This window comes from Xanthomonas sp. NCPPB 3005 (assembly GCF_041228095.2).
Lineage (GTDB): Bacteria > Pseudomonadota > Gammaproteobacteria > Xanthomonadales > Xanthomonadaceae > Xanthomonas_A > Xanthomonas_A bonasiae.
The window spans coordinates 3,403,918-3,519,260 of record NZ_CP166096.2; the positions used below are offsets into that span (position 1 = coordinate 3,403,918).

87 protein-coding genes (2 of these 87 only partly in view) are annotated in these 115,343 nt (G+C 69.3%); 31 read left to right on the forward strand and 56 right to left on the reverse strand.

Annotated elements, in window-relative coordinates; genetic code table 11:
• Positions 1-140, forward strand: the end of a protein-coding gene (locus tag AB8810_RS14765; protein ID WP_369914054.1) for a glycoside hydrolase N-terminal domain-containing protein. It extends 2,269 nt beyond the left edge of the window; only the last 140 of its 2,409 coding nucleotides appear in the window; the start codon falls outside the window, past its left edge; it ends in the stop codon at positions 138-140.
• A 123-nt stretch (positions 141-263) separates the two neighbouring features.
• Here the strand turns inward: AB8810_RS14765 and AB8810_RS14770 are convergent, their stop codons facing one another.
• The 13 genes from AB8810_RS14770 to AB8810_RS14830 all read right to left on the reverse strand — a co-directional run bounded on the left by AB8810_RS14770 (position 264) and on the right by AB8810_RS14830 (position 13,349).
• A complete protein-coding gene (locus AB8810_RS14770) occupies positions 264-1,511 on the reverse strand; it encodes a glutamate-5-semialdehyde dehydrogenase (protein ID WP_369914055.1) in 1,248 nt (415 codons plus the stop codon).
• 160 nt (positions 1,512-1,671) lie between these two features.
• Positions 1,672-2,880: a glutamate 5-kinase gene (proB, locus tag AB8810_RS14775; protein WP_369914056.1), complete on the reverse strand. Its 1,209-nt coding sequence runs from the start codon at positions 2,878-2,880 to the stop codon at positions 1,672-1,674.
• Positions 2,881-2,896: 16 nt separating this feature from the next.
• The gene (locus tag AB8810_RS14780; protein ID WP_179563951.1) at positions 2,897-3,154 is read right to left on the reverse strand and encodes a hypothetical protein; all 258 of its coding nucleotides are present in this window, start codon (positions 3,152-3,154) and stop codon (positions 2,897-2,899) included.
• A gap of 88 nt (positions 3,155-3,242) precedes the next feature.
• Positions 3,243-4,034: a hypothetical protein gene (locus AB8810_RS14785; RefSeq protein ID WP_369914057.1), complete on the reverse strand. Its 792-nt coding sequence runs from the start codon at positions 4,032-4,034 to the stop codon at positions 3,243-3,245.
• A gap of 65 nt (positions 4,035-4,099) precedes the next feature.
• On the reverse strand, positions 4,100-5,398 hold the full coding sequence (gene argH / locus AB8810_RS14790) for an argininosuccinate lyase (RefSeq protein ID WP_179563949.1): 1,299 nt from the start codon (positions 5,396-5,398) through the stop codon (positions 4,100-4,102).
• A gap of 111 nt (positions 5,399-5,509) precedes the next feature.
• A complete protein-coding gene (gene argC, locus AB8810_RS14795) occupies positions 5,510-6,466 on the reverse strand; it encodes an N-acetyl-gamma-glutamyl-phosphate reductase (protein ID WP_369914058.1) in 957 nt (318 codons plus the stop codon).
• A complete protein-coding gene (locus AB8810_RS14800) occupies positions 6,463-7,074 on the reverse strand; it encodes a GNAT family N-acetyltransferase (protein ID WP_369914059.1) in 612 nt (203 codons plus the stop codon). The genes argC and AB8810_RS14800 overlap by 4 nt, the downstream gene beginning before the upstream one ends.
• Positions 7,075-7,079: 5 nt before the next feature.
• Positions 7,080-8,396, reverse strand: a complete 1,317-nt coding sequence (locus AB8810_RS14805) for an acetylglutamate kinase (RefSeq protein WP_179563946.1) — start codon at positions 8,394-8,396, stop codon at positions 7,080-7,082.
• Positions 8,397-8,455: 59 nt separating this feature from the next.
• Complete coding sequence (locus AB8810_RS14810; RefSeq protein ID WP_369914060.1) at positions 8,456-9,553, reverse strand: acetylornithine deacetylase; 1,098 nt, start codon at positions 9,551-9,553, stop codon at positions 8,456-8,458.
• A gap of 6 nt (positions 9,554-9,559) precedes the next feature.
• Positions 9,560-10,012, reverse strand: a complete 453-nt coding sequence (locus AB8810_RS14815; protein WP_191824633.1) for a GNAT family N-acetyltransferase — start codon at positions 10,010-10,012, stop codon at positions 9,560-9,562.
• Positions 10,013-10,200: 188 nt separating this feature from the next.
• A complete protein-coding gene (locus AB8810_RS14820) occupies positions 10,201-11,436 on the reverse strand; it encodes an argininosuccinate synthase (protein WP_369914061.1) in 1,236 nt (411 codons plus the stop codon).
• Between the two features lie 57 nt (positions 11,437-11,493).
• Positions 11,494-12,525 carry an N-acetylornithine carbamoyltransferase gene (locus AB8810_RS14825; RefSeq protein WP_206259820.1) on the reverse strand — a complete coding sequence of 344 codons (1,032 nt, stop codon included), beginning with the start codon at positions 12,523-12,525 and terminating at the stop codon, positions 11,494-11,496.
• 299 nt (positions 12,526-12,824) lie between these two features.
• Complete coding sequence (locus AB8810_RS14830) at positions 12,825-13,349, reverse strand: hypothetical protein (RefSeq protein ID WP_369916675.1); 525 nt, start codon at positions 13,347-13,349, stop codon at positions 12,825-12,827.
• A gap of 397 nt (positions 13,350-13,746) precedes the next feature.
• On the opposite strand from AB8810_RS14830, the gene cysS reads away from it, so the two are divergent.
• The 3 genes from cysS (at position 13,747) to AB8810_RS14845 (ending at position 17,271) form a co-directional block, all read left to right on the forward strand.
• A complete protein-coding gene (cysS, locus tag AB8810_RS14835; RefSeq protein ID WP_369914062.1) occupies positions 13,747-15,174 on the forward strand; it encodes a cysteine--tRNA ligase in 1,428 nt (475 codons plus the stop codon).
• 415 nt (positions 15,175-15,589) lie between these two features.
• A complete protein-coding gene (locus AB8810_RS14840; RefSeq protein WP_179563940.1) occupies positions 15,590-16,027 on the forward strand; it encodes a SufE family protein in 438 nt (145 codons plus the stop codon).
• Complete coding sequence (locus tag AB8810_RS14845) at positions 16,024-17,271, forward strand: MFS transporter (protein WP_369914063.1); 1,248 nt, start codon at positions 16,024-16,026, stop codon at positions 17,269-17,271. Before AB8810_RS14840 ends, AB8810_RS14845 begins: the two co-directional genes overlap by 4 nt.
• 25 nt (positions 17,272-17,296) lie before the next feature.
• On the opposite strand, the gene AB8810_RS14850 is transcribed toward AB8810_RS14845, so the two are convergent.
• Positions 17,297-18,418, reverse strand: coding sequence for an alpha/beta hydrolase (locus AB8810_RS14850; protein WP_369914064.1), 1,122 nt, complete (start codon positions 18,416-18,418; stop codon positions 17,297-17,299).
• Positions 18,419-19,039: 621 nt separating this feature from the next.
• Here AB8810_RS14850 and AB8810_RS14855 point away from each other — a divergent pair.
• The 9 genes from AB8810_RS14855 (at position 19,040) to AB8810_RS14895 (ending at position 29,202) form a co-directional block, all read left to right on the forward strand.
• The gene (locus AB8810_RS14855; protein WP_003470118.1) at positions 19,040-20,314 is read left to right on the forward strand and encodes an HlyD family efflux transporter periplasmic adaptor subunit; all 1,275 of its coding nucleotides are present in this window, start codon (positions 19,040-19,042) and stop codon (positions 20,312-20,314) included.
• Between the two features lie 38 nt (positions 20,315-20,352).
• The gene (locus AB8810_RS14860; protein WP_372530504.1) at positions 20,353-22,524 is read left to right on the forward strand and encodes a peptidase domain-containing ABC transporter; all 2,172 of its coding nucleotides are present in this window, start codon (positions 20,353-20,355) and stop codon (positions 22,522-22,524) included.
• A 119-nt stretch (positions 22,525-22,643) separates the two neighbouring features.
• Positions 22,644-23,219 (forward strand): 2OG-Fe(II) oxygenase, encoded by a 576-nt coding sequence (locus AB8810_RS14865; protein WP_003470112.1) that lies wholly within the window; start codon positions 22,644-22,646, stop codon positions 23,217-23,219.
• A 26-nt stretch (positions 23,220-23,245) separates the two neighbouring features.
• Entirely contained in the window at positions 23,246-24,145 is a 900-nt protein-coding gene (locus AB8810_RS14870) for a dienelactone hydrolase family protein (protein WP_372530393.1), read from the forward strand.
• Between the two features lie 35 nt (positions 24,146-24,180).
• On the forward strand, positions 24,181-25,842 hold the full coding sequence (locus AB8810_RS14875; protein ID WP_369914067.1) for a PQQ-binding-like beta-propeller repeat protein: 1,662 nt from the start codon (positions 24,181-24,183) through the stop codon (positions 25,840-25,842).
• Positions 25,843-25,949: 107 nt separating this feature from the next.
• Entirely contained in the window at positions 25,950-26,789 is an 840-nt protein-coding gene (locus AB8810_RS14880; RefSeq protein WP_369914068.1) for a hypothetical protein, read from the forward strand.
• Positions 26,790-26,862: 73 nt separating this feature from the next.
• Positions 26,863-27,249, forward strand: coding sequence for a hypothetical protein (locus AB8810_RS14885; RefSeq protein WP_369914069.1), 387 nt, complete (start codon positions 26,863-26,865; stop codon positions 27,247-27,249).
• A 352-nt stretch (positions 27,250-27,601) separates the two neighbouring features.
• Positions 27,602-28,459 carry a hypothetical protein gene (locus AB8810_RS14890; protein WP_369914070.1) on the forward strand — a complete coding sequence of 286 codons (858 nt, stop codon included), beginning with the start codon at positions 27,602-27,604 and terminating at the stop codon, positions 28,457-28,459.
• Between the two features lie 68 nt (positions 28,460-28,527).
• Positions 28,528-29,202 carry a hypothetical protein gene (locus AB8810_RS14895; RefSeq protein ID WP_003470093.1) on the forward strand — a complete coding sequence of 225 codons (675 nt, stop codon included), beginning with the start codon at positions 28,528-28,530 and terminating at the stop codon, positions 29,200-29,202.
• Between the two features lie 299 nt (positions 29,203-29,501).
• On the opposite strand, the gene dksA is transcribed toward AB8810_RS14895, so the two are convergent.
• Positions 29,502-30,596, reverse strand: a complete 1,095-nt coding sequence (dksA, locus tag AB8810_RS14900; RefSeq protein ID WP_369914071.1) for an RNA polymerase-binding protein DksA — start codon at positions 30,594-30,596, stop codon at positions 29,502-29,504.
• A gap of 130 nt (positions 30,597-30,726) precedes the next feature.
• On the opposite strand from dksA, the gene yidD reads away from it, so the two are divergent.
• Genes yidD through AB8810_RS14915 form a run of 3 tightly spaced genes read left to right on the forward strand, consistent with a single transcriptional unit; the run spans position 30,727 to position 33,194 of the window.
• Positions 30,727-30,999: a membrane protein insertion efficiency factor YidD gene (gene yidD, locus AB8810_RS14905; protein ID WP_179565541.1), complete on the forward strand. Its 273-nt coding sequence runs from the start codon at positions 30,727-30,729 to the stop codon at positions 30,997-30,999.
• Positions 31,000-32,334: a dihydroorotase gene (locus AB8810_RS14910; RefSeq protein WP_206228538.1), complete on the forward strand. Its 1,335-nt coding sequence runs from the start codon at positions 31,000-31,002 to the stop codon at positions 32,332-32,334.
• The gene (locus tag AB8810_RS14915) at positions 32,334-33,194 is read left to right on the forward strand and encodes a M23 family metallopeptidase (protein ID WP_191824644.1); all 861 of its coding nucleotides are present in this window, start codon (positions 32,334-32,336) and stop codon (positions 33,192-33,194) included. The genes AB8810_RS14910 and AB8810_RS14915 overlap by 1 nt, the downstream gene beginning before the upstream one ends.
• Positions 33,195-33,863: 669 nt before the next feature.
• On the opposite strand, the gene AB8810_RS14920 is transcribed toward AB8810_RS14915, so the two are convergent.
• Positions 33,864-34,820, reverse strand: coding sequence for a hypothetical protein (locus AB8810_RS14920; RefSeq protein WP_241092791.1), 957 nt, complete (start codon positions 34,818-34,820; stop codon positions 33,864-33,866).
• Positions 34,817-36,502 (reverse strand): diguanylate cyclase, encoded by a 1,686-nt coding sequence (locus AB8810_RS14925; RefSeq protein WP_369914072.1) that lies wholly within the window; start codon positions 36,500-36,502, stop codon positions 34,817-34,819. The genes AB8810_RS14920 and AB8810_RS14925 overlap by 4 nt, the downstream gene beginning before the upstream one ends.
• Positions 36,503-36,994: 492 nt before the next feature.
• Here AB8810_RS14925 and eat point away from each other — a divergent pair, with 492 nt between their 5' ends.
• From eat to AB8810_RS14945, 4 genes are all read left to right on the forward strand, one after another.
• The gene (gene eat / locus AB8810_RS14930) at positions 36,995-38,362 is read left to right on the forward strand and encodes an ethanolamine permease (protein WP_369914073.1); all 1,368 of its coding nucleotides are present in this window, start codon (positions 36,995-36,997) and stop codon (positions 38,360-38,362) included.
• A 49-nt stretch (positions 38,363-38,411) separates the two neighbouring features.
• The gene (locus AB8810_RS14935) at positions 38,412-39,806 is read left to right on the forward strand and encodes an ethanolamine ammonia-lyase subunit EutB (protein ID WP_206259601.1); all 1,395 of its coding nucleotides are present in this window, start codon (positions 38,412-38,414) and stop codon (positions 39,804-39,806) included.
• An 11-nt stretch (positions 39,807-39,817) separates the two neighbouring features.
• The gene (gene eutC / locus AB8810_RS14940; RefSeq protein ID WP_369914074.1) at positions 39,818-40,645 is read left to right on the forward strand and encodes an ethanolamine ammonia-lyase subunit EutC; all 828 of its coding nucleotides are present in this window, start codon (positions 39,818-39,820) and stop codon (positions 40,643-40,645) included.
• A 544-nt stretch (positions 40,646-41,189) separates the two neighbouring features.
• Complete coding sequence (locus tag AB8810_RS14945) at positions 41,190-42,371, forward strand: putative acyl-CoA thioester hydrolase (protein WP_369914075.1); 1,182 nt, start codon at positions 41,190-41,192, stop codon at positions 42,369-42,371.
• 124 nt (positions 42,372-42,495) lie between these two features.
• Here AB8810_RS14945 and AB8810_RS14950 read toward each other — a convergent pair whose 3' ends face one another.
• The 6 genes from AB8810_RS14950 to efp form a co-directional block, all read right to left on the reverse strand.
• Positions 42,496-43,197, reverse strand: coding sequence for a phytoene/squalene synthase family protein (locus AB8810_RS14950; protein WP_369914076.1), 702 nt, complete (start codon positions 43,195-43,197; stop codon positions 42,496-42,498).
• 21 nt (positions 43,198-43,218) lie between these two features.
• Positions 43,219-43,929, reverse strand: coding sequence for a phosphoglycolate phosphatase (locus tag AB8810_RS14955; RefSeq protein WP_369914077.1), 711 nt, complete (start codon positions 43,927-43,929; stop codon positions 43,219-43,221).
• The gene (ubiG, locus tag AB8810_RS14960; protein ID WP_179563924.1) at positions 43,919-44,656 is read right to left on the reverse strand and encodes a bifunctional 2-polyprenyl-6-hydroxyphenol methylase/3-demethylubiquinol 3-O-methyltransferase UbiG; all 738 of its coding nucleotides are present in this window, start codon (positions 44,654-44,656) and stop codon (positions 43,919-43,921) included. Before ubiG ends, AB8810_RS14955 begins: the two co-directional genes overlap by 11 nt.
• A gap of 52 nt (positions 44,657-44,708) precedes the next feature.
• Entirely contained in the window at positions 44,709-46,043 is a 1,335-nt protein-coding gene (locus AB8810_RS14965; protein WP_179563923.1) for a TRZ/ATZ family hydrolase, read from the reverse strand.
• A 25-nt stretch (positions 46,044-46,068) separates the two neighbouring features.
• Entirely contained in the window at positions 46,069-46,719 is a 651-nt protein-coding gene (locus AB8810_RS14970; protein WP_206228547.1) for a TMEM175 family protein, read from the reverse strand.
• A gap of 123 nt (positions 46,720-46,842) precedes the next feature.
• Complete coding sequence (gene efp, locus AB8810_RS14975) at positions 46,843-47,409, reverse strand: elongation factor P (protein WP_179563921.1); 567 nt, start codon at positions 47,407-47,409, stop codon at positions 46,843-46,845.
• Positions 47,410-47,510: 101 nt separating this feature from the next.
• Between efp and epmB the strand changes: the two genes are divergently transcribed.
• Positions 47,511-48,542 (forward strand): EF-P beta-lysylation protein EpmB, encoded by a 1,032-nt coding sequence (epmB, locus tag AB8810_RS14980; protein WP_369914078.1) that lies wholly within the window; start codon positions 47,511-47,513, stop codon positions 48,540-48,542.
• A 261-nt stretch (positions 48,543-48,803) separates the two neighbouring features.
• The gene (locus AB8810_RS14985; RefSeq protein WP_369914079.1) at positions 48,804-49,832 is read left to right on the forward strand and encodes a glycoside hydrolase family 43 protein; all 1,029 of its coding nucleotides are present in this window, start codon (positions 48,804-48,806) and stop codon (positions 49,830-49,832) included.
• Between the two features lie 115 nt (positions 49,833-49,947).
• Here AB8810_RS14985 and AB8810_RS14990 read toward each other — a convergent pair whose 3' ends face one another.
• From AB8810_RS14990 to AB8810_RS15000, 3 genes are all read right to left on the reverse strand, one after another.
• A complete protein-coding gene (locus tag AB8810_RS14990; protein ID WP_191824655.1) occupies positions 49,948-52,086 on the reverse strand; it encodes a bifunctional diguanylate cyclase/phosphodiesterase in 2,139 nt (712 codons plus the stop codon).
• Entirely contained in the window at positions 52,083-52,973 is an 891-nt protein-coding gene (locus tag AB8810_RS14995) for a phosphate/phosphite/phosphonate ABC transporter substrate-binding protein (RefSeq protein WP_191824838.1), read from the reverse strand. The genes AB8810_RS14990 and AB8810_RS14995 overlap by 4 nt, the downstream gene beginning before the upstream one ends.
• A 234-nt stretch (positions 52,974-53,207) precedes the next feature.
• Complete coding sequence (locus tag AB8810_RS15000; RefSeq protein ID WP_179563917.1) at positions 53,208-53,969, reverse strand: RNA methyltransferase; 762 nt, start codon at positions 53,967-53,969, stop codon at positions 53,208-53,210.
• A 115-nt stretch (positions 53,970-54,084) separates the two neighbouring features.
• Between AB8810_RS15000 and AB8810_RS15005 the strand changes: the two genes are divergently transcribed.
• The gene (locus tag AB8810_RS15005) at positions 54,085-54,912 is read left to right on the forward strand and encodes an inositol monophosphatase family protein (protein ID WP_179563916.1); all 828 of its coding nucleotides are present in this window, start codon (positions 54,085-54,087) and stop codon (positions 54,910-54,912) included.
• A 189-nt stretch (positions 54,913-55,101) separates the two neighbouring features.
• Here AB8810_RS15005 and secF read toward each other — a convergent pair whose 3' ends face one another.
• The 6 genes from secF to AB8810_RS15035 form a co-directional block, all read right to left on the reverse strand.
• Entirely contained in the window at positions 55,102-56,067 is a 966-nt protein-coding gene (gene secF, locus AB8810_RS15010; protein WP_179563915.1) for a protein translocase subunit SecF, read from the reverse strand.
• A 121-nt stretch (positions 56,068-56,188) separates the two neighbouring features.
• Entirely contained in the window at positions 56,189-58,033 is a 1,845-nt protein-coding gene (gene secD / locus AB8810_RS15015; protein ID WP_179563914.1) for a protein translocase subunit SecD, read from the reverse strand.
• Between the two features lie 56 nt (positions 58,034-58,089).
• Positions 58,090-58,434 (reverse strand): preprotein translocase subunit YajC, encoded by a 345-nt coding sequence (gene yajC / locus AB8810_RS15020; RefSeq protein WP_145700623.1) that lies wholly within the window; start codon positions 58,432-58,434, stop codon positions 58,090-58,092.
• 464 nt (positions 58,435-58,898) lie between these two features.
• A complete protein-coding gene (gene tgt / locus AB8810_RS15025) occupies positions 58,899-60,044 on the reverse strand; it encodes a tRNA guanosine(34) transglycosylase Tgt (protein WP_179563913.1) in 1,146 nt (381 codons plus the stop codon).
• A 72-nt stretch (positions 60,045-60,116) separates the two neighbouring features.
• On the reverse strand, positions 60,117-61,169 hold the full coding sequence (gene queA / locus AB8810_RS15030) for a tRNA preQ1(34) S-adenosylmethionine ribosyltransferase-isomerase QueA (RefSeq protein ID WP_369914080.1): 1,053 nt from the start codon (positions 61,167-61,169) through the stop codon (positions 60,117-60,119).
• 140 nt (positions 61,170-61,309) lie between these two features.
• The gene (locus AB8810_RS15035; RefSeq protein ID WP_179563911.1) at positions 61,310-61,741 is read right to left on the reverse strand and encodes an Lrp/AsnC family transcriptional regulator; all 432 of its coding nucleotides are present in this window, start codon (positions 61,739-61,741) and stop codon (positions 61,310-61,312) included.
• Between the two features lie 128 nt (positions 61,742-61,869).
• Between AB8810_RS15035 and AB8810_RS15040 the strand changes: the two genes are divergently transcribed.
• The gene (locus tag AB8810_RS15040) at positions 61,870-63,366 is read left to right on the forward strand and encodes an aminotransferase class III-fold pyridoxal phosphate-dependent enzyme (protein ID WP_369914081.1); all 1,497 of its coding nucleotides are present in this window, start codon (positions 61,870-61,872) and stop codon (positions 63,364-63,366) included.
• A gap of 13 nt (positions 63,367-63,379) precedes the next feature.
• Positions 63,380-63,679: a hypothetical protein gene (locus AB8810_RS15045; RefSeq protein ID WP_369914082.1), complete on the forward strand. Its 300-nt coding sequence runs from the start codon at positions 63,380-63,382 to the stop codon at positions 63,677-63,679.
• A gap of 149 nt (positions 63,680-63,828) precedes the next feature.
• Here the strand turns inward: AB8810_RS15045 and AB8810_RS15050 are convergent, their stop codons facing one another.
• On the reverse strand, positions 63,829-64,989 hold the full coding sequence (locus AB8810_RS15050; protein WP_369916676.1) for a phytase: 1,161 nt from the start codon (positions 64,987-64,989) through the stop codon (positions 63,829-63,831).
• 14 nt (positions 64,990-65,003) lie between these two features.
• Positions 65,004-67,526 carry a TonB-dependent receptor gene (locus AB8810_RS15055; RefSeq protein WP_369916677.1) on the reverse strand — a complete coding sequence of 841 codons (2,523 nt, stop codon included), beginning with the start codon at positions 67,524-67,526 and terminating at the stop codon, positions 65,004-65,006.
• A 158-nt stretch (positions 67,527-67,684) separates the two neighbouring features.
• Between AB8810_RS15055 and upp the strand changes: the two genes are divergently transcribed.
• Both upp and AB8810_RS15065 read left to right on the forward strand, forming a co-directional pair.
• Positions 67,685-68,317 carry a uracil phosphoribosyltransferase gene (upp, locus tag AB8810_RS15060; protein ID WP_145700641.1) on the forward strand — a complete coding sequence of 211 codons (633 nt, stop codon included), beginning with the start codon at positions 67,685-67,687 and terminating at the stop codon, positions 68,315-68,317.
• Positions 68,318-68,524: 207 nt separating this feature from the next.
• Positions 68,525-68,959 (forward strand): hypothetical protein, encoded by a 435-nt coding sequence (locus tag AB8810_RS15065; RefSeq protein WP_369914083.1) that lies wholly within the window; start codon positions 68,525-68,527, stop codon positions 68,957-68,959.
• Between the two features lie 121 nt (positions 68,960-69,080).
• Here the strand turns inward: AB8810_RS15065 and AB8810_RS15070 are convergent, their stop codons facing one another.
• The 4 genes from AB8810_RS15070 to AB8810_RS15085 form a co-directional block, all read right to left on the reverse strand.
• Entirely contained in the window at positions 69,081-70,811 is a 1,731-nt protein-coding gene (locus tag AB8810_RS15070; protein WP_369914084.1) for a glycoside hydrolase family 9 protein, read from the reverse strand.
• A gap of 113 nt (positions 70,812-70,924) precedes the next feature.
• Positions 70,925-71,815, reverse strand: coding sequence for an MBL fold metallo-hydrolase (locus AB8810_RS15075; protein WP_369914085.1), 891 nt, complete (start codon positions 71,813-71,815; stop codon positions 70,925-70,927).
• 40 nt (positions 71,816-71,855) lie between these two features.
• The gene (gene ggt / locus AB8810_RS15080; protein WP_369914086.1) at positions 71,856-73,607 is read right to left on the reverse strand and encodes a gamma-glutamyltransferase; all 1,752 of its coding nucleotides are present in this window, start codon (positions 73,605-73,607) and stop codon (positions 71,856-71,858) included.
• Positions 73,604-73,888 carry a YfhL family 4Fe-4S dicluster ferredoxin gene (locus AB8810_RS15085; RefSeq protein ID WP_179563903.1) on the reverse strand — a complete coding sequence of 95 codons (285 nt, stop codon included), beginning with the start codon at positions 73,886-73,888 and terminating at the stop codon, positions 73,604-73,606. The genes ggt and AB8810_RS15085 overlap by 4 nt, the downstream gene beginning before the upstream one ends.
• 361 nt (positions 73,889-74,249) lie before the next feature.
• Here AB8810_RS15085 and AB8810_RS15090 point away from each other — a divergent pair, with 361 nt between their 5' ends.
• Positions 74,250-75,173 carry an SDR family oxidoreductase gene (locus tag AB8810_RS15090; RefSeq protein WP_369914087.1) on the forward strand — a complete coding sequence of 308 codons (924 nt, stop codon included), beginning with the start codon at positions 74,250-74,252 and terminating at the stop codon, positions 75,171-75,173.
• Positions 75,174-75,293: 120 nt separating this feature from the next.
• Here the strand turns inward: AB8810_RS15090 and AB8810_RS15095 are convergent, their stop codons facing one another.
• Genes AB8810_RS15095 through rsmD form a run of 3 tightly spaced genes read right to left on the reverse strand, consistent with a single transcriptional unit; the run spans position 75,294 to position 76,933 of the window.
• Positions 75,294-75,788 carry a hypothetical protein gene (locus AB8810_RS15095; RefSeq protein ID WP_179563902.1) on the reverse strand — a complete coding sequence of 165 codons (495 nt, stop codon included), beginning with the start codon at positions 75,786-75,788 and terminating at the stop codon, positions 75,294-75,296.
• Between the two features lie 36 nt (positions 75,789-75,824).
• A complete protein-coding gene (gene coaD / locus AB8810_RS15100) occupies positions 75,825-76,331 on the reverse strand; it encodes a pantetheine-phosphate adenylyltransferase (RefSeq protein WP_179563901.1) in 507 nt (168 codons plus the stop codon).
• Entirely contained in the window at positions 76,328-76,933 is a 606-nt protein-coding gene (gene rsmD / locus AB8810_RS15105; protein WP_369914088.1) for a 16S rRNA (guanine(966)-N(2))-methyltransferase RsmD, read from the reverse strand. Before rsmD ends, coaD begins: the two co-directional genes overlap by 4 nt.
• A gap of 213 nt (positions 76,934-77,146) precedes the next feature.
• Between rsmD and htpG the strand changes: the two genes are divergently transcribed.
• The 3 genes from htpG (at position 77,147) to AB8810_RS15120 (ending at position 80,670) form a co-directional block, all read left to right on the forward strand.
• Positions 77,147-79,051 (forward strand): molecular chaperone HtpG, encoded by a 1,905-nt coding sequence (htpG, locus tag AB8810_RS15110; RefSeq protein WP_369914089.1) that lies wholly within the window; start codon positions 77,147-77,149, stop codon positions 79,049-79,051.
• Between the two features lie 176 nt (positions 79,052-79,227).
• Positions 79,228-80,253: an Ldh family oxidoreductase gene (locus AB8810_RS15115; protein ID WP_369914090.1), complete on the forward strand. Its 1,026-nt coding sequence runs from the start codon at positions 79,228-79,230 to the stop codon at positions 80,251-80,253.
• 246 nt (positions 80,254-80,499) lie between these two features.
• Positions 80,500-80,670, forward strand: coding sequence for a hypothetical protein (locus tag AB8810_RS15120; protein WP_369914091.1), 171 nt, complete (start codon positions 80,500-80,502; stop codon positions 80,668-80,670).
• Positions 80,671-80,682: 12 nt separating this feature from the next.
• Here AB8810_RS15120 and AB8810_RS15125 read toward each other — a convergent pair whose 3' ends face one another.
• The 15 genes from AB8810_RS15125 to AB8810_RS15195 all read right to left on the reverse strand — a co-directional run.
• Positions 80,683-83,571, reverse strand: a complete 2,889-nt coding sequence (locus AB8810_RS15125) for a TonB-dependent receptor (protein ID WP_179563896.1) — start codon at positions 83,569-83,571, stop codon at positions 80,683-80,685.
• Between the two features lie 617 nt (positions 83,572-84,188).
• A complete protein-coding gene (locus AB8810_RS15130; protein WP_369914092.1) occupies positions 84,189-85,778 on the reverse strand; it encodes a glycoside hydrolase family 27 protein in 1,590 nt (529 codons plus the stop codon).
• 56 nt (positions 85,779-85,834) lie between these two features.
• Complete coding sequence (locus AB8810_RS15135; RefSeq protein ID WP_369914093.1) at positions 85,835-88,255, reverse strand: beta-L-arabinofuranosidase domain-containing protein; 2,421 nt, start codon at positions 88,253-88,255, stop codon at positions 85,835-85,837.
• 207 nt (positions 88,256-88,462) lie between these two features.
• Complete coding sequence (locus AB8810_RS15140) at positions 88,463-91,372, reverse strand: TonB-dependent receptor plug domain-containing protein (RefSeq protein ID WP_369914094.1); 2,910 nt, start codon at positions 91,370-91,372, stop codon at positions 88,463-88,465.
• Between the two features lie 444 nt (positions 91,373-91,816).
• Complete coding sequence (locus AB8810_RS15145) at positions 91,817-94,180, reverse strand: DPP IV N-terminal domain-containing protein (RefSeq protein WP_369914095.1); 2,364 nt, start codon at positions 94,178-94,180, stop codon at positions 91,817-91,819.
• A 385-nt stretch (positions 94,181-94,565) separates the two neighbouring features.
• Positions 94,566-96,158 carry a family 43 glycosylhydrolase gene (locus AB8810_RS15150; protein ID WP_369914096.1) on the reverse strand — a complete coding sequence of 531 codons (1,593 nt, stop codon included), beginning with the start codon at positions 96,156-96,158 and terminating at the stop codon, positions 94,566-94,568.
• Positions 96,155-100,492 carry an Ig-like domain-containing protein gene (locus AB8810_RS15155; protein WP_369914097.1) on the reverse strand — a complete coding sequence of 1,446 codons (4,338 nt, stop codon included), beginning with the start codon at positions 100,490-100,492 and terminating at the stop codon, positions 96,155-96,157. The genes AB8810_RS15150 and AB8810_RS15155 overlap by 4 nt, the downstream gene beginning before the upstream one ends.
• The gene (locus AB8810_RS15160) at positions 100,489-103,323 is read right to left on the reverse strand and encodes a TonB-dependent receptor domain-containing protein (RefSeq protein WP_369914098.1); all 2,835 of its coding nucleotides are present in this window, start codon (positions 103,321-103,323) and stop codon (positions 100,489-100,491) included. The genes AB8810_RS15155 and AB8810_RS15160 overlap by 4 nt, the downstream gene beginning before the upstream one ends.
• A 314-nt stretch (positions 103,324-103,637) precedes the next feature.
• On the reverse strand, positions 103,638-106,007 hold the full coding sequence (locus AB8810_RS15165) for a Tat pathway signal protein (RefSeq protein ID WP_369914099.1): 2,370 nt from the start codon (positions 106,005-106,007) through the stop codon (positions 103,638-103,640).
• Between the two features lie 402 nt (positions 106,008-106,409).
• Positions 106,410-106,718, reverse strand: a complete 309-nt coding sequence (locus tag AB8810_RS15170; RefSeq protein ID WP_179563889.1) for a flagellar basal body rod C-terminal domain-containing protein — start codon at positions 106,716-106,718, stop codon at positions 106,410-106,412.
• A gap of 40 nt (positions 106,719-106,758) precedes the next feature.
• Positions 106,759-108,312, reverse strand: coding sequence for a DUF5597 domain-containing protein (locus AB8810_RS15175; protein WP_241092794.1), 1,554 nt, complete (start codon positions 108,310-108,312; stop codon positions 106,759-106,761).
• Positions 108,313-108,446: 134 nt separating this feature from the next.
• Complete coding sequence (locus AB8810_RS15180; RefSeq protein WP_369914100.1) at positions 108,447-110,783, reverse strand: DPP IV N-terminal domain-containing protein; 2,337 nt, start codon at positions 110,781-110,783, stop codon at positions 108,447-108,449.
• Between the two features lie 114 nt (positions 110,784-110,897).
• On the reverse strand, positions 110,898-112,469 hold the full coding sequence (locus AB8810_RS15185) for an APC family permease (protein ID WP_179563886.1): 1,572 nt from the start codon (positions 112,467-112,469) through the stop codon (positions 110,898-110,900).
• A 190-nt stretch (positions 112,470-112,659) separates the two neighbouring features.
• Entirely contained in the window at positions 112,660-114,486 is a 1,827-nt protein-coding gene (locus AB8810_RS15190) for a DUF885 family protein (protein WP_369914101.1), read from the reverse strand.
• On the reverse strand, positions 114,483-115,343 hold the 3' portion of the coding sequence (locus AB8810_RS15195; protein ID WP_369914102.1) for a DUF885 family protein. 969 nt of this gene lie beyond the right edge of the window; 861 of the gene's 1,830 nt are visible here — the last part of the coding sequence; the start codon falls outside the window, past its right edge; it ends in the stop codon at positions 114,483-114,485. The genes AB8810_RS15190 and AB8810_RS15195 overlap by 4 nt, the downstream gene beginning before the upstream one ends.

Sequence of the window (115,343 nt, forward strand, 5' to 3'; positions counted from 1 at the left end):
TGGTGGACCTGGAATGGCGCGACGGCAAGGCCACGCGGATCGCGCTGCGCAGCGTCGGCGGTACCCGCACCGAGATCGCGTTCAACGGCACGCGGCGCACGGTCGAGTTGGCGAAAGGCGGGCGTTTGCAGGTGTTGTGAGCGTTTAGAGGATGACAGCATTTGTAGGAGCGGCTTCAGCCGCGACGGGCCTTCCCAGGAAAGCCCGTCGCGGCTGAAGCCGCTCCTACAGCAGCACGCATTCCCGGTTCGACGCGGGATGCGTCAGTGCCGCACCTGCCCCTCGCCGCGCACCACGAAGCGCTCCACTGTCAGCGCTTCCAGGCCCATCGGACCGTAGGCGTGCAGGCGCGTGGTGGAGATGCCGATCTCCGCGCCCAGGCCGAGTTCGCCGCCGTCGGAAAAGCGCGAGGAGGCGTTGACCATGACCACCGCCGCGCGCAAGGCCTGCACGAACGTCTCGGCGTTGGCCGCATCGGCGGTGGCGATGACTTCGGTGTGGTCCGAGCCGTAGTGGCGGATGTGCGCGATCGCCGCGTCCAGGTCCGGCACCACCCGGATCGCCAGGATCAGGTCGAGGTATTCGGCGGCATAGTCGGCGTCGCTGGCCGCGTCGATGTCCGGCAACAGGTCGCGGCTGGCGTCGTCGCCGCGCAGGGCCACGCCGCGTTGCTGCAGCGCCTGCGCCGCCAGCGGCAGGAAGCGTGCCGCGACGTCGGCATGCACCAGCAGCGTTTCCAGCGAATTGCACGCGGCCGGGCGCGTGGTCTTGCCGTCCACCAGCAGCTTCACCGCCAGCTCCAAGTCCGCCGAGGCGTCCACGAACAGGTGGCATACGCCCTTGTAGTGTTTGATCACCGGCACCCGCGCGTGTTCGGCGACGAAGCGGATCAGGCCCTCGCCGCCGCGCGGGATCGCCAGGTCGACGATGTCGTTGAGCTGCAGCAGTTCCAGCATGGTCTCGCGGCGCAGGTCCTCCACCAGGGTCAGCGCGTCCTCGCCGATCCCGGCCTCGCGCAGCGCGCGCCGCAGCGCGGCGGCGATCGCGGTGTTGGAATGGATCGCCTCCGAGCCGCCGCGCAGGATCACGCCGTTGCCGGCCTTGATGCACAGCGCCGCGGCGTCGGCGGTAACGTTCGGGCGCGCCTCGTAGATCATCGCGATCACGCCCAGCGGCACCCGCACCTTCTGCACGCGGATGCCGTTCGGGCGCACGTCGTCGCGGGTGACCTGGCCGACCGGATCGGGCAGCGCCGCCACTTCGCGCAACGCCGCGGCGACGCCCGCCAGGCGCTTGCCGTCCAGCGCCAGCCGGTCGAGCATCGCGCTGCCGACGTCCCTGGCCCGCGCCGCCTCCAGGTCGCGCGCATTGGCGGCGAGGATCGTCTCCGCATCCGCCTCCAGCGCCGCCGCCATCGCCTCCAGCAAGGCCTGCTTGGCCGCCGAGGACAACTGCGCCAACGCCTGCGCGGCATCGCGGCATTGCAGGGCTTGGGATCGGATCGTGCTCATTGATGGTTCCAGTGGTTAGGCGGGACTCGGGACTCGAAAAGGCTGCGCGAGCGGCGGGAATCGTCAAGCTGTCGGGCGAAACACGTCGAAACATTTGCGCGATCGCTGCAACGACGCAACGCGATTCCCTTTCGCGCGACGTCGCACCAGTCTCGCGCGCTTACACCGAGTCCCGAGTCCCGAGTCCCGAATCCCGGCTCCCGAATCCCGAGTCCCGAATCACCACCAGATCGTCGCGGTGAATCACATTCTCTCCATAGCTGTACCCCAGGATCGACTCGATGTCGCGCGAGTGGCGGCGGGCGATGCGGCGCACGTCGGCGGCCGAGTACTGGCTGACGCCGCGCGCCAGGCAGCGGTCGCCGTCGGCGTCGCGCAGGCGCACTTCGACCATGTCGCCGCGGCGGAAGTCGCCTTCGGCGCCGGCCACGCCGCCGGGCAGCAGCGAGGCGCCCTTGTCGGCCAGCGCGGCGGCGGCGCCGGCGTCGACCAGGATCGCGCCGGGTTCGACCGGCACCTGGCGCAGCCAGTACTTGCGCGCGGCGATGCGGGTGCGCGCGGGATGGATGCGGGTGCCGCGCAGGCGGTCCTGGGCCAGGCCGCGCACCACCTCGGCGCTGCGGCCGTTGAACAGATAGGTCTCGATGCCGGCGGCGCCGGCCTTGGCCGCGGCCTCCAGCTTGGTGTGCATGCCGCCGGTGCCGACGCGGCTGCCGCTGCCGCCGGCCATCGCCAGCACCGCCGAGGTCAGCTCCGGTACGTCGTCCAGCGGCTGCGCCTGCGGGTCGCTGCGCGGATCGGCGGTGTACAGGCCGTCGATGTCGGTGGCGATGAACAGCGCGTCGGCATCGACCAGCGCGGCGACGATCGCCGCCAGGTTGTCGTTGTCGCCGAGCTTGAGTTCGTCCACCGACACGGTGTCGTTCTCGTTGACCACCGGCAGCGCGCCCAGCCGCAACAGCTCGCCCAGGGTGGCGCGCGCGTTGAGGTAGCGGCGGCGGTTGCGCAGGTCGTCGTGGGTCAGCAGCACCTGCGCCACCGGGCGCTCGAAGAAGCGCTGCCACAGCGCGATCAGCTGCGCCTGGCCGAGCGCGGCCAGCGCCTGCCGCGCGGCAATCGCCGCGCCGGCCTCGGCGGCCCGCGGCAGGATCGCGCGGCCGGCGGCGACCGCGCCGGAGGACACGATCACCAGTTCGCGGCCGGCCGCCAGGTTGGCCGAGACGAACTGCGCCAGCCCCAGCGCATAGCGCGGCGACAGCCCGCCGCCATCGGCGGCGAGCAGGCTGCTGCCGACCTTCAGCACCGCGCGCCGCCACGGCGGCAGCGCCTGCTCGACGAACGCCGATGCGCCAGCGATCACGACGCTCATCGCGGCCGCGCCCGGCTCATTGCGCGTTCCATGCATGCACGCTCAGTTCGGACGCGTCCTCGATCGCCAGCGGATCCTCGGCGACGATCGCCCGCGCCTGCTCCAGGCTGGCGACGTTCTTCAGCAGATAGGCGCCGCCGCTGCCGTCGCCGAAACCGCCGGCCAGTTCCAGCAGCCCGCGCGCGCGCAACGCGGCGAGAAAATCGCGGTGCGGCTGGACCACCGACGGCGGAAAGTCCGGCTTGCGCATCGCCATCACCAGGTACAGCGTCATCCTGCTTCTCCTCGATCGACTACGTCACCATCGGGCCGGCGTGGCCGCCCGCCCTTCCCGCACCGCCTGCCAGCGGCCGCTACCGACACTAACGCACCACAGCCGTGCGTGTCGCCGCGAAGTAGCGCAGCAGGCGCCGCATCTTGTCCTGCGCCGCAGCGTCGCCGCCCTCCTCGTCCATCCAGCTGGCGTCGGCTTCGGGATGCGGGCCGGTCAGCAGCACCGTGCCGGCACCATAGCCGTAGCGGGCCATGGCCACATCGCCGTTGCGGTAGTGGGCGATCGGCGCATAGCCCGATGCGGTCTTGCCGGTGAAATACGGACCGTCCTGATAGTAGAAGCGTTCCAGCGTCCCGTCCCAGCGCACATCGACCGTATGGTCGCCTTCGTCGTCGATGCCCGAACCCGGACGCCCGACCTCCGATTGCAGCGCTACGTCGACCAGCCCGATCCAGTCGCGGTCGGCGAGATAGGCGCCCATGCACAAGCCGAGGAAGCCCTTGCCGCTGCGCACGAACGCCCGGATCGCGCTGGCGCCGTCGTCGCCGATGGCGGCATAGGCGGCAGGAATGTCCTGCCCGCCGCCGGGTTGGATGTACAGGTCGAAGCCGCTCAGCGTGCGCGCGTTCACCTTGAGCGGCTCGCGCTCGCCGACATAGGCGAGTTCGAGATCCAGGCCGCTTCCCTGCAACGACTTCACCACCATTTCCGAACAACCGCGGCAACCGGCCTTGCCCCGGTACACCGCCACCTTCAGCGCGTCGCCGGCTGCCGCCTGCGACGGCAGGGACAACGCCAGCAGCAGCGGCAACAGCAACGTCGCCAGCGCGGCCCAGCGATGGCGCTTGGGTCCCTGCGGCAGCGCGGTCGATCGGTCCATGCATCCTCCTTCCGGTGCAACCCGTAAATCCGGCGTGGCAGCGTACGGCCTGGGCCGTGCCGGCCTCAGCCGGCCAGCGCGTCCCAGCGCGATTGCAATTCCGCCAGCCGCAGGTCGGCGGCGGCACCGGGCGAGACCCGCGCGGCCAGGCTGCCTTCCGGCGTGCGCCCCTGCCCTGCGCTGGCCGCCGACGCGGCGGCGGCCTGGTAGGCCTCGCGGAACGGCACGCCGGCCAGCGCCGCCTCGACCGCCACATCGGTGGCGTACATGCCCGAGTCGATCGCCGCGCGCAACTTGTCCTCGCGCCATTCCAGGTTGGCCAGCAACGCCGGCAGCAGCTCCAGCGCGGCCAGGCCGCGGCCGAAGCCGTGGAAGATCGCGCCCTTGCTGCTCTGCAGGTCGCGGTGGTAACCGGACGGCAGCGACAGCAGCTGCTCGATCTCGGTGCGCGCCGCGGCCACGCTGGCGTGGGTGGCGCGCATCAGTTCGATCACGTCGGGATTGCGCTTGTTGGGCATGATCGAACTGCCGGTGGTGTACTGCGCCGGCAAGGCGACGAAACCGAATTCGCCGCTGGTGAACAGCGACAGGTCCCAGGCCAGCCGGCGCAGGTCCAGGGTCGCGCTGCCCAGCGCTTCCAGCGCGGCCATCTCGAACTTGCCGCGCGACAGCTGCGCGTAGATGGGAGAGACCTGCATGCGCGCGAAGCCGAGCGCGGCGGTGGTGTGCTCGCGGTCGAGTTTCAGATTGACGCCGTAGCCGGCGGCGGTGCCGAGCGGGTTGGCGTCGATCAGGCGCAGCGTGTCGTGGGCGCGGATCGCATCGTCGATGAAGGCCTCGGCCCAGCCGGCCCACCACATGCCCGCCGAGGACACCACGGCGCGCTGGATATGGGTGTAGCCCGGCAGCGGCAGCGCCTGCTCGGCCTGCGCGCGGTCCAGCGCGACCTTGGCGATCTCGCGGCTCAGCTGCGCCAGTTGCGCCAGCCGTTCCTTCAGCCACAAGCGGGTGGCAACCAGGATCTGGTCGTTGCGGCTGCGCCCGGTGTGGATCTTGCGGCCGGCGTCGCCCAGGCGCTCGGTGAGCCGCGCCTCGATCGCCGAATGGCCGTCCTCGAAGCGCTCGTCGAGCACGAACGCGCCGCTGCGGAAATCCTCGGCCAGGATCGCCAGTTCGCGCTGCAGCCCGGCCAGTTCGTCGGCCGACAGGATGCCGATGCGCTGCAGGCCTTCGGCATGCGCGCCGCTGGCGGCGATGTCGTGCAGGAAGAACTCGCGGTCCAGGATCACGTCGTCGCCGGCCAGGAAGGCCTGGATCTTGGCATCGACGGCGACGCCGGGTTTTTGCCACAACAAATTGGTCATGAGGGGTCCTTTTGCCGGGACCCGGGACTCGGGACTCGGGACTCGGAGAAGCAAAAGCATCTGCTCTTGCCGTTCCGAGTCCCGAGTCCCGAGTCCCCAGTCCCGATGGTGTCACATGGGAATCGAGGTCAGCTCGTCCAGCCCCAGCGCCAGATTGAGATTCTGCATCGCCTGCGTCGCCGCGCCCTTGAGCAGGTTGTCCAGGGTCGCCACCACCACCAGGCGCTTGTTGCCCGGGGCCAGGGTGAAGCCGCCGATCTGCACGCCGTGCCTGCCGGCGATGCGGCTGACCCACGGGGCTTCATCGAGCACTTCGATCAACGGCTCGCCGGCGTAGCGCTCGCGGTAGCGGCGCTGGATCGCGTCCAGCGCCAGCGGTTGCTGCAGCCACAGGTTCACGGTCATGGTGATGCCGCGAAAATGCGGCGCCACGTGCGGCATGAACTCCACCGGCACGCCCAGGTGCGTGGACACTTCGCGCTCGTGCATGTGGTCGGTCAGCGCGTACGGCATCAGGTTGTCGCGCAGCAGCTCGGGGTTGTTCTTGTCCGATGGCGTGGTGCCGGCGCCGGAGTAGCCGGACACGCCGAAGCACTGCGGCGGCCCGGCCAGCTGGTCGAGCAGCGGCGCGATCGCCAGCTGCATCGCGGTGGCATAGCAGCCGGGATTGCTGATCCGCTTCTGCCCGGCATAGCGGCCGCGGGTCAGTTCCGGCAGGCCGTAGTACCAGCCGGGATCGAAGCGGTAGTCGGCCGACAGATCGACGACGATGGTCTCGGCCGCCGCCGCATCCAGCGCCGCGACGTAGGGCGCCGCCTTGCCGTTGGGCAGCGCCAGCACCACCGCCGCGGCACCCTTGGCCGCGACCGCATCGGCATCCAGATTTTCGTAGCGCAGCTCGCCCTGGTAGTCCGCGCTGTGCTCGGCCACGCGCTGGCCGGCCAGTTCGCGCGAGGACACGAAGGCCAGGTGCAGGTGCGGATGCGCGGCGACAAGCTTGATCAGTTCGGCGCCGGTGTGGCCGCGCGCGCCGACGATGCCGACGCCGTAGGTCTTGGGGGAAGTCATGTATGCGAGTCCAGGCGGAACTGCAGGTGGCGTTTCACCCCGGCCCATTCCGTATCGATGATGGAGAACACCACGGTATCGCGCGGCGTGCCGTCGGGGTGGCGCTTGTGGTTGCGCAGCACCCCGTCCTGCTTGGCGCCGAGCCGGGCGATGGCCGCGCGCGAGGTGTGGTTGAACCAGCTGGTCTCGAAGCCGACGCTGATGCACTGCAGGGTCTCGAACGCGTACTGCAGCAGCATCAGCTTGACCTCGGTGTTGACCCCGCTGCGCTGCACCCGCGGCGCGTACCAGGTGTAGCCGATCAGCAGCGTCGGCACCTCGGCGTCCAGCCCGTAGAAGCGCGTGCTGCCGACGACGTCGCCGGCCGCATCGCGCACCGCGAACGGCAGCACGCGGCCCTGCGCCTGCACGTCCAGCGCGGCGGCCACGTAGCCGTCGACCTTGTCCGCAGCCGGCACGCTGGTGTACCACAGCCGCTCCAGGCCGCTGCCGTGCAAGGCCGTGCGCAACGCGTCGGCGTGCGCTGCCCGCAACGGTTCCAGCGACGCATGCCTACCCTGCAGGCTCGGCACCTCGCGCCACAGCGTAGGCAGCAGGTCCATGCTCATCGCGATCAGCCCAGCAAGGTCGGCGTGCGGGTGGCGCAATGCGCCACGCAGTGCTGGATCTGCTCGAAGTTCTCCAAGCCGTACCAGAACACCTTCCACTTCTCCTGCTTGAAGCAGCCGTCGGATTCGGCGTAGTAGAAGATGTTGACCTGGTTGTTGTGGCGCGAGCGCCAGAACAGCTGCGGCGTTTCCTCGCGCATCACGTTCCACACCGCGCGGCCCAGGCCTTCGCCCTGTGCGTCGTCGAGCACCGCGAACTTGTCCAGGTAGGTGTAGCCGTCCTCGTTGGTCAGGATCACCGCGGCGCGGTAGTTCTCGCTGACGTAGGCGCGCAGCAGCCGGGTCTTGTCGAAATAGTCCGGCACCAGGGTGCGGCCGAAGCTGGATTCGATCAGCGACTTCAGCCGCTGCGTGTCCAGCTCGCCCCACGCCGTGGCGCGCAGCACCTTCTCGCCGCGCCGCACCAGCGTGCCCGAGCCCTTGTGGGTGAACAGTTCCTTGGCCAGGTCGGCCGGGCGCGTGATCGACACCGACGATTCCAACGGCAGGCGGTCCAGCAGATCCTTGATCTGCTCGATCTTGACCCGCATGCCGCCGTTGATCCACGGCTGCTGCATCAGGTGCGCGTACTCGGTGGACAGGTTGATCGAATCGATCACCTTGCCCTCCTCGTCGAGCAGCCCGCCGGTGCCGGTGAGGAAGATGATCTTGTACGGCTGCAGTTCCTGCACCAGTTCGTTGGCGGCGAAATCGGCGTTGATGTTGAGGATCTGGCCGCTCGGGGTTTCGCCCAGGCTGGTGATCACCGGGATCGAGCCGGCCTGCAGGCTGGCCTCGATCGGCGCCAGGTTCACCGCCTTGACCTCGCCGACCAGGCCGTAGGTGTCGCGATCCAGGTACTGCGCCTCGAACACGCCGCCGGTGATCGAGGTGGCGCGCGCGCCGTTCTGCTGCAGCGCTTCGACCAGTTTGAGGTTGGAGGCCTGGAACACCTTGCGCACGATCGCCAGCGCTTCCGGCGAGGTCACCCGCAGGCCGTTGACGGTCTGCTTCTCGATGCCGGCGGCCGACAGCTCCGCATCCAGCTGCGGACCGGCGCCGTGCAGCACGATCGGGGTCAACCCGACTTCCTGCAGGAACGACAGCGAGGAGGTCAGCGCCTCCAGATCGTCGCGCAGCACCGCGCCGCCGACCTTGACCACGGCGAAGCGCTTGGCGTCCAGCTGCGAAAAGCGCTTGAGGTACTGGCTGATCTCCTTGGCGCTGGCCATGCTCGAGAGCAGGCGGACGATGGTCTGGCGGGTTTGCTTGTTGGCGTGCATGGCGGTGATGGCGGTTCCGTGATCCGGGATGGAAGGGCCGTGGCCCCGGCGGCGCGCGCTCAGCGCACGCCGTTGATGATGCGGTCCACCGAGGTGGCGTAGCGCTGCAGCTGCTGCAGCGTCACGAACTCGTCGGCGGTGTGCGCCTGGGCGATGTCGCCCGGGCCGTAGACCAGCGCGGTGTAGCCGCCGGCCGAGAACAGCGAGGCCTCGGTCCAGAAGTCCACCGCATTGCCGATCGGCAGGTGCAGCGCATCGGCGACGTCGCGCGCGGCCAGGCGCTTGTCCTCGGCGCGGGCGATCTCTCCGGAGGGCAGGCTCGGCCCGCGGAAGGTCTCCTCGAAGTGCGCGGCGGCCGGATCGGCGAAACCGGCGAAGGTCGCCAGCAGCACGTCCACGTCCATCGACGGCAGCGGCCGGAAACCGAACCGCAGCTCCGCCGCCGGCGCGATCATGTTGGCCTTGATCCCGCCCTCGACCCGGCCGATGTTGAAGCGCAGGCCGGTCAGGCCGCCGAAGCGCGCATGCGCCAGCGACTCGACATGGTCCAGGGCCTTGCCGCCCCAGCGCATCGCCTGGTGCAGCGCGCTGGCCGACGGATCCTGCTTGCCCGACGCATGCCCGGCGCGGCCGGCGAAGCGCATCAGTACCGAGCTGATGCCGCGATGCGCCAGTACCGCTTCGCTCATCGTCGGCTCGGCCACCAGCACCGCCTCGTAGGGAATGCGGCGTTGCAGGAACGCGGCGATGCAGCGCGGATCGTTGGCTTCCTCGTCGCTGGAGAACAGGAACGCGGCATCGCCATCGCCGGCATTGGCCGCCGCGACCAGCGCCGCGGCCGCGCCCTTGATGTCGCACACGCCCAGGCCGATCACCCGGTCGTCGGTCCGCCGCATCAGGTGCGGGTCGGCGCTCCAGTGCGGCGAGTCCGGCACCGTGTCCAGGTGCACGTTGAACAGGTACTGGGGCGCGCCGCGCACCGCGTACAGGCTGACCGCCCCGGCGCCGTGGTCGATCACCTCGACCTGGAACCCGGGCAGCTGCGCGCGCAGGTAGTCGAAGATGCCGCCGGTGCCGATCGCGCGCGGCGGATTGCGGGTGTCGAAGGACACCAGCTGGTGCAGGTGCGCGAGGGTGGGTTCGAGCAGATCGGTCATGGCGGGTCAGGCAGCCGTGGCGCTGGTGCGGTAGAGGTCGGGATAGGCGATTTCCATCAGCGACTGCGGCCGCGCCGGCGCGGCGAAGCCGTGCCGGGCGTACAGCGCATGCGCGTCGGAGGTGGCGAGCATGAAGCGGCGCAGGCCCTGCAGCTGCGGGTGGGCCATGATCGCCGCCACCAGCTGCTTGCCGTAGCCGCGGCCGCGGTACGCATCGAGCACGAACACGTCGGCCAGGTAGGCGAAGGTCGCCCCGTCGGTGATCACGCGCGCGAACGCCACCTGCCCTGCGCCCTCGACGTAGCCGCCGAAGCACAGCGAGCCGGCGATCGCCCGCTGCACCGTGTCCAGCGGGATGCCCAGGCACCAATAGGCCTGTTCGCTGAGGAAGCGATGGATCAGCGGCAGATCCAGTTCCTGCTTGTCGATGCTGATGCGCAGTGCGTGCATGGGTTCCATCAAGCCAGTTCCTTCTCCCACCGGGAGAAGGTGCCCCGAAGGGGCGGATGAGGGTACGGGCGAAGCCTAGTGAATCGAATTTCGCGCGAGCGGGTGAAGGTGCGGGGAAGCTTGCAGGTCGAAATGTTGCGAGGCTTCGCCCGCACCCTCACCCCAACCCCTCTCCCGAAGGGAGAGGGGCTCTATCCTCAGCGGTTGACCTGCGCGTACAGCGTGGAGCTCATCCCGAACAGCTTGATGAAGCCTTCCGCCTCGGCCACGCCCCAGTCCGCCGACTGCGCGTAGGTCGCGCCCTTGGCGTTGAGCAGGTGCGGCGACTTCACCGCCACCGCATCGACGCGGCCGCCGCGGGTTTCCAGCGTGACTTCGCCGTTGACCTTGGCCTGCGAGGAATCCAGGAACGCCTCCAGGTCGGTCTTCAACGGATCGTGGTAGAAGCCTTCGTAGACCAGCTCCACCCACTTGCGCGCCACCTCCGGCTTGAAGCGGTTCTGCTGCTTGGTCAGCACCGCATCTTCCAGCGCGCGATGCGCGGCCAGCAGCGCGATCAGGCCCGGCGCCTCGAACACGATGCGGCCCTTCAGCCCGATCACGGTGTCGCCGGTGTACATGCCGCGGCCCACGCCGTACGGAGCGAACAGCTTGTTGAGCTTGGCCAGCAGCTTGGCGCCTTCCAGCGGCTTGCCGTCCACCGCCACCGCTTCGCCGCGCTCGAACTTCAAGGTCACCGTCAGCGGCTCGATCGGCCACGCGCTGCGCGGCGCGCACCAGCCGCGGGTGCCCTCGCCCGGCGCTTCCCAGCGGTCGATCTCGCCGCCGGACATGGTCACGCCCAGCAGGTTCTCGTTGATCGTGTACGCCTTCTGCTTGGCGCGCACGCCGAAGCCGCGCTCCTCCAGATACTTCTGCTCGTAGGCGCGGGTCTGGGTGTGCTCCTTCTGGATCTCGCGGATCGGCGCGACGATCTCGTAGTCGCCCAGCGCCTTGACCGCCAGGTCGAAGCGCACCTGGTCGTTGCCCATGCCGGTGCAACCGTGCGCGATGATCTTGGTGCCCAGCTCGTCGGCGCGCTTGAGCGCGGCATCGACGATCAGGTACCGGTCGGACACCAGCAACGGGTACTGGCCCTGATAGCCCTCGCCGGCCCACACGAACGGCTTGACGAAGCCGCTCCAGATCGCCGGGCCGCCATCGACGGTGACGTGGCTGGCCGCACCCAGCTCGGCGGCGCGCTTCTCGATGAAGTCGCGCTCCTCGTCGTCCACCCCGCCGGTATCGGCGAACACCGTGTGCACGGCGTAGCCCTTGGCCTGCAGATAGGGAATGCAGAAGCTGGTGTCCAGGCCGCCGGAGAAGGCCAGGACGATGTCCTTGGTGCCGGGAATGGGGAGTGGGGAATCGGGAATGGAAGAAGCAGTGCTCATGGTTGTTTCCTTATCACGCGTAAAAGTGGGGGCTAACGCTGTTGCTGTACCGATTCTCTATTCCCGTTTCCCTATTCCCGCTTGCGAAGCAAGCGCCGCCATGATCGCCTTCTGCACATGCAGCCGGTTCTCGGCCTCGTCGATGGCGATGCAGTTCGGCGAATCCATCACCGCGTCGGTGGCCTTGACGTTACGGCGCAGCGGCAGGCAGTGCGAGAACACGCCGTTGTTGGTCAGCGCCATCTTGCGCTCGTCGACGATGAAGTGCTGGTACTGGTCGCGGATCGGCTTCTCCGGCGCCCAGTTGCCGAAGAACGGCAGCGCGCCCCAGCTCTTGGCGTAGACCACGTCGGCGCCGGCGTAGGCGCTGTCGATGTCGTGGCTGACCTGCAGCGAGCCGCCGCTCTCGGCCACGTTCTGCGCCGCCCAGTCCATGTAGCGCTGGTCCAGCACGTAGTCCGGGGTCGGGCACAGCAGGGTCACGTCCATCCCCAAGCGGGTGGCGATGGTCAGCGCCGAATTGGCCACCGCGGTGTTCAGCGGCTTGGGATGGTAGGTCCAGGTCAGCACGTACTTCTTGCCGCGCAGGTCCTGGGTGCCGAAATGCTCCTGCAGCGCCAGCGCATGCGCCAGCTCCTGGCACGGGTGGGTGATGGTCTCCATGTTGATCACCGGCACCGGCGAGTACCTGGCGAAGCTCTTCAGCACCAGGTCCTCGCGGTCCTTGGACCAGTCCACGAACTTCGGGAACGCGCGTACCCCGATCAGGTCGACGTAGCGGCCCAGCACCCGCGCCACCTCGGCGATGTGCTCCTCGGTGTCGCCATCCATCACCGTGCCCAGGTCGAACTCGATCGGCCACGCGTCCTTGCCCGGCTGCAGCACCACCGCATGCCCGCCCAGCTGGAACGCGCCCAGTTCGAAGCTGGTGCGGGTGCGCATCGACGGGTTGAAGAACACCAGCGCGATCGACTTGCCCTTCAGCTCGCTGCCCAGCCTGTTGCGCTTGAACAGCGCGGCCTGGGTCAACAGCGCGTCCAGCTCGGCCCGGCTCCAGTCCTGGGTGTTCAAGAAGTGCTTCAGAGACATCGATCCATCCTTTGCTGCGTGGAGCCACCGCGGCGGTGGCGTGCGCGGGACGCGCTGTAGTTCTTTACGGGTGAAACCTTTCCGGGGTATGAAAACGAAAAAACCCAGCCTCGGGCTGGGTTTTTCAGAACGAACGGCACAGCGCTCCGGTTACCCAGCCAGGATGTGGGATTCCGGTCGACGCGCGCGCGACGTCATGCCCGAAGCCATGCGTGCGGCGCTGAGATCGTGCTGGGGCAGGTTCGCTTTCATCGGCGCGCATCCTCGCACGCGCACGCCGCAGGCGCAAGCGCGCGCGCTCATCGCGGCGGCACCACGACCGCGTCGGGCACGTACGGCGCCACCGACACGCGGATGCGCAGCCGGTTGCCCGGATCCTCCGGCAGCCGCGAGCGGTACTTGGTGCCCTTGTAGACATAGTCCACGTCGTAGGCGATCGGACGCCGGAACTCGCGGCCGACCTCGACGGTGCGGCAATTGCGCCCGCTCGACGCCGGCGCCGGCGCGGCGGCCGGCGCCGGTGCCTCTTCGTGGCGGCGGCTGAAGATGTCCTTGACCGAATCCATCAGCCGGTTCAGGCGGCTGTCGTCCTCCGGCTTGGCCGGCGCCGGGGTCGGGGCCGGCGTCTGCACCGGGTCGCATTGCTGTTCGGTGCGGGTGGCGCGCAGGGTCTGGTAGACCGGCTCCACGTTCAGCACCTGCGCGTAGTCGAGCTTGACGTTCTCGATCACCACCACGCGGTTGCGCGCCTCGCTGTCCTGCGCCCAGGCCGGCGCGGCGCATGCGAACAGGCCGACCAGCGGCAACAACAGGTACGGACGCATCGGCACCGGGCTTCGAAGGACAGATCGATCAGTGTAGGCATCGCAGCTTGCGTCGGGCTGAACGCAAGCCTACGGCCCCGTGGCCTGTCCCGGCCTGTCCCGGACAGCTCCATTTCCGGGCGCAGTTCGCACCGATTTCGTGCGTATGCCGACAAGAAAGCGCTAGGAAGACGACACCTGCGATGGCGCGGCGGCCGGCGCGCGCAAGCGCGGTTCTTCGGGTCGGGCCAGGCAGGTCGCCAGCCGGCGCGGTGCGACTGGACCTGGCCATGTCCGTCGTACGGCGCGCCGCCGCCCGCTGGCGACCCGGCGGACACGACGCGGCCCAGCCCGGAAGGGATGAGACGCCCTGGGCCGCTGCCGGTAGAATCGCAAGGCTTCCCCACGCCCGATGCCGATGAGCCTGCGCCTGCACAACAACCTGACCCGCCGGGTCGATGTCTTCGAACCGCTCGATCCGGTCGCCGGTCCCACGCTGTATGTCTGCGGGCCCACCGTCTACAACTATGCGCATATCGGCAACGCGCGCGGCCCGGTGGTGTTCGACGTGCTGGCGGCACTGCTGCGGCGCCGCTACGGCGCGCTGCGCTACGCGCGCAACATCACCGACGTGGACGACAAGATCAACGCCGCCGCGCAGGCGCAGGGCGTGCCGATCGCCACCATCACCGACCGCTTCGCCGCCATCTACCGGCAGGACATGGCCGCGCTGGGCGTGACCCCGCCGGACCTGGAACCGGAGGCCACCGCGCACATCCCGCAGATCGTGGCGATGATCGAGCGGCTGATCGGCAGCGGCCACGCCTATGCCGCCGAGGGCCACGTGCTGTTCGCGGTGGCCAGCTTCGCCGGCTACGGCAAGCTGTCGCGGCGCGACCCGGAGGAGATGCTGGCCGGCGCCCGCGTCGAGGTGGCGCCGTACAAGCGCGACCCGGGCGACTTCGTGCTGTGGAAGCCGTCCAGCGACGATCTGCCGGGCTGGGACTCGCCGTGGGGCCGCGGCCGTCCCGGCTGGCACATCGAATGCTCGGCGATGGCCGCCGCGCACCTGGGGCCGACCATCGACATCCATGCCGGCGGCGTGGACCTGCAGTTCCCGCACCACGAGAACGAGATCGCGCAGAGCGAATGCGCCCACGGCGGCGCCACCTTCGCCCGGTTCTGGTTGCACAACGGCATGCTCAACTTCAGCGGCGCGAAGATGAGCAAGTCGCTGGGCAACATCGAGACCGTGCACGACCTGATCGCCCGGCATCCGCCGGAAGCGCTGCGCTATGCGTTGCTGAGCGCGCACTACCGGCAGCCGCTGGATTGGTCCGATGCGCTGATCGAGCAGTGCAAGAACACCCTGGACCGGCTGTACGGCACCTTGCGCGACCTGGATGTCTTCGGCTCCCCAGATAACCCAGAACCAATGAAGGAGACGGCCATTCCTGACGAAGTGGAAGCCGCTCTGGATGATGACCTCAATACTCCGCTGGCGTTGTCGGTCCTTGCCAGCATCGCCACCGAGGCACGTGCCGTGCGCAATCAGCTCGCGCACGGTGCCGAACGTTCGGCACACCTTCCTGAATTGCTGGCGCTCCGATCAAAGTTGCTCGGCGCAGGCCTGGCGCTGGGCCTGCTGCAGCAGACGCCCGAGGCCTGGTTCAACCGCGGCGTCGGCGACGGCGACGACGCGCGCATCCAGGCGCTGATCGACGAACGCAGTGCCGCCAAGAAGAACCGCGACTTCGCCCGCGCCGACGCGATCCGCCAGGCGCTGGCCGACGAAGGCGTGGTGTTGGAAGACACCGCGCAAGGCGTGCGGTGGAAGCGCAGCTGAGATTTTCCCTTCTCCCATCGGGACCACGGCCCCCTTTTCGGGGGAAGGTGGCGCGCAGCGCCGGATGAGGGTACGGGCGAAGCAACCGGCGTCGATTTTTCACGAGGCTGCGCCCGTACCCTCACCCCAACCCCTCTCCCGGGGGGAGAGGGGCTTTACCGCTTGATCTTGGATTTGCGATGACCGATACCGATTTCCCGCTCGAACATGGCGCTCGAAGACACCGCGCAACGCTGAGTCCTCCCTTCTCCCATCAGGAGAAGGTGCCCCGAAGGGGCGGATGAGGGTACGGCAGCGCCGATAGGACGGCGGGCGAAGCGACTGCCGTCGATTTCTCGCGAGGCTGCGCCCCTCCCCTCACCCCAACCCCTCTCCCGGAGGGAGAGGGGCTTTACCGATTGATTCTGGATTTGCGATGACCGATACCGATTTCCCGCTCGAACCCACGCCCGCCGACGCGCAGGCCGCCATCGCCGAGGAATTCGGCTTCTTCGGCGACTGGTCCGAGCGCTACCAGTACCTGATCGATCTGGGTCGCAAGCTGCCGGCGTTCCCCGAGGAGTGGAAGACCGAGCAGCACCGCCTGCACGGCTGCCAGTCGATGGTGTGGATCGTGCCCGAGGGCGATGCGCAGCGGCTGGTGTTCCATGCGATCAGCGATTCGGCGATCGTCTCCGGCCTGATCTACCTGGCGCTGCGGGTCTACTCCGGGCGCAGCGCCGCGCAGATCCTGGCCACCGCGCCGGACTTCGTCGCCGCGATCGGCCTGGGCAAGCACCTGTCGCCGACCCGCAGCAACGGCCTGGCCGCGATCCTGGCATTCATCCAGGACAGCGCGCGCGCGCAGGCATGAGCACCCCGCTCCCGCCCGCACAGAGCCTGCGCACGCTGCTGGCGCATCCCGGCTTCGCGCTGGTACTGGCCTATCGCATCTGCGCGATGCTGTCCTACCAGATCGTCGCGGTCACGGTCGGCTGGCACATCTACGAGATCACCCGCAATCCGTTCTCGCTGGGGCTGATCGGACTCGCCGAGATCCTGCCGTTCTTCTGCATCGCGCCGTTCGCCGGTTACCTGGTCGATCACCTGCCGCGGCGCCGGCTGGGCATGCTCGCCAGCCTCGGCCTGGTCGCGACCGCGGGCGTGCTGACCGCGCTGACCCACGGCTGGCTGCCGGTGCAGGGCGTGTGGCCGATCTACGCGGCGATCGCGCTGACCGGCGCGGCGCGGGCGTTCCTGTCGCCGGTGTACAACGCGCTGTTCGCGCGCACGCTGCCGCGCGATGCGTATGCGCGCGGCGCCAGCATCGGCAGCGTGGTGTTCCAGACCGGCATGGTGATCGGCCCGGCGCTGGGCGGGGTGCTGGTCGGCTGGGGCGGCAAGGGTCTTTCCTATGGCGTAGCCATGGCGGTGGCCGGCGTGGCGATGCTGTCGCTGTTGCTGCTGCGCGTGGCCGAGCCGATCAACGACGGCCCGCGCGCGCCGATCTTCCGCAGCATTGCCGAGGGCGCGCAGTTCGTGTTCTCCAACCAGATCATGCTCGGCGCGATGGCGCTGGACATGTTCTCGGTGCTGCTCGGCGGCGCGGTGTCGATGCTGCCGGCCTTCATCCACGACATCCTGCATTACGGTCCGGAGGGCCTGGGCATCCTGCGCGGCGCGCCGGCGCTGGGTTCGGTGCTGGTCGGGCTGTGGCTGGCGCGGCGCCCGCTGCAGCGCAACGCCGGCCGCATCCTGCTGCTGGCGGTCACCGGCTTCGGCCTGTGCACCATCGCCTTCGGCCTGTCGCGGCATTTCTGGCTGTCGGCGGCGATCCTGCTGGTCTACGGCATGTGCGACGGGGTGTCGGTGATCGTGCGTTCGACCATCCTGCAGCTGGCCACGCCGGATGCGATGCGCGGCCGCGTCTCCTCGATCAGCGGCATCTTCATCGGCTCGTCGAACGAGCTGGGCGCGTTCTACGACGGGGTCATGGCGCGGCTGGTCGGCCTGGTGCCGGCGGTGGTGATCGGCGGCTGCGTGACCCTGGGCGTGGTCGCGACCACCGCCTGGAAAGCGCCGAAGCTGCGCAAACTGGACCTGCGCGAACTGCAGTGACGGCGCAGTAGCCGCCGCGTCGCGCTCAGCGCGCCGCGGCGGCGTCCAGGCGCTCGTCGGCGTTCCACGCCGCCGCGCAATCGGGCACGTTCGCCGGCTGGGTCAACCCGCCCTTGCCGGCCAGGAACCGGCAGGTCGCCGCGAACACCGCCGGCACCGCCTTGGAGCGGATCGGCGAGGCCAGCACGTGATTGCCGGCGCCGGGAAAATCCACCGCCTGGCGCAGCGCCGGCGGCGTGCCCAGTCGCGCGAACATCGCCTGCATCGCCGCCACCGACACCGTCGCGTCCTGATGCTGCGCGTCGCGATAGTAGTAGCCGAGGAACACCGGCACATGGATCCGCGCATAGGTCGCCGGCAGCATGCCGCCGCGGGTCAGCGCGGCCAGCGCGCGGTAGCCGTCGACATGGGTGGCGTCGGCCCAGTAGCCGCTGTCGACCGGGTAACGCATGACCGGATCGCCGCCGTTGCGCGACCACAGCAGCAGCTGCGCGCCCCACGGCCACAGCATCGGCTGCAGCTGCTCGCCGTGCTCGCGCACCAGCGGCGACCACAGCACCAGCGCCTGCACCTGTTGCGGGTGCGCGGCCACGGTCTGCAGCGCCAGTGCGCCGCCCATCGAATTGCCGATCACCACCACCCGCCGGCCCAGCACTCGCGCCACCGCCAATGCCTCGGCGGCGCCACCGAGCAGGCGCGGCGCATCGATGCCGCGCAAGGCGTCGGCGGCGACCAGCCCGTGCCCCGGCAAGCGCGGCAGATACAGATTGCAGCCGAAGCTGCGCGCCAGGCGTTGGTGGGTCGGCGCGCCCTCGCCCTGGCTGGCGGTGAAGCCGTGCAGATAGACCATGGCGCAGTCGCGGCGTCCCGGGTGCGCCGGGTCGGCCCAGACGATGCGCGCCTGGTTGTCCGCACGCAGGCCGGCAGTGGCCCGCTCGCGCGCGTCCAGCCAGGCCTGCAGCGCGAGCGGATCCTGCGGCACCGCCGGCAACGCGACCTGCGGCAGCGCCGGGCTGACCCGCGGCCCCACTGCCAGCACCGCCAGCAGCACCAGCAGGAGCAACAGCGGCCAGCGCGCATAGCGCCAGACGCGGGACGTGCTTGGGCGTGGCGGCGGCGCCGCAACGGACACTCGTGCAGAGGTCATGCGCACATGTCCGCAGCCTGCCGCGGATGGCGCCGCGCCCGCGGCGAACGCAGCGGCGTGGCTTGCGTAGCGCCCTCGGCACCGGCAGCACGGACCCAGCACGTCGCGGAAGCGTGCACGACCACGACGGCCACGTGCTGCGGCGGGCAGGAAAGGCGATTGGCGAGCATCGGCAGGCGGCGGCAGCGTGGCCGTCCGCCACGCGTCCAGTCTGCGGCGGCGGCATGACAGACGCATTTAAACCCGGTCGCGGTCCGGCATGCGCGGCGAGGATGCAGCAGCGCAACCTCGCCCTTTTCGGCTTGCGCCTGCGTCGCCGCAGGCAGGTCCAGCGCATTTGTCTACAACACGCGCAGAGCCCGCTCGCGCACGCCCGCCAGCGCTGCAGCGACGTCGATTTCCTTGCGTCCCAGGGGCGAACTACGCACGCCGTCTCACTCGCTTGCAGCAGGCGGCGCATGCGCGCGCCATGGCCGGATCGCAGCGCCGCGATGCCGAAAGGTTCGCGAAAGCCATGCCTGGAACCGTTGCGCCCGGACCAGCGGCAGGGTCCTTGACGGAACGCCAGGTTCGCCGCTTGCCTGCATTTTCCCGTGCGAAGTTCATACGGAGAGAAGTGAAATGGAAGGTTCGCTTTTTCGCAGCGAGGTGCTGGACGCACCCAGCCAGGCATGGCTGGGGACAGTGCGATTGGCCACGCCGGTCTCGACCCAGGCATGGACGGTCGCCGCGCTGCTCATCGGCGCCGCGATCCTCGCCTGGCTGTTCGCCGGACACTACACGCAGCGCGTCCACGTCACCGGCCTGCTGGTGCCGCGCGCCGGCCTGATCAGCCTGACCGCCAACACCGTCGGCGTGGTCGACCACGTCGCCGCCGCCGAAGGCGATCGCGTCGTCGCCGGGCAGATCCTGGTGTCCCTGTCCGGCGAACACACCAGCAAGGCGCTGGGCAATACCGCTGCCGGCGTCAGCACGCAGCTGCAACGGCAGGCCGGCAGCCTGCGCCAGGACATCGGCGATGCGCTCACCCTGCGCGACAAGCAGGCCGAGGACAACCGCGCCCAGCAAACCCTGCTGAAGGATCAGCTGGCGCAGATCGACGCGCAGATCGCGATCGAGAAGAAACAGATGGCGCTGGTCCAGGACCTGGTGAACAAGTGGTCCGGGCTGGTGGCCGGCGGCTACATCCCGGCGCTGCAGGTCGAGCAGGAACAATCGGCCCTGCTCGCCGACGAATCGCAATTGCGCTCGCTGCAGCAGCAGCACGCCGGCACGCGCCAACAACTGAGCGCGCTCGACGACCAGTTGACCCAGCTGCCGTTGGCGGTCTCGGCCAAGCTCAACGAACTGCGCCGGCAACTGGCGCAGGTCGAACAGGCGCTGGCCCAGAACGAAGCGACCCGCGCCAGCGAGCTGCGCGCGCCGGCCAGCGGCATCGTGTCCTCGCTGCTGGTCAAGCCCGGCGCGTCGGTGTCGCTCGGGCAGCCGCTGCTGGCCATCGTGCCCGACGGTTCGCGGCTGCAGGCGCAGCTGCTGGTGCCCAGCCAGGCGGTCGGCTTCGTGCATCCGGGCGTGGAGGTCACCCTGCACTACCAGGCCTTTCCCTATCAGAAATTCGGCCTGCAGCATGGCGTGGTGCGCAGCGTCTCGCGCAGCGCGCTGATGCCCGGCGAGGTGACCCTGCTGCTCGGCGGCGGCACGCCGCCATCGACCGACTCGCTGTACCTGGCGCGCGTGGATCTCGCCAACCAGAACGTGCAAGCCTACGGGCAGCAACAGCCGCTGCGCCCGGGCATGGCGCTGGAGGCGGACATGCTGCTGGACCGGCGCCGCATCGTCGAATGGATCTTCGAACCGCTGTACGGCATGGGGCATCGCTGGAGCAGCGGTTCGTGAGCCGCCACGCCGAGGATCGCAGCGCGAACGACGACAGCCTGCATGCCGCTCGCGCGCAGGGCACGCCGCGGCTGCGTTTCTGGCGCGCGCGCGGCCTGCCGAACGTGCTCCAGTCCGAAGCGGCCGAGTGCGGACTCGCCTGCCTGGCGATGATCGCCGGCTACCACGGCCACCACACCGACCTGGCGGCACTGCGCCGGCGTTTCACCCTGTCGCTGAAAGGCATGACCGCGCGGCGCCTGATCGAAGTGGCGCACGCGCTGGGGCTGCAAAGCCGGCCGCTGCGGCTGGAGATGGACGAACTGGGCCAGTTGCAGACGCCGTGCGTGCTGCATTGGGATCTCGACCATTTCGTGGTCCTGCACGAGGTCGGCAGGAACAAGGTCACCCTGCACGATCCGGCCGTGGGCGTGCGCACCCTGCCGCTGGCCGAGGTCGCACGGCATTTCACCGGCGTCGCCATCGAGTTTTCGAAAGGCCCCACGTTCCAGCGCCAGCGCGAGGCGCCGCCGGTCTCGCTGCGCTCGCTCGCCGGTTCGATCCGCGGCCTGGGCCGCGGGCTCGCGCAGATCTTCGGCCTGGCGCTGGTGCTGGAGCTGTTCGCCTTGCTCGCGCCGCTGTTCATGCAACTGGTGGTGGACCAGGTCATCGCCGACGGCGACCACGACCTGCTGACCTTCCTCGGGCTCAGCTTCGCCCTGCTGATGGTGCTGGAAACGCTGGTCTCCGCGTTGCGCAGCTGGACGGTGATGTGGCTCAGCACCCACTTCAACCTGGGCTGGACCGGCAACGTGTTCCAGCACCTGATGCGGCTGCCGCACGCCTACTTCGGCGCGCGCCACCTCGGCGACATCGTGTCGCGCTTCGGCGCGATCGACGCGATCCAGCAGACCCTGACCACGCGCTTCGTCGAGATCCTGCTCGACGGGCTCATGGCCGGCATCACCCTGGTCGTGTTGTTCGTCTACAGCCCGCTGCTGTCGGCCATCGTGCTGAGCGCCGTGGCCCTGTATGCGGGCCTGCGGCTGCTGTATTTCCGCATCTACCGCGAAGCCAACCTCAGCCAGATCACGGTGACCGCCAAACAGCACAGCCGCTTCCTGGAAGCGGTGCGCGGGGTGCAGACGATCCGCCTGCACAACCAGGAAGCCGAGCAGACCGGGCGTTACCTCAATGCGGCGGCCGACACGCTCAACACCTCGATCGCGGTGCAGCGCCTGGACATGCTGTTCACCGCGCTGCAGGGCCTGGCCACCGGCGCGCAACGGCTGGGCGTGCTGTGGCTGGGCGCGTGGCTGGGGCTGAAGGGCCAGTTCACCGTCGGCATGCTGACCGCGTTCGTCGCCTACGGCGACCAGTTCAGCAGCCGCGTCGCCAGCCTGATCGATTACGCGATCGAGCTGCGCATGCTGCGCCTGCAGGCCGAGCGCCTGGCCGACATCGTGCTGACCGCGCCGGAAGCCTACGCCAGCAGCGAGCACGTCGGCCCGCTGCCGGAACCGGGCGTGGCGTTCAACAAGGTCGGCTTTCGCTATGCCGAAGGCGAGCCGTGGATCCTGCGCGAGTGCAGCTTCGCGGTGCGGCCGGGCGAATCGGTGGCCATCGTCGGCCCGTCCGGCTGCGGCAAGAGCACCTTGATCCGGCTGCTGCTCGGCCTGCTCGACCCGCAGCAGGGATCGATCGAGATCGGCGGCATCGATCTGCGCCGGCTCGGCAAGTCGCGCTATCGCGCGATGACCGCCAGCGTGATGCAGGACGATCACCTGTTCACCGGTTCGATCGCAGAAAACATCAGTCTGTTCGACGCCCTCGCCACGCCGCAGGACATCGAGGACGCAGCGCGCCTTGCCGGCGTGCACGAGGACATCGTGGCCATGCCCATGGGCTATCACAGCCTGGTCGGCGACATGGGTTCCTCCCTTTCCGGCGGACAGCAGCAGCGCCTGTTCCTGGCCCGCGCGCTGTATCGCCGGCCGCAGATCCTGGTGCTGGACGAAGCCACCAGCCACCTGGACGTCGCCATGGAACGGCGGCTCAACCACGCCATCAAGGCGCTGAACATCACCCGCATCGTCATCGCGCACCGGCCCGAGACCATCGCGCATGCGGACCGTGTCATCGAGTTGTGCGAAGGGGCAGCCGTGACGCGTCCGCTGCCGCGCCACGCGGCTCCCATCGCGGCGACGTCGTCCATCGGAGACGCGCCATGAGACCACGCCGGCTCCTGGCGGGCGTCGGCGACGACGCCGCGCCGCGGCCTCCGCCGGGAACGCGTGGCGCCCGCCCATCCCCGCACCTTTCGCCCTCCACGAAACCATGAGGTAACGCCGTGTCGTCATCGGAAGCGTCATCCCTGAAGGTCGTCAACAACTTCGTCGACGTGCAGCATCTGCCGGAACTGGCCAGCGGTCGCGGCGGCTGGGCATACGGCGTCTACCCGGGCCTGCTCGGCGACGCGCATCCGTCCTGGCACATCCACCTGTGCGGCAGCCGCAACGCGCAGGACCGGGCCATCCACGACGACGTGCTCAACGCCACGCCGGGGCTGGAATCGCTCAACGACGTGTGGCGGCACATCCGCGAAGAACTGGCGCCCGACTATGGCCTGGTCCGCGCCTACGCCAGCGGCCACACGCACGGACAGGACGGCGCCGCGCATCACTACGCCAAGCCGTCCGACCAGGAGCGGGTCGCCCTGCTCTACACCAGCACCGAATGGAAGGACGGCTGGGCCGGCGAAACCGTGTTCTACGATGCCGCGCGCGAATGCATCTCCATCCGTCCGCGTCCCGGCCGGCTGGTGCTGTTCGACGGGACCATCGTCCGTGCGTCGCGCGCCCCGGCCCGCGATTGCCCGACGCTGTGCACCACCCTCGCGTTCCACATGCGGCGCATCCGCCGCTAGACCAGCACAGCAAGAGACGACTTCCGATGCAGACCACCATGCCACGCAGCGCGCTCGTGGCGGCGCTCCTGGCCTTCGCCGTGGCGCCGCACGCGGCGAAGGCGGACGCTCTCGGCCGCAGCCGCGCCGACCTGGGCGAACCGTTGCGGATCCCGATCGCCGACGACAGCGGACATCCATGGACGCTGCAAGGGCGCCTGTGCCGCCCCGAGGGCGTGCATCGCCCGCGGCTGGTGGTGATCGCGCACGGCTCGCCGGCGAAAGCGTCGGAGCGGCCGGGCATGACGCTGGAGAGCTGCAGCGGCGAATCCGCGCAATGGTTCCTGCACCGGCACTACGCCGTCGCGCTGGTGCTGCGGCTGGGCTACGGCGCGACCGGCGGCCCCTGGACCGAAGGCTACGACGGCTGCGACCGCGCCGACTACGCCAAGGCCGGCCTGGAGACGGCGCGGCAGCTCAAGACGATCGTGGATTTCGTCACCGCCCTGCCCGGCCTCGATCCGGGCCGCGCCATCGTCGTCGGCCAGTCGGCCGGCGGCTGGGGCACGCTGGCCTACGACAGCATGCCGCATCCGAACGTCGCGGCCTTCGTCAACATGGCCGGCGGCCGCGGCGGCCACTTCCACGATCGGGCCAACAGCAATTGCGCGCCGGAAAAACTGGTCGAGGCGGCAGGCCGCTTCGGCACGACCGCAAGCACGCCGATGCTGTGGATCTACACCGGCAACGACAGCTTCTTCGACCCGGCGCTGGCCGCCGCGCTGCATCGCGCCTTCGTGCAGGCCGGCGGCCGTGCCGAACTGGTCGCGCCCGCCGCCTACGGCGACGACGGGCATCACCTGTTCTTCGGCCGCCGCGGCTCCGCGATCTGGGGACCGCCGGTCGATGCCTACCTCAAGACGCTGGACGCTGCGGCGTCCCCATGACCTCCCCGACCACCCGCGCAGAGCACACGATGACCATGCAATCGATCCGGGACATCATCCAGACCATCGGCCTGCACACCGCGGCCGAGAACATTCCGCTGATCACCAAGAAGGGCGGCGCGTACACCTGGCTGTTCGACCTGCGCCGGGTGTTCATGCAGCGCGAGGCGCTCGAGCAGATCGCCCACGCGTTCTGGGAGCGCAACGCCAGCCGCGAACCGTTCCAGCTCGGCGGCCTGGAGACGGCGGCGATCCCGCTGCTCACCGCGTTGCTGCTGACCGCGCCGAAAGAGCGCGGCGCGGTCAACGGCTTCATCATCCGCAAGGACCGCAAGACCACAGGCCTGGGCAATGCGATCGAAGGCGAGGTGCTGGACCTGCCGATCGTGCTGGTCGACGACTCGCTCAACTCCGGCAACAGCGCCGAAAAGGCGCGCGCGGTCATCGCCATGGCCGGCCACCCGCTGGGCGAGGTGTTCGTGGTGGTCGATTTCCTGTCCAGGGCCGGCATGCAGTGGCGCAAGACCCACGGCATCGCCGTGCAATCGCTGTTCACCCTGAAGGACTTCGACCTTCCGCCGGACCACAGCGCGCCGCACCCCACGCAGGCCTACCGCGAGCTGTGGCGAACGGCGACACCGGGCGGCTTCGCCTATCACGTGGTACCGAAGTCCGCGCCGCTGCTGGTCGGCGACACCATCTTCCGCGGCTGCGACGCGGCGAAGATGCAGGCGTTCTCGGCCGAGACCGGCGGGCTGCTGTGGGAATACCAGGTGACCGGCGCGGCCTATACCAAGAAAGGCATCTGGTCGTGCCCCGCCCATCACGACGGGCGCCTGTACTTCGGCGCCTACAACGGCACCGTCTATTGCCTGGACGCGCAGAGCGGCGAGGAGATCTGGACGCATCCGGACGGCGACTGGATCGGCGCCTCGCCGCTGCTGCTGCCGCAGCACAACCTGCTGTGTGTCGGCATCGAGTACGTCCGCCCCTGGGCGCAGGGCAGCCTGGCCGCCTACGACATGGGCACGGGCGAGAAGGTCTGGGAACATCAGGTCGAGAAGCTGCAGCACGGCTCGCCGGGCTATTGGGAAGGCGGCGACCTGGTGATCTGGGGCAGCGCCGATCACGAGACGCTCGCGCTCGAGGCCAAGACCGGCCGCATCGTGTGGCGCTTCCCGACGCGGCGCTCGGTGAAATACGCGCCCGCCGTCGACGAACAACGCCGGCTGACCGCCTTCGCCTCCTTCGACAAGTCGATCTACCTCCTCGACGTGGCCACCGGCGAGAAGCGCGGCGAATGGCAGACCGACGAGATCTGCTACACCACGCCGCTGTTCGCCGGCAACAAACTGTTCTGCGGCTCCGGCGACCGGCATCTGTACGTCATCGACGTGGACACCATGCAGCTGCTCAAGAAGATCAATCTGCGCGCGCGGGTGTATGCCTCGCCCAAGCGCGTGGGCAATCGCGTCATCGTCGGCAGCAATGGCGGCCGCGTCGTGGAGATCGACATCGACACGCTGGAAACCAAGGGCGTGCTGCAACTGCCGGATGCGGTCACCAACGGCGTCGCGGTCTCGCCGGACGGCCGGCGCATCTTCGTCTCCACCTACATGAACCATCTCTACGCGTTCGAGCGCTTGCGCGAGGCCGGGGAAGGCGCGGCCGGCCAGGCGCTTGCCGCGTCGTCGTAGCGCGGCGCGCGCGGCAGGATCGATCCGGACGCGCGGCCAGAAACGGCGTGCCGCCGGATCAGCCGAAGCGAGGACGGTTTTCCCCGCAAACATGTCAAAGGATCAACATGAGAACGCTCGATATCATCGAAATCGACATGGTCGCCGGCGGCACGCGCGCTTCGATCGGCGCGCACCCGTTGTCCACCTCGATCCATCACGCCAAGGCGCACAAGAAAGTGCACCACGCCAAGGCCAAGGCCCATCACCACCACGCGGCGATGCACAAGTCGGCCGCGATGCAGACGGTCGCCGAATTCGACGCGCCGATCGAGGCCGAAGGCGGTGAAGGCGGTGAAGGTGGCGAAGGTGGTGAGGGAGGCGAAGGTGGTGAGGGTGGTGAGGGAGGCGAAGGCGGTGAGGGTGGTGAGGGTGGTGAGGGTGGTGAGGGAGGCGAAGGCGGTGAAGGCGACGGCAGCGGCGGTTACGACGACGGCAACGATGCGGACGGCAACGGGCCGGCCGATACCAGCATAGGCAGCAGCCACCAGACCAGCGATGGCAGGACGGTTTCGATCACCTACCAGAACACGCAGGATGGTTCGAGCAGCGACAATCCGGTCACGTCCAAGATGGCCTCGGCGCTGAACTCGGTGCTCGACAGCGACGATGGCGTCAACAGCATCGACATCTCCGCCACGACCAACGGCAGCCACAACCCCAACTCCGCCCACTACACCGGCAACGCCGTCGATATCAACATCATCAACGACGTGCACGTCGGCACCAGCGGCACGGGCTTCGACAACGCGCAGGCGCTGGAGAATGCCGCGATGAACGATCCCAACGTCAGCTACGTGGAAGGCCCCGCCGGCAATTTCATCAGGTCGAGTCCCACCGCGGACTGGACGGCCGCCAGCCGGGAAAGCGGCGACACGACGCACGTCCATATCAGCGTCTTCAAGTAACCCGGATCCCACTCCCCTCTTCCGGGCCGGAACCGCTCCGGCCCGGAAGACAATCACCTATCGGAGATTCCCCATGAAGTCCCCCTGGCTGCCGCGCATGTGCATGGCGTCGCTTCTCGTCTTCGCCGCGCAAGGGTCGTTGCAGGCGATGCAACCCGCACCCGGCAACGAAGCTCAACAGGCGCTCGCCTACGTCCTGAAGAACGACATCGTCCTGGCGAGGACGTTCGGGGAGTGCCCGAACCTGACATTCACCCGCAGCGCGGCAAAGGGAGCCCACACGTTCCTGATCGAGGGCAGCTGCGACATCAAGAACAATCCCGAGGAAGATGCGGACTGTCCCGCCTACCACGTGCACGCGAGCGGGACGATCGACACGCCGTCGCATTGGACCGTCCGCCAGTTGCAGTTGAAGCTGGTGTGTTCCAGCGAGGGAGAGCAGGCGCAACGCCGGATGTGATCGTTCGGCACGCTGCTCATCCTTGCGGAAAGCGCGATTGCCGGAGCCACGCGTGGCACGCGGCACGCATTGCCGGCTACCACGTCGCGCCGGCCTGCGACCGCAAGCGACCCTCGGCACGGCGATGTTCTCCGGTTTTCGGGACGCATCGGCATGCCGATCTGCATGAACCATCTCTACGCGTTCGAGCGTTTGCGCGCAGCCGAGGAGACCACGGCCGGCCGCACGCTTGTTGCGTCGCCGCAGCGCAGCGCGCGCGGCAGGATCGATCCGGGCGTGCGGCCATGCGCCGTGCGGCCGGATCAGCCGAAGCGAGGACGGCTCCTTCCCCGCAACATGTCAAAGGATCTACATGAGAACGCTCGATATCATCGAAATCGATATGGTCGCCGGCGGCACGCGCGCTTCGATCGGCGCGCACCCGCTCTCCAGCTCGATCCATCACGCCAAGGCGCACAAGAAGGCGCACCACGCCAAGGCCAAGACCCACCACCATCACCACGCGGCGATGCACAAGGCGGTGGCGATGCAGACCGCCGCCGAGTTCGACGCGCCGATCGAGGCCGAAGGCGGGGAAGGCGGTGAAGGTGGCGAGGGCGGTGAAGGTGGCGAAGGTGGCGAAGGTGGCGAAGGTGGTGAGGGAGGCGAAGGCGGCGAAGGCGGAGAAGGCGATGGCGGCGAGGGAGATGGCGGCGACGGTGACGGCGATGGTGACGGTGACGGCGGCGATGGCGACGGTGGCGAGGGCGACGGTGGCGCCGGCAGCAACGCCAATCCGGCCACCTCCGCATCGGCCAGCGGCACCACGGTGACCTACACCGCGGCAGACGGCTCCACCCAGCAGGTCACCGGCACCCACCCGAACCGCGACAACAACCCGCTCGACATCCGTTCCGGCAGCTTCGCCGACGACCACGGCTCGCTCGGCAACGATCGCGGCTTCGCGATCTTCTCCAATCCCCAGGCCGGGCTCGACGCCGCGGTGGCCAACATGAACCGGATCAACGACAACAACAACGGCACCGCCACGCTCAGCCAGATCATCAGCACCTGGTCGCCGCCGAGCGAGAACCCGACCGCGGAGATGATCACCACCATCACCACCAATTCGGGCCTGAATCCGACCGACCAGTGGAGCTCGTTGACCAGCGCCCAGCAGAGCGCCTTCGTCACGGCTTACGGCCACCGCGAAGGCTGGCACGGCAACTGATTCACCCTGCGGTGAGGCTGGGATGCGCATCCCGGCCTCATTCACCACGACACGCTACGGAGATCCCCATGACACCCCGATCCCTTTCGCTGTTCGGCCTGCTCGCCTTCGGCATGGCCGTCGCGCAGGCCCACGCCGCCGGCAGCGACGCCGCTGCCTGCACGCGCGCGTTGCAGCAGGCCTTCGCCGCCTCCGCCAGCGCGGCCACCCTGCCCGCTCCGTGCACGCGCATCGGCCCGGTCGCGCTGGGCATGCGCAAGCAACAGGTCCTGGCCGCGCTCGGCCAGCCGGACGTCACCCGCGCCGATGCCGCACACCCGCAGACGCTCAGCGTCGTGTACCTGTACCCGCGCGAGCTCAACGCGCAACTGGCGCGCCATCCGCGTCCGGCCGGCACGCTCGTCCACAGCCAGTTGGCCGTGGGCTTCCGCAACGACCGGGTCACCAACCTGATCGCCTTCGCCGATCCGAACGTCCCCTTGCCCTTCGACCTGCTCGGCCAGCCGGCCGGCACCCACATCGACCGCCTGCTCCAGGCGATCGGCGGCCGCCCGCAATGGAACGACAGCCGCGACTACGTGCAGTTCGCCGCCATGCCGCTGGGCGTGGACGTGGATCCGGACACCTCGGCCATCGTCGGGCTGAACATCGCAGCGAGCAAGGCGGACCTGGACAGCTTCGGCCTGCCCGGCCTGCAACTGCTCAAGGACGCGAAGAGCGGCCTGGTCAACGGCGTCCGCTGAATGCCGGCGTCGTCCCGCGGCGCGGTGAGCGGCGTGCGCCGCAGCGCGGCGCGGGTGGGCCGAATCGGGATCGGCGGCGTTCGCGAGACCTGCGCGCGCGCCATGGCCCACGCACCAGGCGCAGCGGCCGCACATGGCGCGGACGCCATCGCCACTGGGCTCCCGCCCACCGCCGCGGCACCGGCTCGCACGCCTGGCGGCAGGCCGGCCGGGCCCGCCGGATCGGCGCGAACGGCCAGAAAGCACAAGGCCCCGCGCGAGCAGGGCCTTGGGCGAACGCAGACGCGGGTGTTGGCGAATCAGTCGCCCTGCTGCTTCTGCAGGTGTTCCCAGCGCTCCTGCGCATCGATGGTGCGCTCGGCGGTCAGGCGCGCCTCCAGGCGCTCCAGGCCGATCTCTTCGCCGGTATCCACGCAGTAGCCGTAGTCGCCGGCATCCAGACGCTTGAGCGTGCTGTCGATCTTGCCGATCAGCTTGCGGTAGCGGTCGCGGGTGCGCAGTTCCAGCGAGTTCTCGGTCTCGCGGGTGGCGCGCTCGGCCTCGTCGCCGATGTCGCGGACTTCGTCGCGCAGGTTCTCGATGGTCTGCTTGGATTCCTCGACCAGGTCGGCACGCCAGTTGAGCAGGCGCTGGCGGAAGTACTCCTGCTGCAGCGTGCTCATGTACTCCTCGTCGCCGGCCGGCTTGTAGCCCTTGGGCAGGATCGGACGACCGGTCGCTTCGTCGGTCTTGTACTCGACCACCTTGTACTTGGCCGGCTTGGCGGGGGTATTGGACTTGGCGGTCACCGCGACGGCGACCTTGCCGGTCGGCTTGGCGATCGGCGCCTTGGGGGTGGATTCGGATTTGGTGGGGGTTTTCGCGGAGGATTTCGAAACGGACACGGGATTCTTATGTGGCGGGGCCGAGGGCGCAGCGGGCTTGGCGGCGACCGGCTGGGAAACCGGTGCTGCGGCGGGCGTGGCGGCCTTGGCCGGGACAGACTTGGCCGGCGCCGGCTTGGCAGCCGGCTTCGGTACGGATTTGGACACCGCCGGGGCGACCGGGGCGGTGGCCTGCTTTGGCTTCTCTGCGGGCGTGGCCTGCTTGGCTGCCGCCTGCTTGGCGACCGGCGCGGCGCTGGATTTGGCGGAGGCTTTCGCTGGCTTGGCGGCCGGCTTGGCCGGGGCCTTCTTGGCCGGCGCGGCGGCAACCGGCTTGGGCGCCGGCTTCTTCGCCACCGCCTTGGCTGGCTTGGCCGGGGCCTTCTTGGCCGGCGCCGGCTTGGCTGCCGGCTTGGCCACCGGTTTCTTCAGCGGCTTGGCAGCAGCGGACGCCGTCGCCTTCTTGGCAACGGGCTGGACGGGCTTCTTGGCGGCCTTGACGGCCTTCTTTGCAGGTTTTTTAGCAGCCACGAATCGCTCTTCCTTGGTTTCCCCGGGGCCCGGGAAAGCGGGCCTTTATAGCCTACCCTACCCCCAGCGGCAACCACACCGTCTACACGCCGGTGAACGGCAGGCCGGTGAGCGACGGCCCGTTGCGCAACTGGCATATCATGGCCGGGTGATCGCCCGCGCTCTCATCGCCTTGCTGCACCTGTACCAGCGCTTCATCAGCCCCCTGCTGGGCCCGCGCTGCCGCTTCGTGCCCAGTTGCTCGGCCTACGCGGTCACCGCCATCGCCCGCTACGGCGCGCTGCGCGGGGGCTGGATGGCCGCCCGCCGCGTCGGCCGCTGCCATCCCTTCCATCCCGGCGGGTTCGACCCGGTGCCCGATCCCGCGGCGCCGCCGGCCTGCCGCTGCCCAGGAAAACACTGAATGTCCTCCTCCACCCTCATCGTCAACGCCCGCCTGGTCAACGAAGGCCAGGAAACCCAGGGCGACCTGCGCATCGCCGACGGCCGCATCGCCGCGATCGCCCCGCACCTGGCCGCCCGCGAGGGCGAGACCGTGGTCGACGCCGCCGGGCGCTGGCTGCTGCCCGGCATGATCGACGACCAGGTGCACTTCCGCGAACCCGGCCTGACCCACAAGGGCGACATCGCCAGCGAGTCGGCGGCCGCGGTGGCCGGCGGTCTGACCAGCTTCATGGACATGCCCAACACCAACCCGCCGACCCTGGACGCGGCGGCGCTGCAGGCCAAGTACGACGCCGCCGCCGGCCGCGCCTGGGGCAACTACGGCTTCTACCTCGGCGCCAGCAACGACAATCTGGCCGCGATCCAGACCCTGGACCCGAAGACCGCACCCGGGATCAAGGTGTTCATGGGCGCCTCCACCGGCAACATGCTGGTCGACAACCCGCAGACCCTGGACGCGATCTTCCGCGACGCGCCGACCCCGATCATCACCCATTGCGAAGACACCCCGACCATCGACGCGACCCTGGCCGCGTTCAAGGAAAAGTACGGCGACGCATTGACCCCGGAGATGCATCCGGACATCCGCTCGCGCGAGGCCTGCCTCAAATCCTCGCAGCTGGCGGTGTCGCTGGCGAAGAAGCACGGCACCCGCCTGCACGTGCTGCACATCTCCACCGCCGACGAACTGGCGCTGTTCGCGCCCGGCCCGATCCAGGGCAAGCGCATCACCGCCGAGACCTGCATCCACTTCCTGCGCTTCGACCGCGCCGACTACGCGGCGCTGGGCAACCTGATCAAGTGCAACCCGGCGATCAAGGACGCCAGCGACCGCGAAGCGCTGATCCGCGCGCTGGCCGAGGACGTGATCGACGTGCTCGCCACCGACCACGCGCCGCACACCTGGGAAGAGAAGAGCAAGCCGTATGCGCAGGCGCCGTCGGGCCTGCCGCTGGTGCAGTACGCGCTGGTCGCGGCGCTGGAGCTGGTGCACGAAGGCCGGCTCAGCGTGGCCCAGGTGGTGCACAAGTTCGCGCATGCGCCGGCACTGCTGTTCGACGTGCACGAGCGCGGCTTCCTGCGCGAGGGCTATCACGCCGACCTGGTGCTGATCGACGATACGCCCTTCACCGTGCGCCGCGAGGACATCCTGTCCAAGTGCGGCTGGTCGCCGTTCGAAGGCCGCACGTTCCGCTCCAAGATCGCCGCGACCTGGGTCAACGGCGCACTGGCCTGGGACGGCGCGCGCCTGGTCGGCAGCCCGAACGGGCAGCGCCTGGCGTTCGACCGCTGATGCGGCGCGCACGCGTGCCGGGCGCCGCGCTGGCGCTCGGCCTGCTGGCGTCGGCGCTGGCGATCCCGTCGCTGCAGGCGCAGGCCGGGTCCGCCGCCAGCGCCGACACGCGCAGCGTGTTCCCCGCCAGCGCCTCGCAGGGCGCGCTGGTGATCGGCAAGGTGGCGCCCGGCAGCCGCGTGCAGTACGCCGGGCGCACGCTGCGGGTCAGCGGCTACGGCAGCGTGGTGTTCGGCATCGGCCGCGACGAACGCGGCCCGTTGCGGATCCTGGTGCAGCGCGCCGACGGCGGCAGCGAGAGCATCGACATCGCGGTGACGCCGCGCGACTGGCCGCTCGAGCGCGTCAACGGCGTGCCGCCGAAGACGGTCAACCCGCCGCCGGCGATCGCCGAGCGGATCAAGCGCGAGCAGGCGCAGGTCACCGCCGCGCGCGACCGCGACGACGACCGCACCGATTTCGCTACGCCCTTCATCTGGCCGGTGCAGGGCCGCATCAGCGGCCGCTTCGGCAATGCCCGCGTGTACAACGGGCAACCCGGCGCCGGCCACTCCGGCATGGACATCGCCGTGCCCACCGGCACCCCGGTCAAGGCGCCGGCCGCCGGCGTGGTCACCTTCGCCGCGCCGGACCTGTACCTGACCGGCGGCACCGTGCTGCTCGACCACGGCTACGGGGTCAGCTCCAACTTCCTGCACCTGTCGCGGATCGACGTGAAGGTCGGCGACCGCATCGCCCAGGGCCAGGTGCTCGGCGCGGTCGGCGCCACCGGGCGCGCGACCGGTCCGCATCTGCATTGGGGGATGAACTGGTTCGACGTGCGCATCGATCCGCTGTTGGTGCTGGAGCGGACGAAGTAACCACTGGCGGTTCACCTGCAGTGGCGCGCGGCGGCGCGTTCTTCATCTCCGTAGCCGAGGCGTTGGTCTTGCGCGGTTCGACGTGCGCATCGATCCGCTGTTGGTGCTGGAGCGGACGAAATAACCGTCTGGCGGTTCGCCTGCAACGGCGCGCGGCGGCGCGTTCTTCATCTCCGTAGCCGAGGCGTTGGTCTTGCGCGGTTCGACGTGCGCATCGATCCGCTGTTGGTGCTGGAGCGGACGAAGTAACCGTCTGGCTGATCGCCTGCTGCGGCGCGCAGCGGCGCGTTCTTCATCTCCGTAGCCGAGGCGTTCTTCTTGCGCGGTTCGATGTGCGTATCGATCCGCTGTTGGCGCTGAAGTGCACGAAGCGACTGCTTTTTTGTGGGAGCGACTTCAGTCGCGACGGGCCTTACCGGTAGAGCCCGTCGCGACTGAAGTCGCTCCCACAAAAGCCGAAGAGCGTCTGTCCTTTTCTGTAGAAACAGCTTCAGTCGCGGTCGGCGCAGCGGTGAACCTTCCGGCTTTGCACGAGGTCGCGGCTGAAGCCGCTCCTACAGTGCACACGGCAAGTGCCCGCGCACCTTGTAGGAGCGGCTTCAGCCGCGACAGGCAGCATCCGCAAACGCACTGTCGCAGCTGACGCAATTCCTGCTTAAGCAGCCTGCGCTACGCCGGCGCATCCTCCGCCTGCAACAGCCGCCCCAGCACCACGTGCGAAGGGCTGTTGGCCAGGTCCAGCGGCATCACCAGCTTGGGATTGGGATGCGGCAGTGGCGTCGGCGTGGCGTCGGCAGCCGCCTCCAGCAGCAGCGAACCGTCGTCCTCCGCCTGCGTGGTGACCGGCAGCGGCTCCAGGCCCAGCCCGGCGCGCACCGCATTGGCGCGCGCGGCCAGCTCGTCGTCGCCGACCGCGGTCAGCGACGCCGCCAGCATGCCCGCCGGCGCGCCTTCCACTGCGGCCAGGCGCTGCGCCACGTCGCCGAGCGCCTGCTGCCGCTGCGGATGCAACAGCTGCCACACCTCCTCCCACAGCGCTTTCCAGTCCATGTCCGGAAACGGCAGGTGGGTCGGCCCGCTGAGCACGATCTGCGGCGCCAGCCGTCCGCTGGGTTGCGCATCGCATTCGGCCAGGGCGCGATACACCACCTCGCTGCACACCATGTGCGAGGGGTTGTCGCGGACCAGGTGGTCCAGCGCCTCGCGCACCACGATCCGCGCCAGCCAGTGCTGCGGCCACTTGCCGCGGATCGCCACCAGCACGCCCAGCGTGGCCAGGCTGTCCAGCGGATACGGAACGCCGAGCAGCGACTGCGCCTTGGCCAGCACGCTGGCGCGATCGGCATCGTCCAGCGCGACGCCGGCATAGCTGAGCGGGCGATAGGCGTCGATCAGCAGATAGTTGCCGGTATCGGCCAACCGCTGCTGCAGCGGATAGCGGCGCACGCCCTTGGCCGCGGCCTCGATCAGGTCGCCCTGGTCGGCCACGATCGCGGCATGGCTGTAGATGCTGTCGCCGCACCAGGCGATCAGTTCCGAGACCGGCCCCCGGCCCAGTTGCAGCAGGATGTCGGCGACGCGCAGTTGCGCGGGATCGATCGGGGAAACGGCGGGACGTGCGGTCATGGCGGCGACTCCTCGTGGGGGGACGTGATGGGGGATACGCTGACCCGGTTGCGGCCGGCGGCCTTGCTGGCGTAGAGCGCGGCGTCGGCGCGCTGCAGCAGCGACTCGATGCTCTCGCCCGGCTGCCATTGGGCCACGCCGACGCTCAGCGTGCATGACAGCGTCTGCCCGCCGTGCTGCAGCGGCTGTTCGTGCAGATGCCGGCGGATGTCTTCGGCCACGCGCTGCGCCGCGGCGAGCGTGGCGCCCGGGATCAACACCAGCATTTCGTCGCCGCCCTGGCGGCCGAGCGTGTCGGTGCTGCGCAGGCGCGCGCGGGCGCAGGCGGCGACCCAGCGCAGGCAGTCGTCGCCGGCGGCATGGCCATGCACGTCGTTGATGCGCTTGAAGTGGTCGATGTCGATATAGGCCACGGCCAGCGGCTGCGCGGCGGCCGCGGCGTCCAGCATCGCCTGCGCCAGGCGCTGCTGCATCGCTGCGCGGGTCAGCATGCCGGTGAGGCCGTCCACCGTCGCCAGCCGGTTCACCCGGTCGCGGTCGCGGCGCAGTTCCAGCATCTGTTCGGCCAGGCCGATCGTCACCAGCAGGCACGAACTGGCCAGCGCCAGGCTGATGCCGTGCGCCACCCAGGGCGTGGCCTGGTCCAGGCGCAGCCATCCGCTCAGTTCCAGGCAGCGCAACACGCAGAACGTCAGCAGCGGCGCCCACGACGCCAGCAGGTGCCAGGCGTAGCGCTGCCCGCGCAAGGCGAGCAGCAGCGAGCACGGCAGCAGCAACATGGCGCCGACGATCAGCGTGAGGTTGCCGAGCAGGCTCAGCCACGCCGCCGTCGAGATCGCGCAGGCCGCGGCGATGCACAGCAAGAGCATGGCGCAGGCCTGCAGCACCCGGTCCAGCCGCGGCAGGTGCCGGTGCATTTCCAGCTGCCGGCGCTGGAAGTTGATGATGAAGAAGCCGCCGAGCGCCGCCACGATCCGTATCGGCGCCGGCGAAGAAGCGAACAGGATGTCCAGGCCCGGCACCGCCCGCGCTTCGCCGCCGATGCCCAGCAGATACAGCAGCACGCACAGCACGTTGGCGGTGAAGTAGCCGTAGACCCGCTCGCGCAGGCGTGCCCACAGCGCGATCGCCAGGATCGCCAGCACCACGGTCGAGCCGATGATGAAGGCGCGCCAGCCGACGTAGTGCAGGTCGTCGCGGTGCACCTGCGCCAGCGGCGCGATCGACACCGGCATCGGGATCGCCGCCGCCGCATGCACCCGCAGCCACACCGAGGCGCCCTGCGGCAGGCCGTGCGGCAGCGCGATAACCAGCGCGCGGGTCGAATAGCGCAGGTCGGCATCGGCGCCGTACAGCGCGTGCCTGGTCGGCGCGGCCTGGCCCGGCACCCAGGCCTCGACCCGGGTCAGGTACGGCGCCTGCAGCACCAGTTGCGGATCGCCGTCCGCGCCGATCGCACGGTCGGCGCGGACGCGCCACCAGGTCGGCGTCTTCAGCGGCTCGTACAGGGCGCTGCCATGCGCACCGTCCTGCACTTGCGCCAGATGCGCGCCCGCCACCACCTCGGCGGCCGGCGGATCGGCCGGCAGGCGTTGCAGGTGCACGTGCTGCGCTAGCGCGCCTTCGGCCACGCACAGGCACAGCAACAGCAGCCAGCGCGAGCAACGGCACAAACGCGTCATACGTCGATCAGGGCCGGCCGGCGCGATGGGGACGGGCCATGTGTCCGGCGTGCAACCGCTGGCGTCTGGCGCCGCGACGGACGCGCCGCTCGCCAGCGACGCCCTCCCCCGCCTGGACGACGGCCACGACAGAGCGACGGAACGCGCTTGAGCGCGCCCGGTACGGCGGCATCGTGCGCTCGCTCATCGGCCTACATCCACTCGGTCTTCCTCGTCGCGTCCGCGCCAACACGGCGTGGCCCGTCCCGCACCGGACTGACGGCCCCCTGAAATCTGCGCCCGAGGATAGCGCAGCCGCCGCCATCGATCGTATCCAAATGCGGCTGCGGACCGAACCCGCGGCGCCATGCTGCTTTGCGGTATAACCGTGAGGCGGCCAGCGCAAAGGCGGCTGGCCCGGCGCCGGCAACGGCGCGCAATGCGCAATCGCAGTCCCCGCGGTGGTTCGCCGCGGCGTTCGCTCTCCCTCCCCCCGTCCAGGAGATGTGCGCAATGACGATCGACAAGCTCAAACCCACCCTCGGCACCCTGCACCTGTGGGGCATCGCCGTGGGCCTGGTGATCTCCGGCGAGTACTTCGGCTGGAGCTACGGCTGGGGCGCCGCCGGCACGCTCGGCTTCCTGGTCACCACCGTGCTGGTGGCGGTGATGTACACCTGTTTCATCTTCAGCTTCACCGAACTGACCACCGCCATCCCCAACGCCGGCGGCCCGTTCGCCTACAGCCTGCGCGCGTTCGGTACCGCCGGCGGCATGATTGCCGGCATCGCCACGCTGATCGAGTTCGTGTTCGCGCCGCCGGCGATCGCGATGGCGATCGGCGCCTACCTCAACGTGCAGTTCCCGACCCTGGATCCGCGCCTGGCCGCGGTCGGCGCCTATGCCATCTTCATGACCTTGAACATCCTCGGCGTCGGCATCGCCGCCACCTTCGAACTGATCGTCACCGTGCTGGCGGTGATCGAGCTGCTGGTGTTCATGGGCGTGGTCGCGCCGGGCTTCAGCGTGGCCAACTTCGTGCGCGGCGGCTGGGCCGGATCGGACACGTTCAGCGTGGCGGCGATCGGCGGCATCTTCGCCGCGATCCCGTTCGCGATCTGGTTCTTCCTGGCGATCGAGGGCGCGGCGATGGCCGCCGAGGAAGCCAAGGACCCCAGGCGCACCATTCCGCGCGCCTACATCGCCGGCATCCTGACCCTGGTGACGCTGGCGTTCGGGGTGATGATCATGGCCGGCGGCGTCGGCGACTGGCGCACCCTGTCCAACATCAACGATCCGCTGCCGCAGGCGATGAAGGCGGTGGTCGGGCACAACTCGACCTGGCTGCACATGCTGGTGTGGATCGGCCTGTTCGGCCTGGTGGCCAGCTTCCACGGCATCATCCTCGGCTATTCGCGGCAGTTCTTCGCGCTGGCGCGCGCCGGCTTCCTGCCGCACGGCCTGGCCAGGCTGTCGCGCTTCCGCACCCCGCACCGCGCGATCCTGGCCGGCGGCGTGGTCGGCGTGGCGGCGATCTACAGCGACGGGCTGGTGCAGGTGCAGGGCATGTCGCTGACCGCGGCGATGATCACCATGTCGGTGTTCGGCGCCATCGTCATGTACATCATGAGCATGCTCAGCCTGTTCAAGCTGCGCCGCGCCGAGCCGCAGCTGGAACGCAGCTACCGCGCGCCGGGCTATCCGCTGGTACCGGCGCTGGCGTTGCTGCTGGCCCTGGTGTGCCTGGCGGCGATGGTGTGGTTCAACGCGCTGCTGGCGCTGCTGTTCCTGGGCCTGATGCTGCTCGGCGCCGGCTGCTGCGCGCTGAGCCTGCGCGGCAACGGCGGCGTCATCGCCGCCGAGGCCAGCGGCGAGGCATGATCGAGGACACGGCGCCCGCCGCGCGCGGGCGCCTGCAGGAGGATCCGGCATGAGCGGTTTCGCACACAGCGTCGGCGGCCAGACCTGGCGCTTCGACGACCTCAAGGACCTGCTGGCCAAGGCCACGCCGGCACGCTCGGGCGACCGCCTGGCCGGGCTGGCCGCGGCCAGCGAGCCGCAGCGGGTGGCGGCGCAGATGGCATTGGCCGATCTCCCGCTGCGGCACTTCCTGCACGAGGCGGTGATTCCCTACGAGGACGACGAGGTGACCCGGCTGATCGTCGACAGCCACGACGCCGCCGCGTTCGCGCCGGTAGCGCACCTGACCGTCGGCGGCTTCCGCGACTGGCTGCTCGGCGAAGCGGCCGACGAAGCCGCGCTGGCCGCGCTGGCCCCGGGCCTGACTCCGGAGATGGTCGCGGCGGTGTCCAAGCTGATGCGCATCCAGGACCTGATCCTGGTGGCGCAGAAGATCCGCGTGGTCACCGCGTTCCGCAACACGCTCGGCTTGCGCGGGCGGCTGTCCACCCGGCTGCAACCCAACCACCCCACCGACGACCTGGCCGGCATCGCCGCCAGCGTGCTCGACGGGCTGCTGTACGCCAACGGCGATGCGGTGATCGGGATCAACCCGGCCAGCGACAACACCCAGACCATCTGCGAACTGCTGAAGATGCTCGACGCGGTGATCGCCGGCTACCAGATCCCGACCCAGGCCTGCGTGCTGACCCACGTCACCACCTCGATCGAGGCGATCGAACGCGGCGTGCCGCTGGACCTGGTGTTCCAGTCCATCGCCGGCACACAGAAGGCCAACGCCAGCTTCGGCATCGACCTGGCGCTGCTGCAGCAAGGCTACGAGGCCGGACTGAGCCTCAGGCGCGGCAGCGTCGGCGACAACGTGATGTATTTCGAGACCGGTCAGGGCAGCGCGCTGTCGGCCGACGCGCACCACGGCGTGGACCAGCAGACCTGCGAGGTGCGCGCCTACGCGGTAGCGCGCCGCTTCAAGCCGCTGCTGGTCAACACCGTGGTCGGCTTCATCGGCCCCGAATACCTGTACGACGGCAAGCAGATCATCCGCGCCGGCCTGGAAGACCACTTCTGCGGCAAGCTGCTCGGCGTGCCGATGGGCTGCGACATCTGCTACACCAACCATGCCGAGGCCGACCAGGACGACATGGACGTGCTGCTGACCCTGCTCGGCACCGCCGGGATCAACTTCATCATGGGCATCCCCGGCTCCGACGACGTGATGCTCAACTACCAGACCACCTCGTTCCACGATGCGCTGTACGCGCGCCAGGCGCTGGGCCTGCGTCCGGCGCCGGAATTCGAGGCCTGGCTGGAGCGGCTGGACATCCTGCGCCTGGACAACGGCCGCTTCCGCCTCGGCCACGAGCCGCCGGCCGCGTTCCGGCGCGCGCTGGCGCAACTGAGCTGAGCGGGCCGCGCATGCACGACGACAGCGAACGCCCCTCCCGCGCCGATCCCTGGGCCGCGCTGCGCCGGCTGACCCCGGCGCGCATCGCCCTGGGCCGCACCGGCACCAGCCTGCCGACCGCGGCGCAACTGGACTTCCAGTTCGCGCATGCGCAGGCGCGCGACGCGGTGCACCTGCGCTTCGATCCGGCGCCGCTGGCCGCGGCGCTGGACGCACGCGGCCGCGCGCACGTCGCGCTGCGCAGCGCCGCGGCCGACCGCCACAGCTACCTGCAGCGGCCCGACCTGGGCCGCCGGCTGAGCGAGGACGCGGCCAGTGAACTGCGCGGCCTCATCGCCATGCAACGCCGCAGCTACGACCTGGCCGTGGTGGTGGCCGACGGCCTGTCGGCGCTGGCGGTGCATCGCCACGCCACGCCGATGCTGGAACGCATCGACGCGCTGGCCGCGGCCGAAGGCTGGACGCTGGCGCCGGTGGCGCTGGTCGAACAGGGCCGCGTGGCGATCGGCGACGAGATCGGCGAACTGCTGGACGCGCGCATGAGCGTGGTGCTGATCGGCGAGCGCCCCGGCCTCAGCTCGCCGGACAGCCTCGGCCTGTACTTCACCTACGCCCCGCGCGTGGGCCTTAACGACGCCTGCCGCAACTGCATCTCCAATGTGCGCGAGGCCGGCCTGAGCTATGCGCAGGCCGCGCACAAACTGGCCTGGCTGATGCGCGAGGCATGCCGGCGGCAGCTGTCCGGCGTGCAGCTGAAGGACCAGGCCGACACGCCGGCGCTGTCGGCCGACGACGATCCGCCACGCAAGCCGCTGGGCAATTTCCTGATCCCCGAGTGAGTCGGCTCCGGGACTGAGCCCCGCCCCGACTGTCCACGCCATGGACAGCGCCGCCGCAGACACGTAGCTGCGCGCGCAACCGGCGGTCCCGGCAAACGCAGGCGCTGCACGCGGCACCGCTTCGGCAACGCGCCCTCACCGACGCTGCCGGCGTCGGGCCTCCGCCTGAAAACGTGGCCTGCGATCCTGTCGGGCATCGCGCAGCGCCGTGGCGCAACGCAGCAGCCTGCGCGACGTGCGCACGGGGCCGCCGACTGGCCTGGGATCCGATTCCACGCAGGCGCTGCAACCGATCACACAAGCCGCGCCGACGACGACGGCGGCCGGGTCGCGTCCCGCGCCAAAGCGTGATCGCTCCGTCACAACCGGGATTTGGCTGCGGCATCGAACGGCAGCGCGCCAAGGCGCGCCTAGCATTCGCGCCGGCCACGCCATGGCCACCGATCGCCAACATGCGGCTACCGGATGACACCGGTATCAATTACTTGTCGGCGACGGTGTGCCGCTGTGGCGCAGGCCCCATCCCAACCGAGAGAGCACCGCCATGACCGCATCGCGCTGGTTCCAGATCCCCGCCACCCTCGCCCTGGCCGGCGGCGCCATCGCCACCGCCTGGGCGCTGACCGGTACCGCCTCCAGGCCGCAACTGACCAGCTCGGAAGCGGCCAACCAGACCGTCGCCAAGCACCTGGCCCAGGCCGGCACCATCGGCGCGCTGACGACCGACAACTGGAACCCCAGCGCCGGCGTCGCCCTGCTCACGGCCGACTATGCAGTCGCCGCCGACGGCTCCACCCGCTACCGCACCGTGCAGGCCGCGGTCGATGCCGCGGTCGCGGCTGGCGGCACGATGCGGCGCTACATCAGCGTCAAGCCGGGCACCTACAAGGAAGTGGTCTGCGTGCCCGCGGCGGCGCCGCCGATCACCCTGTTCGGCCTGGGCAGCGCGCCGGCCAACACCACCATCAGCTTCGGCAACGCCAACCCGACGCCAAAACCCAGCGGCAGCGCCACCCACCCCTGCGCCAGCAACGCGGCCAGCACCACCGTCGGCACCTCCGACAGCGGCACCGTCACCGTGCGCGCGGCACAGTTCCAGGCGCGCAACCTGGCGATCGTCAACAGCTACGTCGAGGACACCTACGCCAGCAGCAACCAGTCGGCGGTGGCGCTGGCACTGCGCGGCGACAAGGCGGTGCTGGAGAACGTGGCGCTCACCGGCAACCAGGACACCCTGCTGGTCAGCGCCGGCAGCGCCAACACGGTGATTCGCGCGTTCTTCAAGGGCGGCAGCATCGAGGGCGATACCGACTTCATCTTCGGCTCGGGCGTGGCGGTGTTCTCCGGCAGCACCATCCGCTACACCGCCGCGCGCCGCGGCGCCGGCAACGGCGGGGTGATCTTCGCCCCCAGCACCCGCCCCGGCAGCGGCTACGGCTTCCTGGCCGTCGCCAGCACCTTCGACGCGGTCGGCAGCCCGTCGGCGAACACCGTGTACCTGGGCCGCGCCTGGGACGAGAGCGTCGGCAGCCTGTCCAACTACGTCAACGGCAGCTCGCCCAACGGCAAGGTGGTGATCCGCGAATCCACCTTGGGCGCGCACGTGCGCAAGAGCGCGCCATGGAACGCGTCCACGGTCGGCCGGCCGTATTGCAGCAGCGGCTGCACGCAATCGGCCAACCGCTTCTTCGAGTACGCCAACAGCGGTGCCGGCAGCGCCGACTAGGGCGCGCCGCCGCTCCCGCTCGGGCATCGCACGAGCACGCCGCAGCAAGCCGACATGCGTCTGCGCCCGGGGACGACGCGGCCCCGGGCGCGCGCAGGAGCGGCGCTGCGGACCGGCCCGGCGCTCAGCCCAGGCCGGCCCACCAGGCGCGCCACAGCGTGACCATCGCGCTCGGCGGCTTGCGCACGGCGCGGGCCTGCTGCCCGATCCGCGCACGCGCCAGCGCCGACACGATGCGCCGCGGCCGCGGCCCGGCCACGCGCCGCGGCCAGCGCTGCAGCAGGGCCTGCGCCCAGCGCTGCTGCGCCTGCGCCGCCTCGCCGCCGCGCAGCGACAGCGGCACCGCGGCGATGCCGGCGTCGGCCAGCCGCTGCGCCAGCACCTGCGTGGCCAGCGCCGCCGCCGCGTCGCGCTGTGCCTCGAACACCGCGCATTCGACCTGCGCCGCGGCCAGCGCGAACGGCTCCAGGCGCTCGTAGGCATGCGCCGGATCGGCCGCGGCCGCGCGCGAGGCGAGCAGCCCCGGCAAGGCCTCGGCCAACTGCGCCCATGGCGCTGCGACCGGCTCCAGCACCCGCCCCAGCGGATGCCGCGAGCGGCGACCGGCCCAGCTGCGCAATTCCTCGCCCCACCACGCCAGCTTGGCGTCGGCCGGCAGCGGATCGCCGGCGATGTTGAGGATGTCGTCGAATTCCTGCAGCAGCGCGAACCAGGCCACCGCGCGCGCGCGCTGCGGCGCCGGCACGAAGGTCTCGGCCACCGTCCATTCCGGCCAGCGGCTGCGCCATTTGTCGAGGAAGGCATCCAGGGCGGAGGTGCTGCTCATGCGATCGGGAAGTCCGGAAGGTCAGGGAAGCTGCGGCGCGCCCGGCCAGGCGCGCGCATCGAGCAAGTCGGCGGGCGCGGCGACCAGCGCATCGGCGCGCCAGGCCAGCGGATCCTCGCCGTCCAGGCGGTAGCCCCACAGCACCGCCACCGAGGCCATGCCGGCGGCGCGCGCGGCGAGGATGTCGCGTTCGTCGTCGCCGACGTAGGCGACCTGCGCCGGCGGCACCTCGATGCGCTGTGCGGCCACCTGCAGCGGCAGCGGGTGCGGCTTGCGCTCGGCCAGCGTGTCGCCGCCGATCAGCACCGCGCAGCGCCGTTCCCAGCCCAGCTGCGGCAGGATCAGCCGCGCCAGATATTCGGGCTTGTTGGTGACGATGCCCCACAGGCAGCCGGCGTCTTCCAGCCGCTGCAGCAACGCCGCGATGCCGTCGAACAACTGCGAATGCCGGCCGATCAGGGTTTCGTACTGGCGCAGGAAATCGGGAATCAGCGCATCGCGCGCGGCGGCCGGCAACTCGGGAAAGGCGACGCCCAGCATCGCCCGCGAACCCTTGGACACCACCGGGCGCAGCTGTTCCAGGGTCAGCGCGTCACGCCCGCGCTCGACCAGCAACGCATTGGCCGCGGCCAGCAGATCCGGCGCACTGTCCAGCAGCGTGCCATCCAGGTCGAACAGCACCGCGCGCGGGAATCCGTCGCGCGGCGGCTGTGCCGATTCCCTACTCCCCATTCCCGATTCCCGGCTTCACCGCACACGCCAGGTAATTCACCTCGGTGCGCGTGGACAGCCGCGCGCGGTTGCGCCACGGTTCGTACAGCATGCCGCTGACGTCGTGCAGCTGCAGCTCGGCCTGGCGCAGCCACGCCGCCAGCTCGGCCGGCTTGATGAAATCCTGGTAGCGGTGGGTGCCGGTGGGCAACAGCCGCGCCACGTACTCGGCGCCGACGATGGCCAGCGCGAACGCGGCCGGGGTGCGGTTGAGCGTGGACAGGAACAGCTGGCCGCCGGGCTTGAGCAAGGTCGCGCAGGCGCGCACGATCGCCGCCGGATCGGGCACGTGCTCGAGCATCTCCATGCAGGTGATCGCATCGAAGCTGCCCGGGCGCTCGGCGGCCAGGTCCTCGACCGACTGCACGCGGTAGTCGACCTCCACCCCGGATTCGAACTGGTGCAGCCGCGCCACCTTGACCAGCTCCGGCGACAGGTCGATCGCGGTGACCTGCGCGCCCTCCTTGGCCAGCGCCTCGCTGAGCAGGCCGCCGCCGCAGCCCACGTCGAGCACGCTGGCGCCGCGCAGCGGCAGCCGCTCGGCGACGTAGCGCAGGCGCACCGGGTTCAGCGCGTGCAGCGGTTTCTGGGGGCCGTCGGCGTCCCACCAACGGGTGGCCAGCGCGCCGAACTTGTCCAGTTCGGCCTGATCGAAGTTGGCGGACGTGTTGGAAGCGGAAGCGGTCATGGCGGCATCTCGGTTGGGCCGCGCGCGGATCGCGGCACGGCAGTAAAGCGGATCAGGCGTGCACGCTGCGGATGCGCTCGCGCCACTGCCGCGCGTTGGCGACCAGCGCGTCGGCGTCCATGTCCACCAGCATGCGCTGCTCGAGCTTGCGCTGGCCGGCGATCCACACGTCGCTGACCTGCTGCCGGCCGGCCGCATACACCAGCTGCGACAGCACGTTGTGCAGCGGCTGGGTCTCCAGCGCCGACAGGTCCACGCAGATCAGGTCGGCCTGCTTGCCGACCTCGATCGAACCGATCTTCTCGCCGAAGCCCAGCGCGCGCGCGCCGCCCAGCGTGGCCGCGCGCAGCGTGGTGGCCGCGTCCAGCGCGGTGGCGTCGTTGGCCACCGCCTTGGCCAGGATCGCCGCGGTGCGGTTCTCGCTGAACATGTCCAGGTCGTTGTTGCTGGCGCAGCCGTCGGTGCCGATCGCCAGGTTCACGCCCGCGCGCTGCAGCGCGCAGGCCGGGCAGAAGCCGGAGGCGAGCTTGAGGTTGGATTCGGGGCAATGCACCACGCTGACCCCGCGCTCGGCGCACAGGTGGATCTCCGCGTCGGTGAGCTGGGTCATGTGCACCGCGATCAGGCGGTCGTTGACCAGGCCGAGCCGGTCAAGCCGCGCCAGCGGGCGCTGGCCGTACTGCTTGAGCGAGTCGGCGATTTCCTGCGCGGTCTCGTGCGTGTGCAGGTGCACCGGCACGTCGAGCTGGTCGGACAGCATCCGCACCCGCTCGAAGTTGGCGTCGTTGACCGTGTACGGCGCGTGCGGGGCGAAGGCGATGCCGATCAGCGGATCGTCGCGCCACTGGTCGTGCACCTCGCAGGCGCGTTCGAAGTATTCGTCGGAGGTCTTGGCCCAGGCGGTCGGGAAATCGATGATCACCGTGCCCACCCGCGCGCGGAAACCGTGCTGCTTGTACACCGCGGCCTGCACGTCGGAGAAGAAGTAGTTCTCGTTGGCGCAGGTGGTGCCGCCGCGCAGCATCTCGGCGATCGCCAGCGCGGTGCCGTCGGCGACGAACTCCGGGCCGATCACCGCGGTCTCCACCGGCCAGATGTGCTGCTGCAGCCACACCATCAGCGGCAGGTCGTCGGCGATGCCGCGCAGCAGCGTCATCGGATTGTGGGTGTGCGCATTGACCAGGCCCGGCAGCAGCGCCGCGTCCGGACGCGACACCGTACGCGCGGCAGCGAAGCGCGCCTGCGCCTCGGCGCGCGGCAGCACCGCGACGATCTCGCTGCCGCGCACCGCCACCGCGTGGTCTTCCAGCACCACCGCATGCGGCTCGATCGGGACCACGTAGCCGGCTTCGATCAGCAGGTCGCAGGATTCGGGAATGGAGGTCATCGCACGCTCTTTGGAAATGGAAGGATCAGGCGGCCTGCGCCTGGCGAATGCGCCGCTGGTACACGCGCATCACGAGCCACTGCAACACGAACACCCCCAGGAAGCCCAGGCGTCCAAGCCACGGCGCCACCATTGCCAGCGGAATGCACAGCGCGAACACCACCGGTGCGACCGCCACGCGCAGCGTCATCGCCCGCGCCTGCAGCGCGCCCAGGCGCTGCGCCAGGCCCTCCTTGCGCACCGCATAGGCATGCAACAGGTAGGCGGCCAGGCCGATCGCGGCCAGATGCGCGCAATACACCGAGAACGCCTCGTGGCTGCCGAAATAGTCCGAATACAGCGCGGTGGAAAACGGCAGCAGGCCGATCAGCAGCAGCTGCAGCACGTTGAGCCAGATCAGCCGGTCGTCGAACTGGCGGATATGCCGGCACAGCTGCAGGTGCGACTTCCAGAACAGCGCGGTGACCAGGAAGCTCACCGCGAAGCCGATGAACAGCGGCAGCATCCGGTGCAGCGCGGCCAGGATGCCGCCGGCGGCCTCGACCTGCGCATGCCCCGGCACCTTGATCTCCACCGCCAGCAAGGTGATGGCGATGGCGAAGACCGCATCGCTGAAGAACACGACCCGGTCGTGCGGGTACTTGGCATCGGCGCTGTCGGCGTGGCTGGTCGTCACGGAAATTCCTGGAAGCGGGGTCGGCCGGCACCGCCCCGCGGCGATCCGGCATTGCAGTGCCTGGCCGCCGCACGCCAGCGCATGGGCACGCCCGCGGCCGGCTGCGGCCGCAGGCGCGTCGGCTTACTTGACGCGCGAGAAGTACTCGCCCGAGCGGGTATCGACCTTGATGATTTCGTCCTGGCCGACGAACAGCGGCACGCGCACCACCGCGCCGGTTTCCAGCGTGGCCGGCTTGCCGCCGCCGCCGGAGGTGTCGCCGCGCACGCCCGGGTCGGTCTCGACGATCTTCAGTTCGACGAAGTTCGGCGGGGTGACCTGGATCGGGGTGCCGTTCCACAGCGTCACCACGCAATCCTCCTCGCCCTTGATCCACTTGGCGGCGTCGCCGACGCCGACCTTGTCGGCCTGCACCTGCTCGAAGGTCTCCTGCTGCATGAAGTGCCAGTACTCGCCGTCGGTGTACAGGTACTGCATGTTGGTATCGACCACGTCGGCCGCTTCCACGCTGTCGGTCGCCTTCATGGTCATTTCGACCACGCGCCCGGACTTGATGAAACGGTACTTGATGCGGGTGAAGGCCTGGCCCTTGCCCGGCTTCACGTATTCGGTCTCGGTGATGATCGCGGGTTCGTTGTTGACCAGGATCTTCATCCCGGTCTTGACGTCGTTCATGCCGTAGCTGGCCATCTGAAACTCCTCGGGTAAGGCAAACCCGCCGCGTTCGGCGGCCGGCCGGATAGAATGGAAAGCCCCGCCGCAACCGGCGGGCACTCGTTTTATGACCGCATATGATAACCGCAGCCCCCCGCCCGATGCAGCCGTCCCCGTCCCCCGCCTTCCTGGCCCCGCCGCGCTGGCAGCAGCTGTGGCGCGATGCCGTGCGCGACCCGCGCGAGTTGCTGGCATTGCTGGGGCTGGACCCGCAGGCGCTCGGCGTCTCCGAACAGGCTGCGACGCAGTTCGCGCTGCGCGTGCCGCGCGGCTTCGTCGCACGCATGCGCCATGGCGACCCGCACGATCCGCTGCTGCGCCAGGTGCTGCCGATCGACGCCGAGCTGCGCCGGGTGCCGGGCTTCGCGCTGGACGCGGTCGGCGACGCCGCGGCCAAGAAGGCCGACGGGGTGATCCAGAAATACCGTGGCCGCGCGCTGCTGGTCGCCACCGGCAGCTGCGCGGTGCACTGCCGCTACTGCTTCCGCCGCCACTTCCCGTATGCCGAGGAGACCGCGGCGCGCGACAGCTGGCGCGAGGCGGTGGCGGCGATCGCCGCCGATCCGGACATCGACGAGGTGATCCTGTCCGGCGGCGACCCGCTGTCGCTGGCCACCTCCAAGCTGGTCGAGCTGAGCGAGGCGCTGGCGGCCATTCCACACCTCAAGCGCCTGCGTCTCCATAGCCGCCTGCCGGTGGTACTGCCCGAGCGCGTCGATGCGCCGCTGCTGGCCTGGCTGCGCACGCTGCCGTGGCCAGTGGCGTTCGTGATCCACGCCAACCACGCCAACGAATTCGACGCCAGCGTGGATGCCGCGCTGGCGCAGCTGCGCGGCACCGGCGCGCAACTGCTGAACCAGGCGGTGCTGCTGCGCGGGGTCAACGACAGCGTCGCTGCGCTGGCCGCCTTGAGCGAGCGCAGCTTCGCCGCCGGCGTGCTGCCCTACTACCTGCACCAATTGGACAAGGTCGAAGGCGTGGCCCATTTCGAAGTGGACGACGCCACCGCGCGTGCGCTGCACCAGGCCCTGGCCGCGCGGCTGTCCGGCTATCTGGTGCCGAAGCTGGTGCGCGAGATCCCTGGCGATACGGGCAAGCGCCCGTTGTAGGTTGAGCCGGGACTCGGGACGCGGGACCGGGGACCCGGAACAGCAAAAGCGGGGACGCCGGGAACGATGGCAACACCCCATTCCCTGGCACCCTTTACCGAATAAAAAAGTCGCCATCTACGCGGCCAATTTTATTAAGAGCCTTGCAGTACTGGCGCCCCACTCCTCCGAGTCCCGAGTCCCCGGTCCCGGCACTTCAGTTAGGCTGCGCATGCGGCCGCCGCTGCGCCGCGATGCTAGCGCTATCAAAGGGAGACCCCGATGCATGCCTTGACCAAGACCTGGCGCCGCCGGCGATGCCGCTTCGCACTCGTGGCGCTGCTTGCCGCGGCGGCAACCGCAGCGGTCGCGGCGGAGCCGCCAGCGGCCGCCGGCTCCAATCCGATCGTCCGCGACCGGTTCACCGCCGACCCGGCGCCCCTGGTGGTCGGCGACACGCTGTATCTGTACGTCGGCCACGACGAGGCGCAGCGCGACGAGATGTTCACCATGCGCGAGTGGCTGGTCTATTCGACCAGGGACATGAAGACCTGGACCGCGCATGCGCCGATCATGAACGTCAAGGATTTCAAGTGGGCCAAGCAGGATGCGTGGGCATCGCAGGCCATCGAGAAGAACGGCAAGTTCTATTTCTACGCGGCGGTGGAGCACGACGCCACGCATCCGGGCAAGGCGATCGCGGTGGCGGTCGCGGATACGCCGACCGGCCCGTTCGTGGACGCGCGCGGCTCGGCGCTGATCACCAACGAGATGACGCCCAAGGGCACGCACAGCTGGGAAGACATCGACCCGACCGTGCTGACCGACGACGACGGCAGCACCTGGATCGCCTGGGGCAACCGCCAGTGCTATCTGGCCAAGCTCAAGCCGAACATGATCGAACTCGACGGCCCGATCCGCGAGATCACCCCGCCGCATTTCGAGGAAGGCCCGTGGCTGCACAAGCGCGGCGATCTGTACTACCTGACCTACGCCTCGCTGGACCGGGCCACGCAACGCGACGAGCACGTGTCCTACTCGACCGCGCCGGCCATCACCGGGCCGTGGACCTATCGCGGCGAACTGACCGGCTCGGGCAAGTACAGCTTCACCATCCACCCGGGCATCGTCGAGTTCAAGCGGCACTGGTACCTGTTCCTGCACAACGCGACCCTGGCGATCGGCGACTTGAACGGCGCCATCGGCCGGCGCGCGGTGACGGTGGAGTACCTGCATTACAACCCGGACGGCACCATGCAACCGGTGCGGCAGAGCCAGGCCGGGGTGTCGATTCCCGACGTGGCGCGGTGAGGCACCGCCTTTCGTAGGAGCGGCTTCAGCCGCGACAGGCGTTACCGACAATGCCTGTCGCGGCTGAAGCCGCTCCTACAAAAAACGCGCGCGATCGTCCGAATCGGCACCGCGCCTAGTCGCGCGGCATGCCCTCGTTGGCCAGCAGTTGCCGGAACTCGGTGGCGCTGAGCGGATGGCTGAGCCAGAACCCCTGCCCCAGTTCGCAGCCCCGCTCGCGCAGCAGTTCGAACTGCACTTCCTGCTCGATGCCCTCGGCGACCACGGTGATGCCCAGCGAATGCGCCATGGCGATGATCGCGGTGGTCAGGGCCAGGTCGTCGGGATCGCGCTGCAGGTCGGCGACGAAGCTCTTGTCGATCTTGACCCCGTCCACCGGCACCTGGCGCAGGTGGCTCAGCCCGGAGAAGCCGGTGCCGAAGTCGTCCAGCCACACCTTGACCCCAGTGCGATGCAACCGCGCCAGCATGCTCGCGGCCTGCAGCTCGTCGCCGATCACCGCGGTCTCGGTCAGTTCCAGGTGCAGCTGCGCCGCCGGCAGCCCGGATTCGCGCAGGCAGTCGGCCACGATTTCCGGCAGGTCGCCGCTGCGCAGCTGCCGCGGCGACACGTTGACCGATACGAACAGGTCGCGGCTGCCGTCGAAGCGCTGCCATTGCGTGGCCTCCATGCAGGCCGCACGCAGCACCTTGGGGCCGATGCTCTCGATCAACCCGCTCTGCTCGGCCACGTCGATGAACACCGTCGGCGAGATCGTGCCCAGCGCCGGATGCTGCCAGCGCAGCAGCACTTCCACGCCGACCATGCGCCGGTCCAGGGTGCGGAAGATCGGCTGGTACACCAGCTTCAGTTCGTCGCGGTCCCAGGCGCCGCGCAACTCGTGCTCCATGTGCACGCGCCGCTCCACCGCATAGTCCATCGCGCGGCTGTAGAAACGGTGGCAGTTCTTGCCGGCCAACTTGGCCTGGTACATCGCGATGTCGCCGTTCTTCAACAGCGCCGAGGCGTCCTCGGCATCGCCGGGGTAGACGGTGATGCCGATCGAGGTGCCCATGAACACCTCGCGGTCCTGGATCCGCAGCGGCTCGCGCAGTTCCTGCACCAGGCGCTCGGCCAGGCCGGTGGCGACCTGCACCACGTGCTCGTCCTCGACCAGGATCACGAACTCGTCGCCGCCGAAGCGCGCCAGCAGCGCGTCGTGCCCGCCCAGCTGATCCACCGCCAGCTGGATGCGCCGCGCGAACTGCAGCAGCGCCTCGTCGCCGGCCTCGTGGCCGAGGGTGTCGTTGATCCGCTTGAAGTCGTCGATGTCGGCAAACAGCAGCGCCAGGCGCCGATGCGAGGCGCGCGCCGACAGCATGCGGTGGTCCAGCGCTTCGCGGAACGCGAGCCGGTTGGTCAGCCCGGTCAGGGCATCGGTATAGGCCATGTGGCGCACGTCGCGGTCGTGGCGCGCGATCGCCTCGCTCATGCGCCCGAACGCGCGCAGCAGTTCGCTGACCTCGTCGTGGCGGCCGCTGTCGCGGCGCTCCACCACGTAGTCGCCGGCCTCGATCTGGCGCGCGGCCGCGGCCAGCCAGCGCACCGGCGCCACCAGCGTGCGCTGCACGTAGATCGCCACCATCACCGCGGTCAGCCCCAGCGCCGCCAGCAGCAGCAACAGCCAGCCCAGATGGCGCTTGCCCAGCGCATCCAGGCGTTCGTCCAGGTTCTCGCCGGCCTTGCGCTCGTAGACCAGCGCCCGCGTCCAGGACATGCCCACGCGCACCCCGCCCACGCGCTGGTCGCCGATCATGATCGGCATCGACACGTCCAGGATCTCGTCGGATTCCTGCGCCAGCAGGCCGTTGGCCTTGATCGCCGCATCGGCCATCGGACCGCGCATGCGCTGGCCGTAGCCGGGCAGATCGTCGCTGCCGTCGTGGATCAGGCGGCCGTCGGCGTCGTACACCAGCACGTAGGCCACCGCCACGTAGCCCAGCGCCGCGCGCACCTGGGTGCCGATCGCGTCCAGGTCCGAGTAGTACACCGGATTGGCCAGCGAATCGGACAGCTGCCGCGCCAGGGTTTCGCCGCGGGTGCGCATGCTGCGGTCGAACAGGCCATGGATCACGTTGCCGCTGAGCGTGCGCACCTCGTTCTGCATCGCCGCCTGCCGCTCCAGCATCAACGCCAGGATCGCCATGATCAGCAACGCGGCCACGCCCATCGCCAGCAGGAACCTGGCCTGCAATCCGAAACGCAGCCTCTTCATTCGACTTCCAGCTTGACCTGCGCAACGCCGGCACGCAGCTGGTCCAGCCGCTTCTGCGAGGCCGGATCGACCGGGTAGAAGCCGGAGGTGCCGAAGAATTTGTGCAGCGCGGCGCTGCCCTGCGGGTCGTCGGCGGCTTCCAGCAACACCTCGCGCAGACGCGCCTCCACCGGCGAGGCCAGGTCGCTGCGCACCATCTCCACCGCGCGCGGGAACGGCTCGGTGCGGTAGATCACCCGGAAATCGCGGCGGAACGCGGGCGGCACGCGGCGGTCGTCGTCCCAGTCCAGGTTGCTCAGCGCGCCGGCGTCGACCAGGTGCTTGTGCACGTAGGAGGCGATGTTGAGCTCGGAGCGCGCGAACACGTAGCCGACCGTGTTCGCCGAGGCCTGATCCTTCGGCGAGAGCAGGATCTCCGGATGCAGATCGTGCTCGAACAGGGTCATCATCGGCACCAGGTAGGCGCTGGTGGACAAGGTGCTCTGCAGTGCCAGGGTGCGGCCCTGCAGGTCGTGCAGGGTGTGCACCGGCCCGTCGCGGCGCACGAAGAACACCGTGCGGTACTCGCGCACGCCGTTGCGCTCGGTCAGCAGCAGCGGCCGCACCCCGCCGCGCTGTTGCAGCGCCATCGCGGTGGCCGCGGTCTCGGTGACCCAGTCGACGCGGCCGCGGCGCAGGTAGCTGCTCATCTGCTGGCTGTCGCGGGCCATCAGGATCTGCCCGGAGGTGATGCCGACATCGCGCATGCGCGGCACCACGTAGTCCAGCAACGGCTTCAACTGCTCGTAATGGGCCTTGGGGTTGTCGCTGATGCGGCCCAGGACCAGCACCGTCGGACGCGCGTGCGCCAGCCCAGGCCAGCAGATCGCCAGCGCCAGCCACACCATGACGAAACGCCACCGCGGATTTTGCAAACCACATTCCCCATGTAGAGGCTGTAAGCCTAGCCGAAAGCGTCAGCCGGCGACAGCTGGTGACGCCGGGATTGGGGATTTGGGATTTGGGATTCGGGGCGGTCATGGCGCAGCAAGGGAGAGAACTTGCGGTGCGCTGCGACAAGCGATCCGTCGCCGACGACCGGAATCCCCGCTTTGCCGGGTCCCGAGTCCCGAGTCGCGAAACTAACTGCGCGCCTGGCCCGCCAGCCGCGCCATGCGCTGCGCATCGGACAGGATGCCGCGCAGCAGCCGCACTTCCTGCTCGGTCAGCGCGTTGCGCAGGAACAGCCGGCGCAGCTTGCGCATCGCCGAATCCGGCGCGCGGCCCTTGTGGAAGTCGATGTCGTCCAGGGTGTCGGCCAACTGCCCGAACAGGCCCTCCAGCTGCGCATGGCTGGCCGGCGCCTCGCGGAAACCGGGTTCCGCGGCGGCCGGCGCCGCGGCCTCGCCGCGCAGCAGCGCCAGACGCAGTTCGTAGGCCAGCACCTGCACCGCCGCGGCCAGGTTGAGCGAACTGAATGCGGGATCGGAGGGAATGTGCACCGCCGCGTGGCACAGCTGCAGTTCCTCGTTGGTCAGGCCGGTGCGCTCGCGCCCGAACACCAGCGCCACCTCGGCCTGCTCGGCGGCGGCGCTCACCAGCCGCTGCGCACCGTCCGCCGGCAGCAGTTCTTCCAGCGACACCCGCCGGCTGCGCGCGGTGCAGCCGAGCACCAGTTGGCAGTCGGCGACCGCCTCGGCCAGGGTGGCCAGCACCGGCGCCTGCTGCAGCACGTCCTCGGCGCCGGCCGAGCGCCGGTAGCCGTCCTCGTCGAGCGCGCGCTCCGGCGCCACCAGCACCAGCCGCGCCTGGCCCATGGTCTTCATCGCCCGCGCCGCCGCCCCGATATTGCCGGGGTGCTGGGTACCGACCAGGACGAAGCGGATGCGGGCGGATGCGGTCATGGCAGGAAGATGCGGAGCGAACGGGGCGTAGATGGTAAACTGTGCGGCCGGCCTTCGCGCCGGACTGTTCTTTTCCTCCGCCAGATCCTTCTCCGCCCTCTCGGGAGCCGTTGCCATGCAAAAACCCGCCGTCACCGTCATGGTCAAGGCCGCCCGCCTCGCCGGCAATGTGCTGTTGCGCCACATCAACCGGCTGGAAGCGCTGAACGTGGTGCAGAAGGACCGCATGGACTACGCCAGCGAAGTCGATGCCGACGCGGAGAAGGTGATCGTCAAGGAACTGCGCCGCGCCTATCCCGATTACGGGGTGATGGGCGAGGAAGGCGGCGTGCAGGGCGGCGGCCGCTACATGTGGGTGATCGACCCGCTCGACGGCACCAGCAACTACCTGCGCGGCTTCCCGCATTACTGCGTGTCGATCGCCCTGGTCGAAAACGGCGAGCCGATCGACGCGGTGATCTTCGATCCGCTGCGCAACGAGCTGTTCACCGCCAGCCGCGGCAACGGCGCGGTGCTCAACGACCGCCGCATCCGCGTCAGCGAGCGCAAGGAACTGAACGGGGCGATGGTCAACACCGGCTTCGCCCCGCGCGAACGCAAGCGCACCAGCGCCCAGCTCAAGTGCGTGGACGCGCTGATGGTCCAGGCCGAGGACATCCGCCGCACCGGCTCGGCCGCGCTGGACCTGGCCTACGTGGCCTGCGGCCGCACCGACGCCTACTTCGAGGCCGGGGTGAAGGCCTGGGACATCGCCGCCGGCGTGCTGCTGGTGCGCGAGGCCGGCGGCCGCATCACCGACTTCAAGGGCGCCACCCCGGGCCGCATCGACGACCGCGGCACCCCGCAGTACCAGATCGTGGCCGGCAACATCAAGGTCAGCGAAGCGCTGCAGAAGCTGATCGTCAATACGGGGTATGCGGCGGAGTTCGACGCGAAGTTTTGAGGGCTGGGAATGGGGAGTCGGGAATGGGGAATCGGAAAAGCGGTTTGCCGCCGACGTTGAGACGCTGAGAAATCCCCCCACAGCAACAAAAAAGCCGCGCAGATGCGCGGCTTTTTTTATGGGACTGTTTGAGGGCCAGGGAATCACGCCTTTGCGATTCCCCATTCCCGACTCCCCATTCCCAGCTTCTCAGGGCCTACGCGCCAACGCCTCGACGTCCTTGGTCTTGGGCAGCAGGTCCTGCTTGGTGACCTGGAACGGGCCGATCGACAGCAGCGGCACCGCCACGATCACCGAGGACACCACCACGATGATCGCGCCGATCATGTGGGTCAGCGCCAGGCCTTCCATCGAGTTGCCGCCGTACAGGTACAGCGCCAGCGCCGACAGGAAGAACATCACCGCGGTGATCACGGTGCGCGACAGGGTCTGGTTGATCGAGCGGTTCAGCACTTCCACCGGCTCCACGCGCAGGCTGCGGAAGTTCTCGCGCACGCGGTCGAACACCACGATGATGTCGTTGATCGCAAAGCCCATCACCGACAGCAGGCCGGCCAGCACGGTCAGGTCGAACTCGCGGCCGGTGAGCGAGATGTAGGCCACCGTCACCAGCAGGTCGAACAGCGCGGTCAGGCTGGCCACCACCGCGAACTTCCACTCGAAGCGGAAGCCGATGTAGATCAGGAAGCCGACCAGCATGAACAGGGTCGCGTAGACGCCGTTCAGCGCCAGGTCCTTGCCGACCTGCGGGCCGACGAATTCGCCCGGCTTCACCGTCGCCGGGTTCTCCGCGGTGGTCACCGCCTTGCGCACCTGCTCGGCGAGGTTCTTGGTCACGTCCTCGTTGTTGTGCTCGCCCTGCGGCTGCAGGCGGATCACGATCTCGTTGCCGCTGCCGACGTTCTGCACCTGCGCGTTCTCGAAGCCGGCGGTGGCCAACTGCTCGCGCACATGGTCGATGTCCACCGGCTTCTGGAAGCTGGTCTGCACCAGCGCGCCGCCGGTGAATTCCAACGCGTAGTTGAAGCCCTTGGCGAAGATCACCCCGAGCGACGCCACCGCCAGCACCAGCATCAGCACCAGGGTCGGACGCCGCCAACGCATGAAGTCGATCTTGGTGTCGTTCGGGATCAGATGAAGCGGGAAGATTTTCATGGAGACATGCTCTTCAATTTTTTGGACCCCGCACATCGATGGGCGGGCTCTTGCGAAGGACTCGCATTGTTCATCCCCTGCGCAGCGATGCGCAGGGTCGTGCGAAGGATTCGCGTGCGGCTCAGATCGCCAGCGACTTGAGCTTCTTGCGACGGCTGTAGATCAGCGTCGCCAGCGCGCGCGACACGGTGATCGCGGTGAACATCGAAGCGAAGATGCCGATGATCATGGTCAACGCGAATCCCTTCAGCGGGCCGGTCCCGAACGCATACAGGGCCACGCCGACGATCAGGCCGGTGAGGTTGGCGTCGAGAATGGTGCCGCCCGCCTTGTCGTAGCCGGCCACGATCGCCGACTTCGGCGGGACGCCCAGCCGCAGCTCCTCGCGGATACGTTCGTTGATCAGCACGTTGGCGTCCACCGACAGGCCGACCGACAGGGCCAGGCCGGCGAAGCCGGGCAAGGTCATGGTGGCGCCGAACAGCGACATCACCGAGACCACAATCAGCAGGTTCATCAGCAGCGCCACCGAGGTGATCGCGCCGAACATGCGGTAGTACACGCCGAAGAACACCAGGGTGAACAGGAACGCGTACAGCACCGCGGTGACGCCGCGTTCGACGTTCTCCGCACCCAGGCTCGGGCCGATCACGTATTCCTCGACGAAGTCCATCGGCGCGGCCAGCGAACCGGCGCGCAGCAGCTTGGCCAGGTTCTCGGCCTCGACCTTCTCCAGGCCGGTGGTCTGGAAGTTCTTGCCGAACACGCCGGCGATGCGGGTCGGCGCCAGGGCTTCTTCCTTGACCCGCACGCTGCGCACTTCCTTGCCGTCGACCATGCTCACGGTCGGGATGCGCTCGATGTAGACCACCGACATCAGCTTGCCGGTGTTGGCGCTGGTGTAGTCGAACATGCGCTGGCCGGCGACGTTGTTGAGCGTGACCGACACCGCCGGCAGGCCGTTCTGGTCGTTGCTGACGGTGGCGTTGACCATCTGGTCGCCGGACACCAGCACGCGCTTGTTCAGCAGCACCGGGGCACCGCTGTCGCGCAGGCGGAACACCTTGGCCTCCGGCGGGATGTTGCCGGTGCGCACTGCGTCCTCGGCATTGCCCTCGACCACGCCGCGGAACTCCAGCGTGGCGGTGGCGCCGATCATGCGCTTGGCCTCGGCGGTGTCCTGCACGCCCGGCAGTTCGACCACGATGCGGTCTTCGCCCTGGCGCTGGATGATCGGCTCGGCCACGCCCAGCTGATTGACGCGGTTGCGCAGCGTGGTCAGGTTCTGCTCGATCGCGCCGGCGGCGATCTGCTTGAGCTCGGCGTCGGGCACGCTGACCGCGATGGTCTGCCCGGATACGGCATAGCTCAGCGTCGGCTGCGCCTTGGCCAGCGCGGCACGCGCGGCGTTGACGTCGGCGCCCTCGCCCAGGCCGACCTGGATGCTGTTGTCGGCACGGCGCTCGACCGAGCGGTAGGCAATGCGGCTGTCGCGCAGCGTGGTGCGGATGTCCTCGGCGAAGGCGTCCAGGCGCTTGTCCAGCGCCGCCTTCTGGTCCACCTGCAGCGCGAAGTGCACGCCGCCGACCAGGTCCAGGCCCAGCACCATCGGCTTGCCGCCGATCGCCGACAGCCACTGCGGCACGGTCGAGGCCAGGTTCAGCGCCACCGTGTAGTTCTCGCCCACCTGCTGGCGCAGGATGTCGTTGGCGCGGGTCTGCGCCTGCAGGCTCGGCAGGCGCACCATCAGGCTGTCGCCCTCCTTGGCCACCGACTTGGGAGTGATCCCGGCCGCCTTCAGTTCGGCGCTGACCCGCTCGCGCAGGGCCTCGTCGAGCTGGCCGCCGCGGCTGGCGGTGATCTGTACCGAGGGGTCCTTCTGGTAGACGTTGGGCAGCGCGTACAACGCACTGAACGCCAGCACGATCAGGATGAGGAAATACTTCCAGCGCGGAAACTCGAGCATTGCAGGACCCCGCGCGACGCCACGCCGGCGCCGCGCCTAGCAGTAAGAGAAATGGATCAGGCGGACTTCAGCGTGCCCTTGGGCAGCACGTTGCCGATGGCGCCCTTCTGCACGCGGATGCGCACGTTGTCGGCGATTTCCACGGTGATGAAGTTGTCGCCGATGTCGGTGACCACGCCGGCCACGCCGCCGGAGGTGATGACCTCGTCGCCGCGGCCGAGCTTGTCCAGCATCGACTTGTGCTCCTTCTGCCGCTTCATCTGCGGGCGGATCATCACGAAGTACATCACCGCGATCAGGATGATCGGCAGCAGGAACATCTGCATGCCGCCGCCAGCGGCAGGAGCGGCACCGGCGGTCTGCGCCTGGGCTACGGGAATCAGGAAATCGAGCGGGTTCATCGGTGTGTCCTATGGTTTGGGCAGCCCGTCGCCGGTGAAGGCGCGGACTGCTGGTTTGTCGCCGGAGGCGGCAAGCAGCCGCCGATTATGCCACGATCTCCCCTTACGCCCGGAACGACCGTCGCGCCCTGCCTTCTCCCACCGGCAGCAAGCCCCCTTCTCGGCGGAAGGTGCTGCGCAGCGGCGGATGAGGGTACGGGCAAAGCTTCCTGTGCTTTCGATGCTCGCGAGGCTGCGCCCGTACCCTCACCCCAACCCCTCTCCCGACGGGAGAGGGGCTTATTCCCGCTACGACAGGCCGCCGCCACTTACTGAAGCAGGCCGCAGCCCCCCCCTTCTCCCACCGGGAGAAGGTGCCGCGCAGCGGCGGATGAGGGTACGGGCGCAGCCTCGTGTGCTTTCGATGCCCGCGAGGCTGCGCCCCGTACCCTCACCCCAACCCCTCTCCCGGGGGGAGAGGGGCTTTATCCCTGCTCCGATGGGAGTGGCGTTGCTTCCACGCCTCGTGCCGCATAGAAGGACCGCCGGAACTGGGCAAAGGTTCCCGCGGCGATCGCCGCGCGCATGTCGGCCATCAGCTTCTGGTAGTACCAGAGGTTGTGCAGGGTGCCCAGCATCGGCGCCAGCATCTCGTTGCAGCGGTCCAGATGGCGCAGGTAGGAGCGGGTATAGCCGCCGCTGCAGGCGTGGCAGCCGCAGCCCGGCTCGATCGGCGCCAGGTCGCGCTCGTAGCGGGCGTTGCGGATGCGTACGGTGCCGAACGAGGTGAAATAGTGGCCGTTGCGCGCGTTGCGGGTCGGCATCACGCAGTCGAACATGTCCACGCCGCGGGCCACGCCCTCGACCAGGTCCTCCGGCCGCCCTACCCCCATCAGGTAGCGCGGCCGGTCGGCCGGCAGCCGCGGATGCAGGTGTTCGAGCATCGCGTTGCGCTCGTGCTCCGGCTCGCCCACCGCCAGCCCGCCGATCGCGTAGCCGTCGAAGCCGATCGCCTGCAGGCCCTCGATCGAGCGCGTGCGCAGGTCCGCATGCACGCCGCCCTGGACGATGCCGAACAGCGCGGCGTCGTTGCTCAAGGCCTCGTGCGCATCGCGCGAGCGCTGCGCCCAGCGCAGGCTCAGCTCCATCGAGCGGCGCGCCACGTCCTCGGTGGCCGGGTACGGGGTGCACTCGTCGAAGATCATCACGATGTCCGAGTCGAGCACCTTCTGGATCCGCATGCTCTCCTCGGGGCCCAGGAACACCTTGGCGCCGTCGGTCGGCGAAGCGAAGGTCACCCCCTGCTCGCTGATCTTGCGCCGGTGCGCCAGCGAGAACACCTGGAAACCGCCCGAATCGGTCAGGATCGGCCCGTCCCAGCGGGCGAAGCCGTGCAGACCGCCGTGGTCGCCGATCACGTCCAGTCCCGGCCGCAGGTACAGGTGGAAGGTATTGCCGAGGATGATCTGCGCGCCCAGCGCCTTGATCTGCTCGGGCAGCACGCCCTTGACCGAACCGTAGGTCCCGACCGGCATGAACGCCGGGGTTTCCACCGTGCCGCGCGGAAAGGTCAGGCGGCCGCGGCGCGCGGCGCCGTCGGTGGTGTCTAGCTGGAACTGCAATCGGGACATTGAAAGGCCGGGAATAGAGAATCGGAAATCGGGAGTGGCAACGGCAACGGACGGAGCAATGGCTTGTGCTTTCTACGATTCCCCATTCCCCATTCCCGTTTCCCCGCCCCACAGCAACATCGCATCGCCATAGCTGAAGAAGCGGTAGCGCTGTTCGATCGCATGCCGGTACGCGTCGAAGATGCGTTCGCGGCCGGCGAAGGCCGAGACCATCATCAGCAGCGTGCTTTCCGGCAGGTGGAAGTTGGTGACCATCGCATCGACGCTGCGGATGCGGTAGCCGGGCAGGATGAAGATCTGGGTTTCGCCGGCGAACGGATGCAGTTCGCCGTCCTTCGATGCGCTCTCCAGCGCGCGCACCACCGTGGTCCCGACGGCGATCACGCGGCCGCCGGCGGCGCGCGTGCGCCGGACCTGCTCGACCAGGCTGGCGCCGACGTTGAGCCATTCGCGATGCATCACGTGCTGCGCGAGCGCCTCCACCCGCACCGGCTGGAAGGTGCCTGCGCCCACGTGCAGGGTGACATGGCCGACGCTCACGCCGCGCGCCTGCAGCGCCTCCAGCAACGGCGCATCGAAATGCAGGCCGGCGGTCGGCGCGGCGACCGCGCCGGCCTCGCGCGCGAACACGGTCTGGTAGCGTTCGCGGTCGTCCAGGCCGGGTTCGCGGCGGATGTACGGGGGCAACGGCAGGCGCCCGGCCTGTTGCAGCCACGCCTCCAGCGTGTCGGGCACGTGGAATTGCAGCACGTAGAACTCGCCATCGCGGTCCAGCACCTCGGCCTCGCCGCCGGCATCCAGGGCGATGCGCGCCCCGGCCTTCGGCGACTTGCTCACCCCCAGCTGCGCGCGCGCGCGCTGGCCGCCGAGCAGGCGCTCGATCAGGATCTCCACGCGACCGCCGCTGCTCTTGTTGCCGAACAGCCGCGCCGGGATCACCCGGGTATCGTTGAACACCAGCAGATCGCCCGGCTGCAACAGCTCGGGCAGATCGCGCACCTGGCGATCGGCGAACGGCGCCGGCGCCGGCGGCACCAGCAGCAGGCGGCTGGCGGAACGTTCGGCCAGCGGCGCCTGCGCGATCAGTTCCTCGGGCAGCTCGTAGCGGAAATCGGACTTCTTCAAGGCCGGCGTATCACAGTGCAGGTGGCCGGTCATTGTAGCTGGAGGGCCGGGATTGGGGATTCGGGATTGGGGATTGGGTAAAGCGGAGCAGGCATTGCGCTTTTGCGAATCCCCAATCCCGAATCCCAATCCCGGCCTTTTCACCGCTCGAACTTGGTCGACAAGATGATCGAGGAGGTGGTGCGCTCCACCCCATCCACTGCGCCGATGCGGTCGGTCAGCACGTCCATGTCGTTGACCCCCGGCACCACGCCCAGCGCGATCAGGTCGTAGGAGCCGCTGACCGAGTGCAGCACGCGGATCTCGTCGATCTCGCGCAGCGCCTTGACCACCGAGGTCATCTTCTTCGGCAGCACGGTGATCAGGATGTGCGCGCGGATGTGGCCCTGCTCGAAGTCGCCGCGGGTGCGCACCGTATAGCCGCAGATCACCCCCTCGCGCTCCAGCCGCTCGATCCGGCTCTGCACGGTGGTGCGCGACAGGCCGAGCTTGCGGGCGATCTGCGCGGTGGAGGCGCGGGCGTCCTCGCGCAGCAGCGAGAGCAGGCGTTCGTCGGAGGACGTGATCTTCATGCGCGGCCGGATTTCGTCGAATCGACGAAATTATCCGATTTCCTGCACAAATCAACTCTGCCAATCGACGATCCGGTCCTGATAATAGAAGGTCTATCGCTAGACGACCCGCCTCCAGGAGATCCCGCATGTCCGTACTCGGCCCCCTCGCCCCGCTGCGCGCCCATGCCGGCGAACGCCTGACCGCCGGCCTGGACGATGCCAGCATCGACCGCCTGGCCGCCTCGCACCCGCAGTTGGGCGCCGCGATCGAGGCCGCCGGCGCGGACCATGCGCGCCTGGCCGCGGAGTTCGCCGACCTGCTCGAACTGGACGAGGTCGAGCAGATCCGCACGCTGCAGGCCGGCTTCGTCAATTTCTACGCCGACGACGCGGTGACCCCGTACGTGGCGCTGGCCGCGCGCGGGCCGTGGGTGGTCACGCTGAAGGGCGCGGTGCTGTACGACGCCGGCGGCTACGGCATGCTTGGCTTCGGCCACACCCCGGACGCGGTGCTGGAAGCGATGGCGCGGCCGCAGGCGATGGCCAACGTGATGACCCCGAGCCTGTCGCAGCTGCGCTTCGACCGCGCGCTGCGCGCCGAGATCGGCCAGCAGCGCGGCGGCTGTCCGTACAGCAAGTTCATGTGCCTCAACTCCGGCTCCGAAGCGGTGGGCCTGGCCGCGCGCATCGCCGACATCAACGCCAAGCTGCAGACCGATCCGGGCGCGCGCCATGCCGGCGCCAGGATCAAGCGCATCGTGGTCAAGGGCAGCTTCCACGGCCGTACCGACCGGCCGGGCCTGTATTCCGATTCCAGCCGCAAGGCCTACGTGCAGCACCTGGCCAGCTATCGCGGCGAGGATTCGGTGATCGCGATCGCGCCCTACGACGTGGAGGCCCTGCGCCGCGCGTTCGCCGACGCCGAGCAGCACGGCTGGTTCGTCGAGGCGGTGTTCCTGGAGCCGGTGATGGGCGAAGGCGACCCGGGTCGCGCGCTGCCGCCGGCGTTCTATGCCGCCGCGCGCGAACTTACCCGCGCCCACGGCAGCCTGCTGCTGGTCGATTCGATCCAGGCCGGGCTGCGCGCCCACGGCGTGCTGTCGGTGGTGGACTACCCCGGCTTCGAACAGCTCGATCCGCCGGACATGGAAACCTATTCCAAGGCGCTCAACGCCGCGCAGTACCCGCTGTCGGTGCTGGCGGTGACCGGACATGCCGCGCAGCTGTACCGCAAGGGCACCTACGGCAACACCATGACCAGCAACCCGCGCGCGCTGGACGTGGCCAGCGCCACGTTGGCGCAGCTGACCCCGCAGGTACGCGCCAACATCCGCGCGCGCGGCGCCGAGGCGGTACAGAAACTGGAGAAGCTCAAGAGCGAGCTCGGCGGGCTGATCACCCAGGTGCAGGGCACCGGGCTGCTGTTCTCGTGCGCGCTGGCCCCGCAGTTCAAGTGCTACGGCGCCGGCTCCACCGAGGAATGGCTGCGCCAGCACGGGGTCAACGTGATCCACGGCGGCGAGAACTCGCTGCGCTTCACCCCGCATTTCGCGATGGACAGCGACGAACTGGACCTGCTGGTCGGCCTGATCGGCCGCGCGCTGCGCGAGGGCCCGCGCCTGGCGCAGGCCGCCGCCGCTTAAGGCCGGCTGGCACATGGTGCAGGAACTGGCCGAGGCGATCGCCCGGCCGCTGTTCGAACTCGTCCTGCAGTTGTTCGGCTACTGGAGCGGCCGCCTGCTGCTGCCGGTGCTGTCGCTGGGCTGGATCCGCGCCGAAGCCCGCCGCGACCGGCCACCGCGGCGGCCCGGCAAGCGCCGCCACGGCCAGCCGCTGTTCTACCGCAACGCCAGCGGCAGCCTGATCGCCAGCGACGACGCGGTGATCGGGGTCGGCCTGCTGTGCTGGGCACTGCTGGCGCTGGCGGCGTTCCTGCTCTACCGCATGGCGCAGTGAGTCGCGCGAGCGCGGCATCCCCCGGACGATTCGACCGCACCTCATAGCGCCACCGATTCGAACGAAACCGATCGATCGGCTACGGCCGCGCGCGTGGTGCCGGCGAAGGGCGATCTGCGCGCGGGTTGCGCGGCAGATCGCCATCCACCTCAGCGCGCGCACTCCTTCAGCCGCAAGCTGCGCGCGATGTCGCGCCAGTCGAACGCGGCCACCGCCTGGTCGTCGTGCAAGGCATAGAACACGCCCTGCGGGAAGCGCCTGTCGCCGCGCTGATCCAGCCACACGCCGTCGGTGTTGGCGGTGACCTTGCCGGCGAAGGCGCCGACATGCGCCAGCGTCTGCCGGTCGAACACGTGGAACAGGCTGCGGTCCTTGAACTGGTCGGTGCCGATCCAGTAGCCGCTGCCGTCGGCGCAGCTCAGCAGCGCGATGCCCTCGGCCTGCGCCTTGTACAGGTCGGCGCCGATGTCGCGTCCGCGGTACTTGCCGTCGGCCAGGCCGTATTCGCGCAGGCGGGTGCCGCTGGCCACGTCTTCCTCCGCCAGCAGCAGGCGGTCGTGCGCCGGATCGGCGTACACCGATTCGGCGATGCGGATCGCGCCGGCCGCGGAGGTCTCGCCGAAGGTCTGGGTCAGCGTCGCGGTCCAGGCCTGGCCTTGCCTGCGCAGCTGGTAGCGGCGGAAGCGCTGGCCCAGCTGCGCCAGCGGCGGCACGGTTTCCTCGTCCGCGCCGAGCATGTAGTTGTCGCTGACGATGACCTCGATGCCGCCGTCCTTCGGCTGCGCCCACAGCCCGTACGGCTTCTTCAGATCCTCGGCGCCGAACAGCGCGACCGAGGCGAAGTCCGGCAGCGAGAAGGCCTGCACGCGATGGTTGTCGCGCTCGACCACCAACGCCAGGTCGCCGACCACGGCGATGCCGTTGGGCCGGTCCATCTGCCCGGGCGCGGCGCCCTTGCCGCCGACGGTGCGCAGGCGCTGGCCGCTGTCGCCGTCGAACACCACCAGCTCGCCGCTCTTCTTGGCGGTGGTGATGATCCAACGCTGGCCCTGCGGCGTGGTCCAGCTGGCCGGCGAATCGAGGTTGTCGGCCGGGGTGGACGCGGTGAGGAACGCTTCTGCGATCACCTCATGCGGCAGCTTGGCCTCGCTCAGCAACGGATCGTGTTGCGCGCCCTCGTCCGGTTCGCGCTCGGCCGCTGCCGGCTTGGCGACGGGCGTAGCAGGTACCGCCGCCGCGCCGGTCGACGGCGTGTTGGCACAGGCCACGAGCAGCCCGCAGGCCAGTGCGAGCGCCCCCAGGCGCAGCATCGAATGCGCGCCGGTCACAGCTTCACCCGCACGCCGACGGCGAAGGTGCGCCCGTATTCCTCGTACTGCTGGGTGTGCGCACGCGTGCCCTGGTAGCGTTCCAGCGGCTTGTCGAGCAGGTTGGAGGCGTCGAAGTACAACTGCACGGTGTCGGTCATCTGGTAATCCAGACTGAAATCGAGCTGGGTGTTGGGCGCCACGAAGATATCGTAGTCGCGGGCCTTGCCCAGCTCGTCGAGGTACGCGCTGCGGTACACCGCCGAGAGCCGGGTGGAGAAGCCGTCGCGTTCGTAGCCGAGGAAGGCGGTATAGACGTTCCTGGAGGCGCGCGGCAAGGTGAAGTCCTCGCCTTCGCGATCGTCCAGGCCCGGGTCGAACTCGGTATGCAGCCAGGTGCCGCTGACGCCGCCGAGCAGGCCGTCCCAGCCTTCCGGCAGGAACGCGAACTGCTGCTGCCAGTTGAACTCGGCGCCGTAGACCTTGGCGCGCTTGCCGTTGATCGCCATGCTGACGTCGTAACCGGCGTAGGCCGGCGCATTGTCGATCACCGTGTCCACGATGTAGCCGTCGATCGACTTGCCGAACAGGCCCAGCGAGACGATGCCGGTCTTGCCCAGGTAGCGCTCGAACGACAGGTCGAGGTTGGTCGACGCGTAGGGATCCAGGTTCGGATTGCCCAGCTCCACTTCCTCGTCGTCGTTGTTGATGGTCGCGTGCGGCGCGACCTGGCCGAAGCCGGGCCGCGACACGGTCTTGTTCAGCGCCGCGCGCAGCGACCAGTCCTCGCCGCCGTTCCAGCGCAGGTGCAGGCCCGGCAACACGTTGGTGTAGCTGCTGCTGGCCTGCAGCGCGCTGGCCGCGAACGACTCGCCGTCGTCGCCGACGTCGACCTGGTAGCCGCTGGCCTTGAACCGGGTGCTCTCCACGCGCACGCCGGCGATCAGCCGCAACGCGCCGATATCCCGGGTGCCCATCGCATACGCGGCCAGCACGTCCTCCTTGGCGACGTAGTCCTCCGACAACGCGCCGACCGCATTGCTGCCGACATCGCCGTCGTCGGCGCTGTACTGGCTGCCGTTGCGCGCCCAGTAGGCGCGCATCGCCGAGGAACTCAACGCCTGGCCCAGGCTGTTGTGGCGGTGTTCGGGCGGCGCCACGGTCCAGTCGGCCAGGTCGATGTCGGGACCTTCGGACAGCTCGCTCTCGTTCTTGTCCACGTCGCGGTCGCGCCAGCGCCCGAGCAGGCCGAATTTGTAGCTGGCGTTGTCGGCGTCGAAGCGCACGTTGATCTTTGCGCTGTATTCGTCGTCGTCGGTGCGGCCGGGCGAGAGCACGAACTTGTCGAACACGTAGTTGCCGTTGGACACCCAGTCGTCGCCGGACAGGCCGATGGCCGGCAGGCGGCCGTTCTGGTCGATGGTCGCGTCGAGATCGTCGCCGTCGTACTTGAAGCGCGCCTCCTTCTCGTCGTTCACCCGCTCGCGGGTCTTGGTATAGCCGGCCTGGTAGTCCAGCACCGCGCCGCCCAGGTTGTTCTCGCCACCGAAGCTCGCCGCCAGCGTGTCCTGCTGCTTGGTGCGGTAGCGCACCCGCTTGGACAGCTTGTCCACCGGCGCCGAGTAGGTGCCGTCGCCGTTGGCCTGGATGTCGTCGGCGTCGAAGGAGATCACCGTGTTCTGCCGGGTCTCGGCATCCTTGAAGCTGCTGAACAGCGTGCGCAGGTAATAGCGGTTGTCCTGGTCCGGATGCCAGTCCAGGTTGAGAGTGGCGCCGATGCGCTTGCGGTCGATGTGGTACTTGCGGCGCTGCTGCTCGACCATGACCAGGTCGCCGTTGTCGATCGCGTCGTACTCGCCTTCGGTGTTGTCGGACTCGAACTCGCGGTCCTGGTAGTTCAGGCCCAGCGCGATCCCGAACGTGTCGTCGGCGAACAGGTCGCTGTAGTTGAACGAGGCCTTGGGGCTGGTCTTGCCGCTGAGCTGCTGGTGATTGGCCTCGAGCTTGGCGCGGATGCTGCGGCCGTCGCGATCGAACGCCGAGGCCGACTCGACTAGGATCGCGCCGCCGATCGCATCGCCGGGCATGTCCGGGGTCGGCGACTTGACCACCTTCAGCCGCTCGGTGGATTCGGACGGGATCACGTCCATCGGCGCGGCGCGGTTGTCGCTCTCCGGGGTGCCGATGGCGATGCCGTCGATGCTGACGCTGTTGAGCGCCGCATCCAGCCCGCGCACCACCACGAAACGGCCCTCGCCCTGGTCGCGGGTGACGCTGACCCCGGGCAGGCGCTGCAGCGATTCGGCCACGTTCTGGTCCGGATAGTCGCCGACCTCGTCGGCCGAGACCGCGTCCAGGATCGCGTCGGCGCCACGTTTGAGATCCACCGCGCGGGCCTGGGCCTCGAGTTGCGGGCGGACTTCGACCCGCTCCAGATCGATCGCCGCATCGGCGGCGTCGGCGGCCTGCGCGCCGTAGCCGGCGCAGGCGGCGCCGAGGCCGAACGCGATCGCCACGAACAGCGGAGTCTTGCTAGGCACGGTATGCACGGATGCGGATCCCCATCTAACGTTAAGAATTGGGAAACAACATATTTCCGACACGTTGCGTGCTAGTGACACGCCGGCGCCGGACAGGCAGCTGGCGGCCACGGAGCCGGCTGCGGCACACTGTGCGCACCCCCGTTGCGAGTGCGCCCATGAAGATCGTCGAAGTCCGCCATCCCCTGGTGCAGCACAAGATCGGCCTGCTGCGCGATGCCGCACTGAGCACCAAGGGCTTCCGCGAACTGGTCACCGAATTGGGCACCCTGCTCGGCTACGAGGCCACCGCCGATCTGGAAACCGAGACGCACACGATGGACGGCTGGGCCGGCCCCACCCAGGTGCAACGCATCGCCGGCGCCAAGATCACCCTGGTGCCGATCCTGCGCGCGGGGCTGGGCATGCTGCCCGGTGTGCTGGCGCTGATCCCCGCGGCGCGGGTCAGCGTGGTCGGCCTGCAGCGCGACGAGGAGACGCTGCAACCGGTGCCCTACTTCGAGCGCCTCACCGGCCGCCTGGAGGAACGCGACGCGCTGATCCTGGACCCGATGCTGGCCACCGGCGGCACCCTGATCGCCACCGTGGACATGCTCAAGCGCGCCGGCGCGCGGCGGATCAAGGGCATCTTCCTGGTCGCCGCGCCGGAAGGACTGCGCGCGCTGGAAGCGGCGCATCCGGACGTGGAGGTCTATACCGCCGCGATCGACGACCACCTCAACGACAAGGGCTACATCCTGCCCGGCCTCGGCGACGCCGGCGACCGCATCTTCGGCACCCGAGTGGGTTGAGCCCGCCGCCGCCGCGCGCGGCGGCACTCACAAGGCGTTCGTGTCCACGTTCTAGGCAAGGCGGCCATGGCCGTCGCTGCCCCAGGCGGCGGCCGCGGCCCGGTCTCCGTCCGCACCCCCGCGGCGGGCGTCGCCGTCGGCGCGCCCGCTGTCCCACCGCGGACGCGCCGGGCCGGCCGCATCCCTCCTTCCTTCAGGACACGGCACATGAGCTATTCCCTCAATCAAGCCTCCAATCCGCTGGCGATCGGCCCGCAGCAATTCGCGCAACTGGATCTGGAAAGCGGCAACAACCAGGGCGCCCTGTTGCAGTTCAGCACCTTCCTGTCCAGCGTGGGCATCGCCGTAGTGAGCAACGGCAACCTGATCGGGATCAATCTCCCCCTCTACGACAACCTTGGCGAAACGTTCACCGCCGCCGACGTAGCGACGGTGCTGAACGTGTTGCAGACCGGCCTGGCGCCGGGAAGCACGCCGCCTTGCATCGTGTTCGGCCAACTCGCCTACTGGGAAAATTCCGCCAGCCAGGCCTACCAGGCGCTGATCACGGCATTGGCGCCGCAGGATGCGGTCGGACTCGGCAATGTCGCGCCGGCCATCGGCGTCAACGACGGCGGCGTGCCTTACCTGATCCAGTCCTAGTGCGCTCGCGGTGGCGGCGCGCTGCCGCCACGGCGGCCGCGGGCATCGGCAAGCGGGACGCAGCCGTCAGGCGACGGCGCGGCGGCCACCACGCAGCGCCGGCACCGCCGGCGCACCACGCTCAGCGCTGCAGGTTCTGCAGCGCTGCGCTCACATACACCAGCGGCGCGTTCCAGTTGATCGCCACCTCGTTGCTGGCATAACTGCATTCCTGGTCCAGGTAGGACAGCGCCGGCAACGACGAGGCGTAGGCGTGCTTGCACTCCCGGGCGTCCTGCTGGCCCGGCTGCGGACCGCCGACCAGCAGGCCCGGCACCGGCAGGGCGACGCCATCGGCGATGGAGATGCGATGGTGGATGTGCAGCGGCGAACGCGCGCCGATGCCGGTCACGAACGACATGCCCAGCGGGTTGCGCCCGAGCACGTAGTCCAGCTGCGACTGCGCGGCCTGCAGGTACTCCGGCTTGCCTTGCAGCCGATAGGCCTGCAGCAGCAGCATCGCCTGGTTCAGCGCGGTGCTGTTGCTGCCCCAATGGAAGTCGCCCGGGGCCATCGCCACTTTCCACGCCGAGCCCTGCCAGGCATGCAGCAAGTGCGTGGCCACGCTGTCGATCTCGTGCGCGATACGCGCCTGGTCCGCGTGCGCGGTCAGCCGCGTGCGGTGCTGCGCCAGCGACATCCACGCCAGCCCGCCGACCGAGCCCCAGTTCGGCACGCTCGCCGGCACGTTGCGCGCCATCGCCGCGTCGTAGAACGCATCGTCGCCGGTGGCCAGGTACAGTTCGGCCGCTGCCCAGGCGAACTCGTCGTCGAGCTTGTCGTCGTTGTAGCCGCCGGTGTGCACGTCCGCCGGCTGCCGGTAGACCGCATCCGGATGCGCCTGCGCCCACGCCCAGGCGCGGCGCGAGGCCTGCAGCATGCGCTTGGACACGCCGTCGAAGCGGTCGTCGAACGGGGCGTAGATGCGGCTGGCCTGGGCCATCACCGCCGCGAAGTCGAGCGTGGCCGCGGTGCTCTTCTGCACCACGTAACGCGGCGCGCGCGCCTGGTCGGGCATCTGCATGCCGCCGAAGTCCAGGTTGGTCAGCTTGTGGTAGACCCCGCCGTCGCCCGGATCCTGCATCGCCAGCAGCCACTGCAGGTTCCAGTCGACCTCGCGCAGGATGTCGGGCACGCCGCCGCCGCTGTCCGGAATGCCTTCCTTCTGCGCGGCGAAGTAGGCCGGGAATTGCTCGTAGGCGGCCAGCAGCGTGTACACGGTGATGCCGGAATTGACCACGTACTTGTTGTAGTCGCCGGCGTCGTACCAACCCTTCGGCGCGGAGATCGCGGTGCCGGCCGGACGTCCCGGCGAGGCCGCCGAGGCATGGATCAGCACGTGGGTGTCGGGATGCCCTTCCGCGCGCGCGTGGCGGCCGGCGTACTCGCCGGGCAGCGCGGTGCTGGCGCGGTTGAAGTAATAGGCCTTCAGTGCCGCGCGCGTCACCGCGTCGTAGGCGTCGGCGGCAATGGCGAAGCTGTCCGATGGCGCCAGCCCGTCCACGCGCAGGCGATAGCGGCCCGGTTCCCGCAACGCGGAGAAATCGGCGATGCGCACCGCCTGTTGCGCCGGCGCCCATGTCGCCACCGGCCCCAGTCTGCCGCGCAGCACCACCTTGCCGGAGTCGGCGCGTTCGACCGCGAAGGCGTCGCCGTGGCCATCGGGCACCACCGCGAGCTTGCTGGCGGCCGGCAGATAGCCGACCTGGTTGAGCCGGATCGGCGACATGGCGGCATCCTCGGAACGCGAGGCGCAGCCACCGACGACCAGGCAGGCGAGAAGCAGGCAACGCAAGGCGGTAGGCAGGTTCATGCGCCGATACTGGCCGGCCGCGATGACGGCTGCAAGCGCGGCGCGGCGCGCTTTCAGCCGCCAGCCGGAATGCCGCGGCGCCTGCGGCCTGTCACGCGATCGGGGCTGGCGCCCTAGCCCGCCAGCGACCGCGCCTGCAGCGACGGCAGCTCGTGCGTGGTGACGAAACGGCCCTTGCCGTCGCGCGCCAGTTGCGCCAGCGCGCAGTCCGGGTCGTGGGTAAAGAACAGGTGCACGTTGCGCGCCAGCGCGTCTTCCAGGAACGCGCGCTTCTCGTCGATCAGCAGTTCGGCGTTGCGGTCGTAGCCCATCGTGATCGGCACATGCACCCAGGAGCGCCCGGGGATCAGGTCGGCGCAGAAGGCGACGCCGCCATGCGCCTGGCCCTCGACCTGCTGCGCGCCGACGATCTCGGCCAGCATCAGCCCCGGCGTGTGCCCGTCGCTGAAACGGAAACGCACCGCCTCGCCCAGGCTGTGCGAATAGTCGCCGTCGACCAGCTCCAGGCGGCCGCTGGCCTCCAGCAGGCCGGGCAATTCGGGAATGAAGCTGGCGCGGTCGCGCGGATGCGGCTGCAGCGCGCGCTGCCAGTGCGCCGCGCCGACCAGGAAGCGCGCGTTCGGGAACAGCAGTTCCGGCGCGGCGCCTTCGCGCCATGGCGCCAACAGCCCGCCGGCATGGTCGAAGTGCAGGTGGCTCAGCACCACTACGTCGATGTCGGTATGCGCGACGCCGGCCTCGTGCAACGACTCCAGCAGCACGTGGCGCTCTTCCTGGATCCCGTAGCGCTCGCGCAGCGCCGGCGCGAAGAACGCGCCGACACCGGTCTCGAACAGCACCGTCTTGCCGGCCAGCGGGCGCGCCAGCAGCGCGCGGCAGGCCAGCGCGATGCGGTTGCCGTCGTCGGGCGCGGCCCATTGCTGCCACATCGCCTTGGGCGCGTTGCCGAACATCGCGCCGCCGTCGAGTTTCTGGGAGTTGCCTTGGATGGACCAGAGCTTCATTGCAGGGATTCGGGATTGGGGATTCGCAGAAGCGGGCGACTCAGCGCGCCGGCGCTGCCAGTTGCAGGACCTCGGCGCTGCCGACCTCGTTACGCGGGTCGCTGCCGCCGCTGAGCGTGTTGCTGCGCTTGTCCCACTCCACCGTCTGCAGGTTGCCCCACACGTGGCTGGAACCGCGGCCGCCCTCGGCGCTGTCGCCCGGCAGCTTGAGCGCATGGCCCATCGCCTGCAGGCCCTGCACGGTGGCCGCGTCGAAGGTGCCGGTCTCGGCCTCGATCACGTCCGGCAGCCACTGGTGGTGGTAGCGCGGCAACGCGGCGACCTGCTGCGCACTCAGGCCGTCGTCGTAGCCGAGGATGCCGAGCAGCACCATGGTGATGATGCGGCTGCCGCCCGGGGTGCCGAGCACGATGGTCTTGTCGGCGTTCTCCATGAAGGTCGGCGTCATCGAACTGAGCGGGCGCTTGCCCGGCTTGGGCGCGTTGGCTTCGTAGCCCATCACGCCGAACGCGTTGGGCGTGCCCGGCTTGAGCGCGAAGTCGTCCATCTCGTCGTTGAGCAGCACGCCGGTGCCCTTGGGAATCAGCCCGGAGCCGAACAGCAGGTTCACGGTCTGGGTCGCACCGACGCGGTTGCCCTCGCCGTCGATGATCGAGAAATGGGTGGTCTCGTCGTCTTCCAGCGGGGTCGGCTGGCCCGACAGCAGATCGCTGGGCGTGGCCTTCTCCGGATTGATCGTCGAGCGCAGGCCGACCGCATAGTCCTTGCTCAGCAGCACGCGCTGCGGCACCGCGGTGAAGTCCGGATCGCCGAGGAAGAAGGTGCGATCGCGGTAGGCGCGGCGCATTGCCTCCACCACCAGGTGGGTGCGGTGCACCGGGTCCATCGCCTTCAGGTCGTAGCCTTCCAGGATCTGCAGCATGCTGGCCAGGGCGATGCCGCCGGACGACGGCGGCGGCGCGGTGGTGATGGTCCAGCCCTTGTAGTCGAACCGGATCGGCGTGCGCTGCTTGACCGTGTAGCCGGCCAGTTCCTCGGCGGTCCAGTGGCCGCCGGCCTGCTTGACCCCGGCCAGCAGCTTCTTGGCGGTGGCGCCGCGGTAGAACCCGTCGAAGCCCTTGGCGCCCAGCAACTGCAGCGTGTTGGCCAGCTCCGGCTGCTTGAACAGGTCGCCTTCGGCGATCGGCTTGCCGTTGCGCAGATACACCTCGCGGGTGCCGGGATAGCGCTCCATCACCTCGCGCCGCGACCGGTAGCCCTCGGCCATGCGCCGGTACACCGGGAAGCCGTCGCGGGCGATGCGGATCGCCGGCGCCAGCGACTGTTGCAGCGGCAGCTTGCCGTGCTTTGTCGCCAGTTCCACCAGCGCCGCAGGCAGGCCGGGAATGCCGGCCGACCACGGGCCGTTGACCGAGCGGTCGCGGTCCAGCGCGCCCTTGGCATCCAGGAACTTGTCGGCGGTCGCCGATTCCGGCGCGACTTCGCGCGCGTCCAGCATCACGTCCTTGCCGGTCTTGGCGTCGTGCAGCAGGAAGAAGCCGCCGCCGCCCAGGCCGGAGCTGATCGGCTCGACCACCGCCAGCGTCGAGGACACCGCCACCGCCGCGTCGAACGCGTTGCCGCCCTCGCGCAGGATCTGCAGGCCGGCATCGGTGGCCAGGCGGTGGCCGCTGGCGACGGCGGCACCGGGCGGATGTGCGGCAGAGGCAGCGGCAACGACCGGCGCCTCGGCCCACGCCGGCGGCGTCAGGACCAGGGCGAGCAGCAGGACACGGCGGACGAGGGTTCTCATGCGGCGGGGGGCTCCTGTCGGTAAAACTCGGGATGATCGCGCTGCAGTTGCAGCAGCTTGGCCAGCAACTGGTCGTGGCTTTCCGGGATCGCCGGATCCGGGTCGATGCATTCGACCGGGCACACCACCACGCACTGCGGCTCGTCGAAATGGCCGACGCATTCGGTACAGCGGGCCGGATCGATCACATAGATCGTCTCGCCCATCGCGATGGCCTGGTTCGGGCAGGCCGGCTCGCAGACGTCGCAGTTGACGCAGAGCTCGTTGATCTTGAGGGACATTTCGCTGGATTCGGCACTAACCCGCGTATCTTACCGGATCGGGCCGCGCGCCCCCGCGAAGGGCGCAGCGAGCGCGCGGAACGCAACGTCGCCTTGGCGCGCGGCGGCGGTCGGCGCTGGCCTCGCGACGCACGCCTGCGGCGTTGACACCTGCGCCTCGCGGCGCCTACAGTCGCGCCGTCGAAAATGGCTGGCTTGGTCTCGGTAGGCCCAAGCCCTTCCCTGTCTGTGCCGGGAAGCTCTGGTCCGCGCGCCGCGCGCGATCCCCCGACAGTCCCCGCGTTTCATCCATGCCCGGGGTCTGTCCGTGAGCATGCCGACCCTGCAGCTCCGGCGGATCCGCCATCCCAGGAGCCGTTCCATGTCATCCATGCATCCCCCCCGCTCGCTGCTCGTCTATCTCGGCAACGGCGTGCAAGGCGCCGCCGTCGTCCATGCCGCGCTGCGCCGCGGCTTCCAGGTCAGGGCGCTGGTCCGCGACCGCCGCCGCGCACAGGCACTGGCCGCCCTCGGCGTCGAGCTTGCCGAGGGCGACCTGCGCGATCCGGCGTCGCTGCGCGCCGCCAGCGCGGGCATCGCCCATGCCGTGCTGCAGATTCCCACCGGACCGGAACCGGCGATGCTGGCCCAGGCCGGACATGCGCTGGCGGCGATCACCGCGTGTCGGCTGCGCTCGTTCGTCCTGAAACTGGCGAGCGCGCGTCTGCCCGCCCCCTGCAGCGAACCGAGCTTCGTCGCCAATGCGCAGCTCGAGGACCTGGCCCAGCGCACAGGGCTGCCGTTCGCCAGCGTCTGGCCGACGCTGTACCTGGACAATCTGCTGAAGCCGTCGGCGCGCGCGGACATCGTCGACCATGGCGTGTTCGCGCCGCCGATCGCTGCGACACAGGCGATCGCCTGGACCTCGGCCGAGGACTGCGCCGAGGCGGCGCTGAGCCTGCTCGAGCGCGGCGTCGATGGCGGAAGGCACCGCATCGCCGGGCCGGAGAGCGTGGTCGGCGAGGAATTCGCCGCGCGGCTGTCGGCCGCACTCGGGCGGCGCGTCGTGTACCGCGCGCAGCCGCTGGAGGCGTTCGAGCGCGAGGTCGATGCGGCGCTGGGCGCGGGAAGCGGCCGGCAGGTGGCGTCCAAGTTCCACTTCTTCGCCACGCACCCGAGCCAGGCCGATGCGATCCTGGCCGCGCCGTTCCAGGCACAGCCGGCACTGCAAGGATTTCGTCCTGCGACGATCGGAGAGTGGGTCGGCAGGCGTCGCCAGGCGTTCGGCGCTAGCGCAGGCGACTGAGCTTGCCTCAGCCGCAGCGGGTGGCGGCCGCAGATGGCCGCCACCCTAGGCGGCCCGCCGCGCCGAACGCCTGGCGGGCCGCGTGGGCCGGCGCGCCCGGGCGGGCACGCCGGCGCTGCATCACTTCGCTTCGACGAAGATGTACTCGGCGCCGGTCGGCTGGATCACGGTCTGCACGCGCGCGTTGTCGGCGGCGTTGCCGATGTAGACCACGCGCACGCCCTTCATCGTGTTCGGCTCGACCTTGGCGAAGGCGGCGGCGATCAGGTCGGCCATCTTGGCCGAGGCCGAGGAGCCGAACGCCAGCATGTTGCCCGGCTGGATGCCGCGGCCGATGGCGGTGGTGGCGCTTTCGACCTGGCGATCGTACTTGGCCTGGAAGTCCGCATCCGACTCCGGCGGCAGGTAGTACAGGAACGGGCTGTTGGTGATGGTGCCCATGTTCTGCAGCGCCACTTCCTGCAGGTACTTCTTCCAGCCGGCATCGTCGTCCTTGGACGGCACGGTGAGCGCAGGCTGCGCGTCGGCGGCGGGCGCGGCGGCCTCTTCCTTCTTGCAGGCGGTGAAGCCCAGTGCCAGCGAGGCGATCAGCAGCACGCGTACGGTGTTCTTCATGGATGGCTCCCTTGTTGTCTGTGAATGGCGGACGGCTCAGCGCTGCGCCGCGGCTTGGCGGGCCTGGACCAGCGCCTGCACCACCGACGGCGGCACGAAGCCGGACACGTCCCCGCCCAGCCGCGCGATCTCGCGCACCAGCGACGACGAAATGAAACTGTGTTGCTCGGCCGGGGTGAGGAACAGCGTCTCCACCTCCGGGATCAGATGCCGGTTCATGCTCGCCATCTGGAACTCGTATTCGAAATCCGACACCGCGCGCAGGCCGCGCAGCAGCACCCCGCCGCCGACCGAGCGCACGAAATGCGCCAGCAGCGTGTCGAAGCCGATCACCTCCACGTTGCGGTGCCCGGCCAGCGCCTCGCGGGCCAGGCTCACGCGCAATTCCAGCGGCAGCGTCGGTCCCTTGGACGGGCTCTGCGCCACGCCCACCACCACCTGCTCGAACAGCGGCGCGGCCCGGTTGACCAGGTCGATGTGACCGTTGGTGATCGGATCGAAGGTGCCGGGGTAGACGGCGATGCGGCTGTGGGCCACGGTCATGCGTTGGATACCGCGTGAAGGTCGCCGGGAAGTGTAGCAGCGGTGCGCCGGTACAGGGCAGCGCGGACCTCGCGGCTGCCGCCCTCGCGGTACAGCGCCCACGGCGCCGGCACTGCGGGCGCCTGCCCGGCCGGCGACTCCAGGTACAGCCAGGCGTCGGCGGCCAGCCGCGCCGGCAGCCGCTGCAGCACCGCATCCCACAGCCCGTCGGCGAACGGCGGGTCGACGAAGGCGATGTCGGCCGGGGCGTCGGCGCCCGGCGCCTGCAGCCAGCGCAGCGCGTCGTCCTGCACCACCTGGATCTGCGCCTGCGCCTGCAGCCTGGCGACGCTGGCGCGCAGGCCGGCGGCCAGCGCCGGGTCGCGCTCGACCAGGCAGGCCGAGGCCGCGCCACGCGACACCGCCTCCAGGCCGAGCGCGCCGCTGCCGGCGAACAGGTCCAGCACGCGCGCGCCGGGCAGCGCCGGCAGCAGCCAGTTGAACAGGGTCTCGCGGACCCGGTCGGAGGTCGGGCGCAGGCCCGGCAGGTCCGGCACCGGCAGCCGCGTGTTGCGCCAGCGCCCCCCGATGATGCGTACCTGGCCCGCGCCGGCGCGGCTCATCGGCGGCCTCGCGACGGCCGGGAATCGGGAGGCAACGGGCACGGGATCGGCATCGACGGCGGCGGTACGGAACGGGGCCAGGATGATAGACCAGCGCCATGACGCCCGCTCGCGCCGGCCGGCGCTTGAAGCCGGGCCTGGCCGCCACCATCTCCGCTGACAGAGTCGCGCCCTCCTCCGCGCGGCCAGCCATCACCCATGGAGCAAGCACCGATGAGCGTGGAAACCCAAAAAGAAACCCTGGGCTTTCAGACCGAGGTCAAGCAGCTGCTGCAGCTGATGATCCACTCGCTGTATTCCAATAAAGAGATCTTCCTGCGCGAACTGATCTCCAATGCCTCCGACGCGGCCGACAAGCTGCGCTTCGAGGCGCTGGTCAAGCCGGAGCTGCTGGACGGCGATGCGCAGTTGCGCATCCGCATCGGCTTCGACAAGGACGCCGGCACCGTCACCATCGACGACAACGGCATCGGCATGAGCCGCGAGGAGATCGTCTCGCACCTGGGCACCATCGCCAAGTCCGGCACGTCCGATTTCCTCAAGCACCTGTCCGGCGACCAGAAGAAGGATTCGCACCTGATCGGCCAGTTCGGCGTGGGCTTCTACAGCGCCTTCATCGTCGCCGACCAGGTCGACGTGTACAGCCGCCGCGCCGGGTTGCCGGCCAGCGAGGGCGTGCACTGGTCCTCACGCGGCGAAGGCGAGTTCGAGGTCGCCACCATCGACAAGCCCGAGCGCGGCACGCGCATCGTGCTGCAGCTGAAGGAGGGCGAGGACAGCTTCGCCGACGGCTGGAAGCTGCGCGGCATCGTGCGCAAGTATTCCGACCATATCGCGTTGCCGATCGAACTGCCCAAGGAACACCACGGCGAGGACAAGGACAAGCCGGAAACGCCGGAATGGGAAACCGTCAACCGCGCCAGCGCGCTGTGGACGCGGCCGCGCAACGAGATCAAGGACGAGGAATACCAGGAGCTGTACAAGCACATCGCGCACGACCACGAGAACCCGGTGGCGTGGAGCCACAACAAGGTCGAAGGCAAGCTCGACTACACCTCGCTGCTGTACGTGCCCGGGCGCGCGCCGTTCGACCTGTACCAGCGCGACGCCTCGCGCGGGCTCAAGCTGTATGTGCAGCGCGTCTTCATCATGGACCAGGCCGAACAGTTCCTGCCGCTGTACCTGCGCTTCATCAAGGGCATCGTCGATTCCAGCGACCTGCCGCTGAACGTGTCGCGCGAGATCCTGCAGTCCGGCCCGGTGATCGACTCGATGAAGTCGGCGCTGACCAAGCGTGCGCTGGACATGCTGGAGAAGCTGGCCAAGGACGAACCCGAGCGCTACAAGAGCGTGTGGAAGAACTTCGGCCAGGTGCTGAAGGAAGGCCCGGCCGAGGACTTCGCCAACCGCGAGAAGATCGCCGGCCTGCTGCGCTTCGCCTCCACCCACAGCGGCGACGCCGAGCACAGCGTGGCGCTGGCCGACTACGTCGCGCGGATGAAGGAAGGCCAGGACAAGCTGTACTACCTGAGCGGCGAGAGCTACGCGCAGATCAAGGACAGCCCGCACCTGGAAGTGTTCCGCAAGAAGGGCATCGAAGTGCTGCTGCTCACCGACCGCATCGACGAGTGGCTGATGAGCTACCTCACCGAGTTCGACGGCAAGTCCTTCGTCGACGTGGCGCGCGGCGACCTGGACCTGGGCAAGCTCGACAGCGACGAAGAGAAGCAGGCCATGGAAGAAGCGGCCAAGGCCAAGCAGGGCCTGGTCGAGCGCATCCAGCAGGCGCTGGGCGAGGACGTCTCGGAAGTGCGCGTGTCGCACCGCCTGACCGATTCGCCGGCGATCCTGGCCATCGGCCAGGGCGACCTGGGCCTGCAGATGCGGCAGATCCTGGAAGCCAGCGGGCAGAAGCTGCCGGAGAGCAAGCCGGTGTTCGAGTTCAATCCGGCGCATCCGCTGATCGAGAAACTGGATGCGGAAGCCGACGGCGAGCGCTTCGGCGACCTGGCGCGAGTGCTGTTCGACCAGGCTGCGTTGGCGGCTGGCGACAGCCTGAAGGATCCGGCTGCGTATGTGCGGCGGCTCAACAAGCTGTTGTTGGAGTTGTCGGCGTAAGACTGCGGCACGGACCAAGCACGTGGAAGAACGAAGCCGGCATCGTGCCGGCTTTGTTTATCGGCTTGACCCTTCATGGTCAGCCCTGAAGAACCCCGTATCGTTCGGTAGCCCGAGGGTTTTCACAAAGCGCGACACAGGTGAGAATCCAGGCCATTCCCGTCCGCGCCTTTTCGATGAACATCAGCGATCCCGTCGCACTGTCCCTGGACCAAGCCACCGCGCTGGTCGAACGTATCCTGCGCCATGCCGGCTTCGGCCCCGCGCATGTGCGCACCCTCACCGCCACGATCGTCGCGGGCGAACGCGATGGCTGCGCGTCGCATGGACTCTACCGGACCCTGGGCTGCGTGGCGACGCTGCGCAACGGCAAGGTGGTGGGCGATGCCGAGCCGGTCGTGCACGATCAGGCACCCGGCATCGTCCGCGTCGATGCATGCGGTGGCTTTTCGCTGCTGGCGTTCGAGCGCGGCCTGCCGGCGCTGATCGAAAAGGCGCGCGGCAATGGGCTGGCGGCGCTGGCGATCAACCATTGCGTGCATTTCTCCGCGCTGTGGCCGGAAGTCGAACGCATCACCGAGGCCGGGCTGGTCGCGCTGATCTGCAATCCCAGCCATGCCTGGGTCACGCCGGCCGGCGGCCATACGCCCTTGCTGGGAACCAACCCGCTCGCGTTCGGCTGGCCGCGCGTTGACGCGCTTCCCTTCGTATTCGATTTCGCCACCAGCGCGGTGGCACGCGGCGAGATCGAATTGCACCGCCGCGCCGGTCTGCCGATTCCCGAAGGCTGGGGCGTGGACGCCGAAGGCAAGCCGAGCACCGATCCGACCGTGGTCGCCGGCAGCGGTGGCGCGATGCTGACCTTCGGCGGACACAAGGGCTCCGCACTGTCGGCGATGATCGAACTGATCGCCGGGCCGCTGATCGGCGATCTCACCAGCGCCGAATCGCTGGCGCACGACGCCGGCGCCGGCGCCTCGCCCTACCATGGCGAATTGATCCTGGCGCTGGACCCGGTGCGCTTCCTCGGCGCGGAGTGGGCCACGCACATGACACGCGCCGAAACCTTCTTCGCCGCCTACCAGGACACCGGTGCGCGACTGCCCTCGCAACGCCGCTATCAGGCGCGCGCACGCAGCCTTCGCGAGGGCGTGCGGATTCCACGCGACCTGCATCGGGACCTGCTGAAGTTGCTGGAGTAAGCCGATGCAGCTCGGCGGCGGTACGAGCATCTCGCCCCACCCCGCCCCACCTCACCTCACAGCTGCGCAGGCGACCAGGCACCGCGCCAATCGATCCAAAGCCCTGGCCGTCCAGCGTCAACGGCGACCAGGCATCACGCCGATCGATGGGATTGCCGGGACTGCAGCGGTCGCCGATCTACCGGCAGTCTTGCACTCATCAAACCAGTAGTAGGCGCCGTCACGTTCGCGCAGCAGGCCAGCGCCATGAACGCTGATCGCTACACCCTGAAACTCTTGCCAAAGCGCCCCACGGCGGATCTGCTCGGCACCGGCGGCAGCCATGAACAGGCTGCCGCCGACATCGCGCATCACTACATCGAAGCGTCAGCAGACGCCAATCGGAAACGGCATCTGCAACGCCCTGGTTCGGACTGACAGAACGCAGGCTTAGAACTTCACCGTCGCCCGCGCCCAGTAGTAGCGGCCGAGCAGATCGTAGGTGGCCACGTCGGTGTTGGCGTTGGTGACGTTGTTGGCGTAGTACAGCGGCGGCTGCTTGTCGGCCAGGTTGTCCACGCCCAGCTCGAGGCGGGTGTGCCAGGGCTTGACGTTATAGCCGACCTGCACGTTGTGATACACGTACGAACCGATGCCGCGCACCACGGCGGCCTGGTCGGCGTCGGCCGACAGCCCCTGCCGCGTATCGGCACTGCCGATCTCGGTGCTGCCGATGTAGCGGATGCGCCACGACGCGCTCCAGTCGCCCAGGTTCCAGCTCAGCGTGCCCAGCCCGCGCCAGCGCGGGAAATTGCCGTAGGCGTAGGTGTACTTGCCGGCGTTGTGGATGGTGACGGTGCTGGCGTCGGTGGTATCCGGGTTGATGTCGTAGCGGATCACGTAGGTGCCGTTGAGGCTGGCGTTGAAGCTGCCCCACGCGGTGTCCGGCAGGCGGTAGTTGAGGCTGAAATCGGCGCCGCTGGCCCACAGCTTGCCGAGGTTCACGGTCGGCTCGGCGATGTAGTTGATGGTGCCGTTGTCGTTGCGGTGGATCAGCGCGCAGAACGCGCTGGACGCATTGGCGTAGCACTGGTTGAGCACGGTCTGCGCCGACACCTGGGTGATGGTGTCCTGCAGGTTGATCTTCCACAGGTCCGCGCTCATCGACAGGCCGTCCAGCCAGCCCGGATCGTAGACCACGCCGAAGTCGTAGGACTTGCCGGTCTCCGGCTTGAGCTGGTAGCCGGCCACCACCGCGCCGGACGCCTTGGCGCCGACCTGGTTGTCGGCCTGCTGGTAGCTGCCGTCGGTGGGCACGTTGGCGCAGGCCGCGGCATGGCCGCCGGTGTAGCCGTTGCACGGATCGTTGACCGACGGCGAATCGCCGGCCACGCCGGCGTACAGCTCGTTGATGTTCGGCGCGCGGAACACCTGCGACACGGTGCCGCGCAGCAGCAGGTTCTCGATCGGACGGTATTCCAGCGAGACCTTGCTGTTGGTCTTGCTGCCGACGGTGTCGTAGTCGGAGAAGCGGCTGCCGACGGTCAGGTTCAGCGAATGCACCAGCGGCAGGTCGGCCAGCAGCGGGAACAGCGCCTCGGCATAGGCCTCCTTGACGCTGAAGCTGCCGCCTAGCACGGTGGCGCAGAATTCGATCACCCCGCACATGCCGTTCTCGTCGCCGGTCCACAGCGCATCGGCCGAAGTGGAGGTGCTTTCCTTGCGGTAGGAGACGCCCGCCGCCAGGCTCACCGTGCCGGCCGGCAGGTCGAACAGGTTGCCGTTGGCGTTGGCCTCGAACTGCTTGACCGTGTAGACGCTGGTGACGATCGGGTTGACCACCAGCGCTTCCAGCGCGGCCTTGTTGCTCTCGCTGTTGAGGTTGAACACGTCGATCGGGGTACAGCCGGCGATCACCGCGCCGGCGCTGCCGCACTTGACCGTGCCGTCGCTGTCCAGGAACGAGGGACCCACCGCGGCGTTGAAGCCGGCGTAGTCGAGGAAGCCGTAGTTGATCGACTTCTGCTTGACCTTGCCGTAGTTGACGCTGGCGTCCCACTGCCAGGAGCTGTCGCCGAAGCTGCCGCGCAGGCCGGGATTGATCTGGAAATTGTAGGTGTTGTACTCGTAGCGGCGGTTGCCCAGCACCGTGGCGCGGGTGTTGAAGCTGTTGTACGAGGTACCGGTGCTGCGGTCGGTGCCGAAGTTGACCCCGAACGGGTTGTAGTAGCTGTCGGCCGAGACCAGGAAGTTGTCGCCGTTGGCGAAGATCGGGATCGGCGCGATGATCGAGGACGAGGTGGTCTTGCTGAAGTAGGTGTTGACGTAGCCTTCCAGGTGATCGTTGAAGCGGAAGCTGCCGAGCACGAAGGCGTTGGTGCGTTCCTGCGGGGTCTGCAGCAGGTTGTACGGTTGGTAGTTGTAGGAGTCGGTGGAGGCGACGTAGCAGTGGTACTGGCTGGCATTGGTCGGGCTGCTGCTGCCGCCGTTGAAGGTGACCCGCGAACAGCCGTTGCTCGCCGCCAGCGCCTTGGACTGGGCGGAACCTTCGTCGAAGCTGATGCTGCCGGTCGGCGTGGCCGAGGAGCCCTGCTTCACCGGCACCCCGTCGATCAGCGACAGCGCATCCTTGGAATAGCTGCGCTCGCCGGCCGAGACCGGATCGATGTTGTGGTAGGACAGCCCGGCGACGATGCTGCCGCGCTCGCTGGTCTTGCCGGCGGTCAGCGAGAAGTTGCGGCGGTTGCCGTCGCTGCGCGAGCTGGTGCCGAAGTCGGTGGTGCCCTCGATGCCGTCGAAGCCCTTGCGCAGGATGAAGTTGACCACGCCGCCGATCGCGTCCGAGCCGTACACCGCCGAGGCGCCGTCGCTGAGCACCTCCACGCGCTCGATCATCGTCGCCGGGATCGCGTTGACGTCGTTGCTGGCCAGGCGCGTGCCGTTGACCAGGATCAGCGTGCGCTTCTCGCCCAGGCCGCGCAGCGAGATGGTCGAGGCGCCGGTGCCGCCGCCGTTGTTGGTATTGGGGTTGGTCGCGTTGCCGGCGATCGACGGCAGTTCCTGCACCAGGTCGCCGAGCGTGGCCTTGCCGGTCGCCTCGATCTGCGCGCGGTTGATGGTCACCACCGGATTGGCGGTCTCGGTATCGACCCGGCGCAGGCGCGAACCGGTGACCACGATGCTGTCCAGGGTCTGGGTCTTGCCGTCGTCCGCGCTCGCCTCCTGTGCCAGCGCCGACCAGGAGGTGCCCAGCGACAAGGCGGCGACCACGGCCAGTGCCAGCGGTTGCGGCACCGGTGCGCGGCGATGGGAAGGATGGGGTGCGTGCGGAAACGACATGGAGATCTCCTGAGCGATGGCGACACGTGGCGTAAGCGAAAACGGTGGGCCGAACGGGTCCGCGCCGGCTTGCGCCAACGGCGGAACATGCGATGAGGACGACGCTGCAACAGCGGCGCCGGTGATACGCATCCTGCGCCGCGGCTTGACAAGGCCGGACGCAATCGCGGGGATGCTTGCTGTCCTTCGCACGCTGCACGTGCGCAGATCCCCGGTCCTGCGGTGGGTGGCGAAGGGCGGTGGCGGATCCTGTCCCGCGCACCGGCCGCTGGCCGGAAAGCAAAAGGTCATCACGTTTTAACGATGCAATCACAATGTGCCCGTAACCACGGCCCGCGTCTTGTCGCAATTAGCGGTTCTGCATGCGGAATAACGCATGGTCGCGACACGGCGGCGCGATCGGGCGGCCCACGGGCATGCACGCCCGTTGCTTTCGGTTCAGCCAGGGAGCCGGTGCATGCCGGCGTCGCGCTACGTGGAACTCGGCACAACGCGTGTCGTTCCGTGGCGATGGATGTCATCCATCGCAAAACCGTGCCACGCGCGCAACACGCAGGCAGGCGCGCAGGCAGGACGGACCGCGCCGGTACTGGCGCGTCGCTGCCTTCCTGCCGAACTCAATGCGGGTGCGCGATCGGCGGCGACAGCCGCAACAACACCACGCCATGCGCCGCGACCTGCACGTCGCGCAGCTGGCCGGCGGGATGGCTGCCGCCGCGCCACAGATCGCGCCAACGGCGTCCGCGCAGCGCGGTGCCGGCATCCTCCGCCGTCAGCGCCACACGATGCGATTGCGCATCGCGATTGAACACGCCGAGCGCGACGCCGCCATCGGCCAGCGGCTTGCGCCAGATCTCGATCGCGCCGTCCTTGCGCACCGCCCTGCCCTGCACGCCCAGCGCATCCTGGTCGATCGCCAGCACGTCGCGGTTGCGCAGCAGCGCCAGCGTCGCCGGCGTCATCTGCCGCAGGTCGTTGCCGAGCAGCAACGGCGCCGCCGACAGTGCCCACAGCGCCAGGTGCGTGCGGTACTCGTCCGCGCTCATGCCGCCGTTGCCGATCTCGAGCATGTCCGGATCGTTCCAGCCGCCCGGCCCGGCGTCGGCGGGATCGCCGTTGCGGTCGAAACCGATCGAGGCCATCTTCGCGTAGGTGTCCTCGATGTCGCCGGTGGTGCGCCACAGATGGCCGCCGACCTCGCGCCCCCACTGGCCGACATGGTCGCGGCCGTACTGGCACAGGCTGTAGACGATCGGCCGTCCGCTCGCGCGCAGCGCCTGGCCCATCTGCAGGTAGGCGCGGCGCACCTGTTGCGGTTCGCGGAAGATGCCCTCGCCCGAGCACAGATCGTACTTGACGTAGTCGACGCCCCAGCCGGCCCAGGTGCGCGCGTCCTGTTCGACGTGGCCGTAGCTGCCGGTGTAGCCGGCGCAGGTCTTGGGACCGGGCGAGCTGTACAGGCCAAGCTTCAGCCCCTTGCCGTGCACGTAGTCGGCCAGCGCGCGCATGTCGGGAAAACGCGCGTTCGGCTGCAGCACGCCGTCGCGGTCGCGGTGGCCCTGCCAGCCGTCGTCGATGTTGACGTAGACGTAACCGGCATCGCGCAATCCGGAGGCGACCATCGCATCGGCGATGCGGCGCACGGTGGCGTCGTCGATGTGTTCGGCGAAGCGGTTCCAGCTGCTCCAACCCAGCGGCGGGGTCTTCGCCAGGCCGTCGACCGGCAGTGCGGCATAGGCCGGCAGCGGCGCGACCGGGAACGCCAGCCGTGCCGCATCGGCCTCGCTGCCGCGGCTCGCGCGCACGTCCACCTGCTCGTCCCAGATGCGGCCGGCCACGTGCAGCTGGCCGTGCTCCAGGGTCGCGGTCCACGGCTGCGCCGGCAGCCGCGGATTGCCGTTGTCGATCTGGAAATGGGCCACGTCGCCGTCGATGCGCAGTTGCTGCATCGGCACGTCGCCATACCAATCGGTGGTGATGCTGCCCTGCGCCTGGCCGTCGCGCTGGACGATGCGCAGGTAACGCGGACCGGGAAACGACGGCCCCTGCGCGATCACCCAGATGCCGTGCAGCGGGCTGGCCGGCGCCATCGCCGCGGCCGGCGGCGGCGCGTGCGCGCAGCTGCCGCAGCCAGCCACGGCGATTGCGAGCAGGCCGCGCCACAGCCAGCGACGGGCGGGAAAAGCGAAGCGCGAGCGTGACGCCATCGATGGTTCCTTTCAGGGCGCGACGCCAGCGCCGCCTACGTGCGTTGCCGCAGCCGTCATGCGCTCGCGGCCGGGATCAACCAACCGCCGAACAGCGGCCCGGCGGTATCGCCGTGCTGCGGCTCGATGCGGAAGGTCAGCTGCTTGGCGCCGGTCAGCGCCGGCGGCAACGCGTAATCGCGATCGACGAAGTCGATGACCTGGCTGCGGTCCACCTGCACTTCCACCGCCAGCTTGCCGTCGATCAGGATGTTGAAGCGGCCCTTGTCGCTGCCCCAGAAACGCAGGCGCAACGCCAGCGGCTGCGCGCTGCCTTTCATCTGGAACTCGACGAAACCCTTGCCGCGCACGTCGCGGCATTGCTGGCGGCGGTAGGCGCCGCCGAAGGACGTATCGCTGCGCAGCTTGTGCGCCTGTTCGGAAGCCTCGTCGCCGAACTGGATCATGTCCACCGCGGTGGCCTGCAGCGCGGCGCGCTCGGCCTGCTGGCGCGCGCGCCGCGCCGCTTCCTGCGCCCATTGCGCCGGCGCCATGCGCTTGAAGTACAGCGCGCTGCGGCGTTCGTACTGCGCGTAGAACGGCACGAAGGTCAGCCCCGGCGGCTGCGTGGCGGCGGCCAGGAAATGCCCGGGCTGCGGCAATTCGGCGAACCCTGCCAAGGGATCGGCCGCGGCCACCAGCGCCGGGTCCGGCGCATCGTAGGGATCGGCGACCGGGCCCAGATCGGCGGCCAGCGCCAGCGGACCGCGCATCACCACCACCGTGTCGGCATCGCCGGCGGCATGCTCCAGGCGCAACGGCATCGCCAACTCCAGTTCGATCACGTCGCCGCTGCGCCACTGCCGCTCCAGCGCCAGGTAGCCGTCGGCGGACGTGCCGCGCTGGGCCTTGCCGTTGACGCGCAGCGTGTAGCCGCCCTGGCACCAGGCCGGCAACCGCAGCAGCAGGCGGCGCGGCGTGCGTGCGCCGGCGCGGCGCAGTTGCAACCGCACCTTGCCGTTGTCCGGCACGCCGCTGTCCAGCTCCAGCGCCAGATCGCGCTCGGGCCAGTCCAGGGTCGAGGGGATGTACAGGTTGACGTAGAGCGAGGCCGCGTCCTGCCAATAGATCGAGTCGCCGAACTGCGCGTGCGCCTCCATGCCGCTGCCGACGCAGCACCAGAACGAATCGAACTTGTCGGAGAAGCCGCGCTCGCCGCCGCTGATCATCGGCGTCATGTAGGTGAACATGCCGGTGGCCGGATGCTGCGCGGCCATGGTGTGGTTGTGCAGGGTGCGCTCGTAGTAGTCGAAATAGCGCGCCTGCGGCGTCCACTGGTACAGGTGCCGGGTCAGCTTGAGCATGTTGTAGCTGTTGCAGTGCTCGCAGGTCTGCTCGGTCAGGAACGCGGCGATGGTGTCCGGTTCCTGGAAATACTCGCGGTCGGCATTGCCGCCGATCGCGTAGCTGTAGTGGCCGGTCACCGTCTCCCAGAAGAAACGCGCCGCCGCCGCCGCGTCGGTATCGCCGGCGACCTCAAACTGGCGTGCCTCGCCGATGAACTTGGGCACCTGGGTATTGGCATGGATGTGCGGCAGCTCGTCGCGGCCGGCCGCGGCCGGATCGATCACCTTCTCGTGCCGCAGACGCTTGCCCAGCGCGACCCAGCGCTGATCGCCGGTGCGCGCGCCCAGTTCGATGTAGGACTCGTTGAGGCCGCCGAACTCGGTGTCCAGCAGGGTCTGCATCTGCGCGTGGTCGAGCGCGTCGAACACCCCGCCCAGATAGCCGGCCAGCGGCAGCAGCACCTGCAGCGCCTGCGCATTGCCGGCCAGTTCGTGCGCATCGAGCAGGCCGGCGAACAGTTTGTGCACCGTGTACAGCGGCGACCAGCTGCCATTGAGATTGAACTTGCTGCCCTTGATGACGCCGCGGCGCACCTCTTCGAACACCACCTTGCCGTTGTCGATGGTGCCCTTGTCGTTCTTGCGGGTGAGCCCGCCGACGTAGCCGTCCGCGTCCTTGGCCTGCGCACGCGCCAACTCGGCGACGATGTAGTCGATGCGCTGGCGCAGCACCGCATCGCGGGTCTGCGCATGCATCTTGGCCAGCGCGCTGAGGTAGTGGCCGAGTGTGTGCCCGGCGATGGTGTCGCCCTCCCAGCCGCCGTAGACCTCGCCCTTGGGCGGCAGGCCGGCGTACTGCAGGAAGTTGTGCAGCAGACGGTCCGGTTCCAGTTCCAGCAGATAGCGGCGGTTGGTCTGCAGCGAATCCAGGAACAGCGACGGCTTGAGCGTGACCTGCTTGAGCGGCAGCGCCTGCACGGCACCGGCGCTGGACGCGGCGGCATCCAGCGGGAAACGCAGCAATCCCGCGGCCACGGCCAATGCGCTCCATTGCAGGAAACGGCGCCGCGATGGATCCAGCGCCGCCGCCGCGTCTGCGGACGCGGTGTGCGCGCAGTGCGCCGTGTGGACATGTCCGGAGCGCGCGCTCATCGGGCACCGCGCGAATGGATGACCACGGGGAACCCAGGGGAAAGGCGAGACGGCATTGCTTGCTCCTTTGCGCTTGGCGGCGGCAGGCGCGAGCCCGACCGCGGCCACGAACGGGCGGCCTGTCGCCACTGTGTCATCGATACGTCATCGCGTCTTGTCGCCACGGCTGCGCGAACATGCGGATTTGTGCCGAATCGCGCCCGCCGCTCACAGCGCCAGGCGGATCCCGCCGTAGTACATGCGCCCGATCACGTCGTACACGCCGGCGTGGTAGCCCAGCTCGAAGTTGGCGCCGCCCGCCTCCGCCCCCGGCACCCGCGGCGGCGCGCGATCGAACAGATTGCTGACCCCGCCGAACACTTCCAGCCCCGACTTGAGCCGGTAGTAGCCGGACACGTCGCTGTAGAACACGTTGCCGGTCCACACCTTCTGGTAGTCGGTACCGGTGATCTCGGTGCTGTTGCGCATCTTGGAGAAGTGGCGCAGCGACCAGGTCGCGCCGGCGTGCGCATTGGACCAGGTGCCGCGCAGCACGCCCTTCCAGGACGGCGAGCCGAACACGCCGGCGAAGCGGGTGACGTCCTCGGGCTGGTCCGGATCCAGCGTGTAGTCCTGGCGGATCAGGTGCGTGTAGTTCAGGTCGAACGACAGCGCGCCGGCATTCTGGCCCCAACGCTCCGCCAGGTCGTAGCGGTATTGCGCGAAGAAGTCGACGCCGCGGGTCAGGTAGCGCGACAGGTTGAGCTTCTGGGTCACCACGTTGAGCAGGTTGCCGTCGGCGTCGCGGCTGACGAAGGAACAGAACTGGTTGTCCAGGGTCGGCGCGTCCACGCACTTGTTGATGATGGTCTGCGCCGGGAACGAATCGATCGCGCCGCGCAGGTCGATGTTGTAGTAGTCCACCGACAGCGAGAAATCCTTCAGGAAACGCGGACGCAGCACGATGCCGACGGTGCGGGTCTTGGCGGTCTCGTTGGCCAGGTCCAGGTTGCCCTTGGTGATGATGTCGCGATACAGCCAGTAGGTGCTCTTGTCCGACGGATTGAGCTGCGCGCAGTTGGCCGCGGTGTACTGGCTGCGGTCGGTGCGGTAGCGCTGGTTGTAGGTGTTGCACGGGTCGGTGATCCACATGCCGCCGATGCTGCTGGCGGTGTACAGCTCGCCGATGTTGGGCGCGCGCACCGCCTTGCCGTAGGTGCCGCGCAGGGTGATGTCCTGGATCGGCGCCCAGTCGATGCCGAACTTGTTGGTGACCGTGCGGCCGGCGGTGTTGTAGTCGGACACGCGCACCGCCGCGTCCACGCCCAGGCGCTGCGCGAACAGCCTGTCGGCCAGCAGCGGCAGATGCAGTTCGCTGTAGAGTTCCTTGACGTCGTATTGGCCGACCAGCGGCAGCTGGGTGGTGCCCAGGCTGGCGTCGTAGGCCGGATTGGCCGGATCGTACTGGGCGATCGCGCCGATGTCGTTGCGCTCCTTGCGGTACTCGCCGCCGAACGCGATCTGCGCTTCGCCGCCAGGCAGGTCGAACATGCCGCCGGAGGCATAGGCCGACAGCACCTGTTGGGTCATGGTGGTGGTGGCCCAGTCCGAGGTGTAGCGCAGGTAGCCGATCTCCTGCGCGGTCAGGCGCTTGAACGGGTTCAACGGCACGCAGCCGTTGCCCGGGTCGGTGAGCGTGCTGCGGCAGATCGCGCTGCCGTCGGCGGCGGTGGTGGAATCCACCGCCAGGTAGTAGCGCGTATAGGCCACCGTATCGATGTCGCGGTTGCGCTGCTCGGTGCGGCCGTAGGAGTAGTACGCGCTGTAGTTCCAGGCGCGGCCGCCCAGGCTGAAGTCGCCTTCCAGGCCGACTACGCCCTGCAGCAGCTGGCGCCGGTACTGGCTGCCGCCCTGCCCCAGTTCGTCGTCGAAATGCCGCGCGAAGTAGACCCCGTCGGTGATCGTGCCGCCGTTGGCCGCGCGCATCTCGTCGGTGATGAACGGGCTGTCGGCCGGCACCGCCTCGCTGCCGAACGCGCTCAGCGCGCGCCACGCCGATTGCGAGGTGGTACGCGAATAGCCGACGTTGGCGAAGAAGCGCAGGCTGTCGCTGAAATCGAAATTGAGCGTGGCGCGGCTGGCGAAGCGGTCCGACGGCACCGCCAGATACCACGAGTCGTAGCGGCCGCCGTACTCGCCGCCGTCGGTGAGCAGGCTGCCCAGTGCGGTGGACGGATCGGCCAGGCTCACCGGCACGCTGTTGACGTAACCGCCCGGGCCTAGCACCGGCGCACGCAGCTGGCCATCGGCGGTCATCGCATAGTGGCGGCCGCCGAGGATCAGCTGCGCGTCCTCGGCGTTGTTGATGTTGCGGTTGTTGTCGGAGATCCAGTAGCGCTGGTTGCGGTTGTTGCGCGTGTACATCGGGTAGCCGGTGGCGGTCCACGGACGGTCCTGGCCGGACACCGAATCGGGCTCGCGCTCGTAGAAACCGTAGACGGTCACGTTGCCGCGGTTGTCGGCGAAGTTGTGCCCGAACAGCGCATCGACGCTGTTGCTGCGCATATCGCCGCGGCTGGAGATGCCATAGCGCGCGCTGGCGTCCAGGCCCTGGAAATCCTTCTTCAGGATGAAATTGGCCACGCCGGTGACCGCGTCGGCGCCGTACAGCGCCGAGGCGCCGCCGGTGATGACTTCCACCCGTTCGACCAGGCTGGAGGGGATGTTGCTCACGTCCACCGCCGAGGTGCCCGGGATCGCCGGCACCTGGCGGCGGCCGTCGACCAGCACCAGGGTGCGCTGGGTCCCCATGCCGCGCAGGTCCAGTGCGTTGATGCCGGGATTGCCGGCCAGGTTGCTGGTCTGGCTGGTCTGGGTCAGCGCCAGGCTCGGCAGCTGATTGACCACATCGGCGATCTCGGTATAGCCGGCCGCGCGGATCTGCTCGGCGCCGATCACGGTCAGCGGCGTGGGGCCGTCCAGCGCGTCGTTGCGACGGATGCGCGAACCGGTGACGACCACGCTGTCCAGGGTCTTGGCGTCGGCGGCGCTGTCGCTGCCGTCGGCGGCCGCGGTGGCGCTGTCGCGCACGGTGGTCGCCTCCTGCGCCGCCGCCGGCAGCGCGGCGAGCAGCGCCATGCCGATCGCGGCGCACAGCAGCGTGCGCCCGTGTCCGCGTCGATCGCGACAGGCGGAGGCCGGAAATGGGGAAGGCAAACGAACGTCGCGCATGGACTGTCTCTCGGTTGAGCGGCCTGCACGCAAATCCAGGCCGCACGACGCCGTGCTCTCGCTGCGCATGGCAGCGAGAACCTGCATCGATCGATGGAGGCCGTGCATCCCCGCACGGCGCAGAATGCGGTGCGCGTGTCGCGCATCGGAAAAAACCGTTGCGCGTCTTAGCGCCCCGGTAAGAACCCGTTGCGAGTCGCTACGCACCGCAACTGCAGAGTTTCACGTCGGCAGGGTCAGCGTCTTGTGGAAAAACGTCGCCTTTGACGTGGAAATTTGTCGATATGTTGCGATGTGTCGCAGACACCGCCACATGCCGCGCGCCAGCTCGCGCGGGCACCCGCGCAACCCTCAGTGCGCGACGGGCGCCGATGCCGCCGCCTGCCGGTTCCAGTCCGGCGTCGGCGCCTGCTGCAGCCAGCGCACGAAGAAGTCCGCCAGGCGGCGCCGGCCATAGTCGCCGCCGGCGCCGTGGTCGCCGCCCGGCACCACCAGCAGATCGAAATCCTTGCCGGCCTTGATCAGCCGATCGGCGACCTGGAAGGTGCTGGCCGGATCGACGTTCTGGTCCATGTCGCCGGTCACCAGCAGCAGGTGCCCCTGCAGTCGCGCGGCGTTGTCGACATTGGACGAGGCCGAATACCACGGCCCGACCGGCCAGCCCATCCATTGCTCGTTCCACCAGATCTTGTCCATGCGGTTGTCGTGGCAGCCGGAATTGGCCACCGCGGCGACGTAGAACTCCGGATGGAACAGCAACGCGCCGAGCGCGCTCTGGCCGCCGGCGGAGGTGCCGTAGATGCCCACGCCCTGTTCGATCGCGTACCACGGATACTGCGCCGCCACGGCGCGGTGCCAGGCGATGCGATCGGGGAAACCGGCGTCCTTGAGGTTGCGCCAGGCCACGTCGTGGAACGCGCGCGAGCGGTTGTTGGTGCCCATGCCGTCGACCTGCGCCACGGCGAAGCCGAGCCCGGTCAGCGCCGGCACGCGCGCGCTGAAGCCCTTGGGCACGAACGAGCCGTGCGGGCCGGCGTAGATGTTCTCGACCACGCGGTAGCGCTGCTGCGGATCGAGCCCCTGCGGGCGATGGATCACGCCCCATATCTCGGTCTTGCCGTCGCGGCCGGTCGCGTGGAACGGCAGCGGCGGCACCCAGCCGGCGGCGCGCAGCCGGGTCAGGTCGGTGCGCTCGACCTGCTGTACCAGCGCGCCATCGTCGCTGCGGCGCAATTCCAGCACCGGGCCCAGATCCACGCGCGAATACAGGTCGAGCAACCAGCGTCCGTCCGGCGACAGCATGACTTCATGGTCGGCCTGCACCGGCGTCAGCGCAGTCAGCCCGCTGCCGTCCAGGCCGATGCGATAGGCGTGACGGTAGTAGGGATCCTCGCCGGGGGTCATGCCCGAAGCGGTGAAATAGATCTGCTGCGCGGCCTCGTCGACGCGCTCGACCTTGCGCACCACCCACTCGCCGCGCGTGACCTGGCGCGGGGCGCCGCCGCTGCGCGTGTCGTACAGGTACAGCTGCTCCCAGCCGTCGCGTTCGGAGGCCCACAGGGTGCGCGCGCCATCGGCGAAATCGTGCCGATAGCGTTTGCCGCCGCCTTCGTGGGTGCCGCTGAGATCGGAATACTCGATGAAGGTCGGCGAGGTTTCTTCGATCAGGGTGCGCGCCTGCGCGCTGCGTCCATCCGCCTCGATCACCCGGTAGCGCTGGTGGCCGCGCTCGTTGTACTCGAAGGTGAAGCCGCTGCCGTCGCTGCGCCACTGCGGCCAGCTCAGCGCGAACGCATTCGGGAACAGCGTCGCCGGCACCGCCGTTGCCTGCCGCGAGGCCAGGTCGAACAGCACCGGCTGCAACACCGGCAGCGGATCGCCGGGCTTGGCGTAGATCTGCTGGTGCAGCTTGGGCTGCAACTGGTCCGGCGGCGCCGACTCGATGTAGTACACCGTGCGCAGCGGCGCCGGTTTGACCCGGTAGGCGACCAGCCGGGTCGAGTCCGGCGACCAGGCGATGCTGTCCGCCGCGTAGTACTCGGTGGCGCTGCCGTCGCGACTGAGCGCGACCGGCGCGCCGCCGGCGGCCGGTGCGACCACCACGTTGCCGGCCTCGACCCAGGCGCGCCGCTTGCCGTCCGGCGACGCCTGCGCATACGCCGGCCCCTGCTTGAGCGGGATGCTCATGTCGTAGGAATCGGGCGGCAACGCGCCCATCTCGGTGCGCGTGCAACGGTACTGCGGCAGGTCGCACTGCCAGCGCACGCGATAGCTCTCGAACACCAGCCGGTGCGCATCCAGCTTCACCTCGTACAGCTGCAACGCCGCCGCATCGACCGGCTTGCCGCTGGCCGCGGACATCGCCGCCGCCAGCCGCGCATGATCGAACGCGGGTTCGTTGCGGCCGTCGGCGACCGCGACCCGGCGATACTCGATCGCCGGTGCGGCACCGCTGCGCGCCAGCGAACGCCGATACAGGAAATGCCCGGCGTCCAACCACACCGGCTGCGACGGCTGGTGGTCGACCAGCGCCTCGTAGCGGCTGCTCAACGCCTGCGCGCGCTGGTAGTCGTCCGCGCTCGGCGTTGCCGCCAGCGCGAGTGCCGGCAGCAGCGACAACGCGGCGATGGCGGCGCAGAACGGACGAGGCGCGTGGCTGCGCGGATCGCGGCGCAGGCGGGCCAGGGAGAGGGGGGTCGAGCGAATGCGTTGCATGGGATACACGGTCTCTTGGCTACCGGCCTGCCTTGGATTCAGGCCAGGCGACGCAGTGCCCTCGCCGCCTGCTGCAGCGAGAGCCCGCATCGATCATCGGAGGCCGTGCATCCACGCACGGCACGGAACGCGGCGCGCATCGCCGCGCATCGCCAGCCACGATCCTTTCACGCCTTCGTGTGCAGCGTCTTGTGCAAAAGCATCGCCTTTGACACGGAAATCTGCAGATGCATTGCAAACGGTGGCGGCGGCTGGCGCGTGGCGCGCCCCGTTCCCGCGCCGTCGTGCGCGGTGGTCGGCACACGGCAAGGCGCCGCTTCCGGCCTGGCGCCATCCGCAAACCGAGCCGGTCGCGGCGTTCCGATGCGGTGTCGCCCCGTGCCGGTCAGGGCGCGTCGCAGCGCTGCGCATCGGCAACGCCGGCCTGGGCCAGGCGCTGCGCGCGCGTGGCCCACATTTCCCATTCCTGCACCGCCAGCGCGGCATAGCGGCCGTCGCCGCCGGAGGCGTCGAACACCGCGCGCACGCAGCGCGTGGTCACCGGCGCGAAACGCAGCGTCTGCACCCGGCCCGCGACCGGACTGTTTGGGGCCTGTGCCAACGGCAGCCACTGCCCGTCCTTGCGGTATTCCAGATGCCAGCGCGCCGGCGGCGCCACGCCCTCGTTCGCGCCGGGCGGATGGTCGGCCCAGAACACGATGCGGCTGCGCTGCAGCGTCACCGGTTGCGCCCAGCTGTACTGGATCCACTGCTGCGGCGGATTGTGCGCGGTCCAGCTGCCCCACATCTGCGGCGGCAGCGGATTGCGCTTGACCACGCCGTCGTTGAGCGCGGCGATCCAGTACTGGTGCGGGATGTCCGGGCCGTTGGAAGCGCTGGCGAATGCGTAGCGGGCAACGTTGCGCTGCACCGGCTGCGGCGGCTGCGGCGCGCGCGTGGCCAGCACCGGGCGAATGCGTGCCGGCCGCTGCGTATCGTCCCAGTCCAGCCGGTCGATCGCCACGCTGCGGCGGAAGTGGCCGCCGCCCTTCGCATCGGCGGTGTGATAGACCAGATACCACTGGCCCTTGAATTGCACGATGCCCGAATGCGAGGTGGTGGAGGACACCGGCGGCAGGATCACCCCGCGGTAGGTCCACGGCCCCAGCGGCGACGGCGCGCTGCCGTAGGCGATGCAGGCGTGATACAGCGTCGGGGTGCAATCGGAGTCGGGTCCGGCGCGGTTGCCGGCGTAGGCCATGTAGTAGGTGCCGCTGCGCTTGAACAGCCACGGCGCCTCGAAATAGCCGTCCAGCGTGGTCACCGCCACCGCCGCGCCCTTGGGCGTGACCATGTCGCGTTCCAGCTCGATGCCGAACAGTTTGCCGAAGGTGCCCCAGTACAGGTACACGCGGCCGTCGTCGTCGACCAACACGGTCGGATCGATGTTCTGGATCGTGTTCCTGACCGGCAGCGACTGCGACAGGATCGGCCCTTGCGGGTGCGCGTCGCGCCACGGCCCCAGCGGGCTGTCGGCGACCGCCACGCCGATCGCGAACGGATCGGCGTTGGGCGAGCGCTTTTCCTCCACCGGCGCGTACAGGTAGTAGCGCCGGTCCGGCCCCTGCACGATCTGCGCGGCATAGGCGCGGCCCGCGGCGGCCCAGGCGAAGACCTGCTCCGGACGCAGCAACGAGGGATAGTGGGTCCAGTTGCCGCTGCCGACATTGTCGGTCACCAGCATTTGCCAGCGCTGGATCACGAAGTCGTTGACGTCGGGCGGCGCCTCGTCGCGGCCGGCGATGATGTACAGCTTGCCGTCGGCGACCAGCGGCGCCGGATCGGCGGAATAGTCATGGCCGTCGGCCAGGATCGGATTGCCGGCGCTGTGCACGCTGCGCGCGCGCAACGGTGCCGCCTGCGCTGCGGCAACGGCAAGCGCCAGCAGCAGGCAGGCACCGATGCGCCGGGCAACACGCGCGGCACGGCGCAGGCTCATGGCGCCACCGCCGCATCGACCACGATCTGCAGCCGCACCGGCAACTGCCCGCTGCCGCCGCGCCCCTGCGCGCTGCCGACGATGCTGGACGTGCCCGGCGCCGCATACGCGGCCGGCACCAACGGTGGCCACTGCACCGGCACCCGTTCGCGCGAGCCGTCGTTGTACTGCACGCCGACGAACGCCGGCAGCGCCGGCACCTGCCCGGCACGCACGTGCAGTGGCGGCGGCGCCTGCACCGTGTTGATCTGGCCCGGCGCGGTGGCGCGCACCCAGATGCTGGCGCTGACCGGCAGGCCGCCGTCGGCCAGGCCCTGCAGCTGCACGCGGCCTTCGCTGGCCAGCGCCGCCGCGTCGAGTTGCGGCCAGCGCACGCCCAGCCAGTCCCAGCTGCCGTCGGCGAAGTAAGCGGCGATGCGCTGCGGCAGCGCCGGCGTCTCGCCCGGCGCCACCCGCACGTCGATCGGCTCGACCGTGTCGGCGCGCTCGGCGAAGACCTGCCATTCGTCGATGCCGACCGCGGCATGGCCGTCTCCCTGTGCCGCGGTGTCCAGCACCGCGCGCAACGCGGTGGTGGTGACCGGTGCGAACGCCACGCGGCTCGCTTCGCCGCGCGCGGCGACCGGATAGCCGCCGCGCACCGCGATGTCGCGCCACTGCTCGCCATCGCGGTATTGCAGCTTCCACGCGCGCGGCGGCGCCACGCCGCCGTCGGGCTGGTCGTCCCAGAAGTAGACTGCGGCGCCGTTCAAGCGCTGCGGTTGCCGCCATTGGTACTGCACCCACACCGACGCCGGTTGCGCGCGGCCCCAGCTGCCCCAGCGGCGATCCGCGGACGGCGCTTGATCCGGCGCGGGCAGCAGCCCGTCGTTGAGCGCCTGCAACCGGTGGTGGCCGGCGGTGACCTGCGCGCTGGCCTCGGCGTCGCCCTGCACTTCCAGGCCCTGCCCGACCGGCGTCGGCGCGGCGACCACGGCCACGTCGGCATGGCCTTGCAACGCGCCATCGTCGGCCTGCAAGCTCAGCGTGTAGGCGCCGGGCGCGGTGAAGCGCACGCTGCTGCTGGCCGCCTGCGGCTCTTCGAAGATCGCCGCGCCGCCCGGCGGCGCCTGCAGCACGCGCCACTGCAGCGCCAAGCTGCCATTCGGCAGCGCGTCGTCGCCGACGCGGCCAACGACACGCAGCGCGCCGCCACCGACGCCGTCCTGCTGCCAGGCCTCGACCTGCGGCGCCCGGTTTGGCTTGGCCGCCGGCACCCGCGCGCCGCTGGCATAGGCCTGGATTTCCTTGATCCCGGTGCGCAGCGTGCCCGCATGGGTCACCAGCACGCGCAGCCGCTGCATACGCAGCGCAGGGAAGCGCACGCGGTTGCGATTGCCCTGCGCGATCGGCGCATCGCGCACCTGGCCGGGCACGGTCTTCCAGGACTGCCCGTCGAAATACTGCAGCACGTACAGCCACGGCGGCGCGTAGCCGGCGCGGGTGCCGGAAGCAAACCCGTGCTGCTCGCCGGGCGGCGAGGAGCTGCGGTAGAAGTACAGGCGCACGTCGTCCAGCGTCTGCGGCCGGCCCAGGTCGAGTTCGATCCAGTCGCTGCGCGACGGCGACCCGGCCGTGCCCCAGAACGGTTCGTTGGCGGTACTGCCGTCCACTGCCGCGGCGGCCGGGAAGCCGTCGGCGACATAGCTGGCGCTCACCGTCGCACCCTGCGCGAGGTTGCGCGCAGTCGCCGGCAGCGTGGTGTCCACGCCGGCGTCGGCCAGCACCGCGGCGATGCGCGCATCGGCGGCGAAGCGCACCTGCGCCGGTGTCTGCAAGGCGATGGACCTGGAACTGACCACACGCAGCTGCGCGGCGTCCGCATTGACCGCATCCGGCAGCGCCTGCACGCGGCCGCTGGCCGGGTCGTAGAGCACATGCGCCAGGCGATCGACGGTGAACGCCAGCTTCCCGTCCAGATACAGGGAATAGCCCTTGGGCACCGCGCCGCCGTAGTGGCGACCGTCGCGGTCCCAGACGATGGACAGGTCGCGATTCCGGTAGCGCACCGCGTCGGCGGCGAAATGGTCCCAGCCGATGTCGATCGGATACAGCTCGATCCTGGCGTCGCTGCGCGGACGCAGACCCATCGCGTCCTCGATCACGGTGAAGTTGGTCGCGCCGAGCTGGGTATGGTGGATCCACGAGCGGTAGCCGATGCTGCCACCGTCGGCGGCGCTGCCCTGCGCCCAGAACTCGTTCTGGTCCGGGTAGCGGTTGTCGCCGTCGATGTAGTGCGCCCAGGCGTTCCAGTACAGCAGCTTGCGGTAGCTGCCCGCGTCCAGGTACGGGCTGGGATAGTCGCGCAGCGCGCTGCCGAGCAGGCGGAAGGCGACGGTGGAGTTGATCACCGAGAAGTTGTTGCTGCCACTGGCGCCGCGCGCCTGCCGGTCGGCCTGGTTGGCGGTGTAGAACGGGAAGATCGGATACTGCCGCGCGTCGGCGAACAGGCGCAGTGCGCGCACGTATTTCGGGTCGTAGTCGGCATCGCCCTGCCTGGGCATCAGGCCGACGCTGAACGGGTAGTAGTTGTTGGTCTCCTTCCAGTCCACCGGCAGCCGCGCGCCATCGGCCTGGCGCTGCTTGAGCAGGTCGCCGTGCAGGCCCATGCCGTCTGCAGTCGCGCTGTGGTCCTGCCACAGCACGGCGAGCACGGCGCTGCGGATCTTCGCCGCCAGCGCCTGCATGCGCAGCGCGGTGGCCGCATCGCCGGCGAGCTGCGCGGCCTGCGCCGCGGCCAGCGCGTTGGCGTAGACGTAGGCGCTCTCGCTGCGGTCCATGCGGATCTGGCCGTGCTGCTTGGCCCAGTCGAAGGACACCGCGTCGGCGTCGTTGCCGGTCATCGCCGCCCAGTCGTACTCGATCAGGCCGTTGCCGTTGCGGTCGTAGGCGCGCAGCAGCGCGTCCACGTCGGCGCTGGCGTAGCGCGCCAGCTGCGCCGCCACCGCCGGCGGCCCGCCGTGCAGCTGGTAGGCGCGCCAGGCGGCGGCGCTGAGGTATTGGGCGTAGGAATTGGACCAGTTCTCCGGCGCGCCGGGATTGTCCACGTACTTGCCGCCGCCGGCGGTCTCGCCGGCGCCCAGCCACGAGCCGTAGGCGTAGCTGGGATCGCGCAGGTACTTCAGGTCGTCGATGAACATGCCGGTGGTCAGCACAATCGCATTGTCGTAGCCGAGCACGCCTTCGATCGCCACCGGGAACTGGTAGTCGTTGCCGGGCACCGCGGCATCGAGGAAATTGAAGCGCAGCAGCCACCAGCGATAGAACAACGTCTTGTCGATGTTGTCCTCGGGCGTGTCCAGGTACGGCAGGTTGTCGGCCCACCAGCGGTTGTAGGCGACGACGTGATCGGTATAGGCCTGCTGCGGCGATTGCGCCGCGATGCGCCGGTACTCCTGCAACGACGCCGGCAGTTCGCGCGTGACCAGCCCGAGCTGCACCTTCAGCGCGGCCGCCTCGCCCGTCGCCGGCAGCGCCACGCGGCGCGCGATGGAACCGCCATCGACCGCGAAGCCGTCGCCGGACAGGCGCGGGAACACCGTGGTGATCGCGTTGTGGGTGGCGAATGCGCCGGTGAGCTCGGCGCCGTCGGCATGCGTGGCCATCGGCGAGATCGCGCGCAGGGTCAGCGTGCGCGCCACGCCGTCGCTGCTGGACAGCGTGGCCTCGGCCACGGCCACGTTCTGCTCGCTGATGAACTTGACCAGGCGCAGCCGCACGCCAGCGCCCGCATCGGCGTAGACGCTGCTGAAATAGCTCGGCGTCTGCCGCCGCTGCGCGCTGTCCTCGACCAGGTGCAGCGGCTTGCCGTCGATCTCCGCCTGCAGCCGGAACAGCGCATCGTGGCCGGTCTTGTGCGCATAGGCGACATCGCCGACGAAACCCGGCTGCTGCGGCTGGTGGGTGTACATGTAGGCGGCGCGGCCGCGGCTGAACAACCAGTTGTTGTCGTCGTCGAAGCCGCCGCCGGTGCCGCTGCGCGCGAGCATGCGGTCGATCCAGAAATCCCTGCCCGGCGCAGTGCCGGCGCCGGCCGCCAGATCGGCGGCGAACACCCGCTGCAGCTGCCCGCCCGGCGCGAAGGCCACGCCGCTGTCCGGAATCGGCGTCGGCGTGCCCTTGAAGCGCGGATAGCCCAGCGCGGCGTTGCTGGCCTGCAACGCTTCGCCATCCGCCGCGGCGACGGCGCTGGCCGCCACCGCGCCGCACGCCGCGCCCAGCAGCACCGCGAGCAACGCGGCGGCGGCGCGCGGCCGCCGCCATGCCGCGGCCACACCGCCTGCCGGCAACCTCAAAACTCGGTCCTGAGCCGGGCCCAGAAGTAGCGTCCCAGCGTGTCGTAGGTGAACGCGTCGGTATTGGCCGCGCTCGCATAGCCGTAGTACTGCGGCGGCTTGCGGTTGCCGACGTTGTTGGCGCCGGCCGACAGCGTGGTGTGCAGGCTCTCGAATTTCCGGCTCAGCGAGACGTCGTGGTAGGTCACCGTGCCGACCTTGAAGTAGACGCAGCTGCCGTCGGCGGCGGTGTTCACGCAGAAGTCCTCGTAGGCGCTGCCGACCGTGGTCGGGCCGAGCAGGCGCGTGTTCCAGCTGGCGTGCCAGGGACCGTTGTCCCAGCCCAGGTTGAAGCTGGCGCGCCAGCGCGGCATGTTGCCGTAGCTGGACATCTCGCCGACGTAGTTGTGGTCGTCGCCGCTGAACTTGTAGCTGGACAGGAACGTGGCATCCACGCCGGCCTGAAAGTTGCCCCAGGCGGTGTCGCGCAACGCGTACTTGATGCCGATGTCGTAGCCGCGGATATCGACCTTGCCGCTGTTGATCGCGAACGGCACGGTGACGCTGACCAGTTGCCCGCTGGCGTTGCGCTGGATCAACGGACAGTAGGCGCTCTGGCCGTCGTAGCAGTTCTGCAGCACCTGATCCAGGCCGACGCCGTTGATCATGTCGTCGAGGGTGACCCGCCAGCTGTCCAGGTTCAGCGACAGGCCGTCCGCCCAGCCCGGATCGTAGACCGCGCCGACGTTGTAGGAGCGGCCCTGCTCGGGCTTGATTGCGAAGCCGGCATTGGCCGAGCCGGTGGTCAGCACGGTGAACGAGGACGTGTTGACGAAGCTGCCGTTGGTCGGCACGTTGGCGCAGGCTGCGGCGTTGCCGCCGCCGGTGTAGCCGTTGCACGGATCGGTGTAGTCGCCGGTGCTGTCCACGACCGAGTTGTACGGCGAGCCGTACAGGTCGCCCAGCGCCGGCGCGCGGAACACCTCCGAGCCGGTGGCGCGGATCAGCAGGTTGTCGATCGGCCGCCATTCCAGCGCGACCTTGCTGTTGGTGGTGTTGCCCCAGTAGTCATACTTGGAATAGCGCGTGCCCAGGTTGAGGTTCAGCGCCTGCGCGCCGGGCACGTCCTTGAGCAGCGGGATCAGCACCTCGGCGTAGGCTTCCTTGATCGTCTCCTCGTGGCCCTGGTTCATGATGCAGCCGTCGTTGTAGTCGCAGTTGCCTTCGGCATCGGCGGCGGCGACCGGATTGCTGGTGCCCTGCGAGAACCCGTTCTTGCGGAACGACAGCCCGAACGCGGCCTGCACCATCCCCGCCGGCATCGCGAACAGGTCGCCGTTGACGCTGGCCTCGGCGAACTTCATCGTGCTCTCGTCGATCAGGTCGACCGCGCTCTGGGTGGCCTTGATCCCGGCGATGGTCGCCGGATCGTCCGGATTGAACACGTTGATCGGGGTACAGCCGGAGATCACGTTGCCCGGCGTGCCGCACTTGACCACGCCGTCGCTGTCCAGGAACGAGGCGCCGACCGCGTTGTTCAGCGCCGAGGTGATCGAGAAGCCGTTGCGCACCAGGGTGTCCTTGTAGCGCGCATAGCCGGCCGCCGCGTCCCACTGCCAGCTGGTGTCGGCGAACTTGCCGCGCAGCCCGGCCACGATGTTGGTCTGGTACATGGTCGAGGTGTAGACGCGGGTGTTGGCCGCCTCCGAGCGCAGCAGGTAGCGCGACAGCTGGCTGCCGAACGGGTTGTAGTAGTTCTGCGAGGCGTTGGGCAGCTCCAGGCCATAGGCGGTCAGCTGCGAGGTGGTCTCGCTGCGGGTCCAGAACATGTCCAGGTAGCCCTGCACGTTCGGGGTGAAGTCGAAGCTGGCGTGGGCGGAGAAGTTGGTGCGCTGCACCGGGGTGATCAGGTACTGGCCGTAATAGGAGTTATAGCCTTCTACGGCCTGGCTATAGGTGTGGAAGTCGCTGGCATCGACCGCACCTGGCGCCAGTCCGCTGTTCGGGGTCAGCACGCTGCCGTCGCTGAGGAAGGCGCGGGTGCCGTTGCCGCGGCGCTCCACCACCTGGCCGTTGAGATAGTTCACCGCGGTCTTGGCATAGCTGCGGTCCTCGTCGTACAGCGCGTTCATCGAGCTGCGGCTCAGGCCCAGGATCAGCCCGCCGCGCTCCCAGGTCTTGCCCCACTCCACGCCCACCGAACGGCGGTTGCCGTCGCCGTGCGTGCTCTGGCCGTAGTCGACGGTCGCCGCGGCGCCGTCGTACTTGTCCTTGAGGATGATGTTGACCACGCCGGCGATGGCGTCGGAGCCGTACACCGAGGACGCGCCGTCGGTCAGCACCTCGATGCGCTCCACCATCGCCGCCGGGATCGCGTTGATGTCCACGCCGGGCGCGGCGGACACGCTGCTGGCCGGCCCGGCCATGCGGTGGCCGTTGACCAGCACCAGGGTGCGCTCGGCGCCGAGGTTGCGCAGCGAGACCAGCGCGCGGCCGTGGCTGAAACCGGAATTGAGCGAGATGTTGGGCATATTGCCGGCCATCGCCGGCAGCTGCTGCAGCAGCTGGCCGAGCGTGTCCTGGCCGCTGTCCTCGATCCGCTGCCGGTCGATGGTGATCACCGGGCTGGCGGTTTCCGCATCGACGCGGCGGATATGGCTGCCGGTCACCGTGACCTTTTCCAGCGTGGTGGCGGCCGCGTTGTCGGCCGTGGCGTCCTGCGCCAGTGCGGCCGGCGCGGTCGCGGCCAGCGCCAGTGCGGTGTAGATCGCCGCTGCCAGCGGGCCCGGCCGCTGCGCGCGGCGCCACGAAGACGGGAAAAGCGGCGCAGCGCGTTCAGACAAAGACGACATCGGGATTCTCCTGGGCGGCGACGCATGGCGATCGGCAGGGCCGGCATGCCCTTCCCCGGGCTGCCATCCCCATCGCCAGCGGTCGTTGGCGGGACGGAACAGGGCGTCGTGTGCAAGGCGCGGCGGCAGCGCGAGCTGCCGCCGTCGCCGCTGCGTGCGGCGCTGCATCGTGCAGGAATCTCCCCCGGAGACTTCATTGCACGGACACAATGTGCGCGTACCGTGATGGCGTCGTCTTGTCGTATTTATCGGTTAAACGTGCGGAATATCGCATTGCGCGACGCGCAACGGGACATTTCCGACTTTTTCGCCACTCAGCCGTAGGCGGCCGAAATCGTCATTTCCCGCGCCGCGCCGGCGGGCACCTGCACGCGCTCGTTGCGCGGCCCGGACAGCGCCACCGCGCGGCCGTCGATCAGCACCTCGCGCAGCTGCGTGCCGGCCGGCACACGCAGGGTCAGCCAGGTGCGTGCCGGTGCCTGCGCAGGCAACCTCAGCGTGCCGTCGATGCGCTTGCGCGCCGGATCGCCGCGCAGACTCAACGACACCGCGCCCCAGCGGGTCGGTGCGGCCTGGATCGCGATCGGCTCGCCGCTGCCCAGCCACGCGCGCGGCAGCGCGCGCGCCAGGAACAGTTCCTCGCCGGCGCTGTCCTCGAACACCAGCATCCAGCGCAGCAGCAGCGGGATGGTCATCTGCGCCGGGATGCAGAACAGCGGCATGCCGCCGGTGATGCCGCTGACCTCGCCCGCGGTCCAGCTGCCGCGCGTGTGCACGTGGTAGCGGTGCGCGTACAGGAACAGCAGGTATTCCTCGATCCGGTCCAGGCGCAACAGCTGCTGCGCGTAGCCGTAGGAGATGAAGCCGAGCAGGTCGCGCCCTTCCGGGGTGGGCGGGGCGATGTTGCCGACCACGCCCAGGCTGGTGCCGCCGTGGCCGCGCACGCAATCGACGACCAGGTGCGCGAGCTCGTCGGGCAGCACGTCGGCCTGCAGCAGTTCGGCGTAGGCACGGTGCGGCCAGCCCTGCTCGCTGGGGCTCTCCTGCTGCAGCGACTGGCGGAAGGTCAGCTTCACTCCCGGCAGCGGGCCGATGTAGGCCGGCTTGAGGTCGCGGCGGATATTGGCGCGCAGGGTCGTGTGCAGCTGCGCGGTCAGTTGTTGCGCGCGCCGCCGCCACTGCGCCGCGGCGGCCTGCGCGCCCGGTCCGGCGATCGTGGTCCACACCGCGGCGATGTCCTGCCAACCGCGGATCGCCAGCGCGCTGTTGGCGTAGTACGGCTTCCACCACAGGGTCGGGTCCGGGAACAGGCAGGCGTCGGATTCGTTCCAGCCATGGATCAGGCCGTGCCCGGGCGCCTTGGCCGGCAGCTTCAGGCTGGCGTCGTGCAGTTCCAGCAGGATCTGCACCGTCGCTTCGATCTTGCCGCGGTGTTTGCGCAGCAGCGCCGCATCGCCGGTGTAGCGCAGGTAGCGCGCCAGCAGCGACAGGGTCAGGCCGAACTGGCCGGTCTCCGCGCCGCGCATGTTGACCATGCCGTCGTCCTGCACGAAGTCGCTGAAGTAGCCGTCCAGCACCGCGCCGGCCTGGGCGAAGCGGCCCCACTCCAGGTTGGCGTACAGCGAGCTGGTGAAGGTGTCCTGGAAGCCGTCGTATTCGTTGCCGTAGTAGTCGCGATCGACCGCGCCGTACTTCGGATACGTGCCGCCGGGGCGCACCACCAGTTCGCGGGCGAAGGCGAAGCGCGCCATGTCGCTCCAGCTCGCATCGGGCAGTTGCGCCTGCACGGTGTCGGCGAGCAGGCCCTGCCAGTAGCCGGCGAACGCGAGCAGGCCGCGGTAGAAGTCCTCGGCGCTGCGCGGACCGCGCCGCGGCGGATAGTCGGGATAGCTGTAGCCGTACACCACCTTGGTCACCTGGCCGTGCTCGACCAGCGCGCTGCGGTGCCAGGTCTGCACGATGAAGCGATCGGTGGCGAGCACGTCGGCGAACAGCAGCACATCGTAGTAGCGGCCCTCGCCGGCCGGCACCACCTTGCGCACCGCCGGCATCCAGCCGCCGATCAGGCCTTCGTGGCGGCGTGCGACCAGTTCGGCCTTGCCCAGCTCGGGAAAGGCGTGCAGCGCGCGATAGGCGCGGGTGCGGCCGTCCGGATACACGGGCATGGTGTCGGCGCATTCGCGGGTGCCGACGAAGGTCGTCCACGGCAGGCGCCCGTTGTAGTCCTTGGGATCCAGTTGCGAGGCCGGCGGCGGCGCCGCGTCGCGCACTTCGTCCATGCGCGGATCGCCGTCGCGCAGCAGGCGGTCGGCGAGCAGATCGGCTTCGGCCAGCGCCACGTCGGCCAGCTTCATGCCGAAGTACGGCGCCTGCGCGCTGGGGTAGACCGCTTCGGTGCGCTTGCCCAGCACCAGCGCGCCGCCGGGGCCGAGCAGGGTCAGGTCGCCATCGGCGCTGCGCAGGTCTTCGTACACCTGCCACTGCGCGCCGGCCTCGGTGAAGCGGCATTGCAGGGTGTGGCCGGCTAGCGCATCGGCGGCCAGCGGCTGCAGGCGTGGCAGGGCCGGTGCTGGCGCCGCGGCGGGCGCTGCATTCGCGGGCGCGGCGATGCCGCCGGCGAGCGCTTCGACACCGGCCACCGCGCCGACCGCCAGCCCCTGACGCAGGAAATCTCTCCGATCCATGTACCGTCCCCCGATGAGCAATAGCGCATCATCGTGCGCCGCAGGTGCGGCGACGTCTTGTGCGCTGTGTCGAGGATCGGTGCGGAAAATTGCATAGCGCCGGGTGGGGTGCAGGAGCTGCGCCGGGCTTTGTGCTTGCTCTTGCGGGTTGCGCAGGAGCAGGTACGCGAGGCTGCGTCCGTACCCTCATCCGCCCCTGCGGGGCACTTCTCCCGATGGGAGAAGGGACAGCCGCTAGCCCCTCTCCCACCGGGAGAGGGGCTGAGGGGGGAGGGCCCGGCGCGGGGCGTCTCGCGGAGTTGGGTGCACGAGGCTACGCCCGTCCCCTCATCCGCCCCTGCGGGGCACTTTCCCCAAAGAAGAGGGCCATGATCCCGCAGGGAGCGGGAGAGCGGCGCGGCCTCAGGCCAGGATGTCGAGGAGGCTGCCGATGGTGTCGTCGGCCGCGCGCAGCACCCGCGCATTGGCCTGGAAATCGTTGCGTGCGGACAGCCCGCCGACCATGTCGTCGACCAGATCGCTGCCCTCGCGGCCCGCCGCCTGCACCTGGACGCTGACGCCGCCGCCGGGTGCTTCCTGGTTGGCCGTCACCTGACGCTGGAAACCTTCGGTGGCGGCGTTGGCGACATTGTTCGCGCGCGCCTGCAGGCCGGAGGCGGCGGCGCGCATGCCGGACAGGGCGATCGAGGACACCGAGGCGATGGAACTCATGCGCGTTTGCTCGTCGGGCGGCCGGGTTGCGGCCGCAAGGTCAGTAGGTTCCCACGGTCACCCGCAGCACGTAGGGATCGGCACGCCGGAAGTTGAGCCCGTAGTCGGTCTCGTCGCCGTTCAACAGGCGCACGAACCGCCACTGCCCATCGACGTAGCGGCCCTGCTCCACGCGCAGCAGTTGCCCGTACTTGCCATCGGCACGGTCGCGCACAAATTCAACGCGGGAATTGAAACCTGTGACCAGGAACACGTTCGGCTGCAGTTCCTGCACCAGCGCGCGGCCATCGTGCTGCGGCGTGCCGGGCAGGATCGCCGGCGCCTCGCCCCAGCCCGGCGCGCCGAACGACACCTGCGCCTGCCACGGCCCGAAGCGCAGGCTCTGTTTCGGCACCCCGGCCTTCTCCACCGCCGCCTGCAAGGTGCCGGCGAACGCGCCGGCGGCCAGTTCGCGCTGCAATGGCGCCAGCAGGCCGAAGCCGGCCGCATGCGCGGCGATCGCGGCCTGGTTCTCCGGCGTGTCCTCGTTGCCGTCGATGCCGAACACCGAAAAGCCGATGCCGCCGCGGCCGAGCACGTGGAAGTGGTACGGCGCGGTCGCCGCCTCGAAGCCGGTCTCCGAGACCCAGGCCGGGTTGTCGGCGCGCGCGTACTGGCCGACCACCTTGGTGTATTCGTCGTAGTCGCTGGTGTAGATGTCGGTGCCGATGAAGTCGATTGCCGGCGTGGCCAGGCGCCACAGGTCGAACACGTTCCAGGTGGCGCCGCCGGCCGGGTATTCCTCGCCCGGCTTGGTGCGGCCCTTGTAGCGCAGCCAGGTGTTCACGTACAGCGGCAGCGGATACGCGGCCTTGCCGGCGGCGGCGACCTGCTGGATGTAGCTGGCGTTGCTCCAGGCGCTGAACATTTCCTCGGCGTCGCGGCCGAACACCTGGGTCCAGGTACCGGCCGGCTTGCCCAGCCGTTGCAGCACTTCCGCCGGCACCGCGGCATCGAACGCGCGCTCGCCGGCGGCGCCGTGGTCGCGCACGGTGCCGATCGCGCCGGGTTCGTTCTGCACCTGCACCGCGATCACCGTGTAGCGGCCGGCGTCGATCTTGCGCAGGTGCTGCATCAGCGCGGCGAAGGCGCGCGCGTCGGCCTGCACATTGGCCGGCGCATGCGGCGACAACACATCCACCGGCTCGCCCTTGGCGTCGCGCATGCGCGGATACGTGGCCGGATCGCGCTTGATCCATTCCGGCACGTAGTGCATCTGCCCGTTCTTCCAGGTGCCGAACCACAGCACGATCAGACGCAGCCCGCGCGCGCGGCTCTGCTCGACCAGCGCATCGACGTTGCGGTAGTCGTAGCGGCCCGGCTCCGGCTCGAACTGTTCCCAGTACACCGGCGCTTCGACCGTATTGGCATGCAGCGCCTGCACCGCGTCCAGCGCCTGCGGCAACACTTGCGGCCAGGCGCTGGAGTTGTGCAGCTGCGCGGCCATGATGCTGTACGGCGCGCCGTCCACGAACAGCGCGTGGTGGCCGTCGCGGCTGACGTAGCGCGGCATGTCTTCGGCGTGGGCGAGCAGCGGCAGCAGCATGGCCAGCATGGCGTAGCGAACGACTGACGACGCTTTGTGTAGGAGCGGCGTCAGCCGCGACACCGGGGCCGAACGGATTCTGGCTTCGGACATATCGGTCGCGGCTGAAGCCGCTCCTACAGGGAAGTGCGGATGGCGGTGGGTCATTGTGCGTCTCCCGTGGAAATGGCATTCCAGCGCGGCGTCTGCGCGCCCAGCAGATGCCGCACGAAGAAGTCGTACTGGCGCCGCTGCACGTAGTCGATCGGACCAGTGGAGCGGCCGACCGAGTGCTCGCCGCCGGGCACGTTCAACAGGTCGAAATCCTTGCCGGCCTTGATCAGCGCATCCACCACCTGCGCGGTCGAGGCTGGATCGACGTTGCTGTCCTGCTCGCCAACGATCATCAGCAATTCGCCGCGCAGCTTGCCCGCGTTGTCCACGCCGGAGGCGGCGGCGTAGCTGGCGTCCACCGGCCAGCCCATCCACTGCTCGTTCCAGCTGATCTTGTCCATGCGGTTGTCGTAGCAGCCGGCGAACGCCACGCCCACCTTGTAGAAGTCCGGATGCCGTTCCAGCGCGCCCAGCGTGCTCTGCCCGCCGGCCGAGGCGCCGTAGATACCGACCCGGCTGATGTCGTAGGACGGATCCTTGGCCGCCAGCGCCTTGTGCCAGGCGATGCGGTCGGGGAACCCGGAATCGCCGAGGTTCTTCCAGGCCACGTCGTGGAACGCCTTGGAACGGTTGGCGGTGCCCATGCCGTCGATCATCACCACGATGAAGCCCAGGTCGGCCTGCGCCTGCATGCCGATCTGCTTGTCGCCGCCGGAGTGGTAGCCGAACGGCCAGAAGGTCTTGGGCACGAAGCTGTCGTGCGGGCCGGCGTAGATGTTCTCGATCACCGGGTATGTCTTGCGCGGATCGTAGTCGCGCGGGCGCACCACCATGCCCCAGATGTCGGTGCGGCCGTCGCGGCCCTTGGCCACGAAGGTCTGCGGCGCGCGCCAGCCGGCGGCCTGCAGCTTGCCGATGTCGCCGCGTTCCACCACCTGCAGCAGCGTGCCGTCGATGGCGTGCAGCTCCATCACCGGCGGCAGGTCCGGGCGCGAATAGGTGTCCACGTAGTGGCGGCCGTCGTCGGCGATGGCCACGTCGTGGTCGGCGTCGGCGGTGGTCAGCCGGGTCAGGTGGCGGCCGTCGAAATCGACCGCGAACAGCTGCCGGTAGTACGGGTCCTTGCCCGCATCCATGCCGCTGGCGGAGAACCAGATGCGGCGCTGCGCGTCGTCCACGCGCAGCACGTCGCGCACGATCCACGCGCCCTTGGTGATCTGCGTCTTGACCTTGCCGGTTTCGCCATCGAACAGATAGAGATGGCGCCAGCCGTCGCGTTCGGAGATCCACAGGATCTCCTTGCCGAGCCCGTCCACGTCGTGGCGATAGCTGCGATCGGCGTAGACGAAGGTCGTGGCGTCCTCGCCCACCGCCACGTGCGCGCGGCCGCTGGCCGCGTCCACCGCGATCGCGCGCATGCGCTGGAAACCGCGCTGCACGTAGTCGAACACGAAGCTGCGGCCGTCGGTGCGCCACTGGATCGGCGACAGCTGGTACGGATTGGCGAACAGCGCATCGTCGATGGCGAGGCGCCGCGCGCCGGCGCCTGCGCCTGCGGACACGCCGGCGAGATCGAACAGCACCGGCCGCTCGATATCCACCGCGTCGCCGGGCTTGGGATACAGCTGGGTGCGCACGCGCGGCTGGCCGCCGCCGGACGGCGCCGCCTCCACTCGCGTCACCCGCCGCGCGAAACCAGGACGCACCTTGTACACCGCAAGCCGCTGCGAATCCGGCGACCAGGCCAGCGTTTCCGGATCGTAGAAATCGTCGGCGCGGCCGTCCTCGCTCAAGCGCAGCACGTGGCCGTCGGCGACGCTGCGCAGCACCACATCGTGGCCGTCGGCCAACGCGTCCCAGCGCCCGTCCGGCGAACGCCGCGGCGTGTTGTCCGCGGCCACCGCCGGATCGCGGACCACGCCGAAGCCGCGCGGCCGCGGCTGCGGACCGGTATCGGCGCGCGCGCAGACATAGTCGGCGAGCGTGCAGCGCCACGGCACGTAGTCGATCTGGAACACGATCGCGGCGTTGTCGCGGCCGGCGTCGGCCGCATAACTGAAGCGCTCGAACGGCAACCGCAGCGCCGGGTACTCGGTCCCGGCCGCGACGCTGAGCCCGCGCGCCAGCCGCAGCGCATCGAACGCCGGCTGCTTGCGCTGGCCGGCCACGTCCTCGAGCACGAAGGCGAAGCCGCCGGGCACCGTCTTGCGGTAATAGAACGTGCCGTCGTCGCGCCATTGCGCCGGCCAGGTCACGTTCTCGGTCAGCGTCATCCACGCCTCGCGCAGGCCGAGCGAGCGCTGGTAGTCGGCGGCGCTGGGCGCGGCCTGGGCGTGGCCGGCGAAAGACACCGCAGCCAGCACGATCGATGCAGCGAATCTGTTCATTGCGTTCCGATATCCCCTGAATTCCCTGCCCTTCTGTAGGAGCGGCTTCAGCCGCGACAGGGGCTCTGCAGCATGCTGTCGCGGCTGACGCCGCTCCTACAAAAAGCGGGCAACCTATTCGCCGTCGTCTTCTTCCAGCGCCAGCTCGTCGCTGCGCAACCCGGTGCGCGCGCCCCAGTGGTAGCAGCCGAACGCGATCACCGCCACGCTCAGCGTGTCCCAGGGATGCGCGATCTGGCCGGTGCCGCCGAAGGTGCCCAGGTAGGACACCAGCAGCACCAGCACGAAGAACCCGATCAGCCACAACGCGCCGCGCACCTGCCGCCACAGCTGCGCGCGCCCGGCCGCGCTGGGCAGCCGATACAGCACGTACAGCGCGAACATCGCGACCTGCAGGCCGAGCAGCCACGACAGCGTGTTCCAGGTGGACCAGTAGACGATCAGCGCGGCGACGATGAACGACAGCGGCCCGAGCACGGCGAAGCCGCGCAACAGGAACGGCCGCGGCAGTTGCGGCGCGCTGCGGCGCAGCGCGGCCACGGTCACCGGCGCCACCGCATAGCTCAGCACCAGCGCCGCCGACACCACCTGGATCAGCGTCTCCCACGACGGGAACGGCAGGGTCCAGAACACCGACAGCGCCAGGCTCAGCCACAGCGCCGGACGCGGGATGCCGGACTTGGCGTCGACCCGGGTCAGCACCGACAGGAAGCCGCCGCTGCGCGCCCAGCCGTAGACCACGCGCGGTGTGGCGTTCATGTAGATGTTGCCGGTGCCGCTGGGCGAGATCATCGCATCGCAGATCACCAGCGCCGCCAGCCAGCCCATGCCCAGGGCCAGCGCGATGTCGTGGTACGGCAGCGCGAACGCCTTGTCGATGCCGCCCCAGCCCTGCGCCAGGTACGTCGACGGCACGCTGCCCAGGAACGCCAGCTGCAGCAGCACGTAGATCACCGTGGACAGCGCCACCGACAGGATCAGCGCGATCGGGATGTTGCGCTGCGGATCGCGCACCTCGCTGGCCACCGACACGATCGGGGTCAGCCCCAGATAGGCGAAGATGATGCCGCCGGCCGAGATCGCCGCCTCCACGCCGGCCGCGCCCGAGGGCGCGAAGCCCTGCACGTGCAGGTTCTGCGGATTGAAGTGGGCCATCAGCAGCACGATCACCAGCACCGGCACCAGGAACTTGAACACGCTGACGATGTTGTTGGCGGTGGCGAAGGTCTTGACGCTGAAGTAGTTGAGCAGGAAGAACGCCACCAGCAGCGCCAACTGCAGCAGCCAACCCGCCACGCTGGGATGGGTGCTGCCGGCCTGGTTCAACGAGGGGAACCAGGCCGCGGCGTACTGCCGCGCCGCCTCCACCTCGATCGCGATCAGGCTGGAGAACGCGATCAGGGTGATGAAGCCCATCAGCCAGCCGAGCAGCGCGCCGTGCGAGTACTCCGGGTAGCGCACCACGCCGCCGGCGCGCGGCAGCGCCGCGCCCAGTTCGCAATACACCAGGCCCAGCAGCAGCACCGCCACGCCACCGGCGATCCACGACACGATGCCGGCCGGGCCGGCGATGGCAGACACATGGCTGGCCGAGAACAGCCAACCGGAGCCGAAGATCGAACCGAGCCCGATGAAGGTCAGGTCGGTCAGGCTCAGACGCTTGTGGAACTTGCCTTGTGTGGTCATGGTGCCCCCGCTGGAAAGGTTGTAACCGATTCCTAACTACCTGCAGTTGTCCCTTCTCCCCTCGGGAGAAGGTGCCCCGAAGGGGCGGATGAGGGTACGGTCGCAGCCTCGTGTCGTTTCGACCCTGCGAGGCTTCGCGCCGTCCCCTCACCCCAACCCCTCTCCCGGGGGGAGAGGGGCTTCAGCGTGCCTACTGCTTTGGCGCCTCCTGCGCCCACGGCGACTTGCCACCCTCGGCGATGAAACGGTCGATGCGCTGCTCCAGTACCGGCAGCGGCACCGAGCCGGTTTCCAGGATCGCGTCGTGGAAGGCGCGGATGTCGAATTTCTCGCCGAGCGCGGTTTCGGCCTTGCGCCGCAACTCGATGATCTTCAGTTCGCCCAGGTAATACGACAGCGCCTGCCCCGGCCAGGCGATGTAGCGGTCGACCTCGGTGGTGACCTCGTGTTCGCTCAGCGCGGTGTTGTCGCGCAGGTAGGCCTGCGCCTGTTCGCGGGTCCAGCCCTTGTGGTGGATGCCGGTGTCGATCACCAGCCGGCAGGCGCGCCACATCTGGTAGGTCAGGTAGCCGAAGCGGTCGTACGGGGTGTCGTACATCCCCATCTCCTGCCCCAGGTATTCCGAATACAGCGCCCAGCCTTCGCCGTAGGCGGAGATGTAGCCGTAGCGGCGGAAGTCCGGCAAGCCCTGCTGTTCGGCCGCCAGCGGCATCTGCAGCGCGTGGCCAGGCGAGGATTCGTGCAGGGTCAGCGCGGTCAGGTTGTATAGCGGACGCGACGGCAGGTCGTAGGTGTTGACCAGGTAGATGCCCGGGCCGCCACGGCCGCCGGTGTAGAACGGCGCCAGGTCCGGCGGCACCGGCTCGATCGCGAAGCGCTGCCGCGGCAGGCGGCCGATGTAGTCGCCGACCTTGGCGTCCACGCGCTTGGAGATCCACGCCGCCTGCTTGAGCAGTTCCTCCGGCGTCTTCGGATAGAACTGCGGATCGGTGCGCAGGAATTTCAGGAACGCCGGGAAGGTCGGCTGCCCCTTCGGTGCGACGAAGCCGCTGGCGACGATGGTCTGGTCCATGTCCTTGCGCAGCTTGGCCACTTCGCGCAGCCCGATCTGGTGGATCTGCTCGGGCGACAGGTCCAGCGTGGTGAACTCGCGGATCTGCGCGCGGTAGTAGTCCTTGCCATCGGGCAACGCCTCGCCAGCGAGCGTGCTGCGCGCCTTCGGCTGGTACTCCTCGCGCATGAAGCGCAGCAGGTCGGTATAGGCCGGCACCACGCTGTGCGCGATGGCGTCCAGCGCCTGCTGCCGCAGCTGCGCCTGCACGTCGGCCGGGATGCTGGCCGGCATCTGCTTGAACGGGGTGTAGAACAGGTTGGCCTCGCCGCTGGCGTTGGCCACGTCGGCGATCGACTGGTCGCGGCCGGTCAACGTCACCTTCGGCTGGCTGAAACCGCGCGCCAGGCCGGCGCGCATGTTGACGATCTGCTCGTCGAAGTAGCGCGGAATGTCGGCGAGGATCTTCAGGTAGCGCTGGTAGTCGTCGCGGGTGCGCAGCGTGGCGCGGGCGCTGAAGCCCAGATTGCTCCAGAACGCGGTATCGCTGTTGAACGGCATCTCCCAGGCGCGGAAGTGCTGCTGGTCCAGGAACACCGCGATCTGCTGGCGGTAGACCTGGTAGTTGACCCGGTCCTGCGCCGACAGCTGCGCCTGGTCGATCGCATCCAGTTCGCGCAGCACCTGCTGCCAGTACGCGGTGCGCAGGTTCTGCGTGGCCAGATCGACCTTGGGCAAATGATCCGCTGCCGCCCCCTGGCTGTCTTCGTCGTCGGCGCCGGCGGACTGCTCCTGGCGCCATTTCCACTCGCGCAGGTACAGCGCCTTGAAACGCGTGCCGGCGTCGCTGCTCGCCGTGGCCGCGGCGGGTGGCGCGGGTTCTGCGGCAGCGGCGACGCCCTGCCCTGCGAGCGCACAGACGATCGCCAGCAACAGCGGTGCGCGAAGTCGGGAATTCAGGCTCATTGCGCTTTCTCCGAAGTGGCGGCCGCGCCGGCCTTGGCCTGCGCGATCCAGGCGTCGATGCGGGCGTCGAGCAGGTCCAGCGGCATCGCGCCGCCGCCGAGGATCTGGTCGTGGAAGGCGCGGATGTCGAAGCGTGCGCCGAGTTCGCGCTTGGCCTTCTCGCGCAGCGCCAGGATGTCCAGCTCGCCGAGCTTGTAGCCCAGCGCCTGGCCCGGCCACACGATGTAGCGGTCGGTCTCGGCCTGGATGCTGGGCTCGTCGTCGGACGGATGCGCGTGGAAGAAATCGATCATCTGTTGCCGGGTCCAGCGCTTGTAGTGCACGCCGGTGTCCAGCACCAGGCGGTTGGCGCGCAGCAGTTCGCCGGCCAGGCGGCCGTAGTCGCTGTACGGATCCTGGTAGAAGCCCACGTCCTTGCCCAGGCGCTCCGCATACAGCGCCCAGCCTTCGACGTAGGCGTTGTAGCTGGATTGCTGGCGGAACGGCGGCAGCGGCAGGCTCTGCGCGAGCGAAATCTGCAGGTGATGGCCGGGCACGCCTTCGTGATACGCGGTGGCCTCGATGTTGACCAGGGTGCGCTGCGCGTAGTCGCTGGTGTTGACCATCACCAGCGCCGGCTTGCTGCCTTGCGCGTCGCTCTGCCAGTACTCGGCGCCCGGTGCGGTGCTGCGGAACTCGGCCATCGCACGCACTTCCAGCGGCGTCTTCGGCAAGGTGCCGAACAGCTTGGGCAGCTGCGGCTGCATCTGCGCGATGTCGTCGCGGTAGCGCTGCAGGATCTGCTCGCGCGAACTGGCGAAGAACTTGCGGTCGCGGGCCACCGCCTTGCGCAGCGCAGGCAGGTCGGCATAGCCGAG

Bases quoted from the DNA above. Each gene is read 5' to 3' on its own strand.
- AB8810_RS15185 (WP_179563886.1), bottom strand. From the start codon at position 112,469: ATGACCACACAAGGCAAGTTCCACAAGCGTCTGAGCCTGACCGACCTG.
- AB8810_RS14965 (WP_179563923.1), bottom strand. From the start codon at position 46,043: ATGACCTCCATTCCCGAATCCTGCGACCTGCTGATCGAAGCCGGCTAC.
- AB8810_RS15070 (WP_369914084.1), bottom strand. From the start codon at position 70,811: ATGAACCTGCCTACCGCCTTGCGTTGCCTGCTTCTCGCCTGCCTGGTC.
- efp (WP_179563921.1), bottom strand. From the start codon at position 47,409: ATGGCCAGCTACGGCATGAACGACGTCAAGACCGGGATGAAGATCCTG.
- AB8810_RS15000 (WP_179563917.1), bottom strand. From the start codon at position 53,969: ATGACCGCATCCGCCCGCATCCGCTTCGTCCTGGTCGGTACCCAGCAC.
- AB8810_RS14780 (WP_179563951.1), bottom strand. From the start codon at position 3,154: ATGACGCTGTACCTGGTGATGGCGATGCGCAAGCCGGACTTTCCGCCG.
- AB8810_RS14805 (WP_179563946.1), bottom strand. From the start codon at position 8,396: ATGCACGCCAACAAGCAAACCCGCCAGACCATCGTCCGCCTGCTCTCG.
- AB8810_RS15005 (WP_179563916.1), top strand. From the start codon at position 54,085: ATGCAAAAACCCGCCGTCACCGTCATGGTCAAGGCCGCCCGCCTCGCC.
- AB8810_RS14855 (WP_003470118.1), top strand. From the start codon at position 19,040: ATGGAAGGTTCGCTTTTTCGCAGCGAGGTGCTGGACGCACCCAGCCAG.
- AB8810_RS15120 (WP_369914091.1), top strand. From the start codon at position 80,500: ATGAACGCTGATCGCTACACCCTGAAACTCTTGCCAAAGCGCCCCACG.
- AB8810_RS14985 (WP_369914079.1), top strand. From the start codon at position 48,804: ATGCATGCCTTGACCAAGACCTGGCGCCGCCGGCGATGCCGCTTCGCA.
- AB8810_RS15130 (WP_369914092.1), bottom strand. From the start codon at position 85,778: ATGGCGTCACGCTCGCGCTTCGCTTTTCCCGCCCGTCGCTGGCTGTGG.
- proB (WP_369914056.1), bottom strand. From the start codon at position 2,880: ATGAGCGTCGTGATCGCTGGCGCATCGGCGTTCGTCGAGCAGGCGCTG.
- AB8810_RS14890 (WP_369914070.1), top strand. From the start codon at position 27,602: ATGAGAACGCTCGATATCATCGAAATCGATATGGTCGCCGGCGGCACG.
- AB8810_RS15075 (WP_369914085.1), bottom strand. From the start codon at position 71,815: ATGAAGCTCTGGTCCATCCAAGGCAACTCCCAGAAACTCGACGGCGGC.
- AB8810_RS14910 (WP_206228538.1), top strand. From the start codon at position 31,000: ATGTCCTCCTCCACCCTCATCGTCAACGCCCGCCTGGTCAACGAAGGC.
- AB8810_RS14925 (WP_369914072.1), bottom strand. From the start codon at position 36,502: ATGACGCGTTTGTGCCGTTGCTCGCGCTGGCTGCTGTTGCTGTGCCTG.
- secF (WP_179563915.1), bottom strand. From the start codon at position 56,067: ATGAAAATCTTCCCGCTTCATCTGATCCCGAACGACACCAAGATCGAC.
- secD (WP_179563914.1), bottom strand. From the start codon at position 58,033: ATGCTCGAGTTTCCGCGCTGGAAGTATTTCCTCATCCTGATCGTGCTG.
- AB8810_RS14995 (WP_191824838.1), bottom strand. From the start codon at position 52,973: ATGGTGTGGCTGGCGCTGGCGATCTGCTGGCCTGGGCTGGCGCACGCG.
- AB8810_RS15045 (WP_369914082.1), top strand. From the start codon at position 63,380: ATGGTGCAGGAACTGGCCGAGGCGATCGCCCGGCCGCTGTTCGAACTC.
- AB8810_RS15165 (WP_369914099.1), bottom strand. From the start codon at position 106,007: ATGGATCGGAGAGATTTCCTGCGTCAGGGGCTGGCGGTCGGCGCGGTG.
- AB8810_RS14950 (WP_369914076.1), bottom strand. From the start codon at position 43,197: ATGAGCAGCACCTCCGCCCTGGATGCCTTCCTCGACAAATGGCGCAGC.
- AB8810_RS15145 (WP_369914095.1), bottom strand. From the start codon at position 94,180: ATGCAACGCATTCGCTCGACCCCCCTCTCCCTGGCCCGCCTGCGCCGC.
- AB8810_RS14845 (WP_369914063.1), top strand. From the start codon at position 16,024: ATGAGCACCCCGCTCCCGCCCGCACAGAGCCTGCGCACGCTGCTGGCG.
- AB8810_RS15115 (WP_369914090.1), top strand. From the start codon at position 79,228: ATGAACATCAGCGATCCCGTCGCACTGTCCCTGGACCAAGCCACCGCG.
- AB8810_RS15050 (WP_369916676.1), bottom strand. From the start codon at position 64,989: ATGCTGCGCCTGGGGGCGCTCGCACTGGCCTGCGGGCTGCTCGTGGCC.
- AB8810_RS14885 (WP_369914069.1), top strand. From the start codon at position 26,863: ATGAAGTCCCCCTGGCTGCCGCGCATGTGCATGGCGTCGCTTCTCGTC.
- AB8810_RS15040 (WP_369914081.1), top strand. From the start codon at position 61,870: ATGTCCGTACTCGGCCCCCTCGCCCCGCTGCGCGCCCATGCCGGCGAA.
- AB8810_RS14990 (WP_191824655.1), bottom strand. From the start codon at position 52,086: ATGAAGAGGCTGCGTTTCGGATTGCAGGCCAGGTTCCTGCTGGCGATG.
- AB8810_RS14915 (WP_191824644.1), top strand. From the start codon at position 32,334: ATGCGGCGCGCACGCGTGCCGGGCGCCGCGCTGGCGCTCGGCCTGCTG.
- epmB (WP_369914078.1), top strand. From the start codon at position 47,511: ATGATAACCGCAGCCCCCCGCCCGATGCAGCCGTCCCCGTCCCCCGCC.
- AB8810_RS15175 (WP_241092794.1), bottom strand. From the start codon at position 108,312: ATGCTGGCCATGCTGCTGCCGCTGCTCGCCCACGCCGAAGACATGCCG.
- AB8810_RS15150 (WP_369914096.1), bottom strand. From the start codon at position 96,158: ATGAGCCTGCGCCGTGCCGCGCGTGTTGCCCGGCGCATCGGTGCCTGC.
- AB8810_RS14825 (WP_206259820.1), bottom strand. From the start codon at position 12,525: ATGTCTCTGAAGCACTTCTTGAACACCCAGGACTGGAGCCGGGCCGAG.
- AB8810_RS15065 (WP_369914083.1), top strand. From the start codon at position 68,525: ATGAGCTATTCCCTCAATCAAGCCTCCAATCCGCTGGCGATCGGCCCG.
- AB8810_RS15090 (WP_369914087.1), top strand. From the start codon at position 74,250: ATGTCATCCATGCATCCCCCCCGCTCGCTGCTCGTCTATCTCGGCAAC.
- AB8810_RS15085 (WP_179563903.1), bottom strand. From the start codon at position 73,888: ATGTCCCTCAAGATCAACGAGCTCTGCGTCAACTGCGACGTCTGCGAG.
- AB8810_RS14840 (WP_179563940.1), top strand. From the start codon at position 15,590: ATGACCGATACCGATTTCCCGCTCGAACCCACGCCCGCCGACGCGCAG.
- AB8810_RS14875 (WP_369914067.1), top strand. From the start codon at position 24,181: ATGCAATCGATCCGGGACATCATCCAGACCATCGGCCTGCACACCGCG.
- htpG (WP_369914089.1), top strand. From the start codon at position 77,147: ATGAGCGTGGAAACCCAAAAAGAAACCCTGGGCTTTCAGACCGAGGTC.
- ggt (WP_369914086.1), bottom strand. From the start codon at position 73,607: ATGAGAACCCTCGTCCGCCGTGTCCTGCTGCTCGCCCTGGTCCTGACG.
- AB8810_RS14800 (WP_369914059.1), bottom strand. From the start codon at position 7,074: ATGAGCATGGACCTGCTGCCTACGCTGTGGCGCGAGGTGCCGAGCCTG.
- AB8810_RS14815 (WP_191824633.1), bottom strand. From the start codon at position 10,012: ATGGAACCCATGCACGCACTGCGCATCAGCATCGACAAGCAGGAACTG.
- AB8810_RS14880 (WP_369914068.1), top strand. From the start codon at position 25,950: ATGAGAACGCTCGATATCATCGAAATCGACATGGTCGCCGGCGGCACG.
- AB8810_RS14785 (WP_369914057.1), bottom strand. From the start codon at position 4,034: ATGGACCGATCGACCGCGCTGCCGCAGGGACCCAAGCGCCATCGCTGG.
- tgt (WP_179563913.1), bottom strand. From the start codon at position 60,044: ATGTCCCGATTGCAGTTCCAGCTAGACACCACCGACGGCGCCGCGCGC.
- AB8810_RS15160 (WP_369914098.1), bottom strand. From the start codon at position 103,323: ATGTCGTCTTTGTCTGAACGCGCTGCGCCGCTTTTCCCGTCTTCGTGG.
- AB8810_RS15190 (WP_369914101.1), bottom strand. From the start codon at position 114,486: ATGAGCCTGAATTCCCGACTTCGCGCACCGCTGTTGCTGGCGATCGTC.
- AB8810_RS15135 (WP_369914093.1), bottom strand. From the start codon at position 88,255: ATGAGCGCGCGCTCCGGACATGTCCACACGGCGCACTGCGCGCACACC.
- AB8810_RS14895 (WP_003470093.1), top strand. From the start codon at position 28,528: ATGACACCCCGATCCCTTTCGCTGTTCGGCCTGCTCGCCTTCGGCATG.
- AB8810_RS14830 (WP_369916675.1), bottom strand. From the start codon at position 13,349: ATGCGTCCGTACCTGTTGTTGCCGCTGGTCGGCCTGTTCGCATGCGCC.
- AB8810_RS14810 (WP_369914060.1), bottom strand. From the start codon at position 9,553: ATGACCGATCTGCTCGAACCCACCCTCGCGCACCTGCACCAGCTGGTG.
- AB8810_RS15125 (WP_179563896.1), bottom strand. From the start codon at position 83,571: ATGTCGTTTCCGCACGCACCCCATCCTTCCCATCGCCGCGCACCGGTG.
- cysS (WP_369914062.1), top strand. From the start codon at position 13,747: ATGAGCCTGCGCCTGCACAACAACCTGACCCGCCGGGTCGATGTCTTC.
- AB8810_RS15095 (WP_179563902.1), bottom strand. From the start codon at position 75,788: ATGAAGAACACCGTACGCGTGCTGCTGATCGCCTCGCTGGCACTGGGC.
- rsmD (WP_369914088.1), bottom strand. From the start codon at position 76,933: ATGAGCCGCGCCGGCGCGGGCCAGGTACGCATCATCGGGGGGCGCTGG.
- eutC (WP_369914074.1), top strand. From the start codon at position 39,818: ATGCACGACGACAGCGAACGCCCCTCCCGCGCCGATCCCTGGGCCGCG.
- AB8810_RS15140 (WP_369914094.1), bottom strand. From the start codon at position 91,372: ATGGCGCTGCTCGCCGCGCTGCCGGCGGCGGCGCAGGAGGCGACCACC.
- AB8810_RS14870 (WP_372530393.1), top strand. From the start codon at position 23,246: ATGCAGACCACCATGCCACGCAGCGCGCTCGTGGCGGCGCTCCTGGCC.
- AB8810_RS15035 (WP_179563911.1), bottom strand. From the start codon at position 61,741: ATGAAGATCACGTCCTCCGACGAACGCCTGCTCTCGCTGCTGCGCGAG.
- AB8810_RS14850 (WP_369914064.1), bottom strand. From the start codon at position 18,418: ATGACCTCTGCACGAGTGTCCGTTGCGGCGCCGCCGCCACGCCCAAGC.
- AB8810_RS14920 (WP_241092791.1), bottom strand. From the start codon at position 34,820: ATGACCGCACGTCCCGCCGTTTCCCCGATCGATCCCGCGCAACTGCGC.
- AB8810_RS14945 (WP_369914075.1), top strand. From the start codon at position 41,190: ATGACCGCATCGCGCTGGTTCCAGATCCCCGCCACCCTCGCCCTGGCC.
- argH (WP_179563949.1), bottom strand. From the start codon at position 5,398: ATGACCAATTTGTTGTGGCAAAAACCCGGCGTCGCCGTCGATGCCAAG.
- yajC (WP_145700623.1), bottom strand. From the start codon at position 58,434: ATGAACCCGCTCGATTTCCTGATTCCCGTAGCCCAGGCGCAGACCGCC.
- eat (WP_369914073.1), top strand. From the start codon at position 36,995: ATGACGATCGACAAGCTCAAACCCACCCTCGGCACCCTGCACCTGTGG.
- upp (WP_145700641.1), top strand. From the start codon at position 67,685: ATGAAGATCGTCGAAGTCCGCCATCCCCTGGTGCAGCACAAGATCGGC.
- AB8810_RS14770 (WP_369914055.1), bottom strand. From the start codon at position 1,511: ATGAGCACGATCCGATCCCAAGCCCTGCAATGCCGCGATGCCGCGCAG.
- AB8810_RS14935 (WP_206259601.1), top strand. From the start codon at position 38,412: ATGAGCGGTTTCGCACACAGCGTCGGCGGCCAGACCTGGCGCTTCGAC.
- AB8810_RS14955 (WP_369914077.1), bottom strand. From the start codon at position 43,929: ATGGGGAGTAGGGAATCGGCACAGCCGCCGCGCGACGGATTCCCGCGC.
- coaD (WP_179563901.1), bottom strand. From the start codon at position 76,331: ATGACCGTGGCCCACAGCCGCATCGCCGTCTACCCCGGCACCTTCGAT.
- AB8810_RS14820 (WP_369914061.1), bottom strand. From the start codon at position 11,436: ATGAGCACTGCTTCTTCCATTCCCGATTCCCCACTCCCCATTCCCGGC.
- ubiG (WP_179563924.1), bottom strand. From the start codon at position 44,656: ATGACCGCTTCCGCTTCCAACACGTCCGCCAACTTCGATCAGGCCGAA.
- argC (WP_369914058.1), bottom strand. From the start codon at position 6,466: ATGACTTCCCCCAAGACCTACGGCGTCGGCATCGTCGGCGCGCGCGGC.
- AB8810_RS15180 (WP_369914100.1), bottom strand. From the start codon at position 110,783: ATGAACAGATTCGCTGCATCGATCGTGCTGGCTGCGGTGTCTTTCGCC.
- AB8810_RS15170 (WP_179563889.1), bottom strand. From the start codon at position 106,718: ATGAGTTCCATCGCCTCGGTGTCCTCGATCGCCCTGTCCGGCATGCGC.